The sequence below is a fragment of the Pararhizobium arenae genome, assembly GCF_001931685.1.
GTDB lineage: Bacteria > Pseudomonadota > Alphaproteobacteria > Rhizobiales > Rhizobiaceae > Pararhizobium > Pararhizobium arenae.
In genome coordinates this window covers 281,125-396,467 of record NZ_MOOY01000001.1, presented here as the reverse complement: position 1 = coordinate 396,467, position 115,343 = coordinate 281,125, and the positions used below count along the sequence as shown (strand labels likewise).

Sequence of the window (115,343 nt, the reverse complement as noted above, 5' to 3'; positions counted from 1 at the left end):
TGCTTGCGACCAAGGCGGAAACGGCAGTCGGTCGCAGGCGGCTTGCCGAGACCGAGGGCGAGATCATTGATGGGCCTCATCTTCTCGACCTGACGGAACAGGAACTGCTGGCGCCGCTCGACAGACAGGCTCGCCGCCTCATCCTCAATGCGTCCAAACGTGTTTCGGTCGTGACGGCCGTCAGCCCGCGCGCCCTCGTCGATCTCGGCTATGTCATCTTTGAATCTGTTCGGCTCGTGCGGGCCATGGCCGATCTATACGGCGGGCGGCCCGGTTCACTCGGATTGCTCAGGCTGTTTCGCGATGTCATCGCGCACCTGGCCGTCACGGGTTCGATTGCCGTGGGAGACAGTCTGGTACAGCAGGTGGTTGGCCACGGCGTTGCCTCCAAGCTGTCAGCCCGGCTTGGAGAGGGCGTGATCAACGGCCTGATGACGGCGCGGATCGGCATCGCAGCCATGGATCTTTGCCGCCCGATGCCCTTTCACGCCGTAAAACGACCGGGCGTCGGGGACTTCCTGTCCGACCTCGCCCCCGGTTTTTCGCGACCGGTACGCTCTTCGCAAGCCACGGAAAATGGATAGCAGGGCGATCGAGGTTTATATCCCGGCGTACCAGTCGTAGCCGAAGTCCTCCCAGAAACCGCCCTTTCCTCTCCCGAACGGAGCGAGCGTCGAGGCGAGTTCGATCGAGCGGATGTATTTCGCCATCTTGTATCCCAGTTGGCGTTCAATGCGCACGCGCAGCGGCGCACCGTTGGCAACTGTCAGCGTCGCATCATTGCAGCCATAAGCCAGGATCGTCTGTGGATGGCGGGCATCGATCAGATCGATGGATTCGTAGTAGCCGGGCTGACCCGCGCCGCCCATGTTGAGGCTGTCGAAGCAATGGAACACGACAAATCGCGCTTCAGGCTTCACTTTTACCTCGTCCAGCAACCGCGAGAGTGGCACGCCGGACCATTTGGCGATGCAACTCCAGCCCTCGACGCAATCGTGCCGCGTGATCTGGTTGCGCGCCGGCATGTTCCGCAGTTCCTGAAGACTGTAGCTTGCGGGCTGTTCGACGAGACCGTGGACCTGGAGGCGGTAGGTGGAAAAGGCGTCCGCACGAAGGGCGAGATAGGCTTCGTCATTTGGATCGGTCGAGCCGTTGGGTCTCTGGCCCTGGCGAATTTCCGACGCGGAAAACTCCGGCGCGAGCGTGTCGGCGCCGATCAGCAGGCGCTGCACCCTGTAAGTCAGTCCGTTCGCGGACGCCATGGTGGCCCGTACCGCGCTATCACCGGACAGCAGGCCATCAAGGGCATCGCAGCCGGCCAGGGGCAAGGTTGAAGCCGCGACCCCTGCGGACGTAAGGAACCGACGACGGCTGAGCTTGAAGCCTGTTTTCACTTGCGGAACTCCCCTCCCGGCATTTCACCGGAGACCCGGTAGCGTCCGGTTAAGATGGAGCGCAGCTCGTTGATCGGACCTGCGGCAATGACCATGACGATATGAATGACGAAGAACGCGACAAGCAGCAGCATCGCCACAAAATGAAGTGTACGCGCCGTCTGGCGACCACCGAAGATATCAAGCAACCACGGCCAAGCCGCATTCATAGACGGAGACATTGTCAGCCCCGTCAGGATGATCAGCGGAAACAGAATCAGAAGCACACCGGCATAGGAGAGTTTCTGAAGGACATTATAGCGCCCGTCATGCCGGAACCTGAAGCGCAGGTGTTCACGGATGCTTTGCGGGATGGTTCGAATCTCCCTTGAGGACGGAAGGATATCGCGGCGAAGATGGCGATTGACCAGACTTGACAGCAGCCAGACGAAAAACGTGACGACGAAAATCCACGCAAAGAAAAAGTGTATCACTCTGCCCGTCGCCAGATCCTGATAGCTGGGGAGCGTCGCCCACGCAGGAAAGGCGCGGTAGGACGGCGCAGTATCGGGACCGCTCACGCCCAGGACGCCTGTCGTATCGAAGCCCGCGCCAAAGATCGTGGTGACGCCCTCGACCCGCCCTTGGGCATCCTGCATCGCCCTGATGGAGAAAATATCGTTTTTGAACTCGAAGCCTGACTGCTCGCCAATGTAGAGCGTCGGATGCGCATTGAATATCTGGAGGCCGCTGAGAAGCAGGAAGAACAGCGCCACAGCCCACGACCAATGGGTGATCCGGGTTATCGCCCCATGGCGCAGAATCACTTGCCCTGCTTCCGGAGAATCAGTTTCTACATTGCCCGCCATCGGTCGCCTCCTGTTCTGCAAGTCCTAGCAAAAGCCAATGCTGTTTCCTACGCACAACGTTTTCAACCGGCTGCACGAGCCCGTGAACTTACCGTGAAATAGAGTTTTCAAGGCTTTGCATGAAACATTTCGTGAGCGTCGTGGACACGAGTACACCCGCCCCGGAAACTCTCCATTAACCATTCGGGTGCAAATGTTCTCCTACATTCCTGACATTGACCTTCAAGGATCGTTTATGTTTACGCGCCCTTCCCTGATCGCTCGCGGCATGGCCGCCGCCACGATTGCAGCCCTCTGCCTCAGCGCGTCCCCGGCCCTTTCGGGCAGCCGCGACAAAGCGTTCTTCGAACAGGTTTCCGGCCAGTGGAAAGGCCCGGGGGAAATCGTTGCCGGCAAATACAAGGGCACGAAATTCACCTGCGACCTGACCGGCGACGTGGTCGAAGGTTCCGGTGCCGGCATCAAGCTGGATGGCTTCTGCCGCGTCGGCGTCTTCAAGCAGCCGATGTCAGCCGTCATTACCCAGAATGGCAAAAGCTACAGCGGCAAGTTTCTGGACGGCGCAGAAGGCAAGGGCCTCGATATCGTGTCTGGCAATGTTGCCAAGGACAAGGTCGTCGTCGGCATCAATCGCAAGAAGCTGAATGGCGCAATGATCGCACGGCTTCAGGACGAAAAGACGATGAACATAACGATCTCCGTCAAGGTCGAGGAAACCATGGTGCCGGTAATCGGGCTCAGCCTGAACCGCCAGCTGGACGATCTTGCAGTCGGCTCCATCAAGTAATCAGGCATTCAAGCCGAGGTTTTGCAAGGCATCGCTCAGGCGGTGCCTTTGGCGTTTCTGGCCCCGGTATTGCGCCACCAGCCGCGATCGCCGTCGGCAATTTCGATGCCTGTCGTATCGGTATCGGCGAGCCACTCATTGACGGAGCGGCCACCAACGACATGATGTGGAGCAAAATCCGCAAGCGGCATCAGCACGAAACCGCGCGACGTCATGCGCGGGTGCGGGATTTCCAACCGTGCATCAGACCGCACCGCATCATCAAAGAGCAGGATATCGATATCGATGGTACGTGGACCCCATCTTTCCAGCCGTTCGCGCTTCATATCGCGCTCGATTGAGAGGCAAACCTCAAGCAACTGTTCCGGGGAAAGATTCGTTGCGACGGCTGCACAGGCGTTGAAGAACCATGCCTGATCGGTCTTTCCCCACGGCGGGGTGCGGTAAAGCCTGGACACGGCGACGATGGCGCAATGGGCATGCGTATCCAGCCTTGCGATTGCCTGCGCCATGGATGCCCTGGCATCGCCGATGTTGCCACCCAGACCAAGCGCCGCCCAATGCTTCATCCCCTCACGCATGATGCTCTACGGTGACCTCGACGTAATCGAGCACGCCGGGGACCGGTGCGTTTGGCTTGCGGATCGAGATTTTCGCGCGCCTGATCTGCGAAAAGCGGGAACAGAGAGTGGTTGCGACTTCAAGCGCCAGGGCCTCGATGAGGTAACGACGGCGACCCGTGATGATCTTTTCGATCTCGGTGAAGGCGATGCCGTAATGCACCGTGTCGCCGATGGAATCATCCACGAGTGCACTGCCCTGCTCGACATCGAGTTCCGCATCGACAAAGAAGCGCTGACCCAGAAACTCCTCTTCGTCATGAACGCCGTGACGCGCGAAAAAGGCACAGTTCTTGAGTGTGATCGTATAGGTCGCGGTCATGGTTCCATCCCTTTTGTTCTTACGTCCACCATAGCATCCGCCACCGCAAGGGCGTCCCTGTTGATTGCGACATCATGTACCCGAAAAACCGCAGCGCCTGCGAGACGCAGGATGGCAGTCGTCGCCGCCGTCGCCGGATCGCGCCGATCCGCGTCCCGATCCGTTACAGCGCCCAAAAACCGCTTGCGAGACGTACCGGCAAGGACTGGCAATCGCAAAGCATGCAACTCGTCGAACCTGTTCATCAACTCGATATTTTCGGCCACATCCTTAGCGAATCCGAAACCTGGATCGAGGACGATCCGCTCACGCTCCACGCCAGCGGCCTCGGCGATGCGCAAGGAGCGCTCCAGAAACAGGAATTGATCGGCGATGACATCAGGATGCTTTTCCCTGTCGCGCCCCGTGTGCATGATGCAAAGTCCCGCACCGCTTGCAGCGGCGACGGCAGCAATCTCAGGTTCGCGCTGCAGCCCGTGGACGTCGTTGATGAGGTGCGCGCCTGCCGCAACGGCAAGACGCGCGGTCGAGGCTCGATAGGTGTCGATCGAGATGATCGCGTTTTCCAGGCGGGTCAGCGCCTCGATCACCGGAAGCACACGGTCCTGTTCTTCGGCGGCGGAAACCTGTTCGGCATCGGGACGCGTCGATTCCCCCCCGATATCGAGTATCGTTGCACCCTCTCGCACGCATTGCAGGGCATGCTCTACGGCCTTTTCCACGCTGTCATGACGACCACCGTCGGAAAAGGAATCCGGCGTCACGTTGATAATCGCCATCAAATGGCCACGCGGACCGAGGATCAGGCTGCGACCGTGCGCGAGGCGCCATTCCAAGGCGGAAAACGGATCGAACCGGGAGGGGCCCGGTTCGTGGTCCGTCAGAGACGGCCGTTGCTGTTCGATCATTCCACCCTCCTGTCCGACCGTGCCGGTATCTGGTCCTATGGTAAAAACACGCGCAACCCCCTGCAATAACGCCATTTTCCGGCACGTCATCGTGATCGGTTGCCCGATGTCGGATGTGATTTGCTGTTGCACTCCGGCTGGCTATGCCTCAAGGTCCGGGCGAGTTCAACCGCGCAGATATTGATTTCCATGCAGCACGCCCGCAACTTCTTCGCCGCGTTCCTCGGCCTTTCACTTGCGATGGCAGGCAATGCCGGTGCACCGCGGGCTGAGACGTTGACCAGCAAGTCGGTCACCTATTACTCCATCAACGGTAAAACCGCCGCGGACCTGGACGAGGCGCTTTCTTCGGGCGGCCCGTTGATGAAATCGACCGGCAACCGGCACCCCGGAGCAACCCGGATCAAGTTCGGCGGCACCATCACCTATGTAAAGCGTGGTGATCGCTGTGCGGTTGGCAGCGCCAAGGTAACATTGAACACAAAACTGATCCTTCCGCGCTGGAAGAACCGCGGTAAAGCCGGGCGCGAACTCGCACTGGTCTGGGACACGCTCTCGAGCGATATCAAGCGGCATGAAGAGCGCCATGCCGAAATCGCCCGCAACCACGCGCGCGACATGGAAAAGACGTTCCTGTCCCTGCGCCCGGAGGCCGATTGTGAGCGCATGCAGGCAAGCGTTGCACGCGCCAGCGAAAACGCGATCCTGGCTCATGACAAGGATCAGGCCCGTTTCGACAGGACCGAAGCAGTGAACTTCGATCGCAGGATGGTGCGTCTTCTGAAACATCGTCTCGACGCAATGTCCGACCAGAAAAATCCCTGATCTGCTGCGTCCGTAGCGGCGGCGCCTAACGGCAGAACCTTGCGCGAAGCTTTCCTGTCAACAGTATATCATTGGTGAATTCTAGCGATAGAATACACCAGTAGGATGCGCTATTGTCCAATCATCGAAGGAAGCAAGCAAAAACGCACTTCCCTAAGACAGGTCGGATCACCCGAGTTTAACGATCATGATGATCGTGCGGTCCGAAGTATAGTTTCGCGTTAGACTGGCTCTTGCAGGAGCGATTTTCGACCTGCCAGCTGCCACAGCGCATGATGTGTTCTCCTGGCGTATCCTTATGCAGCAGATGCTCCCTCCCTCATCTGCATGCGATGCGCCCTCCTGGCCTCGCTCGTCGGTTCCGGCAAGCGAGGCTTTTTTTTGCCTTTCATCCAGCCTGAAGCGTTTCGGAATTCAAGGCGCAGAAAATGTCAGGCCTGACGCTCGGGAACATGAACGACCAGCCCGTCTAGGGCATCGCTCATCTTGATCTGACAGGACAGGCGAGAGGTCGGCTTCACCTCATAAGCGAAGTCAAGCATGTCCTCTTCCATCGCTTCCGGCGGGCCAACGACTGCTGACCAGGCATCGTCGACATAGACATGACAGGTCGCGCAGGCGCACGCACCGCCGCATTCCGCCTCTATACCAGGCACGGAGTTGCGAACCGCATTCTCCATCACGGTAGAGCCGTTCTGGACATCGAAATCATAATGGGTGCCGTCGAAGGCGATGATCTTTAGCTTGGTCATAAGGGTCTCGGTTGCTTGCCTTTGTGCCTCCACACACCGCAACGAACGGCAGGTGGATGAATGTGCTTCGCTCATCGCGGCAGTTTCGCGGAGTTCAGAAGCGCAAGGCCGCAAGCGTTGCGGGTCAGGCGACGACCTCGTCCGTGAGAAAAAACCGCCCTCACCGGCGGGTGCCGGCTGATTGTGGCGAACTGGCAAAAGTTCTTCCACGAAATGCTTTGGCGCGTCAACAGTGGCTCCTCATGGCAAAAGCCCGCAGCCTCACGGCCCGGGCTCTTCAAGGAAACAACGGCGTATGGCCGGGCTTCAGCGGCAAAGCTTGAGGATGAAAAGTTCCGTATCCAGAATTGCGGCGCTCAGCGCAGACAGGTGAAGCGGCTCTTCCGGGTCGGTTTCGAGCGCCGCCGCCGCGTCCGCGACCAGGAAAGCCCCTACCCCAAGCGCCGCGCCTTTGAGGCGATGCGCGATCTCGCTTCGGGAGCCTTCCTTTTCAGAAAGACCCTTCATAAGCTGACGCGTCTGTCGGGCGAACAGCTGCAGCACTTCTATCTCAAGCGCCTTGTCACCCATCGTCTGGTTCGACAGGTGCTGCAGGTCGATTGCCTTGCCCGGCACGGCGCGTGCCGTAACCGAATTGTCGGGAGCTTCGAATGCGATCTGGAGTGCCGCCATGTGCCAATAATCCCTAGCGTTGTTCTCGTGACTTCCGGCGGCGGGGCTCCCCCGCTTTCGCCCGACGTCTCCGCTTTCCTGCGCTGGATACAGTCTGCGGAAAGCGGCGCTGCTATCAGATTAAAACCGGGCCGAAAGAAGGCGGATTTCGCGTGGTATGGTTAACGTCGGATAAACCGCAGGATTCCAAGGGGTTCCAGCCCCGAAAAGCAGCAATCGCATTAAGAAATTGTTAGCATTTTAACGAATGATCCGGCGCCTTAATTGTAAGAAACCAGTGAATGTGTCACTACGGTACGTTGAGAAACCTGTTTTTGCCGCGTAGGGCAAAAGGTATCGAGTGGCCGCTTGAAAGCGCCACAATGCGTGACTGGTAATGGGTGCAGGCAGAGATCTTGTGCAGATGCGTTCTCGCAAAATCTCGTCGATACCATTCTGACCGGAAAGATAAGCTTCAGGCAGCCCCCTGCTGACGGCATTTTCCGGCGGACAATTTAGTAACGAGGCGTATCCGCATGGCGACGAACAAGACCACCGAGTCGATCGACGACAAAGCATTTCAGGCGCTGGAAGACGCCCTGAAAATCGACTTTGACGAGCTGAAGTCCGCCGTCAGCGACAAATCCTCGCAGGATACGGGCCGCGCGGCCTCGGCAGCGCCGCAACGAGCAGCACGCCCCGCTTCCGAGCCCGCCAAAACCGCCGAACCGCCACGAAGCCTCAATCCTGAACCGGCCCCTAAGTCTCCCTCTTTTGCCGCAGCAAACGACGACACCCGCAAATCGCCGGCTGCGGTTCTGCGCTCGCTCGACATCCGTTCAAGCCGCACGAGCATGCGCGTGGCCGCTCTCGTTTCCGTTCTCTGGGCTCTCGGCGGTCTCGGCGTCGCAAACCTGCTCTACGGTCCGGAAATCTGGCAGATCCGCTCGCTCAACGATCTCGCGGCCATGCCGGGTGCGATCGGCGTTGCGATCTTCATTGTCCTGCCGATCATGCTGTTCTTCTCTTTCGCGCTGATGATCTCCCGCGCCCACGAACTGCGCAGCGCCGCGCGGTCCATGGCGGAAGTGGCGCTTCGCCTTGCAGAACCGGAAACGGCTGCGTCCGAACGCATCATGACCGTCGGCCAGGCGGTTCGTCGCGAAGTATCGGCGATGAACGAGGGCATCGAGCGTACGATCGCCCGCGCAACCGAGCTTGAAACGCTCGTCCACTCCGAGGTCAACGCGCTGGAACGCAGCTACAGCGACAACGAACTGCGCGTTCGTACCCTCGTGCAGGAACTGGGTCTGGAGCGCGAAGCGATCGTGGGCCACGCCGAGCGCATCCGCTCTTCGATTTCCGGCGCCCATACCCAGCTGAAGGATGAGCTGAGCCAGGCAAGCGACGAGATTTCCTCGCGCCTCGCAACATCGGGCGAAGCCTTCGCGTCGCTGATCGAAACCCGCGCGGCCACGCTGATGGAGCGCACGACGGGCGCGGCGCAGACCATCGACACGATGCTCTCCACCCGCACCGATGCCATGCTCTCCGGCCTGACGACCGCTGGCGTAAAGCTTGGCAACGAGTTCGACACACGCCTCGAAACGCTGAGCCAGACGCTCGCCAAGCGTGGCCAGCAGCTGCTCGGCCAGTTCGAGACCCGCGCCTCCACGTTGGATGCCAATACCGAGAAGCTCAACGCTGCGCTGAACGAGCGCGCACGCCAGCTCAACGAAACCCTGATTGCCCGCACCCGTGATCTGAACGAGAGCCTGAATATCGGCCAGCAGGCAATCGTCGGCGGCCTCGACGACGTTCTCAACACGCTGAACGCGACCCTGGACGAAAAGGGCGCAAGCTTCCGCCAGAGCCTTAAGAGCAGCGCTGATGATGCCATCATGGACCTCGACCTGCGCTCCGGCTTCTTTGAAGAGAAGCTTCAGACCACGGTCGGTCAGCTGGCAACCGCCTTCGACGGCCGTTTCCACGAATTCGCATCGGCCTTCGACAAGCGCGCCGGCCTGCTTGACAGCAAGCTCAGTGAAAGTCTGGCACGGATCAACGATTCCGTCGCCGGAGGCTCCGATGCCATCGGCGGCATTCTGGACAAGGGCCTCGTGCAGTTCGAAACGGCCATTGCCGACCACTCGCTGACGATCGCAACGACGCTGGGCACCACGCAGGAATTCATCGAGGAAACGCTCACCACCCGCACGGCGGCGCTCGGCGAAGCCCTCGGCAGCGCGCATCAAAAGATCGACGAAGTCATGACGGAGCGTTCAAGCGGGCTGATGAGCGCGCTGACATCCGCGCAGGACCGTATCGAAACCGGGTTTGCCAGCCGCGCAAGCGCCCTTGAGACAGCGCTTGGCGAAACCCAGCAGCGCATCGGCGAAGCACAGGATCGCATCACCCAGACGCTTGACAGCCGCACCAGCGGCTTCATCGAGGGCCTCCAGGCAATCCATGGGCGGATCGAGGATACGCTCGCCAACCGGGCAGACGATATTACCAGCGCGATCGCGGCAACGCATCACCGCCTCGACAACACGCTGGCCGAACGCACGCTCGATCTTTCAAGCGTTCTGGCTGCAAGCTCCGAAAGCATCGATCACGCCTTCGAAGGAACGGCAGAGCGTCTGGATGCCATCATGGCGCAGCGCACCGGCGCCTTGACCAGTGTTCTGGCGACGTCCGTCGGTTCGATCGACGCCACGATCAGCGGCACAACGGACCGGTTGGATGCCGTTCTGAGTGAGCGGCATCGCGCGCTCAGCGATACGCTTTCCGCGTCTGCGGGCGCGGTCGAAACGGCCGTCGGCAGCGCGACTGAGAAGCTCGGGTCACTACTGTCGGAAGGTCATCGCGCTCTTGGCGAGACATTGACGACCTCCACGGGTTCGTTCGAGACCACCATCGGCGAAACAACCCAAAAACTCGACGTGCTGCTCTCCGAGCGCCATCGGGCGCTGGGCGACACGCTTGCAAGCCATACCGAGAAGCTGGACGGAGCCCTCGCCGAGCGTTCGAACGAGATTGCCGGGCTGATGGCCGCGCGGGCAAACGAAATGGCGGACGCCCTGACCAGCCGAACCGAAGAAATCGCGGACAACCTTTCGTTCCGCACGACGGTCATCGCCGAAACCATGGCCGATCGTGTGAGCGACATCGAGAGCCAGCTGTCGGACCGCATCGCGCTGGCCGCAGAAAACCTGACCGGGCGCGTCAGCGAAATCGCAGGTACCATGACGGAGACCACCGGCCGTGCGGCGGAAAGCCTCGCGAGCCATGCCTCGCAATTGGCCTCGACCATGCACGACCGCACGGGCGAGATCGAGCGGACGCTGTCTGATCGCGCCGAACAGCTTTCGAGCACCCTTGCCTCAACCCACGACCAAATCCGCACGACGCTTGACGACCGTATCCAGACCATCAACAGCGTGGTCGAGGGCGGCCGCGAGCAGCTCTCCGAACTGCTGGGTGACCAGGCGATGTCGCTTGCAACAACGCTCGCCACGAGCGCCAGCATGCTGGAGATGACCCTGGAAGAACGGCAGGCCGCGCTGGGAAGCACGATCGACCGCAGCGCCGAGGCACTGGAACAGCGCGTGCTTTCCAGCACGGCCCATCTGACCGGGCAGCTTGCGGACACGGCCGATCAGATCGGCCGGGCTGCCGATACGCTGAGCGGACGCATGGAAGATTCGCTTTCGGCCATCAACGGCCGCCTTGAGGATACCGGCTCACGTATCGAAAACAGCCTCGGCTCGCTGGAGGACCGTATCCGCAGCAGCATCAGCGGCGTGGACGAAATGGTGGACGGCGCCAGCCGGCGTATCACCGACACGCTGGAAAGCCGCACGGCAGCCCTGCAGGCCGTGGCTGAGACGACATCCAGCCGCATCACCGATGTTCTCGCCGGGCGCGTCGCCGAAATCGATACGATCAGCGAGACGGCCAGCCGCCGGATCGCCGAAACTCTCGACAGCCGCACCAGCGAACTGCAGCGCATCACGGAAACGACGACAGCGCGGATTGCCGACACACTCTCGGAAAAGGTGGCCGAACTCGGCAGCACCGCCGACAGAGCGAGCCGCGAGATCGCGGATACGCTTTCCGGTCACACGGCCGAGATCAGCCGGGTCAGCGAAGACGCCGCTGTGCGTATCGAGGCCAGCATCGAAAGCGGCACTGGCCGGATCGAGGAACGTCTCGGCACCATGGACCGCGCCCTCAACATCGGCCTCGACAACGTCAGCAGGACGATCGAAGGCAAGGCGGCAGTTCTGGTGACGGGTCTGCGTGGCGCCGTCAGCGAAGCCTCCGAGGGCATCGACGCGGAAGCAGCCCGCTCGTCCGCCATGCTGGCCAAGGCCGGCGAAGACTTCACCCAGGCTCTCGCCGCCCGGCAGGCCGACTTCCAGAGCGCAATCGAGCAGACAGCGGCAAATGCAGCCATGCGCAGCGCCGAACTCGCTCGCTCCGTGGGCGCCGCCTCCGACAATGCAGCCGCCCGTATTGCCGATGCCCAATCCCGCCTGACCGAACACAGCAGCACCCTACAGCAGAACCTCAGCGAGGTCGAAAAGGCGCTGGAAGCCCGTGGCAACGCCATCCGCACCAGCCTGGACGAGCGCACCCGCGAACTGAATTCGATGCTTTCGGGACGCGCATCGGAATTGTCGCGCATCATCGAGGAGCAGGCACGCCCGGTCATCGACCAGTACGCCCGCACCGGCCAGGAAGCAGCCGAGCGCATCTCGTCCGCGGCGCAGGAAAGCGCAGCCCGCCTGCGTGCCGAAAATGCAGCGCTTCTCGAAAGCCTCACCAGCCAGACCGGCGAAACCCTCAACGCGATTTCCAGCCGTGCCGAAGAAACCGCAGAGGCGATGCGCATGGTTGAAAACCGTCTGCAATCGACCGCCAGCGGTCTCATCGAACAACTGGCGGCCAGCAACACCGCAATCTCCGGCGTTATCGAGCAGGCCAGCTCGAATCTTGGCGCGATGGATGCGCAACTGGAATCCACGACCGCACGGTTCAGCGAATCGGCGGCGCGGGCATCCGACATGCTGTCCACATCCTCTCGCCTTCTCGAAGGCCGGGTCGACAAGCTCGTTACCATCTCCGGCGATACGCTGTCGCAGATTGGCGGCATTGTCGGCCGGTTCGAGGATCACTCGCGGGTTCTCGGCCAGGCGTCCGACCTTCTTGCCGCCGCCCAGTCGAACCTCGTCAGCACGCTCGAAGAGCGCCAGGAGGCCCTTCGCACCCTTTCGGTCGGACTTGTCAGCCGCTCCGAGGAAATCGAAAAGACGATGCACGCGCTTGAAGGTTTCGTCGATGGCGCATTCCAGCGTGCCGAGGAACGCTCGGGCATGGTGGCCGCAAATCTTCGCACCGGCATCCAGAGCTCGTTCCACGATGTCGGTCGCGTTCTGACCGAAACCGAGGAACGGACGGCCTCTGCCGCCCAGGCGATGGCGGCAGCCGTGATCAAGGCCAGCGAAGACGCTGGCGCTTCCGTCGAAGGATCCTTCCTGCGGGCCGAAGAACGCTCGCGCGAAGTCGCAGGCAACCTGCGTGCCGGCGTCCGCTCGTCGCTCTCGGACGTCAACAAGACGCTTTCCGAAGCCGAAGAGCGCGCCGCAAGCGCTGCCGAGGCCATGCGCAATGCGGTCGCAAAGGCCAGCGAAGAGGCGGGCTTGACCGTCGAAAGCGCCTTTATTCGCGCAGAAGAGAAGTCGAAGGAAGTCGCAAGCCGCCTGCGTGGCAGCATCGGCGCTTCGGTATCGGATATCGATCGTATGCTGGCAGAGAACGGCAAAAAATCGGATATGGCCGTCGAGACGATGCATGCAAGCATTCGTCAGGCCGTGGAAGATGCGGTCGCGCGTTTCAGTGGCGCGACAGACGACATTCGCCGCTCCGCCAGCGAGATCCGCAAGGAACTCGATCTGACGCGCGAAGAGCTCAAGCGCGGCGCTTTCGACCTTCCGGAAGAGGCCAAGGAAAACGCCTCCATCATGCGTCGTGCCGTTGGCGAACAGATCAAGGCCCTGCAGGAGCTTTCCGAAATCATCGGCAAATCGTCCGGACAGCTTGAAATCGCCCAGCCAGTTTCGGCGCGCCCGGCCGCCCAGCAGCAGGCTCCCGCCCCACAGACGCGGGCCATCAGCCAGCCGGATATCGCATCAGTCTTGCGCGAGGAACAGCCGGCGCTGCGCGGCAGCCTCGGCTTTGAAAATCGCGCAGCCGATCCCGCAAGGGCTCCCCAGGTCGCTCAGCGACCTGTTGCGCAGACCCCGCCAGCCCGTCAACCGCAGACAGGCGCGGACGTGCGTGGCGGCGGAGATGAAAACGGCAGTGGCTGGATGCGCGACCTCTTGCGCGGCGCCTCCCGCGAAGACCAGCCGGCCGCAACACCTGCGGCACAGCAGCGTACGGCCGAACCCCAGGCGCAGCGCGCTCCGGAAAGCCGCAATCCTCGCCATGTGATGGAATCTCTGAACTCGTTGTCTGTCGATATCGCCCGGGCGATCGATCATGATGCGTCCGTGGATCTCTGGCGCCGTTACCAGCGTGGAGAGCGCGACGTCTTCACTCGCCGCCTCTACACGCTGAAAGGCCAGCAGACGTTCGACGAGATCAAGCGCAAATACGATCGCGAACCCGAGTTCCGCACTGCAGTCGATCGCTACATCGGCGATTTCGAAAAGCTGCTCGCCGATGTAGCCCGCAACGATCGCGACAAGGTCATGACCCAGAACTATCTGACGTCGGATACTGGCAAGGTCTACACGATGCTGGCACACGCGGCGGGCCGCTTCAGCTAAAGCGCACAAACCTCCGAATTGACTTGATAAATCCCGCGCGAGCGGGATTTATTGTTTGCGGGAGTGCGGCTTTCGGCAGAGGTCGATTCCGCTCAGCCGATCGCGACGGTCTTGCGCGCTGAGGCAAGACGAAAGACACACACAATAACCGATGAGGCGAACACGTCGGAAAGCGTGGGCGTGGTGCAACGGAGGTTGGTGCGGACGACGGGGATCGAACCCGTATAGCCTAAGGCCGAGGGATTTTAAGTCCCTTGCGTCTACCAGTTTCGCCACGTCCGCCTACAAACGCATCAAACATCTGGTCGGATTCGTGTCAATCTGGCCTGAAATATTATGACCCGTTTTATGATGGGCGAACGGCACCCGTCAATCGTTTCGCAATGCGGCCGACGATACGCTCAGAAGCGCGAGGCCCAGAAACAATGTCCCGAAAGCCCATTCGAACAAATAAGCCATATCGAGAAAATCGGGGTTGTACTCGGCGTAAAATCCCGTGCGAAACGCCATGACGGCGTGAATGATCGGGTTATACATCACATAGTCCACATAGGGATGCGGCATCGCGTCCGGCATGAAAAACACGCCGGAGAGCATGTAAAGCGGACGCATGGCGATCGAGAACAGCTGCTCGTACAGGGGAAACCGTACGAAAAGCGTGACGTTCATGAGCCCTATTCCTGCGCCGATAAGCGTCGTGGCAAACACCGTTTCGAGAATTCGCAGCCAGTTCAACTGGATGCTTTCCGCCTGCCCGATCAATATCACGCCGAAGATCAGAACAGAAACAAAGACGACCGTGACAAGCTGCAGAATATAGCGCGCCGCAACGGCATCGATCGGCGCAACCAATGGATACGACAAAAGCGACTTGTTGGCCCTGACGGACGAGGCGATGTAGGACGACGTTCCGGAGTAAAACTGGTAACAGATGTAACCCGTGGCAAAAAACAGAGGAAAACTCTCGCCCAAGGCCGGCGTCTTGGAAATCGCAGAGAAAATGATCGTCATCATCAGGATGTGGCTCAGCGGCTCGAGAACCGCCCAGATGTAACCGCCGGGCTTGCTGCCAAATCGGGCCGCCATTTCACGAATGACAAGGGCCGAGGTCACGCGCATATGCATCTTCATGACGCTCATTGCGCAGCTCCTGGGATCGATGCGGAAAGAGTGGAGATTTCGCCGGAAAACTGGCCTTGGGGGCAATGCGTCTTTAACATCGTCTTTTCTCGGATGGGACAATCGGCAGAACAGGGCCTGAGGGTCGAAATGAAATGCGGCGGCTTCGTCAAGTCGCTGAAGAGATCACACTGAAGCGATTACCTATTTCGGAACGACGTTCAACCCTTGCCAATTTGCGGTGATTGCCGCTAAAGCATGGTGGAATTGGGGCCAAGGCCGCCACTCTTTCCAGCCACGTTTCGCTCAAAGCCGGAGCCATCGCATGTCTCTTCCCGACAAAGCCTTTCCCGTATCCTGGGACCAGTTTCATCGCGACGCCCGCGCCCTCGCGTGGCGCCTTGCCGATAACGGGCAGGAGTGGAAAGCGATTGTTTGCATCACACGCGGAGGCCTTGTGCCGGCCGCCATCGTCTGCCGCGAACTCAATATCCGTCTGATCGAGACTGTCTGTGTTGCCTCCTACCACGACTACGTTTCGCAAGGAGAAATGTTCGTGCTCAAGGGCATTGCCGAGGAACTGAAAGCGGACGGCGGCGCGGGTATCCTGATCATCGACGACCTGACGGACACCGGAAAAACCGCGGCCGTCGTGCGCGCGATGCTGCCGAAAGCGCATTTCGCAGCGGTCTATGCGAAGCCCAAGGGTCGCCCGCAGGTCGATACGTTCGTAACCGAGGTCAGCCAGGACACCTGGATCTATTTCCCTTGGGACATGGGTTTCACCTACCAGGAACCGATCGCGAAGGGTACCCGCGGCTGAACACGATACGCCTGACTTCCCGCGGCTGCGGATGGTGTCGGGTTAACTCATGATCATTATCTTTATGATCGCCTTATCATACGTTTCGTCGTAAGGTCGGAAAAAACAAAGGGAGGATCGCTGAGATGATCCGGGCCGTCTTGGCCGCTTGCCTTTCCGGCCTTGTCACAAGCCTTGTGCCGATTTCCTCCGCCGCCAATGACCTTCATATTGCCGCCGTCAGCGCCTATGTCGATGAGAACGTACGTCCCTGGATCCATGATCCCTGGGTCATAGAGGCGCTGCATAACAGCAACGCCTACCACCAGTATCTCACCGCGCAGGATATTGAGCGCCTCGACAACCAATGGCGGATGGAATTCAGGGCGCAAAGCAAACCTCTGATAAGCGCGATCATCAACAACGCGCTCTCTGTGATGCTGCGCGAAAAGCAGGCTCGGTCTGATGGAATTATCACCGAAATCCTGGTCATGGATGCCAAGGGCCTGGCCATCGGCGAGAGCGACATCACCTCCGACTATTGGCAGGGTGATGAACTGAAGTGGCAAAACACCTATCTGGCAGGAGCAAACGTCACCTTCGTCGATCGCGCGGAGAAGGATGAATCGACCCAGATGCTGCAAGCTCAAGCCAGCATGACCATTTCCGATCCCGAAACCGGCCAGCCGATCGGCGCGATCACCGTCGGCATCAATCTGGATGCGCTTTGACGGTCCTCACCTCCAAGTTAAACGTTCCTGAAATACGGGCCTGTGCGAGGGTCAAGGTCACCCATCCAGCGCATGAGGCCGCAGAGAATCACTTTTTCCCCAACTCACAGATTTAGCCGGATGGCTATTGCGGGAGATCGTGAGCCCGCGATTATCCGTGTTTTCATCACTCATTTTTTGGGTTTCGGTTAACGCATTCGTTGAACGACATCAAACCTCGCCCGGAAGCGCCTGATTTTGCTGGGTTCGCAGACAGTCCCCGTTTTCCACAGCCATCAGACACAAGATGTAGCGTTTAAAATTCCGTCACAAACCACCCCTTGACGGTATGGCCAGAGTCACGGTTAATGGTTTTCACGTTGCGGCGGCGACGGGACCGGAAAGTAACGAGGCCGGTTCTTTTCACGAAAGATCCTATTGGGACGTGCCCTCCGGTGGATGAGCCGCTGGTGGTGACGGTAATCTTTTGTGATCGCCAAGGTCACCGCGATCGGCGCAAAAAGCTGGCGTAAAGAAGTTGTTAATACTATATTTAGTGTTTGCAGCCAAAATCAGCACAAGATAAAGGGTCTCCCGGAGAGGGTTTCCCAGCAGAGATGGAAACTGAAACTGGCCGCGCGATCACCCGCGCGACCGGATGGGACTTATTGTGCCGGGCGCCTGCCCGGTTGCGGCAACAAAGGACAAGGGACAGATGAAGATCGAACGTCGTTTCACCAAGCCCGGCCAATCGGCCTATGCGGACATCGAATTCCGCAAGGCGACCAGCGAAATCAAGAACCCGGACGGCTCGGTGGTTTTCCGCCTCGCGGATATCGACGTGCCGGCGCAATTTTCCCAGGTTGCCGCGGACATTCTGGCCCAGAAGTATTTCCGCAAGGCCGGCGTGCCGAAGAAGCTGAAGAAGGTCGAGGAAAATTCCGTTCCCTCGTGGCTGTGGCGCTCCGAAGCCGACCTCGCCGCGATGAAGGATATCCCCAAGGAAGAACAGTACGGCTCCGAGACGGATGCACGCCAGGTTTTCGATCGTCTGGCCGGCACCTGGACCTATTGGGGCTGGAAGGGCGGCTATTTCGCCTCTGAAGACGATGCCCTCGCCTTCCGCGACGAGCTTGCCTACATGCTCGCCACCCAGCGCGTTGCGCCGAACTCGCCGCAGTGGTTCAACACCGGCCTGCACTGGGCCTATGGCATCGATGGACCCGGCCAGGGCCACTTCTATGTCGATCCCTTCACCGGCAAGCTCGTTAAGTCCAAGTCGTCTTACGAGCATCCGCAGCCGCATGCTTGCTTCATCCAGTCCGTCGGCGACGATCTCGTCAACGAAGGCGGCATCATGGACCTCTGGGTTCGCGAAGCGCGCCTGTTCAAGTACGGTTCCGGCACGGGCTCCAACTTCTCCTATCTGCGCGGCGAAGGCGAAAAGCTTTCGGGCGGCGGCAAGTCCTCCGGGCTGATGTCCTTCCTCAAGATCGGCGACCGCGCTGCCGGCGCCATCAAGTCGGGCGGCACCACCCGCCGTGCGGCCAAGATGGTCGTCGTCGATATCGATCACCCGGATATCGAGGAATACATCAACTGGAAGGTCAAGGAAGAGCAGAAGGTTGCAGCCCTGGTCACCGGCTCCAAGATCGTCGCCAAGCACCTGAAGGCGATCATGAAGGCCTGCGTCAATTGCTCGGCCGACAATGGCGCCTGCTTCGACCCGAACGAGAACCCTGCCCTGAAGCGCGAAATCCGCGCCGCCAAGAAGGATCAGGTTTCGGAAAACTACATCCAGCGCGTCATCCAGTTCGCCAAGCAAGGTTACAAGGACATCGAGTTCAAGACCTACGACACGGACTGGGATTCTGAAGCCTATCTCACCGTTTCGGGCCAGAACTCCAACAACTCCGTTTCGCTGAAGGACGACTTCCTGCGCGCTGTCGAAAATGACGGCGACTGGAACCTGACCGCCCGCAAGGACGGCAAGGTCATGAAGACGCTGAAGGCCCGCGACCTCTGGGAGAGCATCTCCTACGCCGCCTGGGCATCGGCCGATCCAGGCCTGCACTTCAACACCACGATGAACGACTGGCACACCTGCCCGGCCGCCGGCCCGATCCGCGCATCCAATCCGTGCTCGGAATACATGTTCCTCGACGACACCGCCTGCAACCTTGCCTCGCTGAACCTGCTTCAGTTCAAGGATGCCGCCACCAAGAACATCGACATCGCAGACTACGAGCACGCCGTCCGCCTCTGGACGCTCGTTCTCGAAATCTCCGTCATGATGGCGCAGTTCCCGTCGAAGGAAATTGCCGAACTCTCCTACGAGTACCGCACGCTCGGCCTCGGTTACGCCAATATCGGCGGTCTTCTGATGTCCTCCGGCATTCCCTATGACTCGAAGGAAGGCCGCGCGATCGCAGGTGCGCTGACCGCGATCATGACCGGCGTGTCCTACGCCACGTCGGCCGAAATCGCCGCCAAGCTCGGCCCGTTCCCGGGCTTCAAGCCGAACCGCGACAACATGCTGCGCGTCATGCGCAACCATCGCCGTGCAGCCTTCGGCGAGACCGCCGGTTATGAAGGCCTGTCGGTTGATCCGGTTGCCCTCATCCATGGCGATTGCCCGGATCAGGACCTGATCGTTCACGCCAAGTCGGCTTGGGATCTCGCCGTCTCGCTCGGCGAAAAGCACGGCTACCGCAACGCCCAGGTCTCCGTTATCGCGCCGACCGGCACGATCGGCCTCGTCATGGATTGCGACACGACCGGCATCGAGCCCGATTTCGCGCTGGTCAAGTTCAAGAAGCTCGCCGGCGGCGGCTACTTCAAGATCATCAACCGTGCCGTTCCGGAAGCGCTGCGCACGCTCGGCTATTCGGAAAGCCAGATCGCCGAGATCGAAGCCTATGCCGTCGGCCATGGCAACATCAACCAGGCCCCCGGCATCAACCCCGGCAGCTTGCGCGCCAAGGGCTTCTCGGACGAGAAGATCGAGGCGATCAACGCCGCGACCAAGGCTGCCTTCGATATCAAGTTCGTCTTCAACCAGTGGACGCTTGGCACCGATTTCGTCAAGGAAACCCTGAAGGTCTCCGACGAGCAGCTCGCCGACATGAGCTTCAACCTCTTGGAGCACATCGGCTTCTCGAAAAAGGACGTCGAAGCCGCCAACATCCATGTCTGCGGTGCGATGACGCTGGAAGGCGCGCCGTTCCTGAAGGCCGAGCATCTGCCGGTCTTCGATTGCGCCAACCCCTGCGGCAAGATCGGCAAGCGTTATCTCTCGGTCGAAAGCCATATCCGCATGATGGCGGCTGCCCAGCCGTTCATTTCGGGTGCGATCTCCAAGACGATCAACATGCCGAACGAAGCGACCGTCGAGGATTGTAAGTCCGCCTACATGCTTTCCTGGAAGCTGGCGCTGAAGGCCAATGCGCTGTACCGCGATGGCTCCAAGCTTTCCCAGCCGCTCAATGCCTCGCTGATCGAGGACGAGAGCGACGAGGATGCGCTGGAGGATTTCATCCAGCAGCCGGCAGCCGCCCAGGCCGTCACCATCACCGAGAAGATCATCGAGCGGGTGATCGAGCGCGTCACCCGCGAGCGTGAAAAGCTCCCGAACCGTCGCCAGGGCTATACCCAGAAGGCGATCATCGGCGGCCACAAGGTGTATCTGCGCACCGGCGAATTCGGCGATGGCCGCCTCGGCGAAATCTTCATCGACATGCACAAGGAAGGTGCGGCCTTCCGTGCGATGATGAACAACTTCGCCATCGCCATCTCACTCGGCCTGCAATATGGCGTGCCGCTGGAAGAATATGTGGAGGCCTTCACCTTCACCAAGTTCGAGCCGGCCGGCATGGTTCAGGGCAATGATGCGATCAAGAACGCGACCTCGATCCTCGACTACGTGTTCCGCGAACTCGCCGTCTCCTACTTGAACCGCCACGATCTGGCCCATGTCGATACGTCGGACTTCTCCAACACCGCGCTCGGCAAGGGTATCCAGGAAGGCAAGACCAACCTGATCTCCACCGGCTGGACCCGTGGCCACAAGCCGACGATCGTCCAGGGCGGCATTGACCGCGCGGCCAGTGAGCCCAAGGGTGCAGCAACTGCTGCTCCGGCGAAAGCTTCGTCGGGTGCCACCGTCACCGCCTTTGCCGGCAGTGCGGCCCGCAAGATCGAGCCGACGCTCGCAATCTCGACCTCCGAAATCGTCGCCTTCAAGCGCGATTACGAAGAGCGGGCTGCCGAGCTTGCCGAAGAGATCGCGGAAGAAACGACGGAAACCTCAAGCGAGGTGACCGCCCTCTTCTCCGACAAGGCCGCCGCCGAAGCCGCCGCCGCCAAGTCGGATGCCAAGAAGCTGGAAGCCGAGCGCCGCATCCGCTCGATCGCCCAGGGCTACACGGGCAATATGTGCTCCGAGTGCCAGAACTTCACGATGGTCCGGAACGGGACTTGCGAGAAATGCGATACGTGCGGCTCGACGAGTGGTTGCAGCTAATTAGGAGCAGATATCCACATGGCGCCAAAGCTAGTTCCGCAAACCCCCGCTACAATCATTGATTTTGGCGTTGTGGAAACTGGTATACGCGAGCGCGAGACCTCCGAGGTCTCGCGCGGTGTGGCTTTTGCGAAACTGGTAACAGAGACGATATTTTGCGTTTCACGGAATGAAGTCGAAGAGCACATTGTCGATGGCGGTGCCGATAGGGGTATCGACATAATCTACATCGACCACAATAGTCGACGAATCAATATCGGCTCATGCAAGACCGTATTGGACTTCAAAAACTCGCACAAATCGTTTCCAGCCGAAGAAATAGACAAAATAATCTCATTTATAGATGACATTCTTCTTCACAGAGATGACATTCTACAGAATTGCAATGGGAAACTATCATCCAAGATTCGTGAAATATGGGAGATATTCGCAACAGAAGCATATGATGTTGCGGTTCATATATTCTCGAACAAATCAACGCTGGCCAAAGATGCGCGTCAGCGGCTCGCAAATTCACTGGGCAGACACAACATCAGCCTGTTTGAATACGGCCTTTTTGAACTCTCCCATGGTTTAGTGAAAGCGACTAAACCCCGTTTCAAAAAAACACTCAAATGTGGAAACTCCGGAACAAACGCCATTGAGGACGCGGGAAGACGTGCCCTTATAGCTCGCGTAAATCTTGATGATCTGGCGCGCTTTCTAACAGGCGAGACCGGCGCATTTGATGAACGGTTGGTTTGGCAGAACGTGCGTTATTTTCTTGGCCTCGAAAACGAGGTGAACAGAGAAATTCGCGCAAGCCTCATTAATGACCGTTTGGAAGATTTTTGGTTTCTGAACTCAGGTTTGACGATAGTTTGCGAACAAATTTTGTCAAATCCCAACGGGGCTCACCCAATTCATATGGTGAACCCACAGATCGTGAACGGATGTCAGACAGCTTCAGTCATTCAAAGCGTCCATTCTGAAACCTTGAGAAGCCTGAAAGACGGCTTTATTCAAGTAAAAATTATTGAGACAAATAGCCCTGAATTTGTGGAACGAATTGCTTTAGCCAGCAATACTCAAAGCCGAATACTTGGCCGTGACTTGCGAGCTCACGATATATTCCAGCTACAGATAGCAGAATGCCTTAGGTCTCGTGGCTATTTTTATTGTCGGAAACGGGGAGAAAGAAGCCCCACCAATAAACTGATATCATTGGATTCTGCTCGCGTCGGCCAACTCATGCTCGCCTATGTTTGCGGAGAGCCGACCAAAAGCAAGACGAACTCAAACGATATATTTGGTGATTTGTATGCTGAGGCTTTCAACCCGCTCGCGACAACTCCCGACATCATAATTTCCGCTCATGAGACACATGTGGAGATCGAAAAAAGACGTCAAGAAGCGATTCACTGGCAATCTTCCATAACGAGAAGCTCATACGAGGAGTCTTGGATCATCGAAGGCCACTTCCACGTCTTGTTTGTTGTCGGAGAGCTTCTTCGACGTTCAGGCAAAAGTTTGGCTGACAAAGACTCAGCTGTTGCTCTGATTGACACAGCGGTTAGCGCCGTACAGAAATTCGTTCATGCGAACAAAGGCACAGCGAGCTACCGGTTGTTTAGGCTTGCCACCTCAAGAGAGGGTTTACTAAAGCTGCTTGACGGCGATAATGATCGCCCCAGCTTCTCATATCCTCAACAGTTATCTATGGATTGGAATTAGCCGCGGCTGACAATTATCGGGGAAAGAGGCAATTCGCCACTTACTCAAAGCAAGCTCGCCTTCTATCCCACAATCGGCGGCCGATGATCGTTGATCTCGATCCAATACCCATCCGGGTCCTGCACGTAAATCTGCCGGAACCCATTGCGGTGAACGCCGATCTTGCCGGGGTTGCCGGGCCAGTCGGTAAACGCGATGCCAAGCGCGTTCAGATGCGCGACAAAGGCATCGAAATCGGCCGTGGACACCGCGACATGGGTGTCCTTGGTCACATGCGTCGCGCCAAAATCGTTCTGGATCAGATGAATGGCATCGCCGCCGCCGATCTCCAGCCATTGCACGCCGTGGCTGCCGGTTCGCTCGATCGGCGAAAAACCCATGACGTCACGGTAGAATGCCGTGCTGCGCGCGACGTTGCGCACCAGCAGCGCGAAATGATCCAGTGCGAACCGGTAACCCATGGCGTCCTCCCGTTACGTCACGCCCGGTAGAGGCGTTGCCCCCCAGTCTAGTCCCCGTCGAACGGGTCAGCCAAGGCCGCTTCCGGGCGGCTGATGGGATATTTGATGCCGGAAATGCTGGCCGCCAGTTTCTTGGCGCCCTTCTGCTTCAGGAGCGCGCGGAAACTCGGGTGCATGCCGCCATCCTGATAGGCGCTCATGGTCGTGGTGGTCTGCAGCACTGCCGTCATCGCCGCCTCGATCCGCTGGTTTTCGGCGCTGATCTTTGCAAACGCCATCGGCTCCAGCTCGCGTGCAACGGGCGGGCAGGCCGCGAGCGGATCGCTCGGCTCGCCGTCAACAAATTCCTTGTTGAAGACATAGCGGCTGCCGCAGACCGACACCTTCGGCTGGCGCTTCGTCGCTTCAAAGCTGTCATAGCCCTCCTTCATCGTGCGCCAGAAGCTCATGTTCGGGTCGCTGCGATGTTCGGCCATGTTCTGGGCGGTCATACGGAAGGGATAGGCCTGCACCTGGAAACGCTCCTGCCCGCTTGAAAGCGCCTTGGCGACGATCGCGTAGATTTCGCCGACACCCTGGTCGGTCATGGCATAGCAGCCAGCGGACGAGCAGGCGCCGTGCACCATCAGCGCCTCGCCGGTATAGCCGAGCGCCGATTCAAGCCGGTTCGGATAGCCGAGGTTGAAGGAAACGTAATATTGCGACTTCGGATTCAGCATGCCGGTGGAGACGTGATAGAACCCTTCCGGCGCCTGCCTGTCACCGGCCTTGGTCTTCGGCCCCAGCTTTCCGGACCAGCGGCACATCGGATAAGTCTTAAGCAGAGCGTATTGCCCTGACTTGTTCATTTTCCAGACTTCGAGCTCGCTCTCCTGCTTGAAGATGCGCACGAGCACCGGGCTTTCCGGTTTCATGCCCTTCTTCGCCATCTCGGCGATCATCTTCTTGGAAAGCGTCGGCGGGGCCTCGGAGATATCCTCCAGCGACATGCAGCCGGACAATGCCGCACCAACCGCGAGTATGGCGGCCCAGCGGCGGAAGAGGGTGCGAACCGGCCGGCGCTCGGCCCGGAATGGAACGGTCATGGTCTGCATAGGGACTCTATCGGGACAAATCGCGACGAAGTTTTGGCATTCGCCTCAATCACGTCATAAAGGACGAAGCCTGCGCGAGACAATCCGCAGTTTTGGTGAACGGCTGGTTAATACCAAGGATCGATGATAGGAACCTATAGGATCGGCTCGATCGGGTTTTCCGGCTAGGAGAGGTCCGCAGAGCGATGCTTGCGCATCGGTCAAGGGCCTCGACGCCGCCGGAAAGCCCGAGAAGCCGACCGGAGGTGGCATTGGACTGGTCTCTGGCGTCGTTGCGATGCTTGTCCGATGCGCCAGCATCGCCCCTCGCATCGCGCCTAGCCAGAAACCAGTCCAATGCCATCCTATAGGTTCCTATCATCGATCCTTGGTATAAGACCCCTCCCCGTATTCGACATCACACTGCGGCAATCGACGCGGGAATCTGGAAAAATCCGAACGCCAGTGGTATCATTTCTTCGCGCAAACCTGCGTCGCGCAGGAGATTGCGGGCGGGCCAGCCGCCGTGGTTTCAGGACCGGGATCCGGTGCGGCCGTCCGCCTCTTTGGCAAGGAGGAGCCAAATATGCCTTTCATCCATATGCCTGATGCATCCGCCAATGAAAAAGTCGCCAAGATCTATGCCGATGCGGAAGCCGGTTACGGCTATCTGCCGAACATGACGAAGGCCTTCGGCCATCGGCCTGACGTCATGGAGCGATGGAGCGCCCTGCTCTCCACCATCAAGACCCATATGGACACGCGGCGCTACGAGCTGGTGACGCTTGCCGCCGCCAAGGAGCTGAAGAGCTCGTACTGCATGCTCGCCCATGGCTCCGTTCTGATGCGCGATGGTTTGCCTGCCGAAACGCTGCGCCGTGTGGCGGAAAACGCCGAGACAGCGCCTATCGATGACACCGAGCGCGCCATCATGCAGTTCGCGGCAAAGGTGGTGCGGGACGCCGCCTCGATCGAGAAGGCCGATGTCGATACCCTGAAGAAGCACGGCCTATCGGACGCGGAAATCTTCGATATCGTCGCAGCCGCCACGGTGCGCTGCTTCTTCTCCAAGATGCTGGATGCCCTGGGGGTGGAGCCTGACGCCGCCTATTCCAGCATGGGTGCGGATCTGAAGAAAGTCCTGGTCGTTGGCCGCCCCATAGAAAAGCTCAGTTGAACCGCATCGCCCCGCCGTCATCGCTAAAACGCCGGCGGGGCGATGTTTTCAGGCGGTCTGCTTCAGCAAGCCGACATGCTCGGCCATCGTCAGCGTGTCGATAAACTCGAGGACCTCGACAACACGTCCGTCGCGGAAAACAAATTTGTCCGCGATTTCGGTTTCAAATTCGATGTCGTCAGGAATAAAGCGTACCTTGCCCGCCCGGTGAGCAAAGACGGTGTCACCGGAGATACTGATGTGGACCACATCGACCTTGGTCGTATCCCAGTGATCCACGAGCCCCTGCATGGCGCAACGGATCGAGTCCGGGCCGCAACATCCTTGCGACAGCGCTCCGAGCATCGGCCCGCCGACGATCCGAAAGCTGCAGCCTGCTTCGATATGTGTTAGAATTCCGTCCACATCGCCACTGTCCCTTGCGATGTAGATGTCTCGCACGATGCGTTCCATTGCTTGCGCGTTGCTCATTGCCGTGCCTCCCGTGCCCTGTGCAAGCGTAAATCTCGCCGTATTTCAGCAATGCTGCAAGTCCTAATTGAAACCGCCTATACCTGCATCAGAAGGTGTATTCTCTGTCAAAACGGTGCCGTTTTTTTTCACGCCTCACCATCCTTGCGTTCAAGACTTGTCGGCACCATTTCAAGGAGAGCGCGACGTCGCAACCAGAACACTCCTGCGGCGTCATCTTCACCAAATCGCCTGAAGGAGACTGAATGAGCCGCAATCTCTATGACGTTCTTGGCGTCAAGCGCGATGCCTCGCAAAAAGAAATCCAAAGCGCCTATCGCAAGCTCGCGAAGAAATATCACCCCGACCTCAACCCGGGCGACAAGGCAGCGGAAGAAAAGTTCAAGGCTGCATCCTCGGCCTACGCGCTTCTTGAGGACGAGGAGAAGCGCGGCCGCTATGATCGCGGCGAGATTGATGAGAGCGGCGCCGAGACCGCTCCGCGCCATTTCTACCGCGACTACGCCGGCAACAGCGACACCGCCGGCCGTTACGAAAACGCCGGCGGATTTGCCGATTTCGGCGGAGCGGAAGACATTTTCTCGAGCTTCTTTTCGCAGCGCGGCCGAAGCCAATCGCAAGGCCCGATGCGCGGGCGCGACCTGCATTTTTCGATGGAGGTAGACCTGCTCGACGCCGTCAACGGCGCCAAACGGCAGATCACGCTTCCCGAAGGCGGATCGCTCGACCTCAATATTCCTGCGGGGACCCGTGACGGACAGACCTTGCGTCTGCGCGGAAAAGGCAGCCCCGGCTACGGCAACGGCCCGGCGGGCGATGCGCTGATCGAAATCCGTATTCGCCCGCATCCTCTGTTCAAGCCGGACGGCGATGACGTGCGCTATGAGGTCCCTATCTCGTTGAGTGAGGCCGTGCTGGGCGCCAAGATCAGAGTTCCGACGCTCTACGGTGCCGTCAACGTCACGATCGGGCCGAATTCCAGCAGCGGCAAGACCCTGCGCCTGAAAGGCAAGGGCCTTCATAAGCGTGGCGGCGGCCATGGCGATGCCTATGCGACATTGAAGATCGTGCTTCCGGCGGAGCCGGATCCGAAGCTCGCCGCCTTCATCGAGGAGTGGGCGAAAGGCCGCAACGATGACCCGCGCAAGTCGATGGGAGCCGGCCAATGAATGACGTCGAATTCTGCGAAAGGCTCGAAATCGAAACGGCGGCGCTGAAGGTCTGGATCGAACGCCGCTGGCTGGTTCCGGCGCGGTCCTCCGCCGGCCTTGCCTTCGAGGAGGCAGAGCTCGCCCGCGCCCGGCTCATTCAGGATCTCACCGGACCGATGGGCGTCAACGACGATGGCGTCGATGTTGCCATGCAGCTTCTCGATCAGGTGCATGGTCTGCGTACACGGCTCAACCGGCTTGCAGATGCCGTCCGGCGGCAGGACGCCGAGGTCCAGCGACGTATCCTCGCGATGCTTGAGGGCGATCTGTAAAGCCTATGCATATGAATCAAAAAGGCGGCCCGAGAGCCGCCTTTTTCTGGATACTCGTATCAGGAACTTAATGTTCCTTGTTGGCGTAAACCGACTTCTTCGTCAGGTAGATCAGGCCGGTGAAGATCAACAGGAACACCATGACCATGAAACCGGTCCGCTTGCGCTCTTCCAGGTGCGGCTCTGCGGCCCACATGAGAAAAGCGGAGACGTCGCGCGAATACTGCTCGACCGTCTGCGGGGCGCCGTCGTCATAGGTCACCTGGTCATCCGAAATCGGCTTTGCCATGGCGAGCGCCGCGGCATTGGCGAAATACGGATTGTAGTGGGTGCCCTCGGCGATCTCGACGCCTTCCGGCGGGTCTTGGTAGCCGGTCAGCAGCGCGTGGATGTAATCCGGGCCGCCTTCCTGATAACCGCCGACGATCGGGATCATGTCGATGATGAACTGCGGAAAGCCGCGTTCGATGCCGCGCGCCTTGGCGATCAGCGAGAAGTCCGGCGGAGCCGCACCGTTGTTGGCGGCGGCCGCTGCTTCCTTGTTCGGGAACGGCGACGGGAAATAGTCGGAAGGCAACGCCTTGCGGGTGAACATTTCGCCGTCTGCGTTCGGTCCGTCCTGCACTTCGTAGTTGGCTGCAAAAGCCTTCACCTGGCCCTCGGAATAACCGAGGTCCGAGAGCGTACGGAACGCGACAAGGCTCATAGAATGGCAGGCGGAACAGACTTCCGTGTAGACCTTCAGGCCGCGCTGCAGCTGTCCCTTGTCATAGTGGCCAAACGGACCGGCGAAGGACCAATCCTGCTCCTCCGGCTTCTTGATCGGGTAGTGCGGGGTGCCGTGTTCCTCGGCTGCAGCCCCGTGTTCGCCGGCGGCTTCCTCGGCGAACGCCATACCTGCGCCGAGACCGGCGACGAGGGCGAGCGAAAGAATGCCTGTAACAAGCTTTTTCATTGTCTTGGGTTCCTTAATCTTCGCTCTCGACATCACGCAGCCACAGGCTTTTTCTTCGCAGCCTGCTTTTCCAGCACCGCCTCGGTGATGGAGTTGGGGATGCGCTTCGGCGTCTCGATGAGGCCTAGGACCGGCATGATCACCAGGAAGAAGCCGAAGTAGTAGAGCGTACCGAGCTGGGACATGACGACATAGAGGCCTTCAGCCGGACGCGAACCCAGCCAACCCAAGAGAATGGCATTCGCGACGAACAGCCAGAAGAACATCTTGTACCAGGGGCGGTAGACAGCCGAGCGGACCTTGGACGTGTCGAGCCACGGCAGGAAGAACAGAACGATGATCGCGCCGAACATGACCAGAACGCCGCCGAGCTTCGAATCGATCGGGCCGACATTGAAGGTGATGGCACGCAGCATCGCGTAGAACGGCAGGTAGTACCATTCCGGAACGATGTGCGCGGGCGTCTTCAGCGCGTCGGCCGGGATGTAGTTGTCCGGGTGGCCGAGGAAGTTCGGCATGTAGAACACGAACCATGCATAGACGAGCAGGAAGACGGAGACGCCAAGAGCATCCTTCAGCGTCGCATAGGGCGTGAAGGGCACGGTGTCGGTCTTGGTCTTCACTTCGACGCCGGTCGGGTTGGTCTGGCCGGTGACGTGCAGCGCCCAAATGTGCAGGACGACAACGCCCGCGATCATGAAGGGCAAGAGGTAGTGAAGCGCAAAGAAGCGGTTGAGCGTCGGGTTATCGACGGCGAAACCACCGAGCAGGAACTGCTGGATCCACTCGCCCACCAAGGGGAAAGCCGTGAAGAAGCCGGTGATAACGGTCGCGCCCCAGAAGGACATCTGACCCCAGGGCAACACGTAGCCCATGAAGCCGGTCGCCATCATCAGAAGGTAAATGACGACGCCGAGGATCCAGAGGATTTCGCGCGGTGCCTTGTAGGAGCCGTAGTAGAGGCCGCGAGCGATGTGCAGGTAGACGGCGATGAAGAAGAACGACGCGCCGTTGGCGTGCATGTAGCGCAGGAGCCAGCCATGGTTGACGTCACGCACGATCTTTTCGACCGAGTTGAAGGCGACGGTCGTTTCGGCGGCATAGTGCATGGCCAGCACGACGCCGGTCAGGATCTGAACGATCAGCATCACCGACAGCATGGCGCCGAAGGTATAGGCGTAGTTCAGATTCCGAGGAACCGGATAAGAAATGAAGCTGTCATGGATAAGCCGTGGCAGCGGCAGACGGGAATCGACCCACTTCTCGATTCCGGTTGTCGGCATATAGGTTGAATGATCACCACTCATAATCAGTATTCCCCTCAACCGATCTTGATGACTGTGTCGGAAGTGAACGCAAAGGTCGGAACGGCGAGGTTTGTCGGTGCAGGTCCCTTACGAATACGGCCGGCCGTATCGTAGTGGGACCCATGACAGGGACAGAACCAGCCGCCGAAATCGCCAGCCTGGCCGAGCGGAACGCAACCCAGATGGGTGCAGGAGCCGATCATCACGATCCAGTTTTCCTTGTCCTTGCCGGCAGAGCGGTCAAGGTCGGTCGCTTCGGCGTCGGCCGGCAGGTTGGCGTTGCGGGCAACCGGGTCCTTGAGGTCCGCGAGAGCCACCGCCTTGGCTTCCTCGACTTCCTTGTCGGTACGATTGCGGATGAACACGGGCTTGCCGCGCCATTTGGCCGTCAGCGACATGCCGGGCTGCAGGCTCGATACGTCGACCTCGATCGTGGCCAGCGCCAGCGTCGAAGCGTCCGGTCGCATCTGGTCGATAAACGGCCAGGCGACCGCAGCCGCGCCCACGACACCGGCCATACCCGTGGTCAGGTACAGGAAGTCGCGGCGTGTGGGCTCGCCCATGGTTTCGGTTGTTGTCTCGTGTTCGCTCACGGCTAAACCATCCTCTCACGCAATCTATGCGGAAACCGCACTGTCCCCAGCGTTGATCCGCGCCCTCATGTGCAGTTGAGCGAAAGAACAGCGCCAAATCAATAAGTCGGAGCGCGAATCGGGCAAAACTTTCATCCGTCCCTCCCCATGCTCCTCCGCCGGGCAAAATCCGGCGCCCTGAAAAAGACGCAGATTCCCCGGCAATCCGCCGCGTTCTAAGCTTGATCGCAAGCCATGTCCAGCCTTGAGCCGGAGAGGTGGGCCACAATGTCGCGGTAAAACAGAAGCCGATGTTTACAAACTGCTTTTCCGCGTGAAATGCGCAACACTGACGCTGTCGCTCGCAGGCTTTCCGGATCGTGAAAAAAGAATCGGAATAGGCGCGGCCGATCGATTGCCGGTACGTCAACGAGACGGCACTGTAGGGGTAGGCGCCCTACTCAGCCGCCGCCTCCTGCGCCAAAAAGCCGCCGGACTGTCGCGCCCAGAGATCGGCGTAGAGCCCGCCGCGGGCGATAAGATCGTGATGCGTGCCATCCTCGACGATCCTGCCCTCCTCCATCACCACGAGCCGGTCCAGGGCTGCGATGGTGGAAAGACGGTGGGCGATGGCAAGTACGGTCTTGCCGTACATCAGATTTTCGAGATTGGACTGAATGGCGGCTTCGACCTCCGAGTCGAGCGCGGAGGTCGCTTCGTCCAGGACGAGGATAGGAGCATCCTTGAGCATGACGCGGGCGATGGCGATGCGCTGGCGCTGACCGCCCGAAAGCTTGACCCCACGCTCACCGACATGGGCGTCAAAACCCTTGCGACCATGAAGGTCTTCCAGCCGGTTGATGAAATCCAGGGCTTCCGAACGCTTTGCCGCGTCAACAAGCTGGCGCTCGTCGGCATCCGGCCGGCCGAACAGGATGTTGTCGCGTATGGATCGATGCAGCAGCGAGGTGTCCTGGCTGACCACGCCGATATGAGCCCGCAGCGATTCCTGCGTGACGGCAGCAATATCTTGTCCGTCGATGACAATCCTGCCCGCCTGCACGTCGTAAAAGCGCAGGAGCAGGTTGATCAAAGTCGTCTTGCCCGCACCGGAGCGCCCAACAAGCCCAACCTTCTCTCCAGGCCTGATCTTCAGCGTGAGATTGTCGATGACCGCTTGCGCGCGACCATAATGAAACGAGACGTTTTCAAAGCTCACACCGGGATTGGCAACGGTGAGCTGGGCTGCACCGGCCTTGTCCACCAGCGCGATCGGCTTCGAAATGGTCTCGGCGGCGTTCTGCACCGTGCCGATATTGCGCATGATGCCGTTGAACTGGACCATCATGCGGCTGAGCAGGAAGTTCAGGCGCAGCACCAGCGCCAGCGTAAAGGCGACGGCACCGGCGCTGACCGAACCCATCAACCAGAGATGAACGCTCAGCGCCGTCATGCTGACGATCATGATGCCCGACAGTAGCGCCATCGAGGCTCTGACGCCGGTTATGAAGCGGGTGAAACGCAGCAGGCTGTCCTGATAAATCTCGAAACCGCGCCGCATATAGCGGTCGTTATCGTCATCACGACCAAAAAGCTTCAGGGTCTGGATGTTGCTGTAGGCATCGACGATGCGACCGTTCAGCATCGAGGCCGCTTCCGCCGTCTCGCGCGAATGGCGGCGGATACGCGGAACGAAGAAGCGCGCCAGCACCGAGAATGCGATGAGCCACAGCAGAACGACAACGGCGAGCGCCCAGTCAAGCTGGCCGACAAGTACAAGCGTCGTCACGGCGTAGATGCCGACGAACCAGACGCTCTCCATAAGCGATGTCACCACATCGCCCGCGGCCTGTCCGCCCGACCAGACCTTGGTCACAAGCCTTCCGGAAAAATCGTTCTGGAAGAAGGACACCGATTGTCGCGCGACATGCACATAGGACTGCCAGCGCACCAGATTGTAGAAACCGGGCGTGATGATCTGCTGATCGACCAGCGCCATCAAGAGAGCCACCACGAAGCGCACGACGCCGATCAGCACCAGCATCCCGAAAAGCTCGGCACCATGATCCGCCATAAGGCCGCTCCAGCCATCGGACGGCTGGAGGGTGCCGAGAATATCGACGATGCGGCCCACGAACCAGAACAGCGCCGCCTCAATCGCCGCTGAAAGCCCGCCCAGCACCAGCATCGCGAAGAACGGGGCCTTCGCCTGCCTGATGTAGAACCATATGAACGATACAAGCTTTTCAGGCGGCTGCAGATTTTCCTTCGGCTCGAAAGGCCGAATCCAGTTTTCGAAGAAGGAAAAGAGCGGGCGCAGGATCATGCAACCGATATAGGCTGTTTCCGGAAACAGGCAAATTAAGTTTCAGTCATTTCTCCGGATGGCTACCCAGCCGGTGAGCGAACGAAATTTCATCCCCCTGCCATCTGGTACAAGCAAAAATCGATCTCATAGCCGAGTGCCGCGGCCAGCGACATTGTCGACGGTTTAAGCCCGAAACTGACATCGTCATCCGCATCAAGGTCGACATAGGCTGCGATGCGAATGCGATGGCCGTGGCCGAAGCCGCGCATCGTCGAAAGCTGGACGGCATAGGCCTCGATATGGCGACTGGCAAAGGTCGCGGCATCCGCAGCGTCATCAAGTTGCGGCGGTTCCGCAAGAAAGCCGCCATTCTTGCCCCAGCCGCATTTCCAGCCGGGGTTGACGGCCGCAAAGGCGTCTGATGCGGCGCTGCGCTCGCCACCGATCAAGACGTCAAATTCGAAACGGATCGCTTGCATCGCATGATCTCCGGGCGAAGAGAGGCAACCTATTCGGCCGCCTCTTCCTTCTCATGCTGATCGTCATCGGCCAGGAAACCGCCGGACTGGCGCGACCAGAGGTCGGCATAGAGGCCCTTGTGAGAAACGAGCTCCGCATGGTTTCCCGTCTCGACGATGCGGCCGCTGTCGAGAATGACCAGCCGGTCCATCTCCGTCAGCGTCGACAGGCGGTGGGCAATCGCGATCACCGTCTTTCCGGCCATCAGGTCGAAGAGGTTTTCCTGGATTGCCGTTTCGACTTCCGAATCGAGCGCCGAGGTCGCCTCGTCGAGGATCAGGATCGGCGCGTCCTTCAGAAACACACGCGCGATCGCGATCCGCTGCCGCTGGCCACCGGAGAGTTTCACGCCTCGCTCGCCAACCTGGGCATCAAGCGCCCTGCGGCCCTGATTGTCCTCCAGAAGCTGGATGAACTCCCAGGCGTTGGCGCGCTTGGCGGCAGCGATGATCTCCTCATCCGTCGCGTCGGGGCGACCATAGCCGATGTTGTCGCGGATCGAACGATGCAGCAGCGAGGTATCCTGCGTTACCACGCCGATCTGGCTGCGCAGGCTGTCCTGCGTCACATCGGAGATATCCTGTCCGTCGATCAGGATGCGACCGCCTTCCAGATCATAGAAGCGCAGAAGCAGGTTCATCAGCGTCGTCTTGCCGGCACCCGAACGTCCGACAAGGCCGATCTTCTCACCCGGCTTGATGTCGAGGCTCAGGTTGTCAATCACACCCTTGTTCTTGCCGTAATGGAAACGGATGTTTTCGAAGCGGATCTCGCCCTTGTCTGCGTCCAACCGTCCGGCATCCGGCTTGTCGGTGATGTCATGGGCCTTGGTCAGCATGCCCATGCCGTCATAGACCGTGCCGATATTTTCGAACAAGGCCGAGACTTCCCACATCACCCACTGCGACATGCCGTTGATGCGCATGGCGAGCGACACGGCAATCGCGATCGAACCGATCGATATGGCGCTCGTCAACCAGAGATGAATGCCGAGGCTGGCAATCGAAAACAGCGCGATGCAGTTGTTCGTGTAGACCAGCACATGGAACAGCGTGACCTTGCGCATTTGGCGATGCACGGTCTGCAGGAAACCGTCCATGCTGTCCTTGGCATAGGCCTCCTCGCGCCCGGCATGGGAGAACAGCTTCACCGTTGCGATGTTGGTGTAGCTGTCGACCACGCGGCCGGTCATCATCGAGCGCGCATCCGCCTGATCCTTGGAGATCTTGCGCAGACGCGGAACGAAATAGGCGACGATGCAGATATAGAGCACCAGCCAGACGATGAGCGGCGCCAGCAGCCGCCAGTCGGCCGCCGCCACGACGACCAGCATCGAGATGAAATAGCTGACGACATAGACGAAGACATCGAGAATCTTCATCACCGTTTCGCGAACGGCAAGCGAGGTCTGCATCACCTTGGTCGCGACGCGGCCGGCAAACTCGTTGGCGAAGAAAGTCATGCCCTGACGCAGCAGATAGCGGTGCATCAGCCAGCGGGCGATCATCGGATAATTGCCGAGCAGCACCTGATGCATGACCATCGAGCCGATCGCCACCGCACCGGGAAGGCCGACCAGCACGATCGCCCCCATCCAGAACAGCCGTGTACCTTCCGTCTCGAGAAATGTCGCGCGATCGGCCGTTGCCAGCCAATCGACGAGACTGCCGAGGAACTGGAACAGCGCCACCTCCCCGATCGCGATCAGCGCCGAGCAGAGCGACATGACGGCAAGCCATGGCGCCGCCGGCTTCGTGTAGTGCCAGCAGAAGGCAAAAAGCCCCGAAGGCGGTGCCACCGGCTCCGGCGCCGGATAGGGATCGAGGCGGGATTCAAACCAGCCGAACATGACGAGGCTCCTCTACCGCGCGATGTCGAAAAACACCGCGCACATCTCAAAAATGGCGGAGCAAGAATGCGCGGCCATTGCGGCGCGCGGTGCTCCCGTGGCGAAGGCGGAAGTTCCGCTTTCGAAAGCAGCAGGGACCGGAAGAAGGGCGAGCAAACGTCAAAGCAGCAGCCGGTTCATCCGAATCGGCGGTTTCTGCGCAAAACTAACGTAAGGATAGGGCGCGAAACCGATCAGTCCGAAAGGACATGGGCCCAGAGGCGGGCGATCATAAAGCTATTCATTCCGGCCTCCTTTGGTTCGCGTTGAAGATGTCCCTTGTTAGCGGTGTTTCGCGTCTTTCGCCAGATCGTCTCTGCCGGATTTTTAAGCGGGCTGCGCCCGCGGCCGATCGCTGTTGCCAAATCGGCACAGATTGATTAGGCGCGACGATGAGTGCCATGAAATTTGGTGATGAGACCTGCTTATGTCCAGCAACGGCCTTCGTATCGCGCTTTACCAGCCGGATATTCCGGGCAATACCGGAACCATCCTCAGGCTCGCAGCCTGTCTCGGACTGACGGTCGATATCATCGAGCCGGCCGGCTTCGATCTCTCCGACCGCAACCTCAAGCGCGCTGGCATGGACTACATTGCGTCCGTTACCCTTACACGTCACGTCAATTGGGAACGCTTCGAAGACTGGCGGAAATCCGAAGGCCGCCGCCTCGTTCTCGCCAGTACAAAAGCGGCCGTACCCTATACCACCCTCGCCTACCAGCCGAACGACATCCTGCTTTTCGGCCGCGAAAGCGCCGGCGTGCCGGAACATGTTCACGACGCAGCCGACCACCGGGTTCTCATCCCCATGGTCGAGGGCCAGCGATCGCTGAATGTCGCCATGTCGGTCGCGATGATCACCGGCGAGGCGCTGCGCCAGATCAGCCTCTGAACCCTCACCCGCACGGGCGCTGCCGTCAACGACGGCGATACTCGACTTCTCGGACATCAGAATGAAAAGGCTCCTGTTTGAAAACATCGGAGCCTGCGTTATAAAACCTCAAGTAAAGTTGAGGTCAAGCGATGAATTCTGGGTTCACCAGCACATCCGGTCTGAGCCTTGGGCTGAGCGTCGGCGAGGTCGCCAGGCGAAGCGGCGTTGCCGTTTCCACGCTGCATTTCTACGAAGCCAAGGGATTGATCAGCAGCCACCGCACCACCGGAAATCAAAGGCGCTATCCGCGCAGCGTACTCAGGCGCATCGCCGTGATCCGGATTGCGCAGAAGACGGGCATTCCACTCTCCGAAATTGAAGAGGCACTCGCTACCCTACCCCATGACCGTCAATTGCTGGCTTCCGATTGGCAGCGACTGTCCGAGAACTGGCGGGTAAATCTTACGCAGCGAATCGAAAAACTCACGGCGCTTCGCGACCAGCTCACCGGCTGCATCGGCTGCGGCTGCCTTTCCATGTATGATTGTCCGCTGAGGAACCCGCATGACGCACTCTCGTCCAAGGGACCGGGTGCACATCTCGTCGAGGATGATTAGTCGGCGCTCGGCAGACGCCGCATGGTAAACTCGATCTCGTTGCCTTCGAGCGTCCGCCAGCTTTCCACCTCGGTCCAGTAGGCAGCCTTCGGCCAAGTATCGAACCATTCCCGCGCCTTCATGCGCGCCTGCTCGCGATCGAGCCGGAAAGTTTCACGAACGAAATAGCCGCCTTCATTGCGGCTGGTATCCTGCCTATGGCGGGCGATCTGCCGTTTCAGGCCATCAAGCGGAGGTGCTGCAGGTCGTCTTGCCATACGCCCATCTTTCGCTATGTGTGCACCATTGAAAGATAAGCATGCATTTCATCTTTTGCGAGTCCGTAGAATCAGCGATCCGAATGGCATCTGTGCCAGGTGCCGCGCGTCTATCTCGCAAATCGATAAACCCTGCGGAAAATGCGCACGGTCTCCGTAGCGACCAACGCCACAAGGACAGATTTCATGGAAAGACCGGACCTGCCAAAAGGCCTCCCAGCCGACATCGAAGACAAGAAGCTGCGCGCCAAAGCATGGTTCGAGACACTGCGCGACGCGATTTGCGCGAGCTTCGAGGCGATCGAGGACGAACTGACCGGGCCGCTTTCGGACCGGGCACCCGGCCGCTTTACGGCCAAGGACTGGCAGCGCGAGGGTGGCGAAGGCGGCGGCGGACGCATGTCTATGATGGAAGGCCGCGTCTTCGAGAAAGTCGGCGTCCATACCTCTACCGTTCACGGCGAATTCTCGCCGGAGTTTCGACAGCAGATTCCAGGCGCGTCCGAAGATCCGACATTCTGGGCGTCGGGCATTTCGCTGATCGCCCACCCGGTCAATCCCAATGTGCCGGCCGTGCACATGAACACCCGCATGGTGGTGACGACAAGCAACTGGTTCGGCGGTGGCGCCGATCTGACTCCGGTACTCGACCGGCGACGCGTCCAGACCGACCCGGACACCATGCTCTTCCATCGCGGCATGGAAATCACCTGCCGTCGCCATGCCATTGCGGACTACCCGCGCTACAAGGACTGGTGCGACGAATACTTCTTCCTGAAGCACCGCAACGAAGCCCGCGGCATTGGCGGCATCTTCTTCGATTGGCTGCATTCGGAAGAGGAAAAGGGCGGCTGGGATGCGGATTTCGCCTTCGTCCAGGATGTCGGGAAAGCCTTCAACCTGATCTATCCGAAACTCGTGCGTAACAACTTCAACACGCCATGGACGGAAGCCGACCGCGAGGAGCAGTTGGTTCGCCGTGGCCGCTATGTCGAGTTTAACCTGCTCTATGATCGCGGCACGATCTTCGGTCTCAAGACGGGCGGCAACGTCGAATCGATCCTGTCATCGCTTCCTCCAATGGTCCGTTGGCCGTGAAGCAGGATCGCGGTTTCTGAAAGACAAAAATCCGGCTGTTTCGCAGCCGGATTTTTTGACGGAATGCTGGGAGCGTTATTCGCAGATCTTGATCTTCTTGATCTTCAGGTTGCCCCACTTGTCGTATTTCTTGACTTTCTTGATGAAGCAGGTGGGCTCGTAATAGTAGTGCCCGCCATGGTAGCCGTTGTCGTAGAAGCCGATCGAGAAGTTGCCGCCATGGTGGTGACCGTGGTGGCCGTAGCCGCCGAAGCCGATGCTGAAGCCGCCGGCCTGCGAAGGGGCTGCGAACGAGATGGTTGCGAGAGCAATGGCAGCGGCGGAAATGATGATCTTGCGCATTTCGGTTTCTCCTCTGTTGGTTCTGATGAGCTCCTCTCATCCAGTGACCTTACAATCTCATAGCCCTCTTATTTGCGCTGTTTCGAATGGAACAGGGTCGAACTAAAATCCAAAGACCGCGTTGTTGGACTATCGAGCATCAGGGAGATACAGCGATGGTTTTCAAGGAAAGAACCTTCCACGGGCACGAACCCGAGGATATGTCACCGGGCGATCACCACGACCTCGAAACCCGCGTTGCGAACTATGTCGCAGCCGTCGCGGGGCTTGATGCGAGCGAAATCACAGTTGTCGCCAACGGCAGCACGATCCTGCTCGCCGGTTTCGTCCAGACCGCGGAAGAAGTCCAAAAGGCTGAAGAGGCGGCAGCCAGTGTCGCCGGAGTATCGGACGTCATCAATCGCATCACTGCGACCGATGTCAGATCGACGTCAATGTCCAGCTAACGATATCGGCGGAAACCTGTTCGAACGCCGCGTTCAGAGCATCGATGAAAGCCGGGTTGCTGCCGCCACGCGCCGGGGCTGTGGCCCGGAATACCTTTTGTGCGACAACGTCGCCGGTGCGGTCGTTCACGATCTTGGCGAAAATTTCGACCACACCTGTGTCGGCGCCTTCGGTCGATACTTCAAATGAACGGATGTCGGTGATGACCTGAAAGTCGATTGCCAGGCCCTCGCCCGGCTTGCCAACGCCGCCGACCTTGCCGGTATTCTCGAAGGTCTGCACAAGCTTTGCCTGCACCATCTTCGGAAGACGGTCGCTCCACTGCGATTTCGCAAGATACTGGATTTCGGATCCGGAAAGACGAACGACGACCTGATCGCTGTCGAGCGCCTTGAGCGCTGTGGGCTCAGGCACCAGGATCTGGCGGTTGGTCGAGGCGGGCCCTTCGACAATCGGCGACGCGGAAAGACCGTATGTGTCGTTGTTCGCCTTGCTGCCGCAACCAGCGAGCATGACAGAAAGCATAATGACGGCGGCCTTAGCCGCCCATCCCGCCTCGCGGCCGCCCCACTCACTCGAAAACGCCATGCAGACCGAATCCTTCGCCAATCTCTGGCAACTTAGAGGCTGATATTGCCGTGACAAGCTCAAAACACGCGCAAGTATCATCCAAATGCGCGTTTTGGCAGACAGACGTGCAGAGACGACACGAATCGCATCCACAAACCTCGTTTAAAACTATCAGGCTCTGCATCAAGATCAGCGGCGATTGCGACCGTTGTACTGCTTCACCGTCTCGCCACCGAAAATCAGCCGCTGCGGGTCCTTGTCAAAGGTTGTGATGGTATTGTCGAGCGACTGCACCGTACGCCGTGTCTCGCTGACCAGAGCCTCGATATCGCGCAGGCCCGACCCGGAGAACCGCTTCAGGTTATCGCCGATCGGGCCGATCTGGGCATTGAGATTGTCCGCAACGGCGCGGAAGGAGGCCAGTGTCGACCGTGCATCAGCTGAAAGCGATGGCGCGTCGGCATCGCCGAGGAAGCCGTCCAGCTTGACGAGGATGCCATCAACCCGGCTGGAGGCGGCATTGAGCTTGTTGGCCATCTGGGTGACGTCGGTGATCGTCTGGTCGATATCCTTCTGCCGGGCCGTGATCGTATCGGCGAAACCGGAAATCGAAGCGATCGTCCTGCGTGCGTCGGCACTTGCAGATGACACATCGTTGACGATCGTGCCGATCTTCTGCGGATCGACGGATGATATGAGATTGTCCACCTTGCCAAGCGTCGTGTTGGCGGTCTCGCCAAAGCGCTGATAGGTCTCGACCGTATTGCGTACGGAAGCCAGGGTCTCAGATACGGTACCGGATGCGGCCGCGAGATCATCCGACATTTTCGAGACGTTGGTGACGATGTGATCGATCTTCTTGGGATCGACAGCCTTCACGATCTCTTCCGCCGATGCCAAAGTCGTATCCAGACGCTGCGAGGCCGCTGTCAGCGATGTCGAAAGCGAGCTCACGCTTTCCAGAAACTGATCGATGCCGTCGGCGTTCTCGGCCAGCGACTGGGAGAAGCGATCAGCGTTGCTGATGGTGCTGGTGAGCGGGCCACGCACGTCCTTCACGAAACCCTCGATTTCACCAATCGCATTGTTGGCGCGGTCGAGAATCTTGTCTGCGGTCGCCAGAAGACTCGTCACGCTCGATTGATCCGCGACCATATGGGCGCTGGTGCCTTTTTCGAGCGCGGTCTTCAGGATATTTTCATCGCCCTTGTTGCCGCCGCTGAGTTCAATATAGGCCGCACCGGTCAGACCCTGGATTTCAAGCATCGCTTTGGTCGATTTCAGGACCGGCGCTTCGACGGAAACCTGCGTGACCGCAACGGAATAGCGCGGGTCGTTGGAGTTGATCGCGAGGTTGCGCACCGAGCCGACGGGAATGCCGTTGAAGCGCACCGGGGAGCCGACGCTGAGACCATTGGCCGAGCCGGGGATACTGATGACCAGTTCCACCATTTCGCCGCTGCGGCCATACTGCGACATCCAGTAGACGAAGCCGAAGGCGGCAAAGATGACCATGACGGTAAAAAATCCGACGATGGTGTAGTTCGCTTTGGTTTCCATTCCCGACGCTTACCTCGCGGCCCTCTGCGGCCCTGCTTCAAATCGACTTTCCGCCAAAAGCGGCGCTGCACTCAGGCATCCTTGTCCTTCGCGCGAACAATGGAGCGAGCTCGCTTGCCCCGGAAATAGGATTTCACCCATTCTTCGTCGCAGGCGAGCATGTCTTCTATCGTGCCTTCGACAAGCACCTTCTTCTGGCCCAGAACCGCGATACGGTCGCAGACCGAGAAAAGGCTGTCGAGGTCGTGAGTCACCATATACACGGTCAAACCAAGGGTGTCGCGCAGTTTGGCAATCAGATTGTCAAACTCCGCCGCACCGATCGGGTCGAGACCCGAGGTCGGCTCGTCGAGAAACACGAGATCGGGATCGAGCGCCAGCGCCCGCGCCAGCGCCGCACGCTTGATCATACCGCCGGAAAGCTCCGAGGGATATCTGTCCGCGGCCTCCGGCGCGAGCCCGACCATATCGATCTTCAGCCGGGCCAGTTCGTCCATCATCTCCTGCGGCAAGTTCAGATATTCCCGCATCGGCACCTGGATATTTTCGCGCACCGTCAAGGACGAAAACAGCGCGCCGTGCTGGAACAGCACGCCAAGGCGCGTATCGAGTATGATGCGCTCTTCTTCGCTCACCTTGTCATATTCCGAGCCAAGGATGCTTATAGTGCCGGATTGTTTCGGCAGAAGACGCAGAACCGTGCGCATCAGCACCGACTTGCCGGCGCCGGAGGCCCCGACAAAGCCCAGGATCTCGCCGCGATAGATATCGAGATCGAGATGATCCAGCACCACATTCGAACCGAATGCGACAGTAAGCCCTTTCACAGAAAGAATGATTTCCCGTTCATCCGGTGTTTCAACCGGGGGATTGTCTCCGCGCGTCGTGTCGGTCTCGGTGCGGTGCGGCTGCATCTCTTGGTGTTCCCCGTCCATCAGAAATCGATCGCCGCGTAGAACATGGCAAAGAGGCCATCGACCATGATGACCACGAAAATCGCCTTCACCACCGATTGCGTCACATGGGAGCCCAGCGATTCGGCGCTGCCCCCCACCTTCATGCCTTCCACGGCGGCAACGACCCCGATGATCAAAGCCATGAAGGGCGCCTTGATCATGCCCGCGAGCACGGAGGAAAAATCCACCGCCTCCTGAAGGCGCGCAAGGAAGGTTGCGAACGTGATGCCCGAATAACTCCAGGCGACGATCGCCGCGCCCGTGAGTGCCGCGAAATTGGCAATGATCGTCAGAAGCGGCAGGGCAATCGTGAGCGCAACCAGACGCGGGAAGACCAGAACGCCGATCGGGCTCAAGCCCATCACCTTCAGCGCATCGATCTCCTCGCGCATCTTCATCGAGCCGATTTCGGCCGTGATGGCGCTCCCGGAACGGCCGGCAATCATGATGGCCGTCAGAAGCACGCCGATTTCACGCAACTGCAGGATACCGACGAGATCGACCACGAACAGCTCGGCGCCAAAGTATCTAAGCTGGAAGGCGCCCTGCTGGGCAATGATCGCACCGATCAGGAAGGACATCAGGGTAATGATCGGTACCGCCTGCACCCCCATCTTGTCGATCTGGTTGACGATAGCCGCTGGCGACAGGCCGCTATGGCGACCGAGTTTCATCTGCGCGCCACGGACCGCCGAGCCGAGGATAAACAGCGCCGCGACCGTATCGGACCAGGTTGCGGCCATAACCTTGCCGATCGGCGCAAAGATGCGATCCGCAAGAGACGGAGGCTTCGGCTTTTCTTCCGCAGGTTCCGGCAATGTCGGGGGCATCGCCTCGACAAGTTCTATATAGCGCCTTGCATCGCCGGCAAGCCGGACGCCGGCCTGCTCCCCGCCGATCTTTTCCATGAACCGCCGGATCAGCCACGCACCGGCCGTATCCATGGCCGTGACGTCGTCGAGATTGATCTCGCCGGCCGCCTTTTCACCCCTCGCGATATCGTCGAGCCGTCGTGCGGCCTCCGGCGCGGCAACGTTTCGCCATTCTCCGGTGAAGCGATAGAGCCGAGGCCCACCGTCCGCCGCCTCGACCAGCGTCACGTCGGCATCTGTCGTCCGTTTGGATTGCATCACGTCTGTTTGGTCTTCCGCCGCTGGCTGCATTTGATAAAACGTGAACGACTCATAGCTGCTCAGGGTCGATCTGTCACCGATTGATGCTGCCCTGCAAGACACAGGAGATGACGGTGAGCCGCAAAGTTTCAATTGCCGTCGAACATTTTCCCATCGCCGGAACATTTACCATCTCGCGCGGCAGCAAGACCGAAGCCTCGGTCGTCACTTGCCGCATCACCGAGGATGGCGCGAGCGGCATTGGCGAATGCGTGCCGTATGCCCGCTACGGCGAGACCATCGAAAGCGTTGTCGCCCAGATCGAATCGGCATCGGCCGACATTCAAGCCGGCATGGGGCGTGAGGAACTCAACCGGCGCATGCCCGCCGGTGCCGCCCGCAATGCCATGGATTGCGCCCTTTGGGACCTTGAGGCGAAAAAGAGTGGCGCAACCGTCGCCAGCCGGGTCTGCGCAAAGCCTCCGAAGCCGTTGACGACGGCCTATACGATCTCACTCGGGGAACCCGCTGCGATGGCCGCCCAGGCGGCCATCTGGTCGCACCGCACCCTCTTGAAGGTCAAGGTCGGCACACCGGACGATCGCTCGCGCATTCGCGCGGTGCGGGCCGCAGCCCCGGCCAGCGACATCATCCTTGATGCGAACGAGGGGTGGACCCCGCGTACACTTGAAATGCATTTCGATGTCTGCGTGGAAGCCGGTATCGCGCTGATCGAGCAACCGCTTCCCTCCGATGACGACGCAGCGCTCGCCTCGATCGCCCGTCCCGTGAAAATCTGCGCCGACGAAAGCGTGCACAAGACCGAAGACCTGGCGGCCCTCGTCTATCGTTATGATGCCGTCAACATCAAGCTGGACAAGACGGGCGGCTTGACCGAAGGGTTGCGGATGCGCGCCGCGGCGCAGGCCCTGGACCTCCAGGTGATGATCGGCTGTATGGTCGGAACGTCGCTGGGCATGGCACCGGCCGTTCTTCTCGCGCAAGGGGCGGATTTCGTCGATCTCGACGGTCCCCTGCTGCTCGCGAAGGATCGTCATCACGGCCTGCATTACGACGGATCGCTCGTCTATCCTCCAACCACAGGCCTCTGGGGCTGAAGCACATAGGATGCGAAGGCAGCGGCGCATCCGACAAACGCGACGGCCGACATGGCATAGAAGCCATCGACGCCGTACCAGGCGTAAAGATAGCCCGAGGCAAATGTGAAGATCGCGGTGAAAATGCCGGTATAGAAGAAATAGAGCCCTTGAGCGGAGGCCTCCAGTTCTTCGGGAACCCGCTCCACCAGTTTGTTTTGCATGCCGGTATGCATGATCGCATAGGTGAAGGCGTGAAAACACTGGAGCATGAAGTAGCCGCCAAAGCCGAGATCCATCGGAAACAGAAGCCAGCGCACGACGGCCAAGCCACAACCTGAAAAGATCATGGTCCAGATGCTGATGCGGCGGATGATCGGTTTGGCGCAGGCGAACATGATGACCTCCGCCGCCACGCCGGCACTCCAAAGAAGGCCAATCTGCGTGCCGCTCAAACCGATGTTCTGCCAGTAGATCGCCGAAAACGCGAAAAGCATCGCATGGCTCCCGTTGACGAGCGTCACACCGATCAGCAGCAATTGCAGGTCGAGCTTCTGCAGCGTCTTTGGCGGGGCTTCGGTGAGCGTCGTCAATGTCGAGGGCCGGCGCGGGCGCCCGACCTTCGGCGCGAAGAAGGTCGTTGCGACCATCAGCGCGAAACCGCCGGCCATCGCCGGGATCACCATGCCGTCGCCAAACCAGCCCATCATCTCGCCGCCCAGCATCGTCGCGCCGATAAAGGCGATCGAGCCCCAGACGCGCATGCGGGCATAGTCAAAGCCCCAGCGGCGCACACCCGTCAGCGCGATTGCCTCAACGATCGGGACATAGGGCGAATAAACCGCCCCCTGCAGCGCATAGATGATCAGGACGAACCAGAAGGCGTGGGAGACGAAAAGCGCCAGCGCCGTCAGCAGCGATAGAACGGCAGACCATATCAGCACTTTCGAGCGCTCGCCGATCCGGTCGGCCAAAGCTCCGGCAAGCGGTGCCGTGAAAACGCGCACGAACATCGGCACCGAAAGGATAATGCCAATCTCGAAATCCGTCAGCGACAGCGTATGCAGCCAGATCGGAAAAAACGGCATCGCGAAACCGTTTACGATCAAGGGCGCGCAAAAGAGCAAGGCGATGCGCGGCACAAAACGAGCCGGCGCATCCTCGCGATAAGGAGGCTCAGACGAGGGAATCATGGGAGGACCTGACGTTACGGCCAAGCCTTAGCACAGCCTTTGCGAGCGCCGCCATAAGATCGGGCTATTGCATGCAAGAATCCGCTACAGTGACACCGAAGTGCAACTTAGATTTAGGCTGCCTCACGCTCGCGAAGCACATCTGAGACCGGCACCAGCGCGACGTCCTTCTTCGGAGCAGGCAGGCCGGCCATCTGACGCCAGGTGATCAGTTCCATCGTGCCGTCCTGGTGCTCGGCAACGGCGGTGCAGCTTTCCACCCAGTCCCCGGTGTTGATGTAGCGGATATCGTCCATCTGATCGATCACGGCATGGTGGATATGGCCGCAGATGACGCCATCGACGCCGCTGCGGCGGGCTTCTTCCGCCACCACCTTCTGGAACTCGCCGATGAAATTGACGGCGTGCTTGACCTGCAGCTTTGCCCAGGCCGAAAACGACCAGTACGGAAGCCCAAGCCGGCGGCGAACCGCCGAAAGAACCACATTGATCGCAATTGCGGTGTCGTAGGCCCAGTCGCCGAGATAGGCGAGTACGCGGGCATTGCGCACCACGACATCGAACTCATCGCCATGAAGAACAAGGTAGCGGCGGCCGTCGCCGGCTTCATGGATGTGGCGATTGGCGACTTCGATGCCGCCGAAATGAACGCCCGGAAAGTCCCGCATGAACTCGTCGTGATTTCCTGGGATGTAGATGATGCGGGTTCCCTTGCGCGCCTTGCGCAGAAGTTTCTGCACGACATCATTGCAGGGTTGGGGCCAGTACCAGCTTCGCTTCAGCCGCCATCCATCCACGATGTCGCCCACCAGAATGATGGTGTCCGCATCATGCAGGCGAAGGAAATCGAGCAGAAAATCCGTCTTGGCGGCTTTCGAGCCGAGATGAACATCCGAAATGAACAGCGTCCGATAGCGTCGGGTCTCGGGGGCGATATCGATGTCGGTCATGGATCTGTCTCGCTTTTTGCCTTCCTGTCTTAATGACAGCCTAAAACCAGACTCGTGTTTCAGGAGAATGACAGCGCCTGTGGCGAACTTCGCTAAGGGAGCTTCCGCCGTGCCCACAAAAAACTGTACGCCGCAGAATTTTCATGAAAAAAGGGCCGCGTCCAACCGATGGGGATTGCAAGAATGACGATGGCTGACAGGGGCAAGGGCCCGCAGGTTCCAACAAGCGGCGATCTGGATGAACAGGCACTGTTCTTCCACCGCTATCCGCGCCCGGGTAAACTTGAGATCCAGCCCATCAAGCCGCTTGGCAACCAGCGCGACCTCGCGCTCGCCTATTCGCCGGGCGTCGCCGCCCCGTGTCTTGCCATCCGCGACAACCCGGAGACCGCCGCCGACTACACCGCGCGCGCCAATCTCGTTGCCGTCGTGTCCAACGGCTCGGCCGTGCTTGGCCTCGGCAATATCGGCCCGCTGGCATCCAAGCCCGTAATGGAGGGCAAGGCCGTTCTCTTCAAGAAATTTGCCGGCATCGACGTCTTCGATATCGAGATCGACGCCCCGGGCATCGAGCGCATGGTCGATGTCGTCTCAGCCCTGGAACCGACCTTCGGTGGCATCAACCTGGAAGACATCAAGGCTCCGGAATGTTTTGAAGTCGAGCGCCAGCTGCGCGAGAAGATGCAGATCCCGGTCTTCCACGATGACCAGCACGGCACCGCCATCATCGTCGCGGCAGCAATCCTCAACGGACTGGAGCTCGCCGGAAAGGATATCGCCACCGCCAAGATCGTGACCTCGGGAGCCGGCGCGGCAGCGCTTGCCTGCCTCAACCTTCTGGTCACGCTCGGCGCGAAACGCGAGAACATCTGGGTGCACGATCTCGAGGGTCTCGTCTATGTCGGCCGCGAAGTGCTGATGGACGAATGGAAGTCGGTCTATGCCCAGCCGAGCGACAAGCGCGTCCTGGCCGACAGCATCGGCGGCGCCGACGTATTCCTTGGCCTTTCGGCGGCCGGCGTTCTGAAGCCGGAGTTGCTCGTGCAGATGGCGGAAAAGCCGCTGATCATGGCACTGGCAAACCCGAACCCGGAAATCATGCCGGAAGTCGCCCGCGCCGCCCGCCCGGATGCGATGATCTGCACGGGTCGATCTGATTTCCCCAACCAGGTCAACAATGTCCTCTGCTTCCCCTATATCTTCCGCGGTGCGCTGGATTGCGGCGCGCGCACGATCAACGAGGAAATGAAGATGGCGGCGGTGCGCGCCATCGCAGCACTCGCCCGCGAGGAACCCTCCGACGTCGCAGCGCGCGCCTACACCGGCGACACCCCGATCTTCGGTCCGGACTATCTGATCCCCTCGCCGTTCGACCAGCGGCTGATCCTGCGCATCGCACCGGCGGTCGCTAAGGCGGCGGCCGATAGCGGCGTCGCCGCACGGCCTATTACCGATTTCGATGCGTATCTCGATCAGCTGAACCGATTCGTCTTCCGCTCGGGCTTCATCATGAAGCCGATTTTCGCCGCGGCGAAAAATGCTGCGAAAAACCGCGTGATCTTTGCCGAAGGCGAAGACGAGCGCGTGCTGCGTGCCGCCCAGGTTTTGCTTGAAGAAGGCACGGCACGCCCGATCCTCATCGGGCGACCGAACATCATCGAGACGCGCCTCAAGCGCTACGGCCTGCGCATCCGTCCCGATACGGATTTCGAGGTCGTCAATCCGGAAGGCGACCCCCGCTACCGGGATTATGTCGATGATTACTTTGGACTGGTAGGCCGCCTGGGCGTCATCCCGGAAGCGGCGCGTACGATCGTCCGCACCAACACCACCGTCATCGGCGCGCTGGCGCTTCGGCGCGGCGAAGCCGATGCCCTCATCTGCGGCGTGGAAGGCCGTTACAGCCGCCACCTGCGCGACGTGTCCCAGATCATCGGCAAGCGCGAAGGTGTTCTCGATTTCTCCGCCCTCAGCCTGCTGATCTCGCAGCGCGGCGCGACCTTCATGACCGACACTTACGTCACCTTCAATCCGACCGCCGAGGAAATCGCACAGAAGACCGTCATGGCCGCCCAGGAAATCCGGCGCTTCGGCATTACCCCGCGTGCTGCCCTGGTCTCGCACTCGAATTTCGGGTCGCGCGATTCCGAGAGCGCCTTCAAGATGCGTCGCGCCATCGAGATCGTCCGCGAACTGGCGCCCGATCTGGAGGCCGATGGCGAAATGCACGGGGATTCCGCAATCTCCGAATTCCTGCGTCGTCGCGTCATGCCGAACAGCACGCTCACCGGCGAAGCCAACCTGCTCGTGTTCCCCAACCTTGATGCGGCCAATATCACGCTTGGCGTCGTCAAGACGATGAGCGAAGGTTTGCATGTCGGCCCGATTCTGCTGGGAACCGCACTCCCCGCCCATATCCTGTCGCCATCGGTCACGTCCCGCGGCGTTGTGAATATGGCAGCGCTTGCCGTGGTAGAGGCTTCGCACCCGTCGGAATCTGTGCCGAAATGAGCATTAAATACAACTTTGAATTAGTTCTAAAGAAAGTTTCATATTAACCGACGATTGAACTAGACAAGTATAAAAATGGTTTGCATGCTGAAACCCTTGAAATAAAAGGGTGTTCAGCATGACCGATCAACGGGCATATTTTGACTTGCTGGACGTTATGGACAGCGGACAACATATTGGTCACACGCGGTTTTTCGCACTCATGCGAAAATCCTTCCGCGTTGCAAACCTTCTTTATCTCGATGCAGACCTCACGCGCTCGGGCATGAGCATTCATCGCCTGCATTGCACCGCATCGACCGAAACCGTCAACGAGTGGTTGCATCGCGATTTTTCACATATCTCTCCCGTACTGAGTGCACTCACCAACTCCGTACGCCCGGTTGACTGGCTGACGGCACGCAAGCTCAACCCGCAGATCGAACCGCACCTCTCGGCGGTCGAGCGAAGGGGCGTCAATATCGTGGGCGTGACTTTGCCGCTCGCAACCCCGATGCGCCGCATGGCTTTCCTTGCGATCCAGTCGGATATGCCCGCCTGCGAATGGCCAGCCTACAGCCGATGCCACCTGCGGGACTTCCAGCATCTGGCCAACCTCTTCCATGCGGGCGAGATCGAGGATGACGTGCGCCGCAGTGCGATGATCGACATCTCCAGCGATATCAGGGCCGCCCTGACGAACCGCGAGACGGAAGTGCTGGGATGGGCCGCCGCTGGCAAAAGCTACTGGGAAATAGCCCGCATCCTCGGGATCAGTGAACGCACCGTGCGCTTCTTCATGACCAACGCCCGCCGCAAGCTGAATGTCGTGTCCAACACGCAGGCCGTTGCCCAGGCCGTCCGGCAAGACCTCATACCGACCTTCTGATCTGCAACTCCCCACCTCCCGCGATGAATAGAGCCCTGCTGGGGCTCTATTTTGCACGGCGGCGTGCATGCCGCACCTGTCGCTACCGACAGTTTTAGCGCCCCCTGAAAACTGACAGCCTTTGCTCCATTCCCACCAAGGAGCAACACAATGATCAGAATCTTCAACAGCCGTACGGCAAAAGCCAATCCCGGCGAAATCGACGCGATGTTCAAGCTGCGCAAACGTGTTTTCCATGACTTCCTCAAATGGGACGTCTCTGTTCGTGGTGAATGGGAGATCGACAACTACGACGCGGCCAATCCGCTTTATGTGCTTTCCTATTCCGAAACCGGCCGTTTGCGCGGCTCCCTGCGGCTACTGCCGACGCTAGGCCCGAACATGCTGGATGACACGTTTCCCATCCTTCTGGACGGCAGCCCGGAAATCCGCAGTACCTCGGTCTGGGAATCCAGCCGCTTCTGCATCGATCCGGAAATCTCGCAGGATCGCGCCTCCAATCAGGTGACGATCGCAGCCGCCGAGCTGATGTGCGGTGTCGGCGAACTCAGCCTCGCCTCAGGCCTTAGCCATATCGTGACAGTCACGGATGTCTTTCTGGAGCGGATGTTCAGACGCATGGGTTGCCCCGGCGAGCGGATCGGCGCTCCGCATCGCATCGGCTCGGTCTTTGCCGTTGCCGTCGCCTGGGAAGTGACCGACGATCTTCTGGAACGGATGAAAGCCGTTGCTGCGATCGATGGTACGGTACTTGAACAGGCGATGTCACTGGAAACCGCCCGCGCGGCTTAATCTTTTGCTCGACAGGCAGGCCTCGCAGAACCGAACCTGCGGGGCCTGCTTTTCTCCATAGGCAGGCCAAGTTCCTGCCGCCTGTTAACATTGTCGCCAAAGCCGCGTTGCACCGTCATGGAATGACGCTATGATACCGCTGAAAGTCGGGGTGAAGGCATTGTCCGCCGCTGTTCCCCGCAAAGTTTCAGGCGATTGCAAACGTGCGGTTTTGTTCGACTTCGATAGCGGCTCTCGCGGCCGTCATTCTACTGACGGCAGCCCAAGCCGCCGCGGCCTCGGCCGTTTGCGAACGGCTCAACGCCAAACTCAACGACCTGCCCCGCAACAACGTCATCTCAAACGCCAATCTGCGCGATTACGCGGCGGCAATTTCCCGCCAGAATCTCGATCTGCGTCAGGCACGCAGCGAAAGACGGCGAACTGGCTGCAATGCCGGCAGCGTGATCGTGGTCGGCAAGCCGTTGGACGCCAATTGCGACAATCTCGACGCCGTCATCGAGCAGATGGAAGCCAACCTCGACGATTTGAAGGCACGGCGGCAGAGCCTTGTCGGCGGCGGCAACGATGCCGTGCGTCGCCGCATCCTCGCCGCGCTCGACGTGAACCGCTGCGCCGAGGAACAGGACAAGCTTCTTCAGGCCGCGGCCGCGGAGCCGGAAACCCATCGCAATATCCTGAAAGATCTGCCGCCGATCCGCGACACCATTCTACTCGATCAAACCGAAGCGTCGGGTTTCGCCATTCCCGGCGACGACGGCAATGGCAGTCTTCGGACGATGTGTGTGCGCACCTGTGACGGTGCATTTTTCCCGATCTCTTCCAACGCCACGCCAGCTGATTTTCAACGGGACGCCGAGACCTGCCAACGACGCTGCCCGGGTTCGCAGACAGCGCTCTACTATCACGCGCTGGCAACGGAAGAGAGCGAGCAGATGATCTCGGCGGCGACAGGCGAGCCCTATATCGATCTGCCAACGGCGTTCGCCTACAAGACCCGCGATCCGAGCACAGCGGGACAATGCGGATGCGCAATTCCCCGAAACACAACGGCGAAACTTAGCACCCCGCAGCAGCAAGGCTCCATCGTCACGATCACGACGCCGAAAACTCAGGCGGAAGTCAACAGCGCCGTGCCGGAACGCCCCTACGATCCGGATGACAAGAAGGTGCGCATGGTCGGCCCCAGTTTCCTTCCCACGCAGGAAACCTCTATCGACCTGCACCATCCCAAGGGTCCAGGGTATCAACAACTTCAACCGAACTGAACCGTTGTCACCTGTCGATGAAGTTTGGTGCCGTAGCGAATGCTATGCGGCAACACCATCGGGTTGGTTTTGCTCGGTAGCGTCTACATCGTCAGCGGTGCGGACGCAGTTTCGGCCATTGGCTTTGGCACGATAGAGCGCCCGGTCTGCCGCCGGAACGATTTCCCGCGCGCTGACGCCATGTTTCGGCGCCGACGCCAATCCGACGCTGCAGCCGACGCACAGGAGTTGTCCATCAAAAGGCACTGGCGTCTGCGCATCGACAATCAGCGCGCGCGCCAACTGCATCGCCGATTCCTGCGATATCCCATGATCGAGAAGCACGGCAAATTCATCGCCGCCAAGACGAGCGACAATCCCCAGATCCCCTACGGTTGACGTAAATCGCTCCGCCAGCACCTTGAGGAGCGCATCGCCGGCCGGATGGCCATAGGTATCGTTGACCGCCTTGAACCGATCAAGGTCGATACACAGGAGACTGAAAGGACGCTCGGCGACACGAAGCGTCGCGGCAGCCAAGGCCTGATCGAAACCGGTGCGGTTGATCAGTCCGGTCAGACGATCGTGGCGGGCCTGGTGGCGGTTTTCCGCCTCGCTCGCCTCAAGCGCTGAAACCACCGCTCCGAAACGCAACGCTATGAACGTCATGACCAACGTCGCGATGAGGCCGATCACGATAACACTCGGCAATGTTTCGGAGCGCACGAAGCTGCCCGGTCGGCGCGGCGCCCACGCAGCGACCATGCAGGACGGGTCGCTGCAGTTGCCAAGCGTCACATGAATATCGCTCTCCGCGACATTGCGCACGGATGTAAAGGACAGCCGGGATATGCCGAGACGCTCCTCCACGTTGCGCAGCATAAGGTTGCTGAAGGGCTTGATCGTGATCATGAAGACCGGATCGCGCCGAAAGGCTGGAATGTGCAGATTTTCGGGCAAGACCGCCTGGACGACGACAATGCTGATGACGCCATCGATCAGACGGATATCCGTTGCATGGATACCGGGGACGGGCGCTTCCAGCGCAGCGCTGTCGCGCGCAGGTCTCATAACGCGCCAGCCGCTACCATCGGCAACGATACCGGCTTCATAGAGCCTGTCTGCCTCCTCCAGCAAATCACCAGCCCATCTCAGTATTCTGGTTCCTTCCTGTCGTCCAACCTTCAAGCCGTCCTTGACCGCCAGAAACGCTTCCGCTGACCTATCGGAAAAGATCATCCAGTTGAATCCAAAATCCTGCCACAGCCAGTCCGTCATCTCCTCCTTGATGAAGGTATCGCTGAGCGTTCCCTGTCCGAGTTCGGTATAGGTCTTGTTCCAAAAGGAGAGCTCGGCCTGATACTGCACGACAGCATCGATCTGATGCTGCAATTCGCCATCGACCAGCTTTCGTTCGGCGGTAAGACCGAAGCGATCGGCTTCATCGACCGAGCGATCAAGCACGACGGCAAGGCTGGCAACGATCATGAGAGCAAGTGCTGCACAGGCGACGTGGATCAGCACCACGGTGCGCCCGGTTCGCCGTCTTCCTGTCTGTGCTGCCGCGTTACGTCCCATGCCGACATCCCCTTCAGATGGCGCCCAGGTGCTCGTGGCTTTTGGCGACCATCTCAACCGGGATTCTGACGCCCGGTATTCGCGATAGTCGGTATATTAGCAATCAAAGCGGAAATTTCGTTTAAGCAAGCTGGTTTGAAATTGGTTAAAACCCGACGTTGCTTAAACGACACGGAAAGTTCAGGACGCAGGCGCGTAGCGAACGAAGGCGAACGAGCGTGCATCCGGTGCCCAGTTGGGCACATTGATCGTCCCCTGCCCGCCGAATAGAGGAAACAGGATGCGCGCATTGCCGCCATCCATATCCATAATCCGCAACCTTACATTGAGATCCCGCGGATGATCGAACACGTCGGCATCATAGGACAGAACCAGCAGATTGCGGCCATCCGGGGACGGATGCGGGAACCAGTCGCCATATTCGCTGTTGGTGATGCGTTGCACTTCGCTCGCATCGGGCCGCACACGCCAGATTTGCATGCGGCCCGTGCGGCTGGAATTAAAGTAAATCCAAGCGCCATCGGGGCTGTAGTCTGGCCCATCATTGCGCCCCTCGCCGAAGGTCAGCCGCGTTTCCTCACCGCCCTCCACAGGGATGGTGTAGATGTCGAAGACATCGTCGCGGATACCGCAGTAGGCAAGCGTTTTTCCGCCCGGCGACCAGCCGTGCCAATAGGATGGTGTCTTCGCCGTCACTTGGCTGGGCGCGCCACCACCGAGCGGCAGCGTATAGATCGTGGACGCGCCATATTCCGTCTTGTCGCTGATGACGATGGTTTTGCCGTCGGGTGAAAGCCCGTGATCGTTGTTGCACGCGCGCGCCAGCCCCGTATCGATCTGCACCGGCTCGCCGCCATCGACAGACAACCGGTAAAGCAAACCATCCGCATTGAGGATCAGCGACTTTCCGTCAGCCGTGAAGTTGGGCGCCTCGAACAATCTGTCCGTCTGCCAGACAACACGGCTTTCCTGGGTATCGAGCGAATAAATCTCGACTGAACTGCGCATAGTGTTCCTTTCAGCAACCGAGATCAGCGGTCGCGAAAACGGTTGGTGATCGGGTAGCGACGATCGCGGCCGAAATTCTTCTTGGTGATCTTCACACCCGGAGCAGACTGGCGGCGCTTGTATTCGGCGATGTAAAGCAGGTGCTCGATGCGGTGCACGGTTGCCTCGTCATGCCCGCGGGCAACGATTTCCGCGGTGCCCATCTCCTGCTCCACAAGGCATTCCAGAATATCGTCCAGCACCGGATAAGGCGGCAGCGAATCCTGGTCGGTCTGGTTGGGACGCAGTTCGGCCGACGGCGCCTTGGCGATAATGTTTTGCGGGATCACTTCGCCAGAAGGGCCGAGCGCGCCTGGCGGCACCGTCGTATTGCGCCAACGTGACAGGCCGTAGACCTGCATCTTGTAAAGGTCCTTGATCGGGTTGAAGCCGCCGTTCATGTCGCCATAGAGCGTCGCATATCCGACGGACATTTCCGACTTGTTGCCGGTCGTCACCACCATCGAGCCGAACTTGTTGGAGATCGCCATCAGGATCGTTCCGCGCGTTCGGCTCTGCAGATTTTCCTCGGTGATACCCGGCTCGGTTCCTTCGAATAGCCCGGAGAGCGCCTCGGTAAACCCGGTCACGGGCTCTTCGATCGGCACTATGTCGTAGCGGCACCCCAGCGCCTTGGCGCATTCCTCGGCATCCTTGAAGGATTCCGACGACGTGTAGCGGTACGGCAGCATCAGCGTGCGCACACGCTCCTCACCAAGGGCGTCAACGGCGAGCGCTGCGCACAGGGCGGAATCGATCCCGCCGGAAAGTCCGAGCACGACATTCTTGAAACCGTTCTTGTTGACGTAATCGCGGAAACCCAGCATGCAAGCGCGATAATCGGCCTCGTCCTTTTCGGGAATTTTCGAGAAAGGACCCGCTTCGCAGCGCCAGCTGTCGTCCTTGCGATGGAAGGTTACGACGGCAATGGCCTCCTCGAACTGGCTCATCTGGAAGGCCAACGACCTGTCGGCATTGAAACCGAAGCTCGCGCCGTCGAAGACGAGTTCGTCCTGACCGCCCAATTGATTTGCAAAGACCAACGGCAGCCCGGATTCAATCACCTGCCGCAACGCCACCTGATGGCGCACGTCAACCTTGCCGCGATAATAGGGCGAGCCGTTGGGAACGAGCAGAATTTCAGCACCACTCTCCGCCAGAGTTTCGCAGACACCGAGGTCGTTCCAGATTTCCTCGCAGATCGGAATGCCAAGCCGCACGCCGCGAAAATTCACAGGACCAGGCATGCTGCCTTCCGAAAACACGCGCTTCTCATCGAATTCGCCATAGTTCGGCAGGTCGATCTTGTCGCGCAGAACAAGAATTTTTCCATCATCAAGCACGGCGACGGAGTTGTGCCGTCCCGTTTCTCCCTGCCTCGGAAAGCCGACCACGACGCCGGGGCCGGCATCGGCCGTATCGGCGGCGAGCGCATCGACGGCGGCCTGACAGGCCTTCAGGAAGGCCGGCTTCAGCACGAGGTCCTCTGGCGGATAGCCGGAAATGAAAAGTTCGGTCAAAAGCAGCAGGTCCGCTCCCTGCCGAGCCGCATCCGCCCTCGCCTCGCGCGCCTTGGCGAGATTTCCCGTGACGTCCCCCACGGTCGGATTGAGCTGGGCGACGGCAATACGAAGCGTCGAGGAAATGATCTTTTGCGCGGTCATGGACGAGTTGCCTTCATTCATCACTGTATCGCGGCGACAAACCGCATCCGTTGTTTAGAGCGGTTCACGCGCAAACGGAACAATTTAGTTGCAGTCGCGCCATCGCAAAGGGTCTCCCGCGTCCGTCATAGCATGTGGCTGACGCGCGCCGATGTCGCGCTTGGCAGGCAGGCCTGAATTTATCCGCGGAAAGACCGTCCACATGGCGAAATATCGATAGCCGGCTGCGTTTTTGTGGAGATTGGAAATCATTCATGTTGCATTCAAGATGACGACTGTATGACAGTTTTGCGAAAGTTTTGTAATATTGGAGTAGGCCTTGGCCAGTTTCGAGACTGCAGTCGGCACTGTTGCCGCGCCGGGCACGGCGGGACTGGCGCCATCCTTCGGGATCGGCAAGGCGAAGCTATTGCAGGCCGTGCGCGCGCATGGCCGACGTTACGCTTTGTCGCTGCCGCTGTCGCTCGTTCTGGCCATTCTTCTTGTTTTCACGGTGGAATGGATTTCCCGCAGTTCGTTGCACGAGACCGTGCTCTACTTCATTGATCCGATGCGTCCCGCATGGACGACCGTCGGTGTCTTCCTGCTGGTCAGCCTTACTCTTGACGCGTTCTTTTCTCGCCAGCACATCGGCATGCTGGTCCTTGCGCCAATTGCCGTCGGACCGGCGTTGATAAGCCACCAGAAGCAGGTTTTTCTCTCCGACCCGCTCTATCCCACAGACTTTCTTTTTGGCCGCCAGATCATGGAACTGATGCCGGCGCTGGTGATGGACAGGCCTTGGACTGCGGTCGGCATCGTCGCAGGCCTTCTGCTGTCGATCGCGGCCCTTGGCTGGCTTGCCCGTTTTGCCTGGCGCCGCTTTCCGAAACTTTCCCGCAAGCCGCGCATCGCGCGTCTAGCCGTAACGGTGCCGCTGCTCGCCTCGTTCTACAACATCATGGACTACAACGACTTCTCGTGGTTGAGGGACCGTCTGAACGTCATTCCGATCATGTGGGACCAGACGGAAAACTACCGCCATAACGGCTTTGCCATGGCGTTTGCGTTGAACCTGCCAATGGCCAACGTGACGGCCCCCGCCGGTTACATGCTCGACGCAATCGAAAAGATCCCGGTGAAGCCCGTTCCGGCCGGAACGAGCCATCGCAGCAAGCCGGACGTGATCGTGCTGATGAGCGAGTCCCTTTGGGACCCGACCCGCCTGCCGAACATCAAGCTGTCTCCTGATCCGATGCCGACCATCCGCGAAATGCAGTCGGGCAACGTCTTCTCGCCGGAATTCGGTGGCATGACCGCCAATGTGGAATTCGAGGCGCTGACCGGTTTTTCCAATGCCTTTCTGCCCTATGGCAGCATTCCTTATCAGCAGTACATCCGCAATCCGATCCCGTCGCTCGCCACCTTCTTCCGCGGAGAAGGTTACACGGCCCGCGCGGTTCACCCCTTCCAGAAATGGTTCTGGAACCGCAGCGCCGTCTACAAGGCCTTCGGCTTCGAGGATTTTCGCTCGGAAGAGAATTTGCCGCCGATGCAGAAGCGCGGAATTTTCGCCTCGGATGAATCGCTGACCAAGGAAATCATCCGTCAGGCAGATGCGTTGCGTGACCCCTTCTTCTTCTTCACGGTGACGCTTCAGGGTCATGGGCCCTACGAAGCCAATCGTTACGCGAAGAACACCATCAAGGTGGAAGGCGACCTGCCGCCGGGCGATCGTCAGGTGCTCGAAACCTACGCACAGGGCGTCAAGGAAGCCGACGATAGCCTGAAGATGCTGATGGACTGGGCGAAGGAACGTGACCGCGAGACGATCATCGTCATCTTCGGCGATCACTTGCCGCCGCTCAACACCGTCTACACAAGCACCGGGTTCATGCCGGGCGTCACCGCCTCGCGCAAAGGGCCGATGGACCAGATGAAGATCCAGCACGAAACCCCGCTGGTCGTCTGGTCGAACAAGACCGGTCCCGTCAAAGATATCGGAACCATCAGCCCGGCTTTCCTGTCCTACAAGATCCTGCAACAGGGCGGCTTCGAACATCCCTATTACACCGGGTTTCTGGGCAACGTCTTTGACCGCTACCATGTCATCGACCGCTTCATGCTAATCAATGCGGCCGGCAAGGATACCTCCAACTGGTCGCGCCAGAAGACGATCCCGCCGCTGGTGCGCGACTATCGCTTTCTCCAGCACGACATGATGTTCGGCAAGCGCTACGGCACAGACCGCTTCTTCAGCTCGCATGAGGAACTCTTTCCGCAGCAGCCGGCAATGTGACCCTGCCTGATTTCCTCTGTGGATGAGCTCTTCGTCAGCTGATGGCGGAGGGCATTTTGCTTGGGCACGACTTGGCCGATTCCGCCTCAACCTGTCTGTCGATCGTTGCGTTCAGAAGGCGCTTCAGCTGGAGATCCGGAATGGTTTATGAAATCAGCTTAAAATCTGAAGTTGAACTGAAAGTGCCTCATTATGAGATCGATGTCGGGTCTCAGTGCGGGATCGCCGAGCTCCGCGAGCGCCAAGGCCCATCTGCAGCGACCGTACGATCACCACGATCCATCGAAAATCTATAATGATATTATTATCTTGTGCGAAAACGCCAAACCAGCAGCGGGGACGCGCCACCCTTACGGTAGCGACTGCGCATCATCTCAACCCGGAAGAGTATCGAAAACTTAACACATCAAGCGCACCCTATAGGTGCAAAGGAGAAAAATCGCCACTTAGCTAGGGAGGTACCGATGTATGCCTTTCCGCGATTGTTTTTCAGGAAAGAAGGGGCGGCTGCGGTCGAGTTCGCGCTGGTTGCACCGCTTTTCTTCATGACCGTGCTGACGATGATTGGCTATGGCGTCTATCTCAGCGCCAGTCATTCCCTCCAGCAGATTGCGGCTGATGCGGCAAGGACCGCCATCGCCGGTCTGACGGCAAACGAGAGGCACAGCCTCGCCGACACCTACATTCGAACGTCTATCACCGGATATGCCTTTATCGACGTCAGCAAGGTCAGCTTCGACGTGCAGGACGACGTCAGCAACATCGACCAGTTCACCGTCACCATTTCCTACGACGCCAGCGCGCTGCCGATCTGGAACCTTTTCACATTCGCGATGCCGGATCGGGAGATCACGCGCTATGCGACCATCCGCATCGGAGGTATCTGACATGCCGGGCCGCTCTTTAAACCGCATGATCAACGACAGACGCGGCAACATCGGCCTTTCCGCAGCCCTCGTTGCGCCGCTTTTCATCCTCTCCATGGGATTGGGCATCGACTACGGCTATCTCACGCTTCAGAAGCGCGAAATGCAGACAGTCGCCGATATTGCGGCCATCGTCTCCTCCTCGGATCTCGCGAATCTCGAAACGGCCGCGCGGAAGCATCTCAAGGCCAATGGGCTGGCCATGACGATTGCAACCTCGAAAGGCCTGATCGATGTCGATGGCCGCCCGGTTCTGGATCAGGTCGCGGCGCTCAAGGCGGGGGTGATGACGCTGACAAAAGGCCGCTATCTTCCCGACCCGTCGCTGGATGTGAACCAACGCTTCATTGCAAATGCAACGCCGGCCGATGCCGCGCAGGTCACGATCGAGCGCGAAGGTGAACTGCATCTTGCCGCCATGTTCAGCACACCGCCGACAATGCGCGTGACTGGCACGGCTGCAAGCGCGAAGCTCGCAGCGTTCTCGGTCGGCTCGCGGCTGGCGAGCCTGGACGGCGGCATCCTGAATGCCATTCTCGGGCAGTTGCTCGGCACGACGGTTTCGCTGAAAGTCATGGATTACCGTGCGCTTGCCGATGCGGACATAGACGTCCAGCCTTTCCTCAAGATCGTCTCGACACGCCTGCGGCTGCAAACCGCGACCTACGAGGACGTGCTGAACGCCGATCTCGCCATGCCCGAACTGCTGGCCTCAATGCGGGCTGTTGGCGGATTATCGAACACGGCGACGAGCGCATTGAAGGCGATCGATACGGCGCTTGCGCGCAATCAAAACACCATCAAGCTCGCGCAGGTGCTGAACATCGATCCGAAGAAGGATATCAAGGTCGATGCCGGATCGAACTGGAAAATGAAGATCAGCGCGCTTGAACTTCTTTCCGCGGCCGCGGCCATCTCGAACGGCGAAAACCAGATTTCCGTCAATGCGGCAACCGGTTTGCCCGGGATTGCAACCGCCAACATAAGTCTCGCCGTAGGAGAGCCTCCAGTCGAAACACCGGCACACCGGCTGGGCAATCCTGGTACTGCGGTGCGCACCGCACAAACCCGGCTGGCGGTCACGGTGGAAGTCAACGGGCTTTCCGCGCTGGCGGGACTGCGCGTCAAGCTGCCGCTTTATGTAGAAGTTGCCCATGCGGAGGCGCGACTCGCCGATATCAGGTGTTATGGCGGTAGCCCCACAAATGCCGGCGTCACGATCGAAGCCGTACCCGGCGTCGCCGAGATCGCGATCGGTACGGTCGATCCTTCCGCTCTCTCCTCCTTCGGCGAGAAAGTGCGCGTCGGCAAGGCGAAGCTGATCGATTCTTCGCTTTTGCGGGTATCCGGCATCGCGCATGTGGAGGCGCAGAACATGCAGCCGCAACGGCTGACATTCAGCCCGTCGGAGGTCGCATCGAGTGCCGTGAAGTCCTTGTCCACCCGCGATACTCTGACATCGACCACGCAGAGCCTGCTGAAAAATCTGGATCTGGATATCCAGGTGCTTTTTCTGAGTATCGGCAGTCCGAAAATCGTTCAGGCGGCTCTGGCGGAGACCCTCGGCGCGATCACGCCCTCAATCGACACCTTGCTTTACAACGTCCTTCTCGCTGCAGGCGTGCGGGTGGGAGAAGCCGATATCAGGGTGACGGGCGTAAATTGCCTGCGTCCGGTGCTGGTGCAGTAAACCGCGCAAAATCTTTTTGTTTTCCCTGTAACTTTGCGAACAGATTGAAAGGCTGAAGCGTTATAGAGTTGCGACCAGAATGCAGGTGAGGAAATGATATTGCGCCGAGGTACGCCTCGACCTCTTCATTTCACCGGGCTTGCCAAACTATATGGACTGCAACGATCATGACATTCGCCCCGTCGAGAACCGCCCGGCAAAAAGCGCAGATATCTGCCATCACGTCCGAAATGCTCATGGCTCACCCGGCCTATTTTTCCGTGCTGAAGCAATCTGCGCGCCATCTGGTCGGGCTTTACGATCTTTTCCCCCGCGTCGCGCGTCTTGTTTCCTCGCAACAGAAATGGCTTCTCAGCCAATCCGCCTACGCCCTTCATCTGGAACGGGATCCCGACGATCCGCTGAGCGGCATCACCGCGGCTCGGCTTCTCGACATCATGGTGAAGTTCGGCGCTGCGAGCCGCAACACCGCCACCGCATTTCTCGCGGAGATGCTGGCCTACAAGCTGATCCGGGACGTTCCCGGCAACACCAATCGGCGCTCGCGCCCGCTGGAACCGACCGAGATCAGCGCCGATGCCATGCAGAAGTGGTTCCGCGGACAAATGCATAGCCTGGATTTGCTGGACGCTGGAGACCGCATTGCCAAACTTGATGCCGACCCGACGATTTTCGATCGTGCGCAGCCGGTTGCGGCCAAGAAACTGATAGAGAACAAGGGATGGCGTGACCCCCCGGCGTGCATCGCCGCATTTGTCTGGATGGAGAATGGCGGACTGCTACTGGACGATTTCATGTCACGGATCATCGTTACCGGTGCCGCGAGCCCGACATACGAGGTGGAAAATCTCAGCTTCTCCGAGCTTTCCACCCATTACGGCCTTTCGCGAACGCATATACGTCGTCTCTTCTCGCGGGCTGAGACGGAGGGCTGGATAAGGCGACAGGAAAGCGCCGGCCGCAAACGCCGGCTTTGGGTGTCACCTGTGCTCGTCAAAGCCTATATGGAATGGCAGGCAATCAAAATTTCGACGCTCAGCCAAGCGTTTCTGGCCGCCGCGACCACCGAGCGAAAACGTCCTTCAGAGCCGCGGCTTGCTCAACTGCTCGAACCGGCCAGCTGAGGCGCGCCGTCGTTGATCTCGTAGAAGTCGGCCTTGTCGGCGCAATAGATGTGAATGCCGATCTTCAAGCCTGTCGGCTGATCGAAGCTGCCGGCCATGATCGAGGTGTGCTTGCGGCCGTCCGCTTTCCAGAAGAGGGCTGACCCGCAAATCCGGCAAAATCCCCGGCCGGCCTCATCGCTGGCACGATACCAGGTAACGTTCTCCCCGCCTTGGACGCGAAGCCGGTCATCGGCCACGTTGGTCGCGGCATAATGCAGTCCCGTCTGCCGCCGGCACTGGGAACAGTGACACGCGATGACCTCACGCAACGGCCCTTCCGTCTCAAACCGAACGGCACCGCAGAGACATCCGCCCCTATGCACAGCTTCCATAACCCCTCCCCGACAGATGATCTCACATGAAAAAGCCGGGCCAACATCAAGTGTCAGCCCGGCCCTGTCAATTTCATTGGCTTCAATCGTTAAATCAGCCCGGCTGATCAACCATTGACGACCATGCGCTTCTCATCGCGGCCACCCTTCATGCGCTCGGCAAGAAGGAAAGCGAGTTCAAGCGCCTGATCGGCGTTGAGGCGCGGGTCGCAATGGGTGTGGTAGCGATCAGCCAGATCAGCACCCGACAGCGCACGCGCGCCACCGGTGCATTCGGTCACGTCCTTGCCGGTCATCTCGATGTGGATGCCTCCCGGATGCGTGCCTTCGGCGCGATGGATCTGGAAGAAGCTTTCGACTTCCGACAGGATACGCTCGAACGGACGGGTCTTGTAGTTGTTGAGCGTGATCGTGTTGCCGTGCATCGGATCGCAGGACCAGACAACCTTGCGGCCTTCACGCTCGACGGCGCGAATAAGACGCGGCAGATGCTCGGCAACCTTGTCGTGGCCGAAGCGGCAGATCAGCGTGAGGCGACCGGCTTCGTTGTTCGGGTTGAGAAGGTCGATAAGCTCGATCAGGCCATCAGCCGACAGCGACGGGCCGCACTTCAGACCCAGCGGGTTCTTGATGCCACGGCAATATTCGATGTGAGCGTGATCGGGCTGGCGCGTACGGTCGCCGATCCAGATCATGTGGCCGGACGTCGCATACCAGTCGCCCGAGGTCGAATCGACACGCGTCAGCGCCTGCTCGTAGCCGAGCAGCAGCGCCTCATGGCTGGTGAAGAAATCCGTTTCACGCAGGTTCGGATTGCTCTCCGGCGTGATACCGATCGCCTTCATGAAATCCATGGTCTCGGAAATCCTGTCGGCAAGTTTGCGGTAACGCTCGGCCTGCGGGCTGTCCTTGACGAAGCCAAGCATCCACTGATGCACGTTATCGAGATTGGCGTAACCGCCCATCGCGAAGGCACGCAGGAGGTTCAGAGTGGCAGCTGACTGGCGGTAGGCGTCAAGTTGACGCTCCGGGCTTGGAATACGGGCCGCCTCGTTGAACTCGATGCCGTTGATGATGTCGCCACGATAGCTCGGCAGCTCGACGTCACCCTGCTTCTCGATATTCGATGAACGCGGCTTGGCAAACTGGCCGGCGATACGGCCAACCTTCACCACCGGCTGCTGTGCGCCGAACGTCAGGACGACGGCCATCTGAAGGAAGGCGCGGAAGAAGTCACGGATCGTATCGGCGCCATGCTCGGCGAAGCTCTCGGCACAATCGCCGCCCTGCAGCAGGAAGCCGCGGCCTTCTGCTACGTTTGCCAGGGAGCTTTTCAGGCGGCGGGCCTCACCGGCAAACACCAGTGGCGGATAGGTTGCGAGCTGGGCTTCGGTTGCAGCAAGTGCTGCCAAATCCGGATATTCCGGTACCTGCTGGATGGGCTTCTGCCGCCAGCTGCTCGGGTTCCAAGTCTGTGCCATCATACTCACCTGTTCATCCACCGGTCTTGCTGCCGGTACTGGGTAGCTTAAAGTCCCGGGCTTATAGACCTTGTGGGGTCGCTTGTATAGTCAAACCGGCAATACCATGCGAGGCGTACGGCTACGCTTGTTTTCGGATGAGCGAGTGAAACCGGCGCGTTCTACTGCCGCTCCCCGTTCTTGATGCGGTAGCTCGGGTTGTACATCGTTACCAGCTCCTCGGACGCGGTCGGATGAACAGCCATCGTTCGATCGAAATCGTCCTTGGTCACACCCGCTTTCAGCGAGATGCCGAGAAGCTGCGCCATTTCGCCCGCATCGTGACCGAGGATATGCGCACCGACAACCTTCCGGTCGGCAGCATTGACGATCAGTTTCATGATCATCTTTTCAGAGCGGCCGGACAGCGTCGCCTTCATCGGCCGGAATTCTGCACGGTATACTTCCAGATCCGCAAATTTCTTTGCGGCATCCTCTTCCGTCAGGCCAATCGTGCCGATCTCAGGCTGCGAGAACACCGCCGTCGCGATCATCTCGTGATCCGGTGAGGTCGGGTTGTTGCGGTACTCCGTCTCAATGAAGCACATGGCCTCGTGGATGGCGACGGGGGTCAGCTGCACGCGGTTGGTCACATCACCCAGCGCGTAGATGCCCGGCGCACTGGTCCGCGAAAACGCATCGACCACGATGGCCCCCTGGCCGTCGACGTTCACGCCAGCTTTATCGAGACCAAGCCCTTCGGTGTTGGGAACGCGACCAAGGGCCAGCATGACGTGATCGACCGTCAGCGTGCCGTGGCTTTTGGTTTCGGCGACACGGCGACCGTCTGCATCCTTGCTGATGGATTGCAGCACATCCTCGCACAAAATTCTGATGCCTTTGGCTTCCATTTCCTTGTGCAGCCCGCGGCGCAGATCGTGATCGAAACGGGACAGAATTTCCTTGCCGCGATAGATCAGCGTCGTTTCCACCCCCAGCCCGTGAAAGATGTTGGCGAATTCAACTGCAATATAGCCGCCGCCGGCGATCAGGATCGATTTGGGCAGTTCCGGAAGATCGAAGGCTTCGTTTGAGCTTATGCAAAGCTCGTAGCCGGGAAGCGAGGCGTGCGGCGTCGGATGGCCCCCGACGGCGATCACGATGCGCTCGGTCGTGACAACCCGGTCATCGTTCAGGAGACGAATGCTGTTTGGTCCCTCAATGACGGCGCGCGAGTTGAAGATATCTGCACCGGCATTATCGAGCCCTTTGCGGTAGAGCCCTTCCAGCCGGGTAATTTCCTTTTCCTTGGCAGCCGTCAGCGCCTTCCAGTCGAAACTGCTTTCCCCTACCTGCCAGCCGAAGCCCTTGGCATCCTCGAAAGCCTCGGAAAACTGCGAGGCATAGACGTAGAGTTTCTTCGGCACGCAGCCGCGAATGACGCAGGTGCCGCCGTAACGGTACTCTTCGGCAATACCGACCTTCTTGCCAAGCGACGCGGCCACGCGACCGCTGCGCACCCCACCGGAACCGCCACCGATCACAAAGAGGTCGTAGTCATAAGATGCCATGTGCATAAACTCCCGGACGGGTCAGAGGCTGGCGGCAGATCGCAGATGCGAACACCGGAATGATCGCTTGCTGCCATAAAGACGAGGACTGGCCTCCCGCAGCACGCTGTCGTGAAGATATAGGATTGCCAGATCACGCTGCAAAGATCGAGCCGACAAAGGTATGAACCTCCACACAGGAAAGAGCGATCTTTGAGGCAACACAAACGACAAAGGCTGCGCGATGCTTTCGCGCAGCCTTGAAACAAGATCCTGAAAAAGACGATTATTGAGCCGGCTGTTCGACAGCGGGGGCTGCCTCGGTCTGCGGTACAAGCGTCGCCTCCAGCTCCTTGGAAGTAGCCTCATTCAGGTCCCGGGAAATTCCCGCGGCCCAGATATCGGCAGCCTTGAGCATTTCGCGAGAGGCGATGGGACCGTTATTGAGCAGCTTTTTGCCCGCTTCGGAGCTGTAGAATGCCGCAATCGCGTTCAGCTCGTCGATCGTGAAGGTCTTGGCATAGATCGCGGCCGCCTCGCGCTCAAGGTCGGCACGACGTGCAGCCAGCTCAAGGGCCTTGTCATCAACGGTCTTGTTGATCAGTTCCTCGTAGTTCGGCGAAGCCTGGATCAGCGACGTCTTCACGCGCGCGGCGAGGTTCGGCAGGATGTTGTCGAAATTGTTCGTGGCGCCGATTGCGGTGATGGCAGCGCGCGCTGCCTTCATCTGCTCGTCGCTGACATCCTGTGCCTTGAGGACAGGCACCATAACGGCAGAAAAGATGACGGCGGCGGCACCGAGAGTACGGCCAAGGCCAGCAAGTTTGATCATGTCTTTAACGCTCCTGTCAGGTAAGACGATGGCTGCCGGCTTGGACATCCGCAACCGCCGCAATTTTGATGTTCGGCTCTTGCTCACCTATCCCGACGGGTCGGTCAGCAGTGCCCCAATTCCCGCGACCCGCACGGTCGCAATGGTTTAACTCCCGCATCGATCGCAGCCGTTTCAGCCGCCGATCTTTCGCGCACCATCCACGCCGGCAATAATCGCAAGCGACGCCATGCGGATGAAAAGCCCATGCTCGACCACGCCCGGGATCGCATTCAAATCACGCGCCAGCGCATCTGCATCAGGAATACGGCCAAAAGATGCATCCAGAATAAGATGCCCGCCGTCTGTCATGAACGGGCCATCGCCGGAGCCGCGCACGCCAATCTCGCCGGAAAGCCCGTGACGCGCCGCAAGCTTTTCGACGGCAATGCGCGTCGACACCAATCCGAAAGGATTGACCTCGATCGGCAGCTTGAAAGCGCCAAGCACATCCACGACCTTCGTGTCGTCGGCAATCACGATCATGCGCGAGGAGGCCGAAGCCACGATCTTTTCACGCAACAGGGCTCCACCGCCGCCCTTGATCAGGCGAAGCTCAGGATCGACCTCGTCCGCGCCGTCGATGGTGAGATCGAGTTCCGGCAGTTCATCCAGCGATTTCAACGGCACACCCAGCTCAAGGCAAAGTCTCGCAGTGCGCTCGGAGGTGGGAACCCCCTCTATCTTCAGACCGCCGGCAACTTTCTCCGCAAGCAGCCTGACAAACTCCTCGGCTGTCGATCCCGTTCCGATGCCGAGGCGCATGCCGTCTTCCACGTATTCGAGCGCCGCTTCGGCAGCCTTGATCTTCATCTGGCGGGCGTCCATGCGCCACGTTCTCCCTGTTAGAAAAGAAGAGCGCTGCAGCAACACCGCGCGCTCCTCTGAAACCTGTCCAGACGTTTACACGGGGGCGCGGGCAAACAAAAGCCCAAAAGAGCCTTCAATGCCACTTCGCCGTTAGCCATCCCGTGAAGTCGCGATTGATTTTTAAGGCGGCATCCCATACCCCCGCACCATATTCAGCGCGCCCGTCCCGAAAGGTTCCTTCTTGTCCTCCTCCGTAGTTGTTTTCGATCTTGATGGAACGCTCGTCGATACCGCACCCGACCTCATGGCCAGCCTGAACCACGCGGTGACGCAGGCAGGACTGCAACCCGTAAGCTATGAGGATCTCACCCATCTCGTGGGGCACGGTGCGAAAGCCATGATCGAACGTACATTTGCGCTCCGCAACACGCCGCTCAGCGCGTCCGACCTCGAATGGCAGATGAAGGAATTCGTGGATTTCTACCATGGCTCGATGCCTGGCGAATCCCTGCCCTATCCCGGCCTTCTGGATGCGATGGACCGGCTTTCCCGGGCGGGTTTCACGCTTGCTGTCTGCACCAACAAGCTTGAGATGCTTGCAACAAGCCTGATCGAAAGCCTCGGCCTCATGCATCGTTTCGCAGCGATCACCGGGGGCGATACATTTCCAGTCCGCAAGCCCGATGCCGAGCATCTGCTGGCGACCATCCGTCTTGCCGGCGGCGTTCCGGAGCGTTCCGTCATGATCGGCGACAGCCTCAACGACATTCTGGTCGCCCGCAACGCCTCGGTCCGCTCCATCGGTGTTCCTTTCGGCTATTCCGACGTTTCGATCGAAAGCCTCGAGCCGGACCTCGTCATCAACCACTTCGACGAACTGACACCGGACCTGGTCGAAAACCTGCTGGCGCCGAAAGGCACCGCGTAACACCAGGCCTTGTCGGCCACCTCGTCATGCCTATACAGAGCCGCATCGTTCCCGCTGCGGCTTTTTTAGTTTGTCCCGAACAGCAAAAAGGCCACCCAATGGGCGGCCTTTCCGTAAACTTCGATGAGGAAGCGGCTTATTCGGCGCTGTCGTCAGCGGCCTTCTTCTTGGCCGGAGCCTTTTTCTTCGGTGCTGCGGCTTCTTCGCCGTCAGTGGCTTCAGCCTTTGCGGCCTTCTTCTTCGGGGCCTTCTTGGCCTCGCCCGTACCTTCTTCCTCGTCGTCTGCCATCAGCTCTTCCTTGCTGACGGTCTTGTCGGTGACCTTCACTTCGGAGAGCAGGTGGTCAATGACCTTTTCTTCGAAGAGCGGAGCGCGCAGCGAAGCGGCGGCACCAGGGGTCTTCTGGAAGTAGTCGATGATTTCCTTTTCCTGGCCGGGGAACTGGCGAAGCTGCTGGAACAGCGAGCGCTGCATTTCCTCGTCGGAAACCTGAACGCCTGCCTTCTCGCCGATTTCGGAAAGAACGAGGCCGAGGCGAACGCGACGCTCTGCGAGCTTGCGGTACTCGGCGCGGGCTTCCTCTTCGGTCGTGTCTTCATCGGCGAAGGTCTTGCCGGCCTGCTGCAGGTCGGTGTTGATCTGGCGCCAGATGTTTTCAAACTCGGCGTCAACCAGACGGCCGGGAGTGTCGAACTGGTACATCTCGTCGAGCTGGTCGAGAATCTGACGCTTCACCTTCTGACGGGTGAACGAGCCGTACTGGCTTTCGATCTGGCCGCGAACGACTTCCTTCAGCTTGTCAGCCGATTCAAGGCCGAGCTTGGTGGCCAGTTCGTCGTTGATTTCGACTTCAGCGGCAGCGGCAACGTCCTTGACGGTGATGTCGAAGGTGGCTTCCTTGCCGGCGAGGTTTGCGGCCGGGTAGTCAGCCGGGAAGGTAACGGTGATCACCTTCTCGTCGCCGGCCTTCAGGCCAACGAGCTGTTCTTCGAAACCGGGGATGAAACGGTTGGAGCCGAGGACCAGTTCAGCGTCTTCGTCCTTGCCGCCGTCGAAGGCTTCGCCATCAACCTTGCCGAGGTAATCGATCGTGACGCGGTCGCCGTTTTCAGCCTTGCCCTTCTTGGTTTCGTAGGTGCGGGCGCTTTCGGCGATCTTGAGGATCTGCTCATTGATTTCAGCGTCGTCGATGTCGACGACTTCGCGGGTCACCTTGATGCCCGAAACGTCCTTCAGCTCGATCGCCGGGATAACTTCGTATGCCAGCGTGAATTCGAAATCGGCCGTCGCGTTGAGGATCTTGTCGGCTTCAGCCTCATCCTCGGTCATTGCGATTTCCGGCTGCGTCGCGGACTTTTCGCCGCGCTCGGACAGGATTTCGGTCGGCTTTTCGCGAACGATCTCGTTGACCAGCTCGGCCATGATCGACTTGCCGTACATCTTCTTCAGATGAGCGAACGGCACCTTGCCCGGACGGAAGCCGTTGATACGGACCTTGCCCTTGGCGTCTTCCAGGCGCTCGTTCATACGAGCTTCCATGTCCTTGGCCGGGATAACGACCTTGAGTTCGCGCTTCAGCCCTTCAGCGAGCGTTTCGATAACCTGCATGTTCAAACCTTCATTTCACGTTGACAGGGCTCTGTCGGTGTTCGTTCTCTCGAGCACGTGAGCCGATCCAATTGCCGGGAGTGGCTTTACGCAAATCCGTCACCGTTTTGCAAGCAAAATGGCGCACTCTTCCTGAATCGACGCGAAGATAGACCTTTCGCGTCCCTTGTTCTGGTGCGGGTAGAGAGACTTGAACTCCCACGCCTTGCGGCACCAGAACCTAAATCTGGCGTGTCTACCAATTTCACCATACCCGCGTTCAGAAAGCCGCCTCGCCTGATCTCGTCGGCGAAACACTTGGCAATAAGCGAAGGTTCCGCCGGGTTCAGGGCGTCCCGAGCGCGGCGTCTCTATATCACCCGTTTCCGGCGGATCAAAGGGAAAATGCGGCGTCAAACACACTGAAATTGCCGCTATCGACCACTATTTCCCGTCTCTTTAGTAAAGTGGCTCGTCGTAGAGTGGCTTCCCGTCGATGGAAATCGTGCGAATCTGCATGCGTCCGCTCTCGTCCACCCGGGCCGTGACGGACAGGGCGTCGGCATTGCGAGCCTCCTCCAAAGGCTTTCCCTCGCCTTCTGGAACGTAATAGCGCTCAATGCCGTATTCGACCGAGAGAGGCGCCTCGATGTTGCCGGTCTGCGGATAGAAATAGAACGGCTGGCTTCTTGCGACGACAGTCCCGTCATCGCGTTGCGGCAAAGTGCCGAAGGCCGCCTCCGCGACATGCCAGAAGCCATCGCCACCTTGCGAAAGACGCACCGAAACCTGCGCATCAGTTTCTTCTGTTGGCGGCTTATCAACGAACTTGTCAGCCGGAATGGACGAAATCTCATAGGACAGCACGACATAATCTCCGCGCAAGAGATCGCGCGGGTCAACCGGTACCGTCTTCAGAACGACATCCCTGCCGCTTCTCAGGATCGAGGCGCGGCTTTCTATCATATAGCCGATAACACCGGTCTGCAGGGCTGCGACAACGATCGCCGCGATCCATGGGCTGAAGAAAGATGGCTTGGAAAGAAACGTCCTCATCTCAAGCCTCCTTCACCGGCTGGGTTGCTTCATTTGCCTGCGACAGACGTCTTTCTATACGGATGACCAGATAGGCAATGACGGCGAGGACACCCCCGGAGATCAGGAAAAAGCCGGACGTGCCAAGGATGCTGCCGATCGTTTCGGAGGACAGGAAAAGCAGTTCCCCGGCGAAGGCCGCATAGCCCAGAAAGCGCACCGCCCCATTCAGGCGACCCGCAATACCGATGCCGATAAGGGAAAATGCGAGCGCCGCGATACCGACAACCGAATCCTGCCAAAGCTCCTCAACTTCCATATGCAGGGCGGCCAACCCCAGGAGCGCGAGCGCAAAGCTGTAAAAGGCCGGAGCCGCGCCCGTATCCGACGCAAAGCGATAGAGTGGCGATACCGGAAGCGCAACCAGCAGGAAAACGCCGAGACCGAGCGCGACATAGGTCGCCGCAAGCCAGGCTTCCGGCGCTTCGGTATAAAGCCAGCCCAGCCAGGCCAGAGCGAGCAGATAGGCCAGGTGCCGGCCAAGGCCGGCACCGGTGTAACGCACCAGCGCCAAGATGATGACGACAAGGATCGGCACAAAGAAAATGTAACCGTTGCCTTCCAGGCTGGAATCGCTGTCGACCATCAACTGAATGAACAGCCACCAACTCAGAATGCCGCAGATGACGGCAAGCGGCGCCGAGCGGAACAGAACGGTCGCCAGGCACGCCATCACCAGCCAGATAAACAGAGCATCTGCCGCATCTCCGGAAAGATGATACATCTGTCCGACCAGGGCGATGGCTCCACCAAAGCTCAACGTCGCCATCACAAGCAGCCCTGCGCTGATAGCGTTCGCTCCACGCGAGAGTGCGAATGCGGCCCCGAGATAAAGAACCCAGATTAGCCCGATAATCCCGACAACACGGGCAATGCGCGGAATGACTTCCCAGTTCGCTGCCACCAAAAGCAAAACCGCAGCAGCCAGCAATACGCCTGCCAGCGTCATCAACACACGGCCGGCGCTGAAGCTCGAGGGGCGGGAATCGTATTCGGCCAGCATAGCATCCGCCGCGCGCCGATCGACCATCCCCTTCTCGATCCAGAGATTGAAATCCTTCTCTATGCGGGCCCGGTACATGAATGCTCCTTGCATGCGGCTGTCGGCCAACACATATCACAGTCACTGGCCAATCCCAGCCGACCAGAAAGACGTTATCGTTAACGATTTGCCAAGATTTATCTCGTATGATTCTGCAATGCTGATAGGCGAAAAGCATGCATCATACGCATGGCTTCCATGAAGATATCGCACTGCACAAATTCGCTCGTGATGGTATCTTCGGGTCATAGAGACAGCGCCATCAAGTCGGCAGCGTCTCAAGGCAAGACCAGCCACCCTCATGGGAAAGGTCCTCGCAGCCGGTGAGGCTCGATGCACACAATTCGGAGCAAGCGCTCTCCTCCTCCCAGCGCTCCTCCGATACGACAGGCGACACTCCTCCTCCCGGTTGCCTGTCATTTCAAATGACGCCCGCTGGACCTCCTCCCCCAGCGGGCGTTATTTTTTCGTGATTTCCCAAGTCTTTTCAGAGAAACCTGACGCGATCCGGAGCATCTGCTGAGATTTTCAGCATCCTTCAGGCCCTTTATTTTTCCAGCCATGCGCTTCCGGCATGGGTGCCATTCGCGTTTATCGCTACCGCACGATCACATCCTCAATTATATTACTTTTCATAGGTCGAGGCAGCGCTCTCCTCCTCCCGGCGCGCCTTGATACGATCGGCAACCCTCCTCCTCCCAGTTGTCGATCAGAACAAAGCGGCGCTCGTCGAACCTCCTCCCTCGGCGAGCGCCGTTTTATTTTTCAAATCGCCTGTCCGTTGCCCGTGCGTTTCTGCACAAATTGCAATCATCCGCGCAACCAGACCTGCATACTTCGCATAGGTGCGATGCAGCATTAGCTCTGCAAAATACACCTGGAACAACGTATATTCAGCTCATGACATCGAGACCGGCTGACAGACACGCCGGCCAGCAGATTACAAAGGAAACGACCATGAACCTCACCCGTTCTTTCAACAACTGGCGCAAGTATCGTCAGACCGTCAATGAACTCGGCCGCATGAGCGACCGCGAACTCAGCGACCTCGGCATCGGCCGCGGCGATATCGCATACGTTGCCCGTCAGGCCGTGAAGTAATCCATTACTTTCGGCGGCGTGGGCAGTAACGCGAACCACGCATTCGACAAACGCTCTCCGGCATCGCCGGCGGGCGTTTTTTTATTTGGGGGGCGCCTCACCGATGCCAAGCACCCAACAATCGCACCCTTAAAAAACGCAACGCCCCACGCACCTCCAAAGCGCATATACCTGACCATCCCGACTTGTTTTCAGGTGCTGCATATATGAGCACACTCCTCCGACAGGCACCGGACCGGAGCAGTGCCGAGCGGACAAGCGACCATTTAAAATTATATATTAAATACAACGGTTTATGGTGACGTCAAACCTTCATTAACCTTTGGCGCTTTTCTCGGCAGTCTTGAAATTTGCCCAAGAGTTGTCCATGCATTTGCACAAATGCATAGCAGATGCATTTTCTTTGCACTGCAATATCCGCGTATACGGGCGTATAACAACCTCAACGAAGCAGACGAGATCGTCTCGCTCACCAAGACCTGAGGAAAACGACCATGAACCCCATTCGCATTGCAAAGAGCTGGATCAACTATCGCCGCACCGTTGCCGAGCTCGGCAACCTCTCGAACCACGCCCTGTCGGATATCGGCATCACCCGCTTCGACATCCGCAACATCGCGGCTCGCTCCTTCCGTTAATCGGAACGCGCTTTGACATACCCAAAACGGCACCCTCGCGGTGCCGTTTTCGTTTATGGGCTTGATGCAACGTCGCCCGGTGGATGCGCCCATTTTTCGCACGATGTGCATTCTTCCGCTCAAACGGATTTCTGTTTGGGGAATTATGCAGTAAGAACGCCGCATGACAGAAACAACCTCCCCCCTTCACATCATCGGCGGCGGCCTTGCGGGCTCCGAAGCCGCCTGGCAGGCAGCAAAGGCCGGCATTCCCGTCATCCTTCACGAGATGCGCGGCGTTCGTGGCACCGACGCCCACAAGACCGACCATCTCGCCGAACTGGTCTGTTCGAACTCCTTCCGCTCGGATGACGCAACGAGCAACGCCGTTGGCGTGCTGCATGCCGAAATGCGGCTGGCAGGCTCGCTGATCATGGCGAGCGCCGACGCCAATCAGGTTCCGGCCGGCGGTGCTCTTGCCGTCGATCGCGAAGGCTTTTCTGCAGCGGTCACCAGCGCGTTGGAAAGCCATCCGCTGATCACGATTGTCCGGGAAGAGATTTCCGGCCTGCCACCCAAGGAATGGGGACAGGCGATCATTGCGACCGGGCCGCTCACGGCGCCTTCGCTTGCTACGGCAATCCAGGCGGAAACCGGTGCGGATGCGCTCGCCTTCTTCGACGCCATAGCGCCGATCGTCTATACCGAAAGCATCGACATGAATGTCTGCTGGTATCAGTCGCGCTATGACAAGGTCGGCCCCGGCGGCACCGGCAAGGACTACATCAACTGTCCGATGGACGAAGCGCAGTATAATGCCTTCGTGGATGCCCTTGTCGCAGGCGACAAGACCGGCTTCAAGGAATGGGAAGGCACGCCTTATTTCGATGGCTGCCTGCCGATCGAGGTCATGGCCGAGCGCGGCCGCGAAACGCTGCGCCACGGACCTATGAAGCCGATGGGACTGACCAACGCTCACAATCCGACCGTCAAGCCCTACGCCGTGGTGCAGCTGCGGCAGGACAATGCACTCGGCACGCTTTACAACATGGTCGGTTTCCAGACGAAGCTGAAATACGGCGCGCAGGCGGAAGTCATCCGCATGATCCCGGGCCTGGAAAACGCGGAGTTTGCGCGTCTCGGCGGCCTGCATCGCAATACGTATATCAATTCGCCGACCTTGCTTGACGCGACGCTGGCGCTGAAATCGCGTCCGGGCCTGCGATTTGCCGGCCAGATTACCGGCTGCGAAGGGTATGTCGAAAGTGCTGCGATCGGTCTGCTTGCCGGTCGTTTTGCCGTCGCGGAGAAGAGGGGCGAAAGCCTGTTGCCTCCGCCGGTGACCACCGCCTTTGGCGCGCTTCTCAACCACATCACCGGCGGCCATATCGTTTCGGACGATGAACCGGGCAAACGTTCGTTTCAGCCGATGAATGTGAACTTCGGACTTTTCCCGCCGCTTGAACCGGGCGCGATTACAAAACCGGAAGGCGTGAAGCGTTTTCGCGGCAAGGAAAAGGCGATCGTCAAGAAACAGATGACAGCGGCGCGCGCACTGGACGATTGCGCCAAATGGCTACAGACGACGGCAGCCTGAACCCTGCTGACTGGAAATGGGAAGAATTGAAGCCCGCCGTCGCGATACGGCGGGTTTTTCGTTTCAAGCTTGCGGTGCGAATTCGTTGCGCGGCTGAAAGCTTCCCAGAAGCCAGAGCGATACCTCTGCCGCGATATCTGCAGAGCGAAATTCGAAACTGCCGTCGAGATGCGTGAAATCGAGGAAATGTACCGCAAGGCCGCGACCGCTCTCGGTCGCGGAGACCTGCACCCTGCCCGGCTCGATCAGATGACACACGAGATGCGTCCCATGCGACGCCATGAAGCCGGCCTTGCCATCATGAAGGCGCACGAAATAGGCCTGATCATCGCGGGTGGAATGGATCGCCCGGATCGCTTCATCCGGAAAGGCCCGACCGAAATCGAGAATGGCCTGCCCGGCATCCGGCGAAAGCCGATCCGCCTCGGCTCGCGCCTTCATGCGAATGTAAAAAACTGCGGCGAGAACGACGCAGACGATGACAACGATCCAGGCCATGACAAGTCTCCCCTGCCGGAATCATCGGCAGCTTTCGCACAGACGCTATTCGGCGAAGCTTGCGCGAATGTGCCGATACTACCAGCGTCCCGTGCGCAGCGCACGCCACATCCACCATTGTCGCCGCCATTGCGGTGGCTGGATCGAATGCTCCAGAAGACCGGCACCGAGCTTTTCCGCTCGATCAAGCACCGGCGCAACCATGGCGACTGTCAGGAAGGCCGGCCTGTTCCACCGGGAAATCCCGGCGCTGGCGGCGCGTGCTTTTGTCAAATGGTCTCGCCCGAGACCCGTAAAGGCGCGGATCGCATGACTGATCGCGGCACGGTCTTCGCCCGTCAAAAAACGGTCGCGATCGAGCCCGGTTGCCGCCAGTATCTCGGCCGGCAGATACACCTGCCCGCGACGGCGGTGCAGAGGCAGCAAAAGCAGCAAGCCAGCGATGGTCTGGGCAACACCGGCATGACCAGCCGCATCCACGGATGTCGTTGCCCCCTTGGGATCTAGGATGAGAGAGGCAAGCTGGATCAGCGCCGATGCCGTCTCGCCCGCATAACCTTCAAGAGAGGCCCGGCTTTCCATCGGATCATCGTAGAGATCGAAAACCCGTGCGTCGATCATATCCTGCAGCACGCCGATTGGAAGGGAATAGTCTCTGACGACCTTGAGGAGCGCTGCTGCCAGCGGATTGCTCTCGCCTTCCCCTGCGGCGGTTCCGTCCAGGAGGTCCCGCCACCATTGCAGCCGGATTTCGCCGGGAAGAGGCTCGCGCACCGTATCGCGGACACGCGCGATCTCCGCATGGAAAGCATAAAGCGCCGAGAGTGGGCCACGCTTTTCCTCCGGCGAGAGAAGGCATGCCAGATAGCGGTCCCGATCGCTGTCGCGCAGGGCCGTAAGGCTGAAATCGTATAGATCGGCAGGGCGGCCCGCCATCGGCTTTTCGGTGCTCGGCATTTTTAAACGGCGACGAAGGCCGCTGCGACGGCACGCGATTCGGCAAGCATGATGTTGTAGGTGCGCACGGCTGCCCCCGTGCTCATCGGATCGGATGAGATGCCCAGTTCGCGGAAGCGGGCCTTCAGATCGGCCGGAAGCGGTCGGATGTCCTTGCCCGTGCCCACCAGCATCACTTCGATCCTGTCGGCTTCGGCAAAAACCTGCTCAAAGGCTTCGACTGTCAGCGGGTCGCCTTCCGTAAAGCCCCACCCGTAAATACCCGACGGCAGCATCAGCAGAGAGCCACGATGGGACATTTCGGCAAAGCGAAAGCCACCATTGCCATAGGTATCGATCGGGGCCTGCCCGGGGAAATGGGCGTTTCGAATTTCAATCTGTCTGCGCATGGCGCACCTCATGCCCCTTTTGCGGCGGTCTGTCCAGAAGCTGGATGTTTCACGCCTCCGTCAGGCGTTCCGTGGCGCAGTTTGAAGAGGATCAGCACCGGCCCGGCGACATAGATAGACGAGAAGGTTGCGACGGCGATACCGAACAACATCACGAAGGCGAAGGACTGGATCGCTTCTCCGCCGAACAGAGACAGAGCCGCCAAAGCAAGAATGGTCGTTGCGCCCGTCAGCACAGTCCGGGAAAGGGTCTGGTTGATTGACGTGTCGATCAGGATCGGCAACGGCATCCGCGGGTAACGCTTCAGGTTTTCGCGGATCCGGTCATAAACGACGACCGTATCGTTCAGCGAATAACCGACAATGGTCAGCAGGGCCGCCACGCTTGCGAGATTGAACTCCAGACCGGTCACGACGAAGAGACCGATCGTCAACAGGACGTCGTGTAGCGTCGCCACGATCGCCCCGACGGAGAACTGCCACTCAAACCGGACCCAGATGTAGATGATGATCGCCAGGAGCGAAATCAGGATGCCGATGGTTGCGGCGCGTGTAAGTTCTCCTGATACCGATGGGCCGACGACCTCCACACGGCGAACATCGTAACTGTCCTCAAGTTCGCCGCGCACGATCAGCGCCGATGTCTGCTCGGCATTTTCTCCGCCCTCGCGCGACTGCACGCGCACCACGACATCCTGCCGGGACCCGAAGGGCTGGGCCGTCACGACGCCCAGATTGAGTTCGCCCAGGCGCGCACGAATATCCTCGAGATCGGCATCGCCCTGCTTTGCCCTGAGCTCGATCACCGCGCCGCCAGAGAAGTCGATGCCGAGATTGAGGCCAAGCGCACCGAAGGCCAGCATCGAGAGCAGCGACAAAAGGGCTGTCAGCGAGAAGACGTAGTTGCGGATCGCCATGAAACGGATCGCGGCGCCATCGAAGATGCCGGTGCGGATGCCGGCGGGCAATTCGGTCGGATGACGCTTCGCCAGCCAGACCATCAGCATCACCCGCGTCAGCGTAAAGGCGGTAAACAGCGTCGTCACGATACCGATCGCCAACGTCACGGCGAAGCCGCGGATCGAGCCCGTGCCGAGATAAAGAAGAATGATCGCCGCGATCAGCGTGGTGATGTTGGCATCGACGATTGCCGCAAAGGCGCGGGCGAAACCGTGCTGGACGGCATCGAGCACCGAGCGGCCATGCTTCACCTCCTCGCGAATGCGCTCATAGATCAGCACGTTGCTATCGACTGCCATGCCGATCGTCAGAACGATACCGGCGACCCCCGGCAAGGTAAGCGCGAGCCCGCTAGCCGTCAGTACGGCAAGGATCATCACGACGTTGAGCACCACGGCTACATTGGCGACAAGACCGAAGAACCCATAGAAACCGAACATGAAGAGGCCGACGAGAAGCGCGCCGATCAGGCCGCTGCGCAAAATCGACTGGATCGATTCGCTCCCCCGGCCCGCACCGATGGAACGCTCCTCAAGCACGGTGAGTGCCGCCGGCAGTGGGCCGCTCTGCAGGAGAATGGTCAGATCTTCGGCACCTTCGGGGCTCATTTCGGCCGCGAGCGTCACGCGTCCGTCCGTGATCGGGCTGCGGACAAGCGGTTCGGCAACGATGAGCCCATCCAGAACGACCGCCAGCGTCGTTCCCGTCGTCGCCTGGGTCGCCTGGGCCAGACGCGCAGATGCTTCCGGTGTCAGCCCCATGTTGACCACGGGGCCTTCGCCATCCAGCGCCGTCTCGACACTGGTAATATCTGTTGAGGAGAACACCGGCTCGCGCTTGAGAAGCCGTCCGATCGGCGGATCGTCCGCGGAATAGACCACCTCGGACCCCGCCGGCGGCGTGCCGTTGACAGCGGCTTCAACCGTCATCGACATATCCATCTGCCGGTAGGAGAAATCGCCTGCCTGCGTCATGATGCTCTTCAGCTGCTCGGGATCGTGCAAGCCCGGAATCTGGACGATGATGCGATCGATGCCGCGCCGGCTGATGGCAGGCGGCTTGCCGCCAAGGCTTTCCAGCCGTTCAGAGAGAATGTTGACGGACTGATCCGCATCCGCGGACAGGCGGCGCTCTACGCCCTTGTCGGTCAATTCGATCCGCAGGAGACCATTTTCGGCTGGCGGAATTGAAAATTCGGGAACTTGTTTTCCAGCTTCGCCCACGAGCCGGTCCGCCATGGGCTTGAGGGCCGCACGCGCCGCATCAAGGCGGGAAGGATCGGGAACCGTCAGCTCGATCGTCTGACCAATGCCATTCAGGCCGGTATAGGGTACCCCGGCAGAGCGCAAAAGGGTGGCGGCCTCGTTGACGCTGGCGCGCAGGCTTGAGGCCACCACATTGTCGCGCTCCACCTGGAGACTGATGCGAGAGCCGCCTTCGAGATCGAGCCCAAGAACCAGCTGCTTCTTCGGCAGCCAGTCCGGTAGTCTGTCGAGAGTGTCCTGCGGCAAGACGTTCGGAAGGGCGACAATCATGCTCAGGAGCACGACAAGCCAGACAATGAAGGTCTTCCAGCGGGCGAAATAAGGCATGAAGCTCTCGACTAAAGGCGTTGAGGGAGGCCGTTTTATCCGGCCTCCTGCGCTTGAGAGCTTATTCCTTGACGGGTTCACCCTTCACGCGGACTTCGGATACGCCACTGCGTACCACACGAATCTTCACGCCGTCAGCAATTTCGACTTCCAGTTCTTTGTCATCGACAACCTTCGTCACTTTGCCGACGATGCCGCCGCCAGTGACGATCTGGTCGTTGCGGCGAATGTTCTTCAGAAGTTCCTCGCGACGCTTCATGTTGGCGCGCTGCGGACGAATGATCAGGAAGTACATTACGACGAAAATCAGCAGAAACGGCAGGATGGACATGAGGATATCCGCACCGCCTGCTGCGGGTGCGGTTGCCGTCTGGGCGAAAGCCTCAGTAATGAACATTGATCACTCCTTGAATGCGTCATTGCGGGGCGAGCCCGCGTTTCGGGTGGCCGGAATATAGGAAAGCCGGCAGCGAATGCAACTCACCCCGACAGCAGTATACCGTGAAACCGTCCTCATACAGAAAAAGCACCGCCCAACAGGTCGCCGTGAGGGGGTACGCGACCTTTCGCAGCAGTCTACGGCATGTTAGGCGACGGTCAGTCTTTCCACTCGGGATGGGTGCCATGCAGGATACAAAGATCGATCTTCTTCTCGCAGAGATGCGAAAGCTCAATGTTGCACTTGAGCGTCTTGCCGGGCCCGAGCGGGCCGTCAACGACTGGGAAGCAGCGGAATGTTTCGTCTGGGTGCCTCAAACCCATTGGCTCCAGCCCGTGACGAAGCCGAACCGGATCGAGATGGGCCTGATCCGGGGCGTAGACCACGTTCGAGACATCCTGCATGACAACACGCTGCGTTTCGCCCGGGGCTTTCCGGCCAACAATGTGCTGCTCTGGGGCGCCCGCGGCATGGGCAAGTCATCCCTGGTAAAAGCCGTCCATGCCGCCGTTTCGAACGAGACCGGCGTGCGGGTGAAACTCGTGGAAGTGCATCGGGAAGATATCGCCACCCTGCCCGCGCTGATGGATATCCTGAAAAAGGCCCCGGTACCGGTTCTGGTTTTCTGCGACGACCTGTCCTTCGATCACGACGACACCTCGTACAAGTCTCTGAAGGCCGTGCTTGACGGCGGCATCGAAGGCCGTCCCGACAACGTGCTGCTCTATGCGACGTCGAACCGCCGGCATCTTTTGCCGCGCGATATGATGGAAAACGAACAATCGACCGCAATCAATCCATCTGAAGCCGTCGAGGAGAAGGTCTCACTCTCGGATCGCTTCGGACTATGGCTGGGCTTCTACAAATGCAGCCAGGACGATTATCTGGCGATGATCGACGGTTACGCCGCTCATGTCGGAATTGATATCGAAACTGAAAAGCTTCACGCTGAAGCTCTGGAATGGAGCACCACGCGCGGTTCGCGCTCCGGGCGCGTCGCCTTCCAGTTCATTCAGGATCTTGCCGGGCGCTACGAAAAGAAGATCGAGCTGGGCTGAGGGCAACAGTCCTTGCACGAACGCAAAAAGCCGCGCTCTGCCGAACGCGGCTTTGCTGTTAATTGATGACGATCTATTCGAGGAAGGTGACCGGGTTGACCGCCGTTGCGTTCTTGCGCACCTCGAAGTGGACTTGCGGCTGGCTGGCCGTACCGCTCATGCCGGACGAGGCGATCGTCTGACCGCGCTGGATTTTCTGGCCGCGCTGAACCTTCAGCTCCGAGGCGTTGCCGTACACTGTCACCGTACCGTCGTCATGACGAACCAGAACGGCATTCCCGAGTTCCTTCAGGCTGCTACCGGAATAGATGACCACGCCGTTTTCCGCTGCCTTGATCGGCGTGCCCTCGGGTACCGAGATATTGATGCCGTCATTGCGGTTGCCATCGACATTGGCGCCGTAGCCCGCGACGACTGCACCGCGCACCGGCCAGCGATATTTGCTTATGCCCGTCGCCTTCGGCGAGGCTTCGCTGACGTCGCTCTTGGCCGCGGCTTCGGAAACAGATTCCTTCGCTACCGGAGGTGCATAGGCAGCAACCTTGGTCTCCTCCGTCTTCGCGACTTCAACCTTGGCAACCTTCACCTCTTCCGTCTTTTTCGGAATGGACGCAGTGCTGACATTGTCGGCAGCCGGCAGCTTCAGCGTCTGACCGACGCGGATTGCACCGCTGGTCAGGCCGTTTGCCTTGCGCAACGCATCGACCGAAACGCCGTTGGCCTTGGCGATGCGGTTGAGAGAATCGCCGGCCTGCACCGTGTATCCACCGCCCTGCCCGTTGCCGTCGCCGGATACCGGCTGCTTGCCTGCCGCCATGTCGGCGCCGGCAACACCCTTTTCGCGGGACTGGGACTGACCAGGAAGAATGGCAACGTCGCGGCTGTTCGGCAGGACCGGGGCATTCTTCTGCTTATCGACATCAAGGCTTGCAGCAGCATCGGAAGCAGATGCCTTGGCAGCACTGGCGGCAACGTTGAACGTCGGGATGAGAATGCGTTGACCGGGCTCCGCCTGCGAAGCGGACTTCAGGCCGTTTGCCTTCAAGATTTCCTTTTCCGGCACACCGAAACGATTGGCGAGCGTGGCGATCGTATCACCCTGCCTCAGCAGCACGGCCGGAGCGTTTGTCGTCGACCAGCCACCCTTCTTGCCGGCGGTTTCGACCTGCTGCCCCTGGGTTTTCTCAGGAGCTTTTTCCGCAGCAGCGGGGAACGGCTGAGCAAGCGGCTTCTCCTGCGCGGAGGAAGCAGAGGGATCGGCCAGCGCCTGGCGCTGAACATTCATTGGCGTCGAGGCCGCGCGCGCACCGGAGATCGGCGTGGAAGCGGTATTGACCGGATCGGGGAATGGCTGATCCAGCGCCTGCTCCCGATTGTTGGCTGCCATGACCGGCGACATGCCGGAACCGGCCCCCTGGATGTCACCGCGCGGGATCGGGACGCCATTCGAAGAAATGGAGCTGGTCGTGAGCTCGTCGGACTTTGAAAAAAGCCCACCAAACCGGGAAGCATCCGAGCTGCATCCGCTTGCAACACCAGCCAGAAGAATGGCCGCGCACAGACGAACGACTGACCTACCCGTACTCGACGATACTCTAATACGCATGACGCTTACCTACTTGGAACGCAACTCGATGTAGGTTCGATTAAAACGCATTAGAGTTACCGCACCGTTAAAACGGGCAGTTTTTTGATGGTTTGATAACCATGATCCTTACGATGGCGGCTGAACGGCAGCCGCTTGCGTCAGAAGCTTTCCTGATAAAGCCGATCGATCTCTGAAAATTCGGCACGGGTCTCAGACACATCCTCATAGCTGATGCCGACCGTATCCCAGGTAAACATATCACCCGCCACGAGGCTTCCGGGAGCAGGTTCCGTGACACTCGCAGCGTCTTTGCTTTCATCCAGCAGAACGCTGACCAGCGTTTGAAATCCGGTTTCCGGCTCAAGTCCGGCGGCGTCGTTGTAGTCGAGCGAGCGCAGCCCCGCCACGGCGGCTTCGCGCGTCCCGAAATAGCGAAGACTGTTCTGATCTTCCGGGCGGAGGGCATCGTAATAGTTGATGAAGGCGCGGTAGTAGGCCTGAAAATCACCGCTTTCCGAATACTTCCCGAAAGCCTGATACTCCCGGGCAGCCAGTTGCGGCGACAAGGTGTTGGCCCACTCATCCCGCGTAAGGGCGGGGTATTTCTCTGTCGTTTTCTTCGTGCGACTTAGATACAGAAGGGCTTCGGCCGAAAGAGATACCCGGGAAGACGGATCATACCCCCCGATGAGCGCGGCTTGGGTGGAACTGCTCTCGCTTTGGCTCGAAACGTTCGTGCCATCCATGCGCCCTGCACGATTGCCAAGGCCATCGCCGCTGGCGGCCGAATTCAATCTGCTTGCAATCTGCATCGTTCCAACTCCTGCGCCGGATGCTTGAGGAGCTGACAAAAACAGGTCGATGCCAGACGCCAGCCCACAGCACTTCGCAACTGATGGATTTTGGCTACGCTCCGAAGCTTGCGCGAGGCTGACGTTCGTTAACGAAAAATTAACAAGTTGAAATACAAGCAAAAATTGCGATCAGCAAAGAAGCGCCGGTTCGCTCGGAGCCCGGCTCGGAACCGATTAACGCGCGATAACGATGATTTCCGCCGAGTCGGCGTCAAGCGGCTTGCCATGCCAATCGCCAAGCCAGCGTGTGTCCCGAAAGCCGCTGGCGCTCAGCAGATCGTCAAGTTCTCCGACACTGCGAAAGGCGAGTTCGCTGCGAGAAACGATCGGAACCGGCCTCCCCGGGAGTTGGCAAAAACTGAAGAAGGCGACACGTCCGGCCTTCACGTCGTCAACGCTGTGCCAGGTCTCGACGCGGCCAAGGGCAGGATGCTCGATCACTTTTCGAGAATGAAGTGGCGTCCACGCCTCCCACCCTCTTGCAGCCGGATTGCGGCTTTCGAACACCAGCCGCCCGCCGGGCTTCAGGTGCCGTCGCGCCGCAGTCAGTGCGCGCAGCGCATCCTCATCCTCGAGAAACACCTGGAAAACATGGCCCGTCATTAAAATCAGATCGAACATCCGGTTCAGATCGAAGTCACGGGCGTCCGCCTGCAGCCAATTGACCCGCTCGCCACCCGGGCGGTCTTTCGCAATCTCCAGCATCGCTGCGGCAGGATCGAGACCGGTGACATCATGCCCGTGGCGGGCGAACTCGACGCCAAGCAGCCCAGTGCCGCATCCGATATCGAGAATGGCCGATCCGGGGGCCGGCAGCGAAAGATAAAACCCGGTATCCTCGCCCGCCGGATTGAGGGCGTCATAGAGCGACGTCAGAACGCGATCGACGTAGATTTCGTCGAGGCCGCTCTTCATAGGAAAGACGCGACCTGCGGAACGATGGGCAGGTAAGGCGCTTCGAACAGGTCTTCCCGATCGAAACGGCTTCCTGTGCGCGAAAGCCTGACGACGCGACACTGGTTTGGGCTTACCATGATCGGCACGATCATGGTGCCCCCGGACACGAGATGCTCGGAAAACACCCTCGGCAAACTTTCGAATGCGGCCGTAATCAGAATGCGGTCGAAGGTGCCCTCGCCTGCAAGGCCTGTGCTGCCATCTGCCTGGCGCACGACAACATTGCGGATGCCCGCCTTTTCGAGATTGCGTTGCGCCGTGGTAACCAGTGTCTTGTAGCGCTCGATCGTCAGCACCCTTTCTGCGATCCTCGCCATAACGCCTGCCGTGAAGCCGCTGCCGGTTCCGACCTCAAGAACACGCTGGCCGGTTTTGAGGTTGAGATTGTGCAGCAAACGAACCGCAAAATCGAAACCCTCGATAAACGAACCGCATTCCAGCGGCAAAAGGCGCGGGGAATAGGCTTCGCTGTCGAAATGAGGCGGCACGAAGAATGAACGCGGCGTCTGTTCAACCGCATTCAACAGTTCCTTGCTTGAGATGCCTTCGGCACGCAGCCGAAGCATCATGGCGGCAAAGCCCTCCTGCTCGATCAGACGCGCATTCACGCCCCGTTGCCCTCCTGGAGGAGACGGTTTATGCGATCCTGAACGGCGTAATCCGTCAGATCGATCTTCAACGGCGTGACTGAGATATGCTTCTCACGGATCGCGTGGATATCCGTTCCGACGCGGAAATCGCCGAATCGCTCGCCAAATCGCAACCAGAAATACGGGTTTCCGCGGCCATCCGATCGCTCGTCAATGGACAGGCCGTAGTCGAGCTTGCCTTGGCAGGTCACGGCCGTGCCCGCCACCTCATCGACTTCGCAGTTGGGGAAGTTGACGTTGAGGAACGTCCCGTCCGGCAGATCGAGCACCATCAGCGTCTTCAGGAGCTTGGGCGCATGGGTCTCGACGACGTCCCAGGGGATATGGCCGCCCGGCGCATAGCTGTAAGCCTGGCTCAACGCAAACGAACGAGCGCCCTGTAGCCGGCCCTCCATGGCGCCCGCGACCGTGCCCGAATAGGTTACGTCATCGGCAAGGTTGGCCCCGACATTCACACCGGACAAAACGACATCGGGCGGAAAATCGAGAACCTTACGAACCGCCATGATGACGCAATCCGTCGGCGTACCGCGCAGGGCGAAGCGCTTCTCGCCCAACTGCCTTAACCGCAAAGGTTCAGACAGCGTCAGCGAATGCGCCAGGCCGCTCTGATCCGTTTCCGGTGCCACGATCCAGACATCGTCGGAGAGGGTCAGCGCAATCCGTTCGAGAACGGCAAGGCCCTCAGCGTTGATGCCGTCGTCGTTCGTCAACAGAATGCGCATGTCTAGCCTGTCTGGTCCGGGTTCAGTTTGCTTTTTCGATGCGGGTCAGACCACCCATATAGGGCAGCAATACGTCGGGGACGGTGATCGAACCATCTTCGTTGAGATAATTTTCGACGACGGCGATCAAGGCACGACCGACAGCCGTTCCCGAACCATTCAACGTGTGAACGAAACGGGTCGTCTTGTCTTCCTTGCCGCGATAACGCGCATTCATGCGCCGTGCCTGGAAATCGCCGCAAACCGAGCAGGACGAGATTTCACGATAGGTATCCTGCCCCGGCAGCCAGACTTCGAGGTCGTAGGTCTTGCGCGCGCCAAAGCCCATGTCGCCGGTGCAAAGCGTCATGACGCGGTAGTGCAGGCCCAGACGCTTCAGCACCTCTTCGGCACAGGCCGTCATACGCTCATGTTCGTCGATCGAACTTTCCGCATCCGTGATCGACACAAGCTCGACCTTGTTGAACTGATGCTGACGCAGCATGCCGCGCGTGTCACGACCAGCCGATCCTGCCTCCGAACGGAAACATGGGGTCAACGCGGTAAAACGCAGCGGCAGGACGTCGGCATCGAGGATCTGCTCGCGCACCATGTTGGTCAGCGGCACTTCCGCCGTCGGGATCAGCCAGCGGTCGTCCGTCGTCCGGAAAAGATCTTCAGCGAATTTCGGTAGCTGGCCGGTGCCATACATGGCGTCGTCGCGCACCAGAAGCGGCGGCTGAACTTCAAGATAACCATGCTCGGTCGTGTGCAGATCGAGCATGAACTGGCCAAGCGCGCGCTCGAGGCGGGCGAGTTGACCCTTGACGATCGTGAAGCGCGAACCGGCAATTCGGGCAGCCCCTTCGAAATCGAGCCACCCCAGGGCTTCGCCAATTTCGAAATGCTCCAACGGCTTGTGGTTCCAGCCGGGCTTGTTGCCGGCGGTATGTTTGACGACATTGCCGCTTTCGTCGCTGCCCACGGGAACATCATCCAGTGGTACGTTGGGAATGCGCGACAGGGCATCTGAAAGCTCTGCATCCGCGACGCGGCTCTGCTCTTCAAGAGCCGGCATGGTGGTCTTCAGCTCTGCGACTTCTGCCTTGAGCCTGTCAGCCAGCGCGCCATCCTTGGCAGCCATCGCCGCGCCGATCTCCTTGGATGCGGCATTGCGGCGCGACTGCATATCCTGCAGGGACTGGACAAGGGAACGACGCTTCTCGTCGAGTTCGATGAGCGTGGCCGAGAGTGGCGCTGCGCCGCGTTTGGCGAGCGCTGCGTCCAGGGCCTCGGCGTGGTCCCTAATCCATTTGATATCGAGCATGGTCGTTCCAGAGTCCGGTCTTGTTCAAGATAACGGTCCCGGAGACGGTGCTGACGGAGAATGTCCCGTCAGCCTGGGGTGTCTTCAGCCTCGGCGACCGCGCTGGCCTGCGCATCGCGCGCCTTCTGACGTTCGACGAGTCGGGCCGTATAGATGGAAATCTCGTAAAGAAGGATCGCCGGCAGAGCAAGGCCGATCTGGGACACGGGATCCGGCGGCGTCAGAACGGCCGCGACGACGAAAGCGATGACGATCGCGTATTTGCGTTTCTCCCGCAGTCCGTCCGAGGTCACGAAGCCGACACGCGCCAGAAGCGTAGTGATCACCGGCAGCTGGAACACGAGACCGAACGCGAAGATCAGCGACATGATCAGGCTCAGATATTCCGAAACCTTCGGCAGAAGCTGGATGGCAACCTTGCCGTCGCCGCCGCCCTGCTCCATCGCCAGGAAGAACCACATCACCATCGGCGTGAAGAAGAAATAGACGAGGGCCGCGCCCATCAGAAACAGGATCGGCGACGCGATCAGGAACGGCAGGAATGCCGCACGCTCGTTCTTGTAGAGCCCCGGAGCCACGAATTTGTAGATTTGCGAGGCGATCACCGGAAAAGCGATCACCATGGCGCTGAACATCGCCACCTTGATCTGCGTGAAGAAAAACTCCTGCGGCGCCGTGTAGATGAGCTCGACGTTGCGATGATTGAGCCCCGCCCACTCGACCGCCCAACGGAAAGGCTGAACCAGAACGTTGAACAGTTCCTTGGCGAAATAGAAGCAGACGAGAAACGCCAGGAAGAACGCCGCGACGGCCCAGATAAGTCGGGAACGAAGCTCGATCAGATGCTCGATCAGCGGCTGGGGCTTGTCTTCGATTTCGCCGCTCATGCGTCACCTGCCTTCTTGGCCTTGGCCGTCGTCTTTTTCGTTTTCGGCTTTACGTCCGCCACGTCAATCTCCGGTGCGGCAACCGCTTTCGCCTTCTTGCCCGGAATGGCCGCAACCTCGGAAACCTTGGCCTTGCTCGCCCGCTTCGGCTTTTCAGGCTCAGGCGAAATCTGAGCCGCCACAGGCTCGACCGGCGTTGATGTCGCAGGCGAAGGCGAAACGGTGGCCGTCGCGGGGTTTACGAGCGGCGCCGCGGCAGGCGGGGTTTCCGAGCCGGACGGCGTACTCGGCTCTACGGGCGTTTGGGGCTTGGCCTCAACTGCCGTGGCCTTCTGCAAGTCAGCCTTGATCTCATTGCCCATCTGGCGCAGCGGGTTCATCGCTTCGCGCAGGCTGTGTGCGGGGTTGAGGCGTTGCGCATCGCTGATGGTCTTTCGAACATCGTCGAGATCAGCCTCCTTCAAGGCTTCATCGAACTGCTGGCGAAATTCGCCCGCCATGCCGCGCATCTTCGTCATCATGCGCCCAAAGGTCCGCAGCATCGGCGGCAGATCCTTCGGACCGACCACAATGATCAGCACGACGGCAATGACGACAAGCTCGGTCCAGCCGACATCAAGCATTTATGCAACTCCACGCGCGAAAACTGGCGGATCCGGAAACAACAAGGCCTGCCCGGAAAGAGGCAGGCCTATGATCACTGGGATCAGCGGACTTCGTCGGATTTGTGTTCGACGGTCTTTGCGTCTACGCCCTTTTCGGCGGCTTCGTCGTCGGTCATGCCCTTCTTGAAGCTCTTGATGCCCTTGGCAACGTCACCCATCAATTCCGGAATCTTGCCGCGGCCGAACAAAAGAAGCACGACCACCAGAACGATCAGCCAATGCCAGATGCTAAAGGAACCCATATCCTTACTCCCTTGAAACCCGTTACCCCGATGTAAGATGTTCAACCATCTTTTTCAAACAGCAATATGTCCCGCTCGTTAACGGAAAGGCTGACATCGCGCAATCCTTGCGGCAGGAGTTCGGCGCGGATGCGGGCCCGCACGGGCACATCGCTTCCCGGCACGGCGAGCGTCAAAAGCTCGACGACGCCCAAAAAATGGCGGGAAATGATGCGGGCCGGTATCGAACCCGCATTTTCCGTGACAGAAACGGCCGAAAGTCGCACAGCAACGGCAACCGACTGCCCCTCTGAGAATTTTTCAACAGGAACAACGCCAAGTGGCGTCTCGACCACTCCACGCCTAACACGGGCTGAAAATTCATTGATTTCAGAAAAGAACCCTGCGGCAAAAAGCGTCTTTGGAGAGCGATAAAGCTCATGCGCCGTTCCCAATTGTTGCAGGCGACCATCCTTCAACAGCGCGATACGATCGCCCATGCGCATGGCTTCCTCGGCATCGTGGGTTACCACGATCGCGGTTGCGCGCGTCTCGCGCAGGATCGCCAGCGTATCAGCCCGGATAGTATCCTTGAGGCGGGAGTCGAGACCTGAAAACGGCTCATCCATAAGCAGCACCGCAGGCCGGGGCGCCAGAGCCCTCGCAAGCGCCACGCGCTGTTGTTCACCACCGGAAAGCGCATGGGGATATTGATCGGCGTAATGCAAAAGCCCCACGCGATCGAGAGCAGAATCGGCCTCCTTGGTTCCCTCGACCTTCGGCAGCGATGTCAGTCCAAAACGCACGTTTTCGCGGATCGTCAAATGCGGGAAGAGCGCGAAATCCTGAAACATCAGGCCGACGCCGCGCCGCTCGGGCGGAACAAAAACGTCAGGGCCAGCGATCTCGCGATCGTTCATCAGCACGCGGCCGGCACTTTGGGCTTCTATGCCAGCGGCAATCCGCAGGAGTGTGGTTTTTCCCGAGCCGGAAGGCCCCAGCAGGCACAGCACCTCGCCGGCCTCTGCGGTCAGGGAGATGCCGCGGATCGTCTCCTTGGACTGATAGCTGTGGTGGATGTCATCGAACACCAATCGCGCCGCGAAACTCACGCCTGCCCGACGGCGGGGTTCCGGGGTCTCAGTCGCAGATTGCATTCCAGAAGCCAAACTCGAACGTCCCTGTCGCCGCGCCATAGGTTGGCATGGCCCGGCCAGATCTTATGATTGCGCGAAAGTAAGAGTTAAGCCGACGTCCGCACTCATCTTTTCTATTCGGCTTCTTCGCCCCTCGGAGTCAAGAGGCCAAGCTCCTCGAGATCAAGCTGGGTGATGGGATCTTCGTCCGCAGAAAGTTCGTCGTCCCCGAGCGGCATGGGGATCTGGAAATTGGCGGGGATACGCCCGCTGAGCAGCCCTGCCCCCTTCAACTCTTCAAGACCTGGCAGATCGCGGAGTTCTTCCAGGCCGAAATGATCGAGGAAATCGCGCGTGGTGCCGTAGGTAACGGGTCGCCCCGGCGTGCGCCTTCGCCCCCGGAACCGGACCCAGCCCGATTCCATCAGGACGTCGAGCGTGCCCTTGGACGTTTGTACCCCTCGAATATCTTCGATCTCGGCGCGGGTGACCGGCTGGTGATAGGCAATGATCGCAAGGACCTCCAAGGCCGCACGCGATAGCTTGCGAGCCTCGTTCTCTTCCGTCTGAACAACGAAGGACAGATCGGCGGATGTGCGAAAGGCCCAGTGATCGGCCACCTGCAGCAAATTCACGCCGCGCGCCGCATAAAATGTTTTAAGCCGATGCATGATCCGCCCGACATCGGCCCCTTTCGGCAAACGGGCCGCGATATAGCTTTCCGAAACAGGCTGTGCGGAAGCAAAAACCAAGGCCTCCGCGATACGCTCGGCTTCGAGTTCGCGGCGAGCATCAAGCCCGACGGACGGTTGATCGCGATCATCCGGTTCGTCGATCATGCCGGGCAGCACATTCTGAGGCTCGATCACGAACGGTCTCCCTGCGCCGGTTCGGATTTCTTCACGCCCTTGCGAAGGTAAATCGGCTGAAAGGCCCCATCCTGACGCAGCTCCAGTTGGCCCTCCCGCACCATCTCCAACGATGCAGCAAAGGAACTCGCAATCGCCGTGGCGCGATCTTTCGGATCATCCATGTACCGCAGCAGAAAACGATCGAGCGTCGTCCAGTCCGTGAGATCCCCCAGCAGGCGGGCAAGGATTTCGCGCGCCTCGGCAAGAGACCATACCTGACGCTTCTCGATCGTCACCTGCGTTATGGCGTGACGCTGGCGCAGCGCCGCATAGGCGCTCAACAGATCATAGAGAGAAGCTTCGAAGGCCGATTTCCGCTCGACGGGAATATGCTCCGGTGCACCACGCGCAAATATATCGCGCCCCAGCCGGTTGCGGTTCACCAGCCGGGTTGCCGCGTCACGCATCGCCTCCAGCCGCTTCAGCCGGAAAGCGAGCGCCGTCGCCATCTCCTCGCCGGAAGGGCCATCGTCTTTTGCCTGCTGCGGGATCAGCAGACGCGACTTCAGGTAGGCAAGCCACGCAGCCATGACGAGGTAGTCCGCGGCAAGCTCGATGCGGATGCTGCGCGCGCGCTCGATGAAGGCGATATACTGCTCTGCCAGCGCAAGCACAGAGATCCGCGAAAGATCGACACGTTGATTGCGCGCGAGATGCAGCAGCAGGTCGAGCGGGCCTTCAAAGCCGGCGATATCGACGACAAGCGCTTCCTCGCTCAGTCCACGACGGGCTTCGTCATCCTGCCAGAGGGGCTCCATCGGAGCCTTGCCAGGCGATCTTCTGTCCGTGTCGCCGGCACTCGCCAAAGCGTTTCTCCCGTCTGCTTACGAAACGGCGAAAAGACCCGCAAACTCTTCCCGCAATGCCTGCTCGTCGGACGCATCAGCCACGCGGAACCCCGCTTCTGCCGCCATTGTCCGCCGAAGTGCGTCGCCTGCCAGAACCGGAGCCACCTTCGCCACTGCAAGCATTTCATCCATGATGCCATGGCAATGCAAGACCAGATCGAGCCCGGCATCAAATATGCCGCGCGCGCGGGTTTCGATATCCCCAGCCAAGGCGTTCATGGATACGTCGTCGGACATCAGCAGACCATCGAAGCCTATCCGTCCACGGATGACTTCGTCGACTGCTCTGGCGGAGGTTGTTACCGGGTTCTCCGCATCGACGGCCGTAAAGACGATATGGGCCGACATGGCCATCAACTCGTCCTTCATCGCTCTGAAAGGCACGAAATCACTGCGTTCAAGCAGGTCCAGAGAAACATCCACCACCGGCAGCTTGTGGTGGGAATCGACGAAAGCGCGGCCGTGACCCGGCATGTGTTTCATGATCGGCAGCATTCCGCCAGCTTTCAGGCCTTCCGCCGCCGCCTTGCCGATTTCGGCCACGGCGTGTGGATCGAAACCATAGGCGCGATTGCCGATCACCTCGCTGCTGCCTTCGATAGGAACGTCCAGAACCGGCAGGCAATCCACCGTGATGCCGAAGCGCGTAAGGTCGAAGGCATGAAGGCGGGACATGAGCCAGGCTGCGCGCAGCCCTTCTTCCCGATCACGTCGGTAAATCTCGCCGATCGCCGCCCCATTGGGATATTGCGGCAAAAGCGGTGGACGAATGCGCTGAACACGTCCTCCCTCCTGATCGATCAGCACAAGGGCATGCGGATTGCCGATACTCTCTCGCATCTCTGCGACGAGATCGGCGATCTGCTGCGCCTCGCCGATGTTGCGTCCGAAGAGGATGAAACCCCACGGACGTTCGCCGGCAAAAAAGGCCTTCTCTTCGTCCGTCAGGGAAAGGCCTTTGCAGCCCGAGATAAATGCTTTTGATTCGCTCATGGTCAGATCATAGCCGGAGGTTTTGCGAAGGCGAATGCGCGCGTCGCTGGTATGCGGCATCTCGCCGCCGGAATCGAAAACGCGGCCCGAAGACCGCGTTTTGTCTTGATTTGCTGTTCAGCGGGTCACAAGGCAACTGCCGCCTGCGCTTTTGTAGCGTGCGCAAAGCTCGTTGGCTTCCTGCTTCGATCCGGCCGGTATACGTACGCGGTAGTAGGTGCCCTTGCCGGCGATCTCGGCCTTCTTGATGTCGACACCGCGACCGCCGATGACCGAACCGAACTTGCCCGAAAGCGAGTTGTAGGACTTTTGCGCCTCGCCTTCGGACGGCAGCGATGCAATCTGAACGACATAGCTTCCCGGAGCGACGGTTGTCGTCTGTACCGGAGCCGGCGTCTCGACCTTAGGAGTGCTGGCCGTCTGCTCAGCCGCCGGCTGTTCCGTCGCAGGGCGGGCCTGGGGCAAAGCGGCGGTCTCGGTTACCGCGGTTGTCGCGACCGGACGAACCGGCGCGGTTTCCTCAACCGTCACATCGGCGGCTTCGGCGAGCGCGCTGCGCTGCGGCTGCGCGGTGACCGTACCGGCTTGCGCATCCTGGGTGATGGTGCTGGTTTTCACCGGCGTAACGACTGGCTCGGCAGCAGCGACCACCTGTCCGGCATCCGCGGCAGGTGCGACGTCTTCCCGGGCGACCAACGTGCCGTCCGGCTTGACGATCATCGTGCGAACCTTGCGCGGCGAAACCGCCGGCGTGCTGTCATCAGCGGACGCAGTATTGGCTGCCATCTCGACATCCGGCATCAACCGATCGTCTTCGTCCGAGGCTGTCACGCCCGGAAGAGCCTCTTCGCCTCGCCCTTCGAGGGGCAGATCTTCAGGCGTGAGCGTCCGCTGCACGACATCGACCGGCTCCTCGGTGGAGGAAACGAGTGCGCCCTGCTGGGGCAACTCGGTCTGTGCGCCGGCGACGCGGTCATAAACCGCCTTGTCTTGGTTCGGAACGGTCTTGCCGCCCTTTTCGACGGGTACGATCTTGACCGGCGACTTGTCTGCCAGAATGACCTTCGGGTCACCACCGGAAAGGCCGGGGGTGGAGTCACCCATCCAGGCGTAAACACCGGCACCGCCTAGAATCGCGATACCTGCGACCGTCGCTGCCAGAAGCGCAATACGCCGCACGCCGCGAGACCGACGCTCTTCGGCATAATCATCCGCCGCATAGCCCGAACCGACAGCAAGACGGTCATCGGCAACGGTCTCTGTATTCTGACGCGGGCTGAGCGACTGACGGAAATCCTCTTCCATCGCCTTTTCGAACGCATCGAAATCGTCCTCCACACGCGAACGGCCGTTTGCAACGGGGGCAAGCGGCGCCGGCTGGGCGACATTGGCGAACAGGTGCTCGTCATGCCCGTGCTCGACGTTGCGGGCGGAACGGGACGGCGCGCCGAAAAGCTGCGCCATTTCCGCATCGATATCGAGTTCATAGTCGGGCTGATAGACGGCGGGCTTTTCCTGCTCGATAACAGGCAGCTGCGGAACATCCAGTTCTGCAATAGCCGTCAGGCTTTCCTCAGCCTCGGCAATCATCGTCGGATCGAAAGGCAGTTCACCATCGCTCTGTTCATCGAGAGCGTACGGCGTTTCGACAACGGGCTCAGGCGCAATGTACCGCGAGGGAGCCACCATCGGCTGCGCGTCCTCTACGATCTCCAGGCGCTCCGGCGCGATAGCGGCCTGCGGCTTTGCAATAGCGACCGGCTGCTGAACCGGCGCAGAGGAAACCTCGGCACGTTCAAGCGCCTCCAGTTCAACCGGGTCGAGATCGAGATCGATGTCAGACAGATCGAGCTCGAAAGCATCGAGATCAAAATCCGGCTCTGCAATCGGGCTCAAAACCTCTGCCGCTGCGACCACGACGGGTTCGGCTACGACATTCTCTTCAACATATGCGGCCTGTGCCGCAAATACCGGCTCCGTGATCGGCTCGGGAGCCGTCTTCACGGACGGCATCGCCACGACCGCCGGGGCGGCCGCAACGATGGGCGCGGCATAAACCTTCTGACCTGCTCCGCCGTTCGTCGCAACGGGCGTCGCGCGGCTGAACATCGGCGTGAATGGATAGTTATTCTTGCGAACCGCTGCCAACGGTACCGCTGCTACAGCGGAAGGCTTTTCGGGGACCGGGAAACGCTCGATATCCGCCAGAAGCTCATCGACGAGATCCACGGCGGGAGCAACAGCGGCGGGCGCGCTCACCGTATCAGCAAGCGGCGAAAATGTTGGCTCGAAAGACGATCGAGCGACTGGATCCTCGTGAGCCGCCACGGCAGGCGCAGCAGCTTCAAACGATGCAGGCTCGAATACCGGCTCCAACGAGACCCCGTCGGCGATACTATCGGATGCTTTCTCAGCCTCGACGGAAACAGCGAGAGGCGCTTCATCCATGTACCCGATGGAAAGCTCAAGCTCCCGCTCAAGATCGACCCCCAGAGCATCAAGGGCCGGCTCTTCCACTACAAGCACATCGACGCCCGACTGATTCTCAGCCACGATCGAAGGATTTTCGGCGGCCATCTCGAAGGCGAAATCCCAGCCGTCGCCTGCAGGCTCCGGTGAAACCTCCGGCTGATCGACATCGAATGGAGACGCCGGCCGAGCGACTTCGGCAACAACAGCCGGACCAACCTCAACGGGCGGAACGCTTTCCGTCAGGCCATAGCTTTCGAATTCTCGAAGAAGCTCATCCTCCAGACCGAGACCGGGCTCCAGACCAACGCCAGGCTCCTGAAGCACAGAGTTGCGGTGCCTCTCAAGCTCCTGAAGTTGCTGCACTGCCGGTCGGTTGTCGTAGCCGACAATGCGCGCGAGTTCGCTCAATGGATCGTCATCCGGAAACAGATCGAATTCCGTGCGTCCATCCCGTGCCAATTGATTGTCTGCCATACGCTCCACTCACGACTACTAGCCTGCATCTGCCAGTGCATTGTGGGGAAATGGTGACAATACTATCGCATCTCTTCTGGAGCATCCGTACCTGTAATAGACAGGCCGGACCTCAAGACGGAAGCGACAGCATGCACCAGCCCGAGTCTGGCGATAGACAATTCTCTATTTTTATCGTTAACAAAACGTAATTCAGGAGAATCTTTACCTTTATTCCAGTGTCCATGGAAGGCACTGGCCAAGTCATACAGGTAGAAAGCCACGCGGTGTGGCTCCTGGGACAACGATGCCGCCTCAATAACGCGTGGATATTCAGCAAGTTTTGCGACCAGCTGGATCTCGTTCGGGTCAACAATATTGCCGGCAATGGAAGCGGAAAAATCCAAAGCCCCGATATCGAGACCGGGGAACGCCTCGGCTGCCTGCCGGAATATCGAACGGCAGCGCGCATGGGCATACTGAACGTAAAAGACCGGGTTGTCCTTGGACTGCTCCGTCACTTTGGCAAAGTCGAAATCTAGCGGCTCGGAGTTCTTCCGATAGATCATCATGAAGCGCACGGAATCGCGGCCGACTTCATCGACGACCTCACGCAGGGTGACGAAGTCACCGGAGCGCTTCGACATCTTCACGGGTTCACCGTCGCGGTAAAGCTTGACCAACTGGCACAGAAGGACCGTCAGCTTGGCGCTGCCGCCGGAAACGGCGCGCGCCACAGCCTCAAGCCGCTTCACGTAACCGCCATGGTCCGCACCCAGTACATAGATCATTTCATTGAAGCCGCGATCGAACTTCTCCTTGAAGTAGGCGACGTCGGCGGCGAAATATGTATACGAACCGTCGGACTTGATGAGCGGGCGATCGATGTCGTCACCAACTTCCGTAGAGCGAAAAAGCGTCTGCTCCCGATCTTCCCAGTCTTCCGGCAACTGCCCCTTCGGCGGCGGCAGCGTGCCCTTGTAGACATGCCCCTTGAACGTCAGGTCGTTGATCGCGGTGCGGATCGGTCCGGCACCATTGGCATGAAGCGTGCGCTCGGAGAAGAACACATCGTGATGCACATTGAGCGCAGCGAGATCTTCGCGGATCATTGCCATCATTGCGTCGATGGTGCGATCCTTGACGAGCGGCAGCCATTTGTCCTCCGGCATCAGGCGCAGGCTGGTACCATACTCGGCAGCAAGGGCCTCGCCCACCGGAACAAGATAATCTCCGGGATAAAGCCCCGCCGGGATCTCGCCGATCTTCTCGCCAAGCGCCTCCCGGTAACGCAGGAACGCCGAACGGGCGAGCACATCGACCTGGGAGCCCGCGTCGTTGATGTAATATTCCTTGGTCACCTCATAGCCAGCGAAGGCCAGCAGGTTCGCCAGTGTATCGCCGACAACCGCGCCGCGGCAATGGCCGACATGCATCGGTCCCGTCGGGTTTGCCGAGACGTATTCGACATTCACCTTGCGGCCACGGCCGACGCTGCTGCGGCCATAGTCGTTGCCGGCAGAAATCATCGCGGCAAGCAATTTTTGCCAGTAATCGATCGAGAGCCGCACATTGATGAAACCGGGTCCGGCAACAGAAACCTCGATCACCTCGGGGTCCTGCCGCAGCTTGACGACAATCTGCTCAGCGAGCGCACGCGGATTGGTGCCAAGCGGCTTTGCCAGCACCATCGCGGCATTGGTTGCGACATCCCCGTGGCTCGGATCGCGCGGGGATTCCACGCTGACTCGTGAAAAATCGATCTCAGATCGCTTTTCACTCACGATATCAAGGCTTTCCAATACGTTTTTAATTCTTGATTCGAAGTCAGTGAAAAGATTCATGATGCCCATCCGCCTAGCTTTGCCATTCGGCAAGCGGTCGCGTTGCTTTTTGATGATCCGGTAGCTTCAAGACTGCCGTTGTGCGGGTGACTAGCGCAATTCCGGAGTGTGGTCAAACAAGCGGCGGTGGACCGAAACGGCGTAGTTGTCCGTCATTCCGGCCAGGTAGTCGCCAACGTGCCTTGCGCGCGCGGCCTCGCTCATCTCGGCGATCTGATCCGTCCATGCGACGGTCTGCATCTGCCCGGGATCGGCAACGAAAGCCTTGTAGAGATCCTTGACGATCGCCGCAGCGTTCTGCCGCACCTGCATGATTTCGGGATGCCTGTATATCCGCATCATCAGCAGCTTCTTGATCTGGCGATCCGTTTCAGCCATCTCCTGCGAGAAGGTCGCGATGACACGGTCAGCCGCGCGAACGTCGCTTGCATGCTGTGGCTTGAGCTCCTTCAAGCGTTCCTGAGACACGGTTATGACATCTTCGACCATGCGCGTGATCTGCCGACGCATGATTTCATGCGTGAAACGCGAGGCTTCGAGCCCCGGGTAGCGATCCCCGACTTCGCGCATCAGACCGGCGAGAAACGGAACGTCTTCCAGCATCTTGAAGGTCAGATAGCCGGAGCGCAATCCATCATCGATATCATGGGTGTTGTAGGCGATGTCATCGGCAATAGCCGCGACCTGCGCTTCGAGGCTGGCGAAGCTTGCCAATTCGAGATCGTGCTGCTCGCAGTAATCGAGGATGGGTTTCGGCACAGCACCGCGCGTGCCTTTGCCGTCTCCGGTCATCAATGGACCGTTATGCTTCACCAGCCCCTCAAGGCTTTCCCATGTCAGGTTGAGGCCGTCGAACTCCGCGTAGCGCTTTTCTAGCTTCGTCACGACACGAAGAGACTGGGCGTTGTGATCGAAGCCGCCATAAGGTTCCAGCATCTCGTGCAAGGCATCCTCGCCGGTGTGCCCGAACGGCGTGTGGCCGAAATCATGAACGAGAGCCACACCTTCGGCGAGGTCTTCGTCAAGCCGCAGCGCGCGGGCGAGCGCACGGGCGATCTGCGCCACCTCAATGGTATGGGTCAGGCGTGTCCGATAGTGGTCTCCGTCAGCCGCAATGAAAACCTGCGTCTTGTGCTTCAGCCGCCGAAAGGCCGTTGTATGAACAATCCGATCCCGATCCCGCTGAAAATCGGATCGCGTCAGGCTTCCTGACTCGGGGTAAAGACGCCCACGCGTCGACCAGGGATCAGCTGCAAAGATCGCGCGTTCGCCGGAACCAAATCCAAGGGCCTGACTGTCCAATGTCGTTTCCACTTTCGATGCCATTGACGCAATATCAAAGCCTTCATACCTATAGTGGGCAACGTTAGAAAGCCGCACGCGGGCGAACCGTTCCAAGTATTGTAAAATCAATAACTTGAGAACACCGCTTGAGCGCCGGATTCAACCTTGTGCCGTAACAGGCAGAACGCAATGAACGAATCTCTCCGGATCTTGACCCCGGCAGGAGGCAATATGACAACCGAAACAGTCACCCTTTCCGATGCCGCCGCAAAGCGCATCGCCGCGATCTTAAAGAAGGACATGGACAAAACCGCCATGCGGGTTTCCGTTGAAGGCGGGGGCTGTTCAGGCTTCTCCTACAAATTCGATCTGGTGGACGCGGCGGCCGGCGATGACGACCTCGTCCTTGAAAAGGGTGAGGCAAAAGTGCTGATCGACAGCCTCTCGCTCGTCTATATGGGCGGCTCCGAAATCGACTTCATCGACAATCTGATGGGGCAATCCTTTCAGATCAAGAATCCGAATGCGGTCGCAAGCTGCGGATGCGGCACGAGTTTTTCGATCTAGCGGGGTCTCCGCACCTTACAAATAGGGCGACCCTAACCAAAGAACCCTGTTGAGAAGCCTCGTGGCGAAAGGTTGCGCGCGCAAACTGGCGAGCGTGACAGGCTGAGCTTGCGCCAGGAGCGGCCGGATTTGGCCGGCAACTTGCTGTGAAAATGCCGGATCCATGACCTCCAGATCGATTTCGAAATTGAGACGCAGCGAGCGCGGATCAAGGTTGGACGAGCCCACATAAGACCACCGCCCGTCGATCGTCATCAGCTTCGAATGGTTGAACGGGCCGGTCGCACGCCAGATACGGCAGCCCCCTTTCAGCAACTGGTCGAACTGTGCCGTCATGGCGCGATCAACAAGGGTCAGATTGTTGACAGCCGGCACCACGATCTCGACATCGACGCCGCGCATGGCGGCGGTCACCAGTGCGCTGATCAATTCGCGATCGGGAAGAAAATATGGGGACATGATGAGAATACTGTTCCTCGCGATGGAAAAGGCGCCCATCAGCATTTTCTGGTTAGCCTCATTGGTCCTGTCCGGCCCTGAAGGCACAACGCGCATCAGTGTGGACGACCGCCGGCCGATGCTGCGGCGCACACTCCAGGCCTCGCCTTCGAGAACCTCGCGGCTTGAAAAGTGCCAGTCCTCCTCTGCCACTTCGAAGAGGTCGGCAACGACCGCGCCCTCCACCTTGAAATGCGTGTCGCGCGCCCTCGCCTCGCCAGCGAACTCCGTTGTGAAGCCGGCGCGGATGTTCATGCCGCCGGTAAATGCCGTTGCGCCATCAATCACCAGAATCTTGCGGTGCGTGCGCAGGTTCGCATAGGGCAACCGAAGCCCCATGACGATGTTGCCGTTAAAGACGCGAACGGTGACCCCGCCATCCTGCAGATGTCCGACGATGCTTGGTACAGAGTAGCGCGCACCGACCGCGTCGATCAGCACCCTCACCTCGACCCCGCGCCCTGCAGCCGCGATCAGCGCATCTGCAAACCGAAGGCCGATCGGATCACGATCGAAAATATAGGTCTCCAGCAGAATGGAGCGCTGCGCGCGGTGGATTGCGCCCAGCATCGCGTCATAGGCCATATCGCCGCCGCTCAGCAGGACGATACGATTGCCTGTGCACATGCCATGGCGACTGACCTTGTCGCCCAACAGTTTCATTGATGCGAAACGCTGCCCGAAACGACGCGCGACACTTTCACCGGTGACGTCATATTCGTCCTCCGGTTCCGGGCCGCGATCACGCAGTTGCAATCTCTGCAACTCGATGGAGGAACGACGCATGCGGTTTATGCCGGCGATGGCATACACAACTGCCCCGAGGATCGGTGAGAGAATGATGATGCCCACCCACCCTAAGGCCGAGCGAACTTCCTGCTTGGTCATGGTGGCGTGAATGGCGGCGGGCACGCCAAGAACCACCGAAAGAACGGCGAGAAAGTGCGGCCAGTAGGCAACGAGCGTGTCGATCATGGACAGACTATAGAGCCTCAATCCGGCGAGGCAATTGCCACTGGAATCATGGACTTCGTGTTTGTCAAAGGCCTCCGCCAAAGATAGAACAGGCAGGGCAAGGGACGACAGGCTGCTGCGTGCACCGGCAAGCCTTCATCTCGATACTATTTTGACTGAATAGGATGACCGACATGAAAATCGCGACCTGGAATATCAACGGCGTGCGCGCCCGTATCGATTCCCTGGTTGCGTGGCTGAAGGAAAGCAAGGTGGACATCGTCTGCCTGCAGGAGATCAAGACGATCGACGAAGGTTTTCCCCGGGCTGAGATCGAGGCACTTGGCTACCATGTCGAAACCCACGGCCAGAAGGGATTCAACGGCGTTGCCATTCTATCGCTCATGAAGCCGGACGAGGTCATCCGTGGTCTGCCGGGCGATGAAGAGGATCTTCAGTCGCGCTTCATCGAGGGCGTTTTTTCCGTCAAGGGCGGCGTGATCCGCGTGTGCTCGATTTACCTGCCGAACGGCAATCCCACCGGAACCGAAAAGTACAGCTACAAACTTGCGTGGATGCACCGCCTGCAGGCCCATGCCCGCGAACGCCTGGCCCTGGAAGAACCACTGATCCTCGCGGGCGACTACAACGTCATTCCCGAACCGCACGACTGCTGGGATGTGAAGGTATGGGAGAATGACGCCCTGTTCCTGCCAGAAACCCGCAACGCGTTCCGCGGCCTGGAAAATCTCGGCTTCACCGACGCCGTGCGGGCCACCAACGATACCGTTCCGCTCTATACATTCTGGGATTATCAGGCCGGATGCTGGCCGAAGAATTATGGGATCAGGATCGACCACCTGATGCTATCGGCCGAAGCCCTCGACAAGCTCGTATCGACGTCCATCGACAAACACGTTCGCGGCTGGGAAAAGCCCTCGGACCATGTGCCTGTGATCGGGCAATTCGCATTCGAGGCGCCGTAAAGCGCCAACAGGCCGCCTCACCGTCCGGGGAGCCCTCCCGATCGACGACGTCAATCGGCGTCGAGATGCATGCTCTGGGACATCGTGATGGCTGCGCGCCGGTCATTTTCGCTTGCGAGGGAAAACGCCTGCTCCTGCAAGGGCTGCAGCCATGTGCGGTCCTTGGGGGTACACTGGTCCAAGGCCGCCGTCATATAGGCCAGCCCGCGGACAACCTGCCCTTCCTGAAAGATCACGTCGCCGAACACACCCATGGCGCCGGCATGGCCGCTTTTGCGGGCGCGGTTGAGCCATTTTTTCGCCTGCTGAACATTCACGCTGCCGCCATCGCCGGAAAGCAGCATCTTGGCAAGCTGGAACTGGGCTTCCGGCACGCCGAAAGTGGAAGCCGCCTGGAAATAGAGCTGGCGCGCCTGCGTGAGGTCGGATTTGACCGGGCTATCGGGAATACCGCGGCGGTAGTAACCGGCAAGGGAGATCAGCGCATTGACGAAGAAGCCTGTGTCTTCTGAGCCGGGCTCAATGCCTTTCTGGGCGATCTCGCTGTAGATCTTGAAAGCCTCGAGGTCGTTTTCGGCAACACCATCGCCATCGGCATACATATTTGCCAAAGCCCAGCGGGAACCGGTGTGGCCTTTTTCCGCGGCGTAGCGATAAGCCTCCATCGCTTCGTCCTTGCGGCCATCCTTATAGGCAGAAAAACCGAACTTGAAGAGTGCGAAGGGACCGGATTCCTTGGAAACGCCGGAATTGGGATCGAATGCAAAGGCCTGCCCAGCAGGCCCGCCAAGCGTGAGCGCCATACCCAGAACCAGAAACGTCAGCGACTTGTATTCACGTAAAAGCATTTTTGTCAGTTCTTCCCATCAACTCCAAACCGATGGCACCTCTCAGGGTGTCGGTGTCGGCGTTGAAAACCCCGATACAATGTAGAACAGCAAAACGGACATCATGTCCGAACGCTGGCTCTCACTTCCCTTCACCTGAGGTTCCCAAACTTAGGAACTGTTTCCGGCGAGAGTACGGCCTGCCCCCGCAGCCGCAAATTTTCATTCATTTCCGTCGTCCGTCCCGTTCATCGCATACGATGCTCATGAGCGTCGAAAGCCATATTTTACGGGGAAAGTACAAAGGAATTGTACGCTTCACTTCACCTCAAACGCCGTACGTCGAAAACCTATCGCACGTTTGTCAGACATGATCGGTGCTCCCAGTTTGTGGCGGGAAATGGACAAAATCGACCGCCCTGACCTAGTGTAGGACTATAGAAAAAATGTGTTGCTGAATCGTCACAACGAACATCACCGCCCGCCCCGATTTTTCTGCGAAAATACAAGAAAAAAGCCCAAACGAAAAAAGCCCGGATCGAGATCCGGGCTTCAAGACTTTTGGATTTTAGAACTTGACCTTCAGAGAGGTGGAAATCGCGCTGACGATGTCGGTATCGAAGTCGTAGGTGACTTCCGCTGAACTTCCATCCATAGGGGCCGAGTTTCCGCTGGTCAGGATACCGACGGCACCAGCAAGGCGAAGCTCGACATTTTCCGTCGGGGCGTAGGAAACGCCTGTACCAACCGTCCAGGTATCCGTCTGGCTGCCGTAACCATGGCTCGTGCCGCGATCCCATGTTAGGCTGAGCGCACCGCTCCACTGATCATTGAACTTGTGGCCAACACCACCGGTAACGGTCCAACCGTCGCGGTAGAGGAGGTCAAGACTGGTGGGCAAGCGGCCCGGAGCCGGAGATGTCGGATTGACCTCAACGATCTGCAACTGGCTCCAATCGGTCCATTTGACCGATCCGAAAGCAAGCCAACCAGGAGCGATGCCGGTCTGGAACTTGAGCTCCAGGGAGTCGGGCATCGACGCGAAGCTCGAAACGTCATACTTCGTGCCAGGTACGAAGCCGCCAAGGCCGTTCGGCAGGAGCACACCAGACAGATCGATGCTACCCTTGAGATTATCGAGATCGACCGCACTGTTGTAGACAAGGCTTGCACGCAATGCGTATTCCGGGACCTCGTAGGCTACACCCGTGCGCCAACCCCAGCCGCTACCATCGAGATCGAGCCGGCCGACACCATCGAAACCGGGTGCGAACACCGGCGTAACGAGACGCTCCTTAAAGCCGCCAACTTCCTGATAGAAGCCACCGCCAATCACACGAAACTGGCCCTTGCCCACATCCCACTTGTAGGAGCAGGTCGCCGCATAATTGTCGCTCTCGATCTTAGTTTCGATGTTGTCGTTCGCGCCCATCCAGTTCGCGCCGGGATTGGTGTGAGCACCCCATGGCTGAGAATAATCCGCCATACAGTCAATGCTGTCGCCGAAACCGGCCTTTACGCCAATGCGCGGCACCCAGTAGCCTTCGGAATCTTCGACACCATTTGTAGCGCCGCCGCCTATGCCGTTTGAACCAACGCCATTTGCGGGGTTGATATCAACGACATTGTTCAGTTCGCGCTGCGGATTGACGTAGGTCGCCGCTGCTTCCGCCGCGTAGGTGGACGGATCGAACAGGAGATCGATATTGTAGCCGCCACGCTCAAGGCCGCCTGCCTGAGCCGTGCCTGCGACCATGGCGAGCGTGAAGGCCGTCATCACCGCCGTCTTGGTCGTATTTTTGTTCATATGTTCCTCCCCATGAACGTCTAGGCCCGCACTGGCAGACCCTTGACGCTGACGTTACCGGGAGTATTCGCGACTTAGCAAATCGCGAAATATGGCCAGTCGCGTGGAAATGTCACGAAAAATTGACGTAAGAATTCTTTTGCAGCGCCCAATTCGGACATTTTAGGAACATAATTCCTACAACAAAGCCACATTTCGGAAATGTTGGAATATAATTCCATAATATACAAAATGTGTCACATCGACACAACAACGCTGCTTTTTGCCATCTCGCTGTTTTCCCGCGCGTTTCCGGGGTTGAAATGCCGGTCGATCGCCCCCAACGGCGCGGCGCGGATGGAATCATTCCCAATAGAAATGGAGTGGCCGACAGGCCGCTCCGTTTCATATTCTTTTGCTGATGCTCAGCCGGCTTCGCTTACGCGCGAAAGTGCGACGGAAAGCGACGCACGCTGAAGATCAAGTTCGGCAAGACGTTCGCGCTCGGCTTCGACCACATCCGGACGCGCATTGGCGACGAACTTCTCGTTGGAAAGCTTTCCGAGAATACGCTCGCGCTCCTGGTTGACCTTGGAAATTGCCTTTTCAAGACGAGCCGTCTCTGCCGAAAGATCGATCAGCGCCCCGAGGGGCAGGCAGACGGTGGCCTCGCCCAAAACGATCTGCGCGCTTCCCTTCGGTGCCTCGCTTGCAAGCGAGATATCGTCAACACGGGCGAGACGGCGGATGGCGCCGGCGTGCCGTTCGAGACGTTCGCGCGTCAGATTGCTGGCTTCGACGACGACGAGGGGACCGACCGAGGCCGGCGGCACGTTCATCTCGGAGCGAACCGAGCGGATGCCGGAAACGAGATCGATCAGCCAGTTGATTTCAGCCGCCGCAGTGTCGTCGGCATAGGACGCCGCAGGCCATTCCGCGTGGCAAAGCAACGTCGCGCGCTCCTTGCCCTCGCCCGCCGTCTGCGCCCAGAGTTCTTCCGTCATGAACGGCATGAACGGATGCAGAAGCTTGTAAGCCTCATCCAGAACGTAGGCGACGCAGGCCTGGGATTCGGCCTTTGCGGCCGCATCGTCCCCACTGAAGATCGGCTTCAGGAGTTCCAGATACCAGTCGCAGAACTGGTTCCAGATGAAGCGGTAGAGGCTGCCGGCCGCCTCGTTGAAGCGGTAGGCTTCGATCGCCTCGGTGACATCGCGGATGGTGCGCGACAGCTCCGTCAGAATCCAGCGGTTGATGGTGACCGAGCACGTCTCCGGAACGAACTTCGGATCGTTGGCAACGCCGTTCATTTCGGCGAAACGCGTCGCGTTCCAGAGCTTGGTGCCGAAATTGCGGTAGCCGGCGATGCGGGCCGGATCGAGCTTCACGTCACGCCCCTGCGCGGCCATGATAGCCAGCGTGAAACGCAGCGCATCGGCACCGTATTCGTCGATCAGTTCCAGCGGGTCGATGACGTTGCCTTTCGATTTCGACATCTTCTGGCCGTTCTTGTCGCGAACCAGCGCGTGGACATAGACCGTGTGGAACGGCTCGACGGGCGTGCCATCACTGTCCTTCATGAAGTGCAGGCCCATCATCATCATGCGGGCGACCCAGAAGAAGATGATGTCGAAGCCGGTGACGAGAACGTCGGTCTGGTAATACTTCTCCAGTTCCGGCGTCTGGTCGGGCCAGCCGAGTGTGGAGAACGGCCAGAGCGCCGACGAGAACCAGGTATCGAGAACGTCTTCGTCGCGCGTCAGGATTTCACCCGGCTTGAAGTTTTCAAGCAGGTCCTCGACGTAAGCCTTCATCGGGCCTTCGTGGCTGAGATAGTGCTGGATGGCGGCGTGCAGCGCCTCTTCCTCGGTCTTCTCGACGAAGACCTGGCCATCCGGGCCATACCAGGCTGGAATCTGGTGTCCCCACCAGAGCTGGCGGGAAACGCACCAGGGCTGGATGTTCTCCATCCACTCGAAATAGGTTTTTTCCCAGTTCTTCGGAACGAAGTTAGTGCGACCTTCGCGCACGGACGCGATCGCAGGCTTGGCGAGCGTTGCGGCATCGACATACCACTGTTCCGTCAAGCGCGGTTCGATCGGCACGCCGCCACGGTCGCCATGGGGAACCATGTGCTTGTGCGGCTCGATCTTGTCGAGCAGGCCAAGCTCCTCGAACATCTCGACGATCGCCTTACGCGCGGCAAAACGATCCATGCCGTCGAGCTTCGAGATGATCGGCTCGAGTTCAGGGCTTTCCGGAAGCTCGTGCAGGAAATCCTCGTTGCCGGCGAGCGTGACATGGGCATCGATGGTCAGGATGTTGATCTGGCGCAGATTGTGGCGCTTGCCAACATCGAAGTCGTTGAAATCGTGAGCCGGCGTCATCTTGACGGCGCCGGTGCCGGCGGTCGGATCGGCATAGTCGTCGCCGACGATCGGAATGCGGCGGCCGATCAGCGGCAGAACGACATGCTTGCCGATGATTGCCTTGTAGCGCTCGTCTTCCGGGTTAACCGCAACACCGGTGTCGCCCAGCATCGTTTCCGGGCGTGTGGTCGCAACGACCAGATAGTCGCGCGCTTCCCAGGCGGTCGGCTTGCCCTCTTCGTCAAACGCAATCGGGTGCTGGTAGGTGACCCCATCTTCCAGCGGATAGCGCAGATGCCAAAGATTGCCGTTGACCTCGTGCTGCTCGACCTCAAGATCGGAAATCGCCGTCAGGAGCTTCGGATCCCAGTTGACCAGCCGCTTGTCCTTGTAGATCAGGCCTTCCTTGTAGAGCGAGACGAAGACTTCAAGAACCGCCTTAGACAGGCCTTCGTCCATCGTGAAGCGCTCGCGCGACCAGTCGCAGGACGCGCCAAGGCGCTTCAACTGATTGAAGATCAGACCGCCGGATTCGGCCTTCCACTCCCAAACCTTGTCGATGAAGGCTTCGCGGCCCATTTCGCGGCGATGCTGCTGGCGTTCCATCAGCTTGCGCTCGACGACCATCTGGGTCGCAATGCCGGCATGGTCCATGCCAGGCTGCCAGAGAACGTCCTTGCCGCGCATGCGCTCGAAGCGGACCATGACGTCCTGCAGCGTGTTGTTCAGCGCGTGGCCCATATGCAGCGAGCCGGTCACGTTCGGCGGCGGGATGACGATGCAGAAGCTGTCGGCGCCCGGCTTGGATCCCGCGCCTGCGCGGAACGCATCCTGATCGTCCCATTTCTTGGCGATGGTCGGTTCGATGGCGGCGGAATCGTAGGTTTTCTCAAGCATTCTGGGACCAAACTTGCTGGTTGTTATCGTCGTTTGTGTAAATCGGAAGGCTGCGGGGAAGTCAACATAAGAGCGGCCGGAAGGCCATGCCTGCCTTATATGGTGCATACAGACAAAAAAATCAGGCGGGGCAGCCTCCTGCCCCGCCTGATTTGATCCGTTTAAAGCGCTCTCAGCCGCGGCGGGGACCGCGTGCCACTCGCTCGATCTCTTCGCGCACAAGACGCTCCACAAGCGTCGGAAGATTGTCGTCCAGCCACTCCTGCAGCATCGGGCGCAGCATATCTTCGGCGATCTCGTCGAACGACCGGCGCGGGCCGGCATCGAGAGCCTGCGCAAGATCGTCGAAGGAACGCGCGACCTGCGCTCCGACTTCCGGGGAAACGATTGCAGTGGTTTCCTGCTCGACCGCCGCCGGTACAGCCGAAACACTCGCGGTCTCTACCCGAAGGGCAGTGACGGAAGCGGTCTCCTGAACAGTTTCGACAAAGTTGCTTGGCGCGGATGGAGCCGCTGCCGGGCGAAGCGGACTGGCTGCTTCACCTTCGCTCGAGCGCAGCGCAAGCGTGTTGCGCTCGGAGGCTGCACGCACACGCGCGGCGACGTCCGCGAGCGACTGGGGTGGCGTAGCCTGATCGATCCCTGCAGGTGCTTCTTTCGGCGCCACATCCACAGCACCCCGCAGCAAAGGCTGCGGCTCAGCCATAAGACGTTGCTCCTCAGCCTCAAATTCCGCGGCCAGATCCTCGTCATCGATCGTCAGATGGATATCATCGATATGGACGTCCTCTTCCACAGGAGAAGAGCTGCGGGAAGACGGAGCCGTGCCGATATCATTGGCCGGAAAGCCCGGAAGCCCCGGCTCGTTGCTCTCGATGATCTTGCGGATCGAGGCCAGGATTTCGTCCATCGACGGTTCACGCGCTACATTTGGCTGTGCCATATTCTTCCCCGTTTTCTGCGTCGCCAGTATCGGCACATCGCAGCAAGATCATCGCCGGGAACTCTATCGCGAGTTCGGTTTCAGGCGAACGGCTGCGAATCATCTAACAGGAATCATGCACAGATTTGTTGCCGGCGTCACCTTCGGCCCCATCGCTGGAATTAGCGATGCGCCTGCTTTACTTGCCGTCCACCGTTCGAAGACCGAACCACTTGTCCTTGACGGCCTCGTAGTGTTCCTCCGACCGGTATTCGGCGACCTGCAATCCCTGGCTCTTGACCGTCAAACGGCCCATGGCCGCCAGAAGACCATAACTCGCGACGACCGCATTGCGTTGGGCCGTGACGAGGCTTTCCTGGGCAACCAGCACATTCTGCTGCGCGTCAAGCACATCGAGCGTGGTGCGCTGACCGACCTTCAACTCATCAATGACGCCGGCGAGCGCGCGGCGGGACGCTGAAATCTGCTCCTTCGTCGCCGCGATGGTTGCGACGGCCGCTTCGAGCTGCGCATAGGCGGTAACGATGGTCTGCTGCACTTCGGCCCGTGCGGAATCGACCAGGATCTGCTGCTGGCCCAGTCGCTCCTTGGCCTGGCGTATCTGCCCGTATTCGGCACCGCCCTGATAGATCGGAATCTGCAGGCGGGCGACGATCGAGCCGGTACTGCTCTCAAGATCCGAGGTAAAGCCGGTCGGGTTATCGCCGGTATTGCGAGAAACCGAACCTTGCACGACCACACCCGGCAGCATGGTGCCTTCGGCCGATTTGACACGGTAACCGGCCGCATCGACGCTGTATTGCGCGGCTGCAATTGTCGGATGGTCTCGCAAACCAGCCGCTACGGCTTGATCGACGTTCTTCAGGATTCCCTTGCTGGCCGGTCCGGCCTGCTTGATGCCGCGGGGTGCGTCGCCGACGATCTGGACGTAGGCGGCTTCGCTCTGCTTGAGCTGTGATACCGCCGTAACCAGAAGAGCCTGCGCCTGCGCCAGTTCGGCCTCGGCCTGGCTGACATCGGTGCGCGTACCTTCACCCAGGTCGGAGCGCGACGTCGCCGCCCTCACCTGCTCTTTCAGAAAGGCGAGGTTCTGCTTGCGAATGTTCACGATGTCCTGGTCGCGGGCAATGTTGGCGTAGGACTGGGCTGCGGCAAGCAGGATCGAAATCTCGTTGGCCTTCAGCGTTTCGCGACTTGAGAAAACAACAGCTTCGGCGGCGCGAACATTGTTCAGCGTCTGGAAGCCATCAAATATCTGCTGGGTAATGGTAATGCTGGCGGTGCCGGTGTGATAATCGATCGGAGGGGCAAACTGCCGGTCAAACCGGGTTTGAACACCGGTCAAGGACGCCTCGATCTGCGGACGATAGCCGGCCTTGGCAATGGGCACGCCTTCGTCGGTTGCACGAAGCGCCGCGCGCGCCGCGTTAAGATCCGGGTTGTTGACGTACGCTTTTTCCATCGCGCCGGCGATGGTTTCGGCCCAGGCCGGAACAGGAGACGACAAGAGGACGATGCCGAGCGCAGCCGCGTGGACCGCATGACGCAATTCCGACACTCTCGATACTCCGATAGCAGGCGGCCTCCCGGCCGCAACCTCTCCCCGCATGCAGGCTTCATGACTGCATGCCGTACTGCTCTTTGTACCGGGATTTGGGTTGCGACAACCACGTAAAAGGTGTGCGCTGGCTTGCACCACGCGAAACGCGAAATTCAGTTGCGCTTTGGCAACATAACGCAACATGCCCGGCTGCAAGCGCGGCCGGGCATCAGGGAAAAAAGGTGAAATGTGGTAAAATCAGAAAACGAATTCGCGAGCGAGGCGGAAGCCTGGAAGCGGGCGAACAGACGTGTTGAAAGCAAGCCGCTCGGAGGTGTTGCTATTCTCATGGATGTAGAGACGCGCCTGCGAGGCATTGCCGAAACCGACCACGCCGACGAGCCGGCCACCATTGCGCAACTGCGCGAAGATTGCTTCCGGAATGACTTCCACGGCGCCATTGATGAAGATCACGTCATAAGGCGCATCGGCAGCATGACCCTTTTCGAGATCGCCGTTTACAACGGTCACATTCCGACAGCCCTGCGCTTCGAGCGCTGCCGAAGCCTGGGCCGCCAGCGACTTGTCGCTTTCAAGCGCTACGACCTTGCCGGCCAGCTGTGACAAAATCGCCGAAACGTAACCGGTGCCGCAACCGATTTCCAGCACGCTGTCTTCCTTGGTGATCGCCGCAAGCTGAAGCAGCTTTGCCAGTGGCGATGGCTCCATGAGATAACGTCCGGTGGGGCTTCCATCCTCGGTTTCGAGCGCGACATCAGTATCGATATAGGCCAATTCGCGGAACTTGGCCGGAACAAATGCCTCACGCGGCACGGACAGAAATGCGGAAAGCACCGTATGGGAGGTAACGTCGGTCGTCCGGATCTGGTTGTCGACCATCTTTCTGCGTGCTGCTTGGAAGTCCATGTGCCTGCCCTCGTGAGCCGGATCGCTCCGGCGATGCGCGCGTGCGCGTCTGAAATCATGCCCGCCGCAATCGCACGGGTCTCTTCGCTAAGCTCATAAATCCGTGACCGAGCTGTTTCAAGCTATGGAATGCAGTTCGGCCAAAAAAGCAAGCCGGCAAAGCTGACGATTTTGACGCGGTGCACATAAAGGCAAGGCCCGCACGGATCACCGTGCGGGCCTCGAACAGAACCGGGAGCAGGATCGAGCGATCAACCGGCGGGCGCGGCCTCCAGGCCGACAAGCGAAATCTTGGCATAGCCCGCCCGCTGGATCATGTTCATCACATTCATCAGCTCGCCATAATCGACCGCCTTGTCTGCACGAAGCAGAATGCGTGTTTCCTTGTTGCCCTCGGTGATCTGCTGCAAGGTCGCAACAAAGCTGTCGCGGGACGTCTCATCGTTGCCGAGCGCCAGCGTCAGATCGGCCTTCAGCGTGACGAAGACCGGCTTGTCATCCCGCTTTACCGGCTGGGCCGCCGATTGCGGCAGGTCGACCTTCATGTCCACGGTCGCCAGAGGCGCTGCCACCATGAAGATGATCAGCAGCACGAGCATGACGTCGATGAACGGCGTTACGTTGATTTCGCTGTTTTCCTCGAGATCGTTGCCGCTTTCGCCAAGTTTGGTCGCCATGGTCTTATCCGATCCGCGCGATCGTCGATTCCGCGCCGTGGCCCTCGACCTTGCGGGACAGCTTGCGGGCATGACGGAAGTCGAGTTCACGGCTCACCAGACGCTCCACAGCCGCGGCAGCGTCCGCGAGCATCAGCCGATAACCGCTGATCGAGCGGGAGAAATAATTGTAGATCACGACCGCAGGGATAGCGGCGACCAGACCGATTGCGGTTGCCAGCAGCGCTTCGGCAATACCGGGAGCGACGATCGCAAGATTGGTCGTCTGCGACTGGCTGATGCCGATGAACGAGTTCATGATGCCCCATACGGTGCCGAACAGACCGACGAACGGCGAAATCGAACCGATCGTTGCAAGAACGCCCGTTCCTCCGGCGATCTTCTTGCCGGCGCGCGCCTCGATACGGCCGAGCTGGGAGGCGACACGCTCCTTGATCCCCTGCTGCGGCACGATATCGATGACCGCCTCGGACTTACTCAGCTCATCGGCTGCCGCTGCAACCATCAAGGCTGCCGGGCCGCCCTTGACGGCATCGCGATCGAGATCGCGAAGAACGACGGCATCCGTCAGCGTGCGGATTGCCCTTTTTGCACGATGCTTGGCTCCGGCCAATTCCAGCACCTTGACGATAAGGATCGCCCACGTTGCCACGGATGCCAAAGCCAGCGCTACCATCACGCCCTTGACGACGATGTCTGCCGCCATGAACATGCCCATAGGCGACAGATCGTGCGGGAGAACCGGGTTCTGCGCGGCGGACGCTTCGTCCCCGGCACCGGACATTTCCGTGGCCGCGGAGCTTGTGGGCGCCGCATTCGTTTCGACCGTGCTGCCCGCTGCCGGCTGGCCTTCAACGGCTTGTGAAAGGGTGGGATCAGCCTGCTGTGCCGTCGCAGGTGCCGGCTGTTCGACGGTCGTCGTTTCCGGCGCCGGCGCAGTTTCCTGAGCCTGAAGCGTCTGGGCCGTAAAGAACATGAAGACGGATGCTGCCAGCATCGCCCCTATCGGCTTTACCCGGTTCGGCATGATCAATCCTATCCGTATCAAATTAGCATCCGAGACTGCTGTGCTGCGTCCTGGAACTGGCCTAAAAATGTTGCGTCCCGGAAACGCACGGCTGCTGCGTTTCCGATCGTCGGCGGCTTCATACGCCCAGTATGGAGGAATGACAAGGATTTGTGGAGTGCTTTAATCAAGAATGTTTTGCATTTGCGAAGTCGCCCGGAAACCAGGCCGGCACCTTCAGTTCTTCGCAAATTCGCCGGTGCGCCAGTCATAGAGCCTATGAACCGCCCAGGGGCGTTCGAGCTCCTCCGGCGTCAGAGCCGATACGATCCGGACAGGCTCGCCTGACGCTTTCGGCGCCAGATAGAACTCCAGTGTACCGGTTTGCCGCAGCGTTCGCGCGGTGACCAGCCGCGCTCCCGAGCGGCAGGAATCGAGCCGTATCGCGTTCATTACAATAACAATATCCGCGATGTCGCAGGCGGTACCGGTGAGCCGGGCATCTTCCACGACGACGATCCGCCAGCTCTTGATCGATTGGGCGGCACACCATTGTGTGGCGACACAAGCGAAACGACCGGGCCGCTCGGCGGAAAGCAGCCTTTCTCCGACCTTCTTCGCCGCGGGTCCATCAAACGGAGGCACTTCGCCGAGCGCGGTAGCGGCACCCAAATGGTTCCCGGGTTCTCGCGCCGGAAGCGGGATCGAAAGCGCCGGATGCATGACCGGCTTTTGGGGATCGGACAGCTGCAGCGCGCGGCGCCATTGCGAGAAAATAAACTCGGGCGGTCGTTCGCGATTGAGCGCAACGTCGCTTCCGTCGATCAGCGCCACCAGACGCCCGTCTTCCGCGATCACCATATCCGGGCTCGGCGAAGCGGAGACCAGAATGACAGAGACACCCACAAACACCATGGCGGCGCCCAAAATCGCCAGCTTTGTTCTGAGAAGGCACAGAACCACACCGCCGATCGCAACCAGCACAAAGCCTGTCTGGGATGTGCGCCCCGTCGTCACCTCACCATCCCACGAGGATACCATCGCCGCGATGCCAATCATCCAGTCGATGCCCTGCCCCATGACCAGCAAGGGCAACCGCTCCAGCCCAAAGGGCATGGCGAGCATTGCGAGCAGGCCAAAGGGCATGACCAGGATGCTGATGATCGGCATGGCAAGCATATTGCCAAGGAGCCCGTAGCTGGCGATCCGATGAAAATGGCCAACGGAATAGATCATGGTGGAGAGACCACCGATGAGCGAACTGAGCAGCAGACCTGCGAGAAACACGATGATCACGCGAAACACGATAACCGGCACGGCTGAAGTCTTCATCGCTTCATGGGGTCGATCCCGCCAGAAGCGGTATCCGGCGATGAGGGCCAATGTGGCCGCATAGGACATCTGGAAGCCGGGACTTGTTATGGCGGAAGGCGTGATGGCGAGAATGACAAGCGCCGAAAGGGCAACATTGCGCAGGCTGATGGCAGGCCTGTCGAAAAACACAGCGACCAGCATAAGGCTGATCATAAGCCAGGAGCGGACGGCCGAGACTGCACCACCGGAAATCAGGATGTAAAAGCAGACCATCATCAGCGCGCCAGCGGCGGCCACCTTCTTGATCGGGAATCGATGGGCGACACCAGGCAGCATACTGAGTGCGAGACGCGCTCCGACGAGCAGTGTGCCCGCCGCCAACACCATATTGAGCCCGGAGATGGCCAGCACATGCGCAAGACCTGCGCCGCGGAGATCCTCCACGGTCTGACGGCCGATCGCCCTTTCCTCACCCGTGATCAGGGCAGCGGCAATGGCGCCAGTATCCCCAGGGAGATCGGACCTGATACGCTCGCCTATCGTCGCCCGCAGCCGGCTCAACCCTTCGAGAAGGGAATTCAAGACCGGGAGTGAACCCTCCGCAGGCGGGCCTCCGACCGGCTTTCCATAAAAATAACCGACTGCTCCGACGCCATTGAAGTAGCTGTCGAAGCCGAAATCGTTCAGCCCCGCGAGCGCTGGTCCGGACGGCGGGGAAATGCGGGCCTTGCCTGTTATTTCATGACCAATCGCGACGGGCGTGCCGCGGTGGCGCGATAACAATGTCACACGCTCCGGCGGACGGCGCAGTTCCGGGGCTGCGGTGCCCGAGACGTCCACGACGTAACGCCAATAGCCTTTGTCCGTGACTTCGCGTCCGACGACCGTCCCGCTTATGGTGGTCGTGACCGAGGTATCGAGAACCACGGTATTCATTCGTGCGGTCTGATAAGCAGCGAGCAACATGCCGAAAAGCACGAGAAAAGCGTGAAAGCTGGCATGCCTCCAGACCGTATTGGAATGACGCAACCATGCCGCCGCCATGCCAAAAATGCACAGCAGCACTGCAAGATTAAGCGGCGGGCCAGGATTCACACCTGAGAACCACACCAGACAACCAAAACCAAGGCTGAGCGGAACAAATAGAAATCCGTTCCCGAAAGCGCCCTCGATCGTCACTGCCCTAAGCAAGGCACCCCTTCCGGAGCTCGTCCACGACAGCAGTGGATTGATACGCCCAAACGGAGCATGTGCTCCGGACAAAGCTGAGACCCTGTAATTTTTAAGGGATTCAAGTGTTTGCGGGAGGGATGGTAGCGACCCCGTTACCAAAGATACCGGCGCAGGTTCCGTCGTCGTTTCCTGGCCTCGATCGTTCCCCGTCACCATGCCTCACCCCGACCTGATGACGGACATCGTGCAACCAAAAACAAGGCAATGCAACCAATGGGAAAACTGCCTAAAAAGTCAGCAGAACTGACCTTTTTTGTTATCGCCCTTTTCAGAGG

The 115,343-nt window shown here is 59.4% G+C and carries 99 protein-coding genes and 2 tRNA genes (1 of these 101 running past the window's edge); 31 read left to right on the top strand and 70 right to left on the bottom strand.

The features are described from left to right. Positions 1–584: the 3' portion of a YcjF family protein gene (locus BLX89_RS01955; RefSeq protein WP_075288954.1), read on the top strand. It extends 499 nt beyond the left edge of the window; only the last 584 of its 1,083 coding nucleotides appear in the window; the start codon falls outside the window, past its left edge; it ends in the stop codon at positions 582–584. Positions 585–599: 15 nt separating this feature from the next. Here BLX89_RS01955 and BLX89_RS01950 read toward each other — a convergent pair whose 3' ends face one another. Both BLX89_RS01950 and BLX89_RS01945 read right to left on the bottom strand, forming a co-directional pair. Then, positions 600–1,394 (bottom strand): molybdopterin-binding protein, encoded by a 795-nt coding sequence (locus BLX89_RS01950; protein ID WP_075288953.1) that lies wholly within the window; start codon positions 1,392–1,394, stop codon positions 600–602. Continuing rightward, positions 1,391–2,242: a cytochrome b/b6 domain-containing protein gene (locus BLX89_RS01945; protein WP_083637297.1), complete on the bottom strand. Its 852-nt coding sequence runs from the start codon at positions 2,240–2,242 to the stop codon at positions 1,391–1,393. Before BLX89_RS01945 ends, BLX89_RS01950 begins: the two co-directional genes overlap by 4 nt. 235 nt (positions 2,243–2,477) lie before the next feature. On the opposite strand from BLX89_RS01945, the gene BLX89_RS01940 reads away from it, so the two are divergent. Beyond that, positions 2,478–3,029 (top strand): hypothetical protein, encoded by a 552-nt coding sequence (locus BLX89_RS01940; protein WP_075289233.1) that lies wholly within the window; start codon positions 2,478–2,480, stop codon positions 3,027–3,029. Between the two features lie 35 nt (positions 3,030–3,064). Here the strand turns inward: BLX89_RS01940 and folK are convergent, their stop codons facing one another. From folK to folP, 3 genes are read right to left on the bottom strand one after another with little or no spacing between them, the layout of a single operon-like run. Then, the gene (gene folK, locus BLX89_RS01935; RefSeq protein WP_075288951.1) at positions 3,065–3,610 is read right to left on the bottom strand and encodes a 2-amino-4-hydroxy-6-hydroxymethyldihydropteridine diphosphokinase; all 546 of its coding nucleotides are present in this window, start codon (positions 3,608–3,610) and stop codon (positions 3,065–3,067) included. Beyond that, entirely contained in the window at positions 3,603–3,971 is a 369-nt protein-coding gene (folB, locus tag BLX89_RS01930) for a dihydroneopterin aldolase (RefSeq protein WP_075288950.1), read from the bottom strand. Before folB ends, folK begins: the two co-directional genes overlap by 8 nt. After that, positions 3,968–4,879 carry a dihydropteroate synthase gene (gene folP, locus BLX89_RS01925; RefSeq protein WP_075288949.1) on the bottom strand — a complete coding sequence of 304 codons (912 nt, stop codon included), beginning with the start codon at positions 4,877–4,879 and terminating at the stop codon, positions 3,968–3,970. The genes folB and folP overlap by 4 nt, the downstream gene beginning before the upstream one ends. A 240-nt stretch (positions 4,880–5,119) precedes the next feature. On the opposite strand from folP, the gene BLX89_RS01920 reads away from it, so the two are divergent. Next, on the top strand, positions 5,120–5,704 hold the full coding sequence (locus BLX89_RS01920; protein ID WP_245292744.1) for a DUF922 domain-containing Zn-dependent protease: 585 nt from the start codon (positions 5,120–5,122) through the stop codon (positions 5,702–5,704). Between the two features lie 431 nt (positions 5,705–6,135). Here the strand turns inward: BLX89_RS01920 and BLX89_RS01915 are convergent, their stop codons facing one another. After that, a complete protein-coding gene (locus BLX89_RS01915) occupies positions 6,136–6,456 on the bottom strand; it encodes a 2Fe-2S iron-sulfur cluster-binding protein (RefSeq protein ID WP_075288947.1) in 321 nt (106 codons plus the stop codon). Between the two features lie 306 nt (positions 6,457–6,762). Further along, positions 6,763–7,128 carry an Hpt domain-containing protein gene (locus tag BLX89_RS01910; protein ID WP_075288946.1) on the bottom strand — a complete coding sequence of 122 codons (366 nt, stop codon included), beginning with the start codon at positions 7,126–7,128 and terminating at the stop codon, positions 6,763–6,765. Between the two features lie 515 nt (positions 7,129–7,643). Here BLX89_RS01910 and BLX89_RS01905 point away from each other — a divergent pair. Continuing rightward, positions 7,644–13,946, top strand: coding sequence for an apolipoprotein A-IV repeat region-like domain-containing protein (locus BLX89_RS01905; protein WP_075288945.1), 6,303 nt, complete (start codon positions 7,644–7,646; stop codon positions 13,944–13,946). A 196-nt stretch (positions 13,947–14,142) separates the two neighbouring features. On the opposite strand, the gene BLX89_RS01900 is transcribed toward BLX89_RS01905, so the two are convergent. Further along, a tRNA-Leu gene (locus BLX89_RS01900) sits at positions 14,143–14,228 on the bottom strand. A gap of 87 nt (positions 14,229–14,315) precedes the next feature. Continuing rightward, entirely contained in the window at positions 14,316–15,086 is a 771-nt protein-coding gene (locus tag BLX89_RS01895; protein WP_075288944.1) for an ABC transporter permease, read from the bottom strand. 304 nt (positions 15,087–15,390) lie between these two features. Between BLX89_RS01895 and gpt the strand changes: the two genes are divergently transcribed. The 4 genes from gpt (at position 15,391) to BLX89_RS01875 (ending at position 22,812) form a co-directional block, all read left to right on the top strand. Next, entirely contained in the window at positions 15,391–15,888 is a 498-nt protein-coding gene (gene gpt, locus BLX89_RS01890; RefSeq protein ID WP_075288943.1) for a xanthine phosphoribosyltransferase, read from the top strand. Positions 15,889–16,013: 125 nt separating this feature from the next. Then, a complete protein-coding gene (locus BLX89_RS01885) occupies positions 16,014–16,598 on the top strand; it encodes a hypothetical protein (protein ID WP_245292740.1) in 585 nt (194 codons plus the stop codon). 694 nt (positions 16,599–17,292) lie between these two features. Continuing rightward, on the top strand, positions 17,293–21,099 hold the full coding sequence (locus BLX89_RS01880; protein ID WP_083637312.1) for a vitamin B12-dependent ribonucleotide reductase: 3,807 nt from the start codon (positions 17,293–17,295) through the stop codon (positions 21,097–21,099). Positions 21,100–21,117: 18 nt separating this feature from the next. Then, positions 21,118–22,812: an AIPR family protein gene (locus BLX89_RS01875; RefSeq protein WP_075288940.1), complete on the top strand. Its 1,695-nt coding sequence runs from the start codon at positions 21,118–21,120 to the stop codon at positions 22,810–22,812. Between the two features lie 62 nt (positions 22,813–22,874). Here BLX89_RS01875 and BLX89_RS01870 read toward each other — a convergent pair whose 3' ends face one another. Both BLX89_RS01870 and BLX89_RS01865 read right to left on the bottom strand, forming a co-directional pair. Then, complete coding sequence (locus BLX89_RS01870; RefSeq protein ID WP_075288939.1) at positions 22,875–23,273, bottom strand: VOC family protein; 399 nt, start codon at positions 23,271–23,273, stop codon at positions 22,875–22,877. Between the two features lie 47 nt (positions 23,274–23,320). Then, on the bottom strand, positions 23,321–24,367 hold the full coding sequence (locus BLX89_RS01865; RefSeq protein ID WP_425348589.1) for a L,D-transpeptidase family protein: 1,047 nt from the start codon (positions 24,365–24,367) through the stop codon (positions 23,321–23,323). Positions 24,368–24,932: 565 nt separating this feature from the next. Here BLX89_RS01865 and BLX89_RS01860 point away from each other — a divergent pair. Next, positions 24,933–25,523 (top strand): carboxymuconolactone decarboxylase family protein, encoded by a 591-nt coding sequence (locus BLX89_RS01860; protein WP_075288938.1) that lies wholly within the window; start codon positions 24,933–24,935, stop codon positions 25,521–25,523. A gap of 48 nt (positions 25,524–25,571) precedes the next feature. Here the strand turns inward: BLX89_RS01860 and BLX89_RS01855 are convergent, their stop codons facing one another. Further along, a complete protein-coding gene (locus BLX89_RS01855; RefSeq protein ID WP_075288937.1) occupies positions 25,572–25,994 on the bottom strand; it encodes a nuclear transport factor 2 family protein in 423 nt (140 codons plus the stop codon). A gap of 245 nt (positions 25,995–26,239) precedes the next feature. Here BLX89_RS01855 and BLX89_RS01850 point away from each other — a divergent pair, with 245 nt between their 5' ends. Beyond that, on the top strand, positions 26,240–27,163 hold the full coding sequence (locus tag BLX89_RS01850; protein ID WP_075288936.1) for a DnaJ C-terminal domain-containing protein: 924 nt from the start codon (positions 26,240–26,242) through the stop codon (positions 27,161–27,163). Then, a complete protein-coding gene (locus tag BLX89_RS01845; protein WP_075288935.1) occupies positions 27,160–27,477 on the top strand; it encodes a chaperone modulator CbpM in 318 nt (105 codons plus the stop codon). Before BLX89_RS01850 ends, BLX89_RS01845 begins: the two co-directional genes overlap by 4 nt. A 67-nt stretch (positions 27,478–27,544) precedes the next feature. Here the strand turns inward: BLX89_RS01845 and BLX89_RS01840 are convergent, their stop codons facing one another. The 6 genes from BLX89_RS01840 to BLX89_RS01815 all read right to left on the bottom strand — a co-directional run bounded on the left by BLX89_RS01840 (position 27,545) and on the right by BLX89_RS01815 (position 34,987). Continuing rightward, positions 27,545–28,432: a cytochrome c1 gene (locus BLX89_RS01840; RefSeq protein WP_075289231.1), complete on the bottom strand. Its 888-nt coding sequence runs from the start codon at positions 28,430–28,432 to the stop codon at positions 27,545–27,547. Positions 28,433–28,464: 32 nt separating this feature from the next. Then, positions 28,465–29,739, bottom strand: coding sequence for a cytochrome b (locus tag BLX89_RS01835; RefSeq protein ID WP_075288934.1), 1,275 nt, complete (start codon positions 29,737–29,739; stop codon positions 28,465–28,467). Between the two features lie 14 nt (positions 29,740–29,753). Further along, complete coding sequence (gene petA / locus BLX89_RS01830; RefSeq protein WP_075288933.1) at positions 29,754–30,332, bottom strand: ubiquinol-cytochrome c reductase iron-sulfur subunit; 579 nt, start codon at positions 30,330–30,332, stop codon at positions 29,754–29,756. Between the two features lie 436 nt (positions 30,333–30,768). After that, positions 30,769–32,637: an ABC transporter ATP-binding protein gene (locus BLX89_RS01825; protein ID WP_075288932.1), complete on the bottom strand. Its 1,869-nt coding sequence runs from the start codon at positions 32,635–32,637 to the stop codon at positions 30,769–30,771. 89 nt (positions 32,638–32,726) lie between these two features. Continuing rightward, the gene (locus tag BLX89_RS01820) at positions 32,727–33,098 is read right to left on the bottom strand and encodes a hypothetical protein (RefSeq protein ID WP_075288931.1); all 372 of its coding nucleotides are present in this window, start codon (positions 33,096–33,098) and stop codon (positions 32,727–32,729) included. Positions 33,099–33,127: 29 nt separating this feature from the next. Continuing rightward, positions 33,128–34,987 (bottom strand): ABC transporter ATP-binding protein, encoded by a 1,860-nt coding sequence (locus BLX89_RS01815; protein ID WP_075288930.1) that lies wholly within the window; start codon positions 34,985–34,987, stop codon positions 33,128–33,130. Between the two features lie 466 nt (positions 34,988–35,453). Between BLX89_RS01815 and BLX89_RS01805 the strand changes: the two genes are divergently transcribed. Both BLX89_RS01805 and soxR read left to right on the top strand, forming a co-directional pair. After that, positions 35,454–35,918 (top strand): tRNA (cytidine(34)-2'-O)-methyltransferase, encoded by a 465-nt coding sequence (locus BLX89_RS01805; RefSeq protein ID WP_075288928.1) that lies wholly within the window; start codon positions 35,454–35,456, stop codon positions 35,916–35,918. A gap of 131 nt (positions 35,919–36,049) precedes the next feature. Next, positions 36,050–36,517: a redox-sensitive transcriptional activator SoxR gene (soxR, locus tag BLX89_RS01800; RefSeq protein WP_075288927.1), complete on the top strand. Its 468-nt coding sequence runs from the start codon at positions 36,050–36,052 to the stop codon at positions 36,515–36,517. Here the strand turns inward: soxR and BLX89_RS01795 are convergent. Beyond that, complete coding sequence (locus tag BLX89_RS01795; protein ID WP_075288926.1) at positions 36,514–36,774, bottom strand: hypothetical protein; 261 nt, start codon at positions 36,772–36,774, stop codon at positions 36,514–36,516. The genes soxR and BLX89_RS01795 overlap by 4 nt on opposite strands. Positions 36,775–36,960: 186 nt before the next feature. Here BLX89_RS01795 and hemF point away from each other — a divergent pair, with 186 nt between their 5' ends. Continuing rightward, on the top strand, positions 36,961–37,872 hold the full coding sequence (hemF, locus tag BLX89_RS01790; protein WP_075289230.1) for an oxygen-dependent coproporphyrinogen oxidase: 912 nt from the start codon (positions 36,961–36,963) through the stop codon (positions 37,870–37,872). A gap of 75 nt (positions 37,873–37,947) precedes the next feature. On the opposite strand, the gene BLX89_RS01785 is transcribed toward hemF, so the two are convergent. Further along, positions 37,948–38,214 carry a hypothetical protein gene (locus BLX89_RS01785; RefSeq protein ID WP_075288925.1) on the bottom strand — a complete coding sequence of 89 codons (267 nt, stop codon included), beginning with the start codon at positions 38,212–38,214 and terminating at the stop codon, positions 37,948–37,950. A gap of 155 nt (positions 38,215–38,369) precedes the next feature. Between BLX89_RS01785 and BLX89_RS01780 the strand changes: the two genes are divergently transcribed. Beyond that, entirely contained in the window at positions 38,370–38,660 is a 291-nt protein-coding gene (locus tag BLX89_RS01780; RefSeq protein ID WP_075288924.1) for a BON domain-containing protein, read from the top strand. Here BLX89_RS01780 and BLX89_RS01775 read toward each other — a convergent pair. From BLX89_RS01775 to BLX89_RS01760, 4 genes are all read right to left on the bottom strand, one after another. Then, complete coding sequence (locus tag BLX89_RS01775) at positions 38,635–39,249, bottom strand: ABC-type transport auxiliary lipoprotein family protein (protein ID WP_075288923.1); 615 nt, start codon at positions 39,247–39,249, stop codon at positions 38,635–38,637. The two genes, BLX89_RS01780 and BLX89_RS01775, sit on opposite strands and share 26 nt — an antisense overlap. A gap of 171 nt (positions 39,250–39,420) precedes the next feature. After that, entirely contained in the window at positions 39,421–40,791 is a 1,371-nt protein-coding gene (locus BLX89_RS01770; protein ID WP_075288922.1) for an MlaD family protein, read from the bottom strand. 71 nt (positions 40,792–40,862) lie between these two features. Next, complete coding sequence (locus BLX89_RS01765; protein WP_083637296.1) at positions 40,863–41,705, bottom strand: ABC transporter ATP-binding protein; 843 nt, start codon at positions 41,703–41,705, stop codon at positions 40,863–40,865. A 20-nt stretch (positions 41,706–41,725) separates the two neighbouring features. Continuing rightward, on the bottom strand, positions 41,726–42,880 hold the full coding sequence (locus BLX89_RS01760) for an MlaE family ABC transporter permease (RefSeq protein WP_245292739.1): 1,155 nt from the start codon (positions 42,878–42,880) through the stop codon (positions 41,726–41,728). Positions 42,881–42,993: 113 nt separating this feature from the next. On the opposite strand from BLX89_RS01760, the gene dgcA reads away from it, so the two are divergent. Continuing rightward, positions 42,994–43,977, top strand: a complete 984-nt coding sequence (dgcA, locus tag BLX89_RS01755; protein WP_075289228.1) for an N-acetyl-D-Glu racemase DgcA — start codon at positions 42,994–42,996, stop codon at positions 43,975–43,977. Here the strand turns inward: dgcA and BLX89_RS01750 are convergent. Further along, on the bottom strand, positions 43,947–45,149 hold the full coding sequence (locus BLX89_RS01750; RefSeq protein WP_075288920.1) for an MFS transporter: 1,203 nt from the start codon (positions 45,147–45,149) through the stop codon (positions 43,947–43,949). The two genes, dgcA and BLX89_RS01750, sit on opposite strands and share 31 nt — an antisense overlap. A 113-nt stretch (positions 45,150–45,262) precedes the next feature. After that, entirely contained in the window at positions 45,263–46,099 is an 837-nt protein-coding gene (locus BLX89_RS01745; protein WP_075288919.1) for a UDP-2,3-diacylglucosamine diphosphatase, read from the bottom strand. 183 nt (positions 46,100–46,282) lie between these two features. On the opposite strand from BLX89_RS01745, the gene BLX89_RS01740 reads away from it, so the two are divergent. The 4 genes from BLX89_RS01740 (at position 46,283) to BLX89_RS01725 (ending at position 51,538) form a co-directional block, all read left to right on the top strand. Beyond that, entirely contained in the window at positions 46,283–48,610 is a 2,328-nt protein-coding gene (locus tag BLX89_RS01740; RefSeq protein WP_075288918.1) for an NADP-dependent malic enzyme, read from the top strand. Between the two features lie 118 nt (positions 48,611–48,728). Further along, positions 48,729–49,478, top strand: coding sequence for a helix-turn-helix transcriptional regulator (locus tag BLX89_RS01735; RefSeq protein WP_075289227.1), 750 nt, complete (start codon positions 48,729–48,731; stop codon positions 49,476–49,478). A 150-nt stretch (positions 49,479–49,628) separates the two neighbouring features. Beyond that, on the top strand, positions 49,629–50,270 hold the full coding sequence (locus tag BLX89_RS01730) for an acyl-homoserine-lactone synthase (protein ID WP_075288917.1): 642 nt from the start codon (positions 49,629–49,631) through the stop codon (positions 50,268–50,270). Positions 50,271–50,473: 203 nt separating this feature from the next. Then, positions 50,474–51,538, top strand: a complete 1,065-nt coding sequence (locus BLX89_RS01725) for a DUF2865 domain-containing protein (protein WP_143523412.1) — start codon at positions 50,474–50,476, stop codon at positions 51,536–51,538. A 42-nt stretch (positions 51,539–51,580) separates the two neighbouring features. On the opposite strand, the gene BLX89_RS01720 is transcribed toward BLX89_RS01725, so the two are convergent. The 3 genes from BLX89_RS01720 to BLX89_RS01710 form a co-directional block, all read right to left on the bottom strand. After that, positions 51,581–53,095 (bottom strand): diguanylate cyclase domain-containing protein, encoded by a 1,515-nt coding sequence (locus BLX89_RS01720; protein WP_083637294.1) that lies wholly within the window; start codon positions 53,093–53,095, stop codon positions 51,581–51,583. 180 nt (positions 53,096–53,275) lie between these two features. Continuing rightward, positions 53,276–54,103 carry a TolB family protein gene (locus BLX89_RS01715; protein ID WP_075288914.1) on the bottom strand — a complete coding sequence of 276 codons (828 nt, stop codon included), beginning with the start codon at positions 54,101–54,103 and terminating at the stop codon, positions 53,276–53,278. A gap of 23 nt (positions 54,104–54,126) precedes the next feature. Further along, a complete protein-coding gene (locus BLX89_RS01710) occupies positions 54,127–55,806 on the bottom strand; it encodes an NAD+ synthase (protein WP_075289226.1) in 1,680 nt (559 codons plus the stop codon). A 409-nt stretch (positions 55,807–56,215) separates the two neighbouring features. On the opposite strand from BLX89_RS01710, the gene BLX89_RS01705 reads away from it, so the two are divergent. From BLX89_RS01705 to BLX89_RS01690, 4 genes are all read left to right on the top strand, one after another. Then, positions 56,216–58,084: an LTA synthase family protein gene (locus tag BLX89_RS01705; protein ID WP_245292743.1), complete on the top strand. Its 1,869-nt coding sequence runs from the start codon at positions 56,216–56,218 to the stop codon at positions 58,082–58,084. A 464-nt stretch (positions 58,085–58,548) separates the two neighbouring features. Continuing rightward, a complete protein-coding gene (locus BLX89_RS01700; protein WP_075288913.1) occupies positions 58,549–58,971 on the top strand; it encodes a TadE family protein in 423 nt (140 codons plus the stop codon). Between the two features lies 1 nt (position 58,972). Then, complete coding sequence (locus BLX89_RS01695; protein ID WP_075288912.1) at positions 58,973–60,700, top strand: TadG family pilus assembly protein; 1,728 nt, start codon at positions 58,973–58,975, stop codon at positions 60,698–60,700. A gap of 236 nt (positions 60,701–60,936) precedes the next feature. Beyond that, positions 60,937–61,824, top strand: coding sequence for a helix-turn-helix domain-containing protein (locus BLX89_RS01690; RefSeq protein ID WP_245292738.1), 888 nt, complete (start codon positions 60,937–60,939; stop codon positions 61,822–61,824). Here BLX89_RS01690 and BLX89_RS01685 read toward each other — a convergent pair. From BLX89_RS01685 to rpiA, 5 genes are all read right to left on the bottom strand, one after another. Continuing rightward, entirely contained in the window at positions 61,800–62,198 is a 399-nt protein-coding gene (locus BLX89_RS01685; RefSeq protein ID WP_075288910.1) for a GFA family protein, read from the bottom strand. The two genes, BLX89_RS01690 and BLX89_RS01685, sit on opposite strands and share 25 nt — an antisense overlap. A 107-nt stretch (positions 62,199–62,305) precedes the next feature. Further along, positions 62,306–63,679 (bottom strand): class II 3-deoxy-7-phosphoheptulonate synthase, encoded by a 1,374-nt coding sequence (locus BLX89_RS01680; protein WP_075289224.1) that lies wholly within the window; start codon positions 63,677–63,679, stop codon positions 62,306–62,308. 161 nt (positions 63,680–63,840) lie between these two features. Then, positions 63,841–65,229 carry a glutathione-disulfide reductase gene (gor, locus tag BLX89_RS01675; RefSeq protein ID WP_075288909.1) on the bottom strand — a complete coding sequence of 463 codons (1,389 nt, stop codon included), beginning with the start codon at positions 65,227–65,229 and terminating at the stop codon, positions 63,841–63,843. 265 nt (positions 65,230–65,494) lie between these two features. After that, positions 65,495–66,040 (bottom strand): DUF2059 domain-containing protein, encoded by a 546-nt coding sequence (locus tag BLX89_RS01670; protein ID WP_075288908.1) that lies wholly within the window; start codon positions 66,038–66,040, stop codon positions 65,495–65,497. A gap of 174 nt (positions 66,041–66,214) precedes the next feature. Continuing rightward, a complete protein-coding gene (gene rpiA, locus BLX89_RS01665) occupies positions 66,215–66,907 on the bottom strand; it encodes a ribose-5-phosphate isomerase RpiA (protein ID WP_075288907.1) in 693 nt (230 codons plus the stop codon). Positions 66,908–67,130: 223 nt separating this feature from the next. Here rpiA and BLX89_RS01660 point away from each other — a divergent pair, with 223 nt between their 5' ends. Continuing rightward, positions 67,131–67,817: an HAD family hydrolase gene (locus BLX89_RS01660; RefSeq protein WP_075288906.1), complete on the top strand. Its 687-nt coding sequence runs from the start codon at positions 67,131–67,133 to the stop codon at positions 67,815–67,817. A 136-nt stretch (positions 67,818–67,953) separates the two neighbouring features. Here BLX89_RS01660 and tig read toward each other — a convergent pair whose 3' ends face one another. From tig to BLX89_RS24560, 5 genes are all read right to left on the bottom strand, one after another. Beyond that, complete coding sequence (tig, locus tag BLX89_RS01655) at positions 67,954–69,426, bottom strand: trigger factor (RefSeq protein ID WP_075288905.1); 1,473 nt, start codon at positions 69,424–69,426, stop codon at positions 67,954–67,956. A gap of 172 nt (positions 69,427–69,598) precedes the next feature. Continuing rightward, positions 69,599–69,683, bottom strand: a tRNA-Leu gene (locus BLX89_RS01650). A gap of 181 nt (positions 69,684–69,864) precedes the next feature. Then, a complete protein-coding gene (locus tag BLX89_RS01645; RefSeq protein ID WP_075288904.1) occupies positions 69,865–70,461 on the bottom strand; it encodes a GDYXXLXY domain-containing protein in 597 nt (198 codons plus the stop codon). Between the two features lies 1 nt (position 70,462). Further along, on the bottom strand, positions 70,463–71,581 hold the full coding sequence (locus tag BLX89_RS01640; protein ID WP_075288903.1) for a DUF2157 domain-containing protein: 1,119 nt from the start codon (positions 71,579–71,581) through the stop codon (positions 70,463–70,465). Positions 71,582–72,251: 670 nt separating this feature from the next. Next, complete coding sequence (locus BLX89_RS24560; protein WP_158025926.1) at positions 72,252–72,401, bottom strand: hypothetical protein; 150 nt, start codon at positions 72,399–72,401, stop codon at positions 72,252–72,254. A gap of 98 nt (positions 72,402–72,499) precedes the next feature. Here BLX89_RS24560 and BLX89_RS01635 point away from each other — a divergent pair, with 98 nt between their 5' ends. The 3 genes from BLX89_RS01635 to trmFO all read left to right on the top strand — a co-directional run bounded on the left by BLX89_RS01635 (position 72,500) and on the right by trmFO (position 74,857). Next, positions 72,500–72,643: a DUF1127 domain-containing protein gene (locus tag BLX89_RS01635; protein WP_075288902.1), complete on the top strand. Its 144-nt coding sequence runs from the start codon at positions 72,500–72,502 to the stop codon at positions 72,641–72,643. A gap of 494 nt (positions 72,644–73,137) precedes the next feature. Then, the gene (locus BLX89_RS01630; RefSeq protein WP_075288901.1) at positions 73,138–73,281 is read left to right on the top strand and encodes a DUF1127 domain-containing protein; all 144 of its coding nucleotides are present in this window, start codon (positions 73,138–73,140) and stop codon (positions 73,279–73,281) included. A 163-nt stretch (positions 73,282–73,444) separates the two neighbouring features. Next, complete coding sequence (gene trmFO, locus BLX89_RS01625) at positions 73,445–74,857, top strand: methylenetetrahydrofolate--tRNA-(uracil(54)-C(5))-methyltransferase (FADH(2)-oxidizing) TrmFO (RefSeq protein WP_075288900.1); 1,413 nt, start codon at positions 73,445–73,447, stop codon at positions 74,855–74,857. A 63-nt stretch (positions 74,858–74,920) separates the two neighbouring features. On the opposite strand, the gene BLX89_RS01620 is transcribed toward trmFO, so the two are convergent. From BLX89_RS01620 to yajC, 5 genes are all read right to left on the bottom strand, one after another. Then, positions 74,921–75,355 (bottom strand): hypothetical protein, encoded by a 435-nt coding sequence (locus BLX89_RS01620; RefSeq protein ID WP_075288899.1) that lies wholly within the window; start codon positions 75,353–75,355, stop codon positions 74,921–74,923. A 78-nt stretch (positions 75,356–75,433) separates the two neighbouring features. Beyond that, positions 75,434–76,291: a phytoene/squalene synthase family protein gene (locus tag BLX89_RS01615; RefSeq protein ID WP_075289223.1), complete on the bottom strand. Its 858-nt coding sequence runs from the start codon at positions 76,289–76,291 to the stop codon at positions 75,434–75,436. A gap of 23 nt (positions 76,292–76,314) precedes the next feature. Beyond that, on the bottom strand, positions 76,315–76,701 hold the full coding sequence (locus tag BLX89_RS01610) for an Mth938-like domain-containing protein (protein WP_075288898.1): 387 nt from the start codon (positions 76,699–76,701) through the stop codon (positions 76,315–76,317). A gap of 8 nt (positions 76,702–76,709) precedes the next feature. After that, positions 76,710–79,253 carry a protein translocase subunit SecD gene (gene secD, locus BLX89_RS01605; protein WP_075288897.1) on the bottom strand — a complete coding sequence of 848 codons (2,544 nt, stop codon included), beginning with the start codon at positions 79,251–79,253 and terminating at the stop codon, positions 76,710–76,712. 61 nt (positions 79,254–79,314) lie between these two features. Further along, positions 79,315–79,650, bottom strand: coding sequence for a preprotein translocase subunit YajC (gene yajC / locus BLX89_RS01600; RefSeq protein ID WP_075288896.1), 336 nt, complete (start codon positions 79,648–79,650; stop codon positions 79,315–79,317). Between the two features lie 227 nt (positions 79,651–79,877). Between yajC and BLX89_RS01595 the strand changes: the two genes are divergently transcribed. Continuing rightward, complete coding sequence (locus BLX89_RS01595) at positions 79,878–80,750, top strand: ATP-binding protein (protein WP_075289222.1); 873 nt, start codon at positions 79,878–79,880, stop codon at positions 80,748–80,750. Between the two features lie 73 nt (positions 80,751–80,823). Here the strand turns inward: BLX89_RS01595 and BLX89_RS01590 are convergent, their stop codons facing one another. From BLX89_RS01590 to BLX89_RS01515, 16 genes are all read right to left on the bottom strand, one after another. Beyond that, complete coding sequence (locus tag BLX89_RS01590) at positions 80,824–82,356, bottom strand: peptidoglycan DD-metalloendopeptidase family protein (RefSeq protein WP_075288895.1); 1,533 nt, start codon at positions 82,354–82,356, stop codon at positions 80,824–80,826. Positions 82,357–82,496: 140 nt separating this feature from the next. Beyond that, positions 82,497–83,150: a biotin biosynthesis protein BioC gene (locus BLX89_RS01585; RefSeq protein ID WP_075288894.1), complete on the bottom strand. Its 654-nt coding sequence runs from the start codon at positions 83,148–83,150 to the stop codon at positions 82,497–82,499. 216 nt (positions 83,151–83,366) lie between these two features. Further along, a complete protein-coding gene (locus tag BLX89_RS01580; protein ID WP_075288893.1) occupies positions 83,367–84,107 on the bottom strand; it encodes a class I SAM-dependent methyltransferase in 741 nt (246 codons plus the stop codon). Further along, positions 84,104–84,757, bottom strand: a complete 654-nt coding sequence (locus tag BLX89_RS01575; RefSeq protein ID WP_075288892.1) for a protein-L-isoaspartate(D-aspartate) O-methyltransferase — start codon at positions 84,755–84,757, stop codon at positions 84,104–84,106. The genes BLX89_RS01580 and BLX89_RS01575 overlap by 4 nt, the downstream gene beginning before the upstream one ends. Continuing rightward, entirely contained in the window at positions 84,754–85,524 is a 771-nt protein-coding gene (gene surE, locus BLX89_RS01570) for a 5'/3'-nucleotidase SurE (protein ID WP_075288891.1), read from the bottom strand. Before surE ends, BLX89_RS01575 begins: the two co-directional genes overlap by 4 nt. A 22-nt stretch (positions 85,525–85,546) precedes the next feature. Then, a complete protein-coding gene (gene serS / locus BLX89_RS01565) occupies positions 85,547–86,830 on the bottom strand; it encodes a serine--tRNA ligase (RefSeq protein ID WP_075288890.1) in 1,284 nt (427 codons plus the stop codon). Between the two features lie 68 nt (positions 86,831–86,898). Beyond that, positions 86,899–87,717 carry a twin-arginine translocase subunit TatC gene (gene tatC / locus BLX89_RS01560; RefSeq protein ID WP_075288889.1) on the bottom strand — a complete coding sequence of 273 codons (819 nt, stop codon included), beginning with the start codon at positions 87,715–87,717 and terminating at the stop codon, positions 86,899–86,901. After that, on the bottom strand, positions 87,714–88,340 hold the full coding sequence (gene tatB / locus BLX89_RS01555; protein ID WP_075288888.1) for a Sec-independent protein translocase protein TatB: 627 nt from the start codon (positions 88,338–88,340) through the stop codon (positions 87,714–87,716). The genes tatC and tatB overlap by 4 nt, the downstream gene beginning before the upstream one ends. A gap of 83 nt (positions 88,341–88,423) precedes the next feature. Continuing rightward, complete coding sequence (locus BLX89_RS01550) at positions 88,424–88,624, bottom strand: twin-arginine translocase TatA/TatE family subunit (RefSeq protein ID WP_075288887.1); 201 nt, start codon at positions 88,622–88,624, stop codon at positions 88,424–88,426. 41 nt (positions 88,625–88,665) lie between these two features. After that, positions 88,666–89,760 carry an ABC transporter ATP-binding protein gene (locus BLX89_RS01545; protein WP_075288886.1) on the bottom strand — a complete coding sequence of 365 codons (1,095 nt, stop codon included), beginning with the start codon at positions 89,758–89,760 and terminating at the stop codon, positions 88,666–88,668. A gap of 113 nt (positions 89,761–89,873) precedes the next feature. Continuing rightward, positions 89,874–90,578, bottom strand: a complete 705-nt coding sequence (scpB, locus tag BLX89_RS01540; protein WP_075289221.1) for an SMC-Scp complex subunit ScpB — start codon at positions 90,576–90,578, stop codon at positions 89,874–89,876. Between the two features lie 26 nt (positions 90,579–90,604). Further along, the gene (locus BLX89_RS01535; protein WP_083637311.1) at positions 90,605–91,408 is read right to left on the bottom strand and encodes a segregation and condensation protein A; all 804 of its coding nucleotides are present in this window, start codon (positions 91,406–91,408) and stop codon (positions 90,605–90,607) included. 66 nt (positions 91,409–91,474) lie between these two features. Continuing rightward, complete coding sequence (gene nagZ, locus BLX89_RS01530) at positions 91,475–92,491, bottom strand: beta-N-acetylhexosaminidase (protein WP_075289220.1); 1,017 nt, start codon at positions 92,489–92,491, stop codon at positions 91,475–91,477. 117 nt (positions 92,492–92,608) lie between these two features. Continuing rightward, a complete protein-coding gene (locus tag BLX89_RS01525; RefSeq protein WP_075288884.1) occupies positions 92,609–95,437 on the bottom strand; it encodes an SPOR domain-containing protein in 2,829 nt (942 codons plus the stop codon). A 62-nt stretch (positions 95,438–95,499) separates the two neighbouring features. Further along, entirely contained in the window at positions 95,500–97,260 is a 1,761-nt protein-coding gene (gene argS, locus BLX89_RS01520) for an arginine--tRNA ligase (RefSeq protein WP_075289219.1), read from the bottom strand. Between the two features lie 90 nt (positions 97,261–97,350). Then, positions 97,351–98,586: a deoxyguanosinetriphosphate triphosphohydrolase gene (locus BLX89_RS01515; protein WP_075288883.1), complete on the bottom strand. Its 1,236-nt coding sequence runs from the start codon at positions 98,584–98,586 to the stop codon at positions 97,351–97,353. 189 nt (positions 98,587–98,775) lie between these two features. Here BLX89_RS01515 and erpA point away from each other — a divergent pair, with 189 nt between their 5' ends. Then, entirely contained in the window at positions 98,776–99,111 is a 336-nt protein-coding gene (gene erpA / locus BLX89_RS01510; protein ID WP_075289218.1) for an iron-sulfur cluster insertion protein ErpA, read from the top strand. A 15-nt stretch (positions 99,112–99,126) separates the two neighbouring features. Here erpA and BLX89_RS01505 read toward each other — a convergent pair whose 3' ends face one another. Continuing rightward, the gene (locus BLX89_RS01505) at positions 99,127–100,584 is read right to left on the bottom strand and encodes a phospholipase D-like domain-containing protein (protein WP_075288882.1); all 1,458 of its coding nucleotides are present in this window, start codon (positions 100,582–100,584) and stop codon (positions 99,127–99,129) included. Positions 100,585–100,757: 173 nt separating this feature from the next. On the opposite strand from BLX89_RS01505, the gene xth reads away from it, so the two are divergent. Next, on the top strand, positions 100,758–101,549 hold the full coding sequence (gene xth / locus BLX89_RS01500) for an exodeoxyribonuclease III (RefSeq protein WP_075289217.1): 792 nt from the start codon (positions 100,758–100,760) through the stop codon (positions 101,547–101,549). 50 nt (positions 101,550–101,599) lie between these two features. On the opposite strand, the gene exoR is transcribed toward xth, so the two are convergent. From exoR to BLX89_RS01455, 9 genes are all read right to left on the bottom strand, one after another. Continuing rightward, positions 101,600–102,397 (bottom strand): exopolysaccharide production regulator ExoR, encoded by a 798-nt coding sequence (gene exoR, locus BLX89_RS01495; protein ID WP_075288881.1) that lies wholly within the window; start codon positions 102,395–102,397, stop codon positions 101,600–101,602. Positions 102,398–102,944: 547 nt separating this feature from the next. Next, complete coding sequence (locus BLX89_RS01490; RefSeq protein WP_075288880.1) at positions 102,945–104,183, bottom strand: OmpP1/FadL family transporter; 1,239 nt, start codon at positions 104,181–104,183, stop codon at positions 102,945–102,947. Between the two features lie 404 nt (positions 104,184–104,587). Beyond that, entirely contained in the window at positions 104,588–107,428 is a 2,841-nt protein-coding gene (locus tag BLX89_RS01485) for a valine--tRNA ligase (RefSeq protein WP_075288879.1), read from the bottom strand. A gap of 172 nt (positions 107,429–107,600) precedes the next feature. Beyond that, positions 107,601–108,371: a PopZ family protein gene (locus BLX89_RS01480; RefSeq protein ID WP_075288878.1), complete on the bottom strand. Its 771-nt coding sequence runs from the start codon at positions 108,369–108,371 to the stop codon at positions 107,601–107,603. 178 nt (positions 108,372–108,549) lie between these two features. After that, positions 108,550–109,980: a TolC family outer membrane protein gene (locus BLX89_RS01475; RefSeq protein ID WP_075288877.1), complete on the bottom strand. Its 1,431-nt coding sequence runs from the start codon at positions 109,978–109,980 to the stop codon at positions 108,550–108,552. A 189-nt stretch (positions 109,981–110,169) separates the two neighbouring features. Beyond that, a complete protein-coding gene (locus BLX89_RS01470; RefSeq protein WP_075288876.1) occupies positions 110,170–110,838 on the bottom strand; it encodes a protein-L-isoaspartate O-methyltransferase family protein in 669 nt (222 codons plus the stop codon). A gap of 251 nt (positions 110,839–111,089) precedes the next feature. After that, positions 111,090–111,515 carry a TonB system transport protein ExbD gene (gene exbD, locus BLX89_RS01465; RefSeq protein ID WP_075288875.1) on the bottom strand — a complete coding sequence of 142 codons (426 nt, stop codon included), beginning with the start codon at positions 111,513–111,515 and terminating at the stop codon, positions 111,090–111,092. Between the two features lie 4 nt (positions 111,516–111,519). Next, positions 111,520–112,542: a tonB-system energizer ExbB gene (gene exbB / locus BLX89_RS01460; protein WP_075288874.1), complete on the bottom strand. Its 1,023-nt coding sequence runs from the start codon at positions 112,540–112,542 to the stop codon at positions 111,520–111,522. Between the two features lie 216 nt (positions 112,543–112,758). After that, on the bottom strand, positions 112,759–115,014 hold the full coding sequence (locus BLX89_RS01455) for a ComEC/Rec2 family competence protein (protein ID WP_143523468.1): 2,256 nt from the start codon (positions 115,012–115,014) through the stop codon (positions 112,759–112,761). Positions 115,015–115,343: the final 329 nt, after the last annotated feature.

What these genes read in the sequence shown, in the direction of transcription:
- BLX89_RS01850 (WP_075288936.1), top strand. Translation starts at nt 26,240, where the DNA reads ATGAGCCGCAATCTCTATGACGTTCTTGGCGTCAAGCGCGATGCCTCG.
- rpiA (WP_075288907.1), bottom strand. Translation starts at nt 66,907, where the DNA reads ATGGACGCCCGCCAGATGAAGATCAAGGCTGCCGAAGCGGCGCTCGAA.
- BLX89_RS01580 (WP_075288893.1), bottom strand. Translation starts at nt 84,107, where the DNA reads ATGAAGAGCGGCCTCGACGAAATCTACGTCGATCGCGTTCTGACGTCG.
- BLX89_RS01645 (WP_075288904.1), bottom strand. Translation starts at nt 70,461, where the DNA reads ATGAGGACGTTTCTTTCCAAGCCATCTTTCTTCAGCCCATGGATCGCG.
- gor (WP_075288909.1), bottom strand. Translation starts at nt 65,229, where the DNA reads ATGGCATCTTATGACTACGACCTCTTTGTGATCGGTGGCGGTTCCGGT.
- BLX89_RS01820 (WP_075288931.1), bottom strand. Translation starts at nt 33,098, where the DNA reads ATGCAAGCGATCCGTTTCGAATTTGACGTCTTGATCGGTGGCGAGCGC.
- tatC (WP_075288889.1), bottom strand. Translation starts at nt 87,717, where the DNA reads ATGAGCGGCGAAATCGAAGACAAGCCCCAGCCGCTGATCGAGCATCTG.
- BLX89_RS24560 (WP_158025926.1), bottom strand. Translation starts at nt 72,401, where the DNA reads ATGCTGCATCGCACCTATGCGAAGTATGCAGGTCTGGTTGCGCGGATG.
- BLX89_RS01515 (WP_075288883.1), bottom strand. Translation starts at nt 98,586, where the DNA reads ATGGCATCGAAAGTGGAAACGACATTGGACAGTCAGGCCCTTGGATTT.
- BLX89_RS01585 (WP_075288894.1), bottom strand. Translation starts at nt 83,150, where the DNA reads ATGCAGATTGCAAGCAGATTGAATTCGGCCGCCAGCGGCGATGGCCTT.
- BLX89_RS01805 (WP_075288928.1), top strand. Translation starts at nt 35,454, where the DNA reads ATGTCCAGCAACGGCCTTCGTATCGCGCTTTACCAGCCGGATATTCCG.
- BLX89_RS01785 (WP_075288925.1), bottom strand. Translation starts at nt 38,214, where the DNA reads ATGCGCAAGATCATCATTTCCGCCGCTGCCATTGCTCTCGCAACCATC.
- exoR (WP_075288881.1), bottom strand. Translation starts at nt 102,397, where the DNA reads ATGCTTTTACGTGAATACAAGTCGCTGACGTTTCTGGTTCTGGGTATG.
- nagZ (WP_075289220.1), bottom strand. Translation starts at nt 92,491, where the DNA reads ATGAGCGAATCAAAAGCATTTATCTCGGGCTGCAAAGGCCTTTCCCTG.
- BLX89_RS01470 (WP_075288876.1), bottom strand. Translation starts at nt 110,838, where the DNA reads ATGGACTTCCAAGCAGCACGCAGAAAGATGGTCGACAACCAGATCCGG.
- folP (WP_075288949.1), bottom strand. Translation starts at nt 4,879, where the DNA reads ATGATCGAACAGCAACGGCCGTCTCTGACGGACCACGAACCGGGCCCC.
- gpt (WP_075288943.1), top strand. Translation starts at nt 15,391, where the DNA reads ATGTCTCTTCCCGACAAAGCCTTTCCCGTATCCTGGGACCAGTTTCAT.
- BLX89_RS01690 (WP_245292738.1), top strand. Translation starts at nt 60,937, where the DNA reads ATGGCTCACCCGGCCTATTTTTCCGTGCTGAAGCAATCTGCGCGCCAT.
- BLX89_RS01920 (WP_245292744.1), top strand. Translation starts at nt 5,120, where the DNA reads ATGGCAGGCAATGCCGGTGCACCGCGGGCTGAGACGTTGACCAGCAAG.
- BLX89_RS01695 (WP_075288912.1), top strand. Translation starts at nt 58,973, where the DNA reads ATGCCGGGCCGCTCTTTAAACCGCATGATCAACGACAGACGCGGCAAC.
- surE (WP_075288891.1), bottom strand. Translation starts at nt 85,524, where the DNA reads ATGCGCATTCTGTTGACGAACGACGACGGCATCAACGCTGAGGGCCTT.
- secD (WP_075288897.1), bottom strand. Translation starts at nt 79,253, where the DNA reads ATGCCTTATTTCGCCCGCTGGAAGACCTTCATTGTCTGGCTTGTCGTG.
- BLX89_RS01525 (WP_075288884.1), bottom strand. Translation starts at nt 95,437, where the DNA reads ATGGCAGACAATCAATTGGCACGGGATGGACGCACGGAATTCGATCTG.
- BLX89_RS01905 (WP_075288945.1), top strand. Translation starts at nt 7,644, where the DNA reads ATGGCGACGAACAAGACCACCGAGTCGATCGACGACAAAGCATTTCAG.
- BLX89_RS01740 (WP_075288918.1), top strand. Translation starts at nt 46,283, where the DNA reads ATGACGATGGCTGACAGGGGCAAGGGCCCGCAGGTTCCAACAAGCGGC.
- tig (WP_075288905.1), bottom strand. Translation starts at nt 69,426, where the DNA reads ATGCAGGTTATCGAAACGCTCGCTGAAGGGCTGAAGCGCGAACTCAAG.
- BLX89_RS01735 (WP_075289227.1), top strand. Translation starts at nt 48,729, where the DNA reads ATGACCGATCAACGGGCATATTTTGACTTGCTGGACGTTATGGACAGC.
- BLX89_RS01505 (WP_075288882.1), bottom strand. Translation starts at nt 100,584, where the DNA reads ATGATCGACACGCTCGTTGCCTACTGGCCGCACTTTCTCGCCGTTCTT.
- BLX89_RS01730 (WP_075288917.1), top strand. Translation starts at nt 49,629, where the DNA reads ATGATCAGAATCTTCAACAGCCGTACGGCAAAAGCCAATCCCGGCGAA.
- BLX89_RS01860 (WP_075288938.1), top strand. Translation starts at nt 24,933, where the DNA reads ATGCCTTTCATCCATATGCCTGATGCATCCGCCAATGAAAAAGTCGCC.
- BLX89_RS01550 (WP_075288887.1), bottom strand. Translation starts at nt 88,624, where the DNA reads ATGGGTTCCTTTAGCATCTGGCATTGGCTGATCGTTCTGGTGGTCGTG.
- exbD (WP_075288875.1), bottom strand. Translation starts at nt 111,515, where the DNA reads ATGGCGACCAAACTTGGCGAAAGCGGCAACGATCTCGAGGAAAACAGC.
- BLX89_RS01770 (WP_075288922.1), bottom strand. Translation starts at nt 40,791, where the DNA reads ATGGAAACCAAAGCGAACTACACCATCGTCGGATTTTTTACCGTCATG.
- BLX89_RS01720 (WP_083637294.1), bottom strand. Translation starts at nt 53,095, where the DNA reads ATGGGACGTAACGCGGCAGCACAGACAGGAAGACGGCGAACCGGGCGC.
- erpA (WP_075289218.1), top strand. Translation starts at nt 98,776, where the DNA reads ATGACAACCGAAACAGTCACCCTTTCCGATGCCGCCGCAAAGCGCATC.
- BLX89_RS01670 (WP_075288908.1), bottom strand. Translation starts at nt 66,040, where the DNA reads ATGATCAAACTTGCTGGCCTTGGCCGTACTCTCGGTGCCGCCGCCGTC.
- BLX89_RS01685 (WP_075288910.1), bottom strand. Translation starts at nt 62,198, where the DNA reads ATGGAAGCTGTGCATAGGGGCGGATGTCTCTGCGGTGCCGTTCGGTTT.
- hemF (WP_075289230.1), top strand. Translation starts at nt 36,961, where the DNA reads ATGGAAAGACCGGACCTGCCAAAAGGCCTCCCAGCCGACATCGAAGAC.
- BLX89_RS01775 (WP_075288923.1), bottom strand. Translation starts at nt 39,249, where the DNA reads ATGGCGTTTTCGAGTGAGTGGGGCGGCCGCGAGGCGGGATGGGCGGCT.
- BLX89_RS01635 (WP_075288902.1), top strand. Translation starts at nt 72,500, where the DNA reads ATGAACCTCACCCGTTCTTTCAACAACTGGCGCAAGTATCGTCAGACC.
- BLX89_RS01475 (WP_075288877.1), bottom strand. Translation starts at nt 109,980, where the DNA reads ATGCGGGGAGAGGTTGCGGCCGGGAGGCCGCCTGCTATCGGAGTATCG.
- BLX89_RS01595 (WP_075289222.1), top strand. Translation starts at nt 79,878, where the DNA reads ATGCAGGATACAAAGATCGATCTTCTTCTCGCAGAGATGCGAAAGCTC.
- BLX89_RS01870 (WP_075288939.1), bottom strand. Translation starts at nt 23,273, where the DNA reads ATGGGTTACCGGTTCGCACTGGATCATTTCGCGCTGCTGGTGCGCAAC.
- BLX89_RS01640 (WP_075288903.1), bottom strand. Translation starts at nt 71,581, where the DNA reads ATGTACCGGGCCCGCATAGAGAAGGATTTCAATCTCTGGATCGAGAAG.
- BLX89_RS01835 (WP_075288934.1), bottom strand. Translation starts at nt 29,739, where the DNA reads ATGAGTGGTGATCATTCAACCTATATGCCGACAACCGGAATCGAGAAG.
- BLX89_RS01940 (WP_075289233.1), top strand. Translation starts at nt 2,478, where the DNA reads ATGTTTACGCGCCCTTCCCTGATCGCTCGCGGCATGGCCGCCGCCACG.
- soxR (WP_075288927.1), top strand. Translation starts at nt 36,050, where the DNA reads ATGAATTCTGGGTTCACCAGCACATCCGGTCTGAGCCTTGGGCTGAGC.
- BLX89_RS01855 (WP_075288937.1), bottom strand. Translation starts at nt 25,994, where the DNA reads ATGAGCAACGCGCAAGCAATGGAACGCATCGTGCGAGACATCTACATC.
- BLX89_RS01880 (WP_083637312.1), top strand. Translation starts at nt 17,293, where the DNA reads ATGAAGATCGAACGTCGTTTCACCAAGCCCGGCCAATCGGCCTATGCG.
- BLX89_RS01700 (WP_075288913.1), top strand. Translation starts at nt 58,549, where the DNA reads ATGTATGCCTTTCCGCGATTGTTTTTCAGGAAAGAAGGGGCGGCTGCG.
- BLX89_RS01590 (WP_075288895.1), bottom strand. Translation starts at nt 82,356, where the DNA reads ATGCGTATTAGAGTATCGTCGAGTACGGGTAGGTCAGTCGTTCGTCTG.
- exbB (WP_075288874.1), bottom strand. Translation starts at nt 112,542, where the DNA reads ATGCCGAACCGGGTAAAGCCGATAGGGGCGATGCTGGCAGCATCCGTC.
- BLX89_RS01490 (WP_075288880.1), bottom strand. Translation starts at nt 104,183, where the DNA reads ATGAACAAAAATACGACCAAGACGGCGGTGATGACGGCCTTCACGCTC.
- BLX89_RS01480 (WP_075288878.1), bottom strand. Translation starts at nt 108,371, where the DNA reads ATGGCACAGCCAAATGTAGCGCGTGAACCGTCGATGGACGAAATCCTG.
- BLX89_RS01710 (WP_075289226.1), bottom strand. Translation starts at nt 55,806, where the DNA reads ATGACCGCGCAAAAGATCATTTCCTCGACGCTTCGTATTGCCGTCGCC.
- BLX89_RS01885 (WP_245292740.1), top strand. Translation starts at nt 16,014, where the DNA reads ATGATCCGGGCCGTCTTGGCCGCTTGCCTTTCCGGCCTTGTCACAAGC.
- BLX89_RS01795 (WP_075288926.1), bottom strand. Translation starts at nt 36,774, where the DNA reads ATGGCAAGACGACCTGCAGCACCTCCGCTTGATGGCCTGAAACGGCAG.
- BLX89_RS01535 (WP_083637311.1), bottom strand. Translation starts at nt 91,408, where the DNA reads ATGGAGCCCCTCTGGCAGGATGACGAAGCCCGTCGTGGACTGAGCGAG.
- BLX89_RS01620 (WP_075288899.1), bottom strand. Translation starts at nt 75,355, where the DNA reads ATGGCCTGGATCGTTGTCATCGTCTGCGTCGTTCTCGCCGCAGTTTTT.
- BLX89_RS01630 (WP_075288901.1), top strand. Translation starts at nt 73,138, where the DNA reads ATGAACCCCATTCGCATTGCAAAGAGCTGGATCAACTATCGCCGCACC.
- serS (WP_075288890.1), bottom strand. Translation starts at nt 86,830, where the DNA reads ATGCTCGATATCAAATGGATTAGGGACCACGCCGAGGCCCTGGACGCA.
- BLX89_RS01815 (WP_075288930.1), bottom strand. Translation starts at nt 34,987, where the DNA reads ATGTTCGGCTGGTTTGAATCCCGCCTCGATCCCTATCCGGCGCCGGAG.
- BLX89_RS01545 (WP_075288886.1), bottom strand. Translation starts at nt 89,760, where the DNA reads ATGCAATCTGCGACTGAGACCCCGGAACCCCGCCGTCGGGCAGGCGTG.
- folB (WP_075288950.1), bottom strand. Translation starts at nt 3,971, where the DNA reads ATGACCGCGACCTATACGATCACACTCAAGAACTGTGCCTTTTTCGCG.
- tatB (WP_075288888.1), bottom strand. Translation starts at nt 88,340, where the DNA reads ATGCTTGATGTCGGCTGGACCGAGCTTGTCGTCATTGCCGTCGTGCTG.
- BLX89_RS01680 (WP_075289224.1), bottom strand. Translation starts at nt 63,679, where the DNA reads ATGGCACAGACTTGGAACCCGAGCAGCTGGCGGCAGAAGCCCATCCAG.
- BLX89_RS01745 (WP_075288919.1), bottom strand. Translation starts at nt 46,099, where the DNA reads ATGACCGACATCGATATCGCCCCCGAGACCCGACGCTATCGGACGCTG.
- BLX89_RS01945 (WP_083637297.1), bottom strand. Translation starts at nt 2,242, where the DNA reads ATGGCGGGCAATGTAGAAACTGATTCTCCGGAAGCAGGGCAAGTGATT.
- BLX89_RS01910 (WP_075288946.1), bottom strand. Translation starts at nt 7,128, where the DNA reads ATGGCGGCACTCCAGATCGCATTCGAAGCTCCCGACAATTCGGTTACG.
- BLX89_RS01875 (WP_075288940.1), top strand. Translation starts at nt 21,118, where the DNA reads ATGGCGCCAAAGCTAGTTCCGCAAACCCCCGCTACAATCATTGATTTT.
- BLX89_RS01750 (WP_075288920.1), bottom strand. Translation starts at nt 45,149, where the DNA reads ATGATTCCCTCGTCTGAGCCTCCTTATCGCGAGGATGCGCCGGCTCGT.
- scpB (WP_075289221.1), bottom strand. Translation starts at nt 90,578, where the DNA reads ATGATCGACGAACCGGATGATCGCGATCAACCGTCCGTCGGGCTTGAT.
- BLX89_RS01715 (WP_075288914.1), bottom strand. Translation starts at nt 54,103, where the DNA reads ATGCGCAGTTCAGTCGAGATTTATTCGCTCGATACCCAGGAAAGCCGT.
- BLX89_RS01825 (WP_075288932.1), bottom strand. Translation starts at nt 32,637, where the DNA reads ATGATCCTGCGCCCGCTCTTTTCCTTCTTCGAAAACTGGATTCGGCCT.
- BLX89_RS01485 (WP_075288879.1), bottom strand. Translation starts at nt 107,428, where the DNA reads ATGCTTGAGAAAACCTACGATTCCGCCGCCATCGAACCGACCATCGCC.
- trmFO (WP_075288900.1), top strand. Translation starts at nt 73,445, where the DNA reads ATGACAGAAACAACCTCCCCCCTTCACATCATCGGCGGCGGCCTTGCG.
- BLX89_RS01895 (WP_075288944.1), bottom strand. Translation starts at nt 15,086, where the DNA reads ATGAGCGTCATGAAGATGCATATGCGCGTGACCTCGGCCCTTGTCATT.
- xth (WP_075289217.1), top strand. Translation starts at nt 100,758, where the DNA reads ATGAAAATCGCGACCTGGAATATCAACGGCGTGCGCGCCCGTATCGAT.
- BLX89_RS01765 (WP_083637296.1), bottom strand. Translation starts at nt 41,705, where the DNA reads ATGCAGCCGCACCGCACCGAGACCGACACGACGCGCGGAGACAATCCC.
- argS (WP_075289219.1), bottom strand. Translation starts at nt 97,260, where the DNA reads ATGAATCTTTTCACTGACTTCGAATCAAGAATTAAAAACGTATTGGAA.
- BLX89_RS01615 (WP_075289223.1), bottom strand. Translation starts at nt 76,291, where the DNA reads ATGGCGGGCCGCCCTGCCGATCTATACGATTTCAGCCTTACGGCCCTG.
- BLX89_RS01610 (WP_075288898.1), bottom strand. Translation starts at nt 76,701, where the DNA reads ATGCGCAGACAGATTGAAATTCGAAACGCCCATTTCCCCGGGCAGGCC.
- folK (WP_075288951.1), bottom strand. Translation starts at nt 3,610, where the DNA reads ATGCGTGAGGGGATGAAGCATTGGGCGGCGCTTGGTCTGGGTGGCAAC.
- BLX89_RS01865 (WP_425348589.1), bottom strand. Translation starts at nt 24,367, where the DNA reads ATGCAGACCATGACCGTTCCATTCCGGGCCGAGCGCCGGCCGGTTCGC.
- BLX89_RS01915 (WP_075288947.1), bottom strand. Translation starts at nt 6,456, where the DNA reads ATGACCAAGCTAAAGATCATCGCCTTCGACGGCACCCATTATGATTTC.
- BLX89_RS01845 (WP_075288935.1), top strand. Translation starts at nt 27,160, where the DNA reads ATGAATGACGTCGAATTCTGCGAAAGGCTCGAAATCGAAACGGCGGCG.
- BLX89_RS01840 (WP_075289231.1), bottom strand. Translation starts at nt 28,432, where the DNA reads ATGAAAAAGCTTGTTACAGGCATTCTTTCGCTCGCCCTCGTCGCCGGT.
- BLX89_RS01780 (WP_075288924.1), top strand. Translation starts at nt 38,370, where the DNA reads ATGGTTTTCAAGGAAAGAACCTTCCACGGGCACGAACCCGAGGATATG.
- yajC (WP_075288896.1), bottom strand. Translation starts at nt 79,650, where the DNA reads ATGTTCATTACTGAGGCTTTCGCCCAGACGGCAACCGCACCCGCAGCA.